113 protein-coding genes and 1 pseudogene are annotated in these 110,912 nt (G+C 40.5%); 20 read left to right on the top strand and 94 right to left on the bottom strand.

The window, feature by feature from the left end:
* Positions 1-118 (top strand): ISL3 family transposase (locus tag OMU_RS22835; RefSeq protein ID WP_002343842.1); only part of this gene is annotated, 118 nt, incomplete at its 5' end.
* A gap of 92 nt (positions 119-210) precedes the next feature.
* Here OMU_RS22835 and adhE read toward each other — a convergent pair.
* The 8 genes from adhE to queA all read right to left on the bottom strand — a co-directional run bounded on the left by adhE (position 211) and on the right by queA (position 12,040).
* On the bottom strand, positions 211-2,811 hold the full coding sequence (gene adhE / locus OMU_RS08735; protein ID WP_016179564.1) for a bifunctional acetaldehyde-CoA/alcohol dehydrogenase: 2,601 nt from the start codon (positions 2,809-2,811) through the stop codon (positions 211-213).
* A 276-nt stretch (positions 2,812-3,087) separates the two neighbouring features.
* Positions 3,088-4,680 carry a SpaA isopeptide-forming pilin-related protein gene (locus OMU_RS08730; RefSeq protein WP_016179563.1) on the bottom strand — a complete coding sequence of 531 codons (1,593 nt, stop codon included), beginning with the start codon at positions 4,678-4,680 and terminating at the stop codon, positions 3,088-3,090.
* Between the two features lie 301 nt (positions 4,681-4,981).
* Positions 4,982-5,362, bottom strand: coding sequence for a preprotein translocase subunit YajC (gene yajC / locus OMU_RS08725; protein WP_034875538.1), 381 nt, complete (start codon positions 5,360-5,362; stop codon positions 4,982-4,984).
* An 86-nt stretch (positions 5,363-5,448) separates the two neighbouring features.
* Positions 5,449-6,594: a tRNA guanosine(34) transglycosylase Tgt gene (gene tgt, locus OMU_RS08720; protein WP_016179561.1), complete on the bottom strand. Its 1,146-nt coding sequence runs from the start codon at positions 6,592-6,594 to the stop codon at positions 5,449-5,451.
* Between the two features lie 121 nt (positions 6,595-6,715).
* Complete coding sequence (locus OMU_RS08715) at positions 6,716-6,922, bottom strand: helix-turn-helix domain-containing protein (RefSeq protein WP_016179560.1); 207 nt, start codon at positions 6,920-6,922, stop codon at positions 6,716-6,718.
* A 9-nt stretch (positions 6,923-6,931) separates the two neighbouring features.
* Positions 6,932-7,393: a DUF2975 domain-containing protein gene (locus OMU_RS08710; RefSeq protein WP_016179559.1), complete on the bottom strand. Its 462-nt coding sequence runs from the start codon at positions 7,391-7,393 to the stop codon at positions 6,932-6,934.
* Between the two features lie 165 nt (positions 7,394-7,558).
* A complete protein-coding gene (locus OMU_RS08705; RefSeq protein WP_016179558.1) occupies positions 7,559-10,201 on the bottom strand; it encodes a cation-translocating P-type ATPase in 2,643 nt (880 codons plus the stop codon).
* Between the two features lie 807 nt (positions 10,202-11,008).
* Positions 11,009-12,040: a tRNA preQ1(34) S-adenosylmethionine ribosyltransferase-isomerase QueA gene (queA, locus tag OMU_RS08700; RefSeq protein WP_016179557.1), complete on the bottom strand. Its 1,032-nt coding sequence runs from the start codon at positions 12,038-12,040 to the stop codon at positions 11,009-11,011.
* A 429-nt stretch (positions 12,041-12,469) separates the two neighbouring features.
* Between queA and OMU_RS08695 the strand changes: the two genes are divergently transcribed.
* The 4 genes from OMU_RS08695 to OMU_RS08680 are packed head-to-tail and all read left to right on the top strand — an operon-like array spanning position 12,470 to position 15,869.
* Entirely contained in the window at positions 12,470-13,642 is a 1,173-nt protein-coding gene (locus OMU_RS08695) for a betaine/proline/choline family ABC transporter ATP-binding protein (protein WP_016179556.1), read from the top strand.
* Positions 13,643-13,644: 2 nt separating this feature from the next.
* Positions 13,645-14,280 carry an ABC transporter permease gene (locus tag OMU_RS08690; RefSeq protein WP_016179555.1) on the top strand — a complete coding sequence of 212 codons (636 nt, stop codon included), beginning with the start codon at positions 13,645-13,647 and terminating at the stop codon, positions 14,278-14,280.
* 3 nt (positions 14,281-14,283) lie between these two features.
* Positions 14,284-15,201, top strand: coding sequence for an osmoprotectant ABC transporter substrate-binding protein (locus tag OMU_RS08685; RefSeq protein ID WP_016179554.1), 918 nt, complete (start codon positions 14,284-14,286; stop codon positions 15,199-15,201).
* Between the two features lie 5 nt (positions 15,202-15,206).
* Positions 15,207-15,869, top strand: coding sequence for an ABC transporter permease (locus OMU_RS08680; RefSeq protein ID WP_016179553.1), 663 nt, complete (start codon positions 15,207-15,209; stop codon positions 15,867-15,869).
* A 54-nt stretch (positions 15,870-15,923) separates the two neighbouring features.
* Here the strand turns inward: OMU_RS08680 and OMU_RS08675 are convergent, their stop codons facing one another.
* Both OMU_RS08675 and OMU_RS08670 read right to left on the bottom strand, forming a co-directional pair.
* Entirely contained in the window at positions 15,924-17,342 is a 1,419-nt protein-coding gene (locus OMU_RS08675; RefSeq protein WP_016179552.1) for a glycoside hydrolase family 1 protein, read from the bottom strand.
* A gap of 26 nt (positions 17,343-17,368) precedes the next feature.
* Complete coding sequence (locus OMU_RS08670; RefSeq protein ID WP_016179551.1) at positions 17,369-18,679, bottom strand: PTS sugar transporter subunit IIC; 1,311 nt, start codon at positions 18,677-18,679, stop codon at positions 17,369-17,371.
* A 230-nt stretch (positions 18,680-18,909) separates the two neighbouring features.
* Between OMU_RS08670 and OMU_RS08665 the strand changes: the two genes are divergently transcribed.
* Positions 18,910-19,635 carry a GntR family transcriptional regulator gene (locus OMU_RS08665; protein ID WP_016179550.1) on the top strand — a complete coding sequence of 242 codons (726 nt, stop codon included), beginning with the start codon at positions 18,910-18,912 and terminating at the stop codon, positions 19,633-19,635.
* A 95-nt stretch (positions 19,636-19,730) separates the two neighbouring features.
* On the opposite strand, the gene OMU_RS08660 is transcribed toward OMU_RS08665, so the two are convergent.
* The 6 genes from OMU_RS08660 to OMU_RS08635 all read right to left on the bottom strand — a co-directional run bounded on the left by OMU_RS08660 (position 19,731) and on the right by OMU_RS08635 (position 24,882).
* Complete coding sequence (locus OMU_RS08660; protein WP_016179549.1) at positions 19,731-20,666, bottom strand: sugar-binding transcriptional regulator; 936 nt, start codon at positions 20,664-20,666, stop codon at positions 19,731-19,733.
* A 40-nt stretch (positions 20,667-20,706) separates the two neighbouring features.
* The gene (locus OMU_RS08655; RefSeq protein WP_016179548.1) at positions 20,707-21,513 is read right to left on the bottom strand and encodes a Cof-type HAD-IIB family hydrolase; all 807 of its coding nucleotides are present in this window, start codon (positions 21,511-21,513) and stop codon (positions 20,707-20,709) included.
* A 51-nt stretch (positions 21,514-21,564) separates the two neighbouring features.
* A complete protein-coding gene (locus OMU_RS08650) occupies positions 21,565-21,870 on the bottom strand; it encodes a PTS sugar transporter subunit IIB (RefSeq protein ID WP_016179547.1) in 306 nt (101 codons plus the stop codon).
* A gap of 92 nt (positions 21,871-21,962) precedes the next feature.
* Positions 21,963-22,427: a PTS sugar transporter subunit IIA gene (locus tag OMU_RS08645; RefSeq protein ID WP_016179546.1), complete on the bottom strand. Its 465-nt coding sequence runs from the start codon at positions 22,425-22,427 to the stop codon at positions 21,963-21,965.
* Between the two features lie 14 nt (positions 22,428-22,441).
* Positions 22,442-23,482 (bottom strand): zinc-dependent alcohol dehydrogenase, encoded by a 1,041-nt coding sequence (locus tag OMU_RS08640; RefSeq protein ID WP_016179545.1) that lies wholly within the window; start codon positions 23,480-23,482, stop codon positions 22,442-22,444.
* Complete coding sequence (locus tag OMU_RS08635) at positions 23,479-24,882, bottom strand: PTS galactitol transporter subunit IIC (protein ID WP_016179544.1); 1,404 nt, start codon at positions 24,880-24,882, stop codon at positions 23,479-23,481. Before OMU_RS08635 ends, OMU_RS08640 begins: the two co-directional genes overlap by 4 nt.
* Positions 24,883-25,096: 214 nt before the next feature.
* On the opposite strand from OMU_RS08635, the gene OMU_RS08630 reads away from it, so the two are divergent.
* Genes OMU_RS08630 through OMU_RS08620 form a run of 3 tightly spaced genes read left to right on the top strand, consistent with a single transcriptional unit; the run spans position 25,097 to position 27,706 of the window.
* On the top strand, positions 25,097-25,750 hold the full coding sequence (locus OMU_RS08630) for an L-ribulose-5-phosphate 4-epimerase (protein ID WP_016179543.1): 654 nt from the start codon (positions 25,097-25,099) through the stop codon (positions 25,748-25,750).
* Positions 25,751-25,788: 38 nt separating this feature from the next.
* Positions 25,789-26,694, top strand: a complete 906-nt coding sequence (locus OMU_RS08625; RefSeq protein ID WP_016179542.1) for a transketolase — start codon at positions 25,789-25,791, stop codon at positions 26,692-26,694.
* 22 nt (positions 26,695-26,716) lie between these two features.
* Positions 26,717-27,706: a transketolase family protein gene (locus tag OMU_RS08620; protein ID WP_016179541.1), complete on the top strand. Its 990-nt coding sequence runs from the start codon at positions 26,717-26,719 to the stop codon at positions 27,704-27,706.
* A gap of 42 nt (positions 27,707-27,748) precedes the next feature.
* On the opposite strand, the gene OMU_RS08615 is transcribed toward OMU_RS08620, so the two are convergent.
* Both OMU_RS08615 and OMU_RS08610 read right to left on the bottom strand, forming a co-directional pair.
* Positions 27,749-28,789, bottom strand: coding sequence for a 2-hydroxyacid dehydrogenase (locus tag OMU_RS08615; protein WP_016179540.1), 1,041 nt, complete (start codon positions 28,787-28,789; stop codon positions 27,749-27,751).
* A gap of 25 nt (positions 28,790-28,814) precedes the next feature.
* Entirely contained in the window at positions 28,815-29,453 is a 639-nt protein-coding gene (locus OMU_RS08610; protein WP_207487160.1) for an L-fuculose-phosphate aldolase, read from the bottom strand.
* Between the two features lie 279 nt (positions 29,454-29,732).
* Between OMU_RS08610 and OMU_RS08605 the strand changes: the two genes are divergently transcribed.
* Both OMU_RS08605 and OMU_RS08600 read left to right on the top strand, forming a co-directional pair.
* On the top strand, positions 29,733-30,752 hold the full coding sequence (locus OMU_RS08605) for a DUF4947 domain-containing protein (protein ID WP_016179538.1): 1,020 nt from the start codon (positions 29,733-29,735) through the stop codon (positions 30,750-30,752).
* The gene (locus OMU_RS08600) at positions 30,742-31,320 is read left to right on the top strand and encodes a hypothetical protein (protein WP_016179537.1); all 579 of its coding nucleotides are present in this window, start codon (positions 30,742-30,744) and stop codon (positions 31,318-31,320) included. Before OMU_RS08605 ends, OMU_RS08600 begins: the two co-directional genes overlap by 11 nt.
* 61 nt (positions 31,321-31,381) lie before the next feature.
* Here the strand turns inward: OMU_RS08600 and OMU_RS08595 are convergent, their stop codons facing one another.
* The 15 genes and pseudogenes from OMU_RS08595 to OMU_RS08530 form a co-directional block, all read right to left on the bottom strand.
* The gene (locus OMU_RS08595; RefSeq protein WP_016179536.1) at positions 31,382-33,226 is read right to left on the bottom strand and encodes an ABC transporter ATP-binding protein; all 1,845 of its coding nucleotides are present in this window, start codon (positions 33,224-33,226) and stop codon (positions 31,382-31,384) included.
* Positions 33,227-33,241: 15 nt separating this feature from the next.
* The gene (locus OMU_RS08590; protein WP_016179535.1) at positions 33,242-35,623 is read right to left on the bottom strand and encodes an ABC transporter ATP-binding protein; all 2,382 of its coding nucleotides are present in this window, start codon (positions 35,621-35,623) and stop codon (positions 33,242-33,244) included.
* A complete protein-coding gene (locus OMU_RS08585; protein ID WP_016179534.1) occupies positions 35,623-36,069 on the bottom strand; it encodes a MarR family winged helix-turn-helix transcriptional regulator in 447 nt (148 codons plus the stop codon). The genes OMU_RS08590 and OMU_RS08585 overlap by 1 nt, the downstream gene beginning before the upstream one ends.
* Before the next feature lie 205 nt (positions 36,070-36,274).
* Positions 36,275-38,098, bottom strand: a complete 1,824-nt coding sequence (locus tag OMU_RS08580; RefSeq protein WP_016179533.1) for an APC family permease — start codon at positions 38,096-38,098, stop codon at positions 36,275-36,277.
* Positions 38,099-38,337: 239 nt separating this feature from the next.
* Positions 38,338-41,073: a YhgE/Pip domain-containing protein gene (locus OMU_RS08575; protein WP_016179532.1), complete on the bottom strand. Its 2,736-nt coding sequence runs from the start codon at positions 41,071-41,073 to the stop codon at positions 38,338-38,340.
* Positions 41,074-41,227: 154 nt separating this feature from the next.
* Positions 41,228-41,545, bottom strand: coding sequence for a hypothetical protein (locus OMU_RS08570; protein ID WP_016179531.1), 318 nt, complete (start codon positions 41,543-41,545; stop codon positions 41,228-41,230).
* Position 41,546: 1 nt separating this feature from the next.
* Entirely contained in the window at positions 41,547-42,479 is a 933-nt protein-coding gene (locus OMU_RS08565; protein WP_016179530.1) for an NADP-dependent oxidoreductase, read from the bottom strand.
* Between the two features lie 2 nt (positions 42,480-42,481).
* A complete protein-coding gene (locus tag OMU_RS08560; protein WP_016179529.1) occupies positions 42,482-42,940 on the bottom strand; it encodes a GNAT family N-acetyltransferase in 459 nt (152 codons plus the stop codon).
* Positions 42,941-43,095: 155 nt separating this feature from the next.
* Positions 43,096-44,976 carry an ABC transporter ATP-binding protein gene (locus OMU_RS08555; protein WP_016179528.1) on the bottom strand — a complete coding sequence of 627 codons (1,881 nt, stop codon included), beginning with the start codon at positions 44,974-44,976 and terminating at the stop codon, positions 43,096-43,098.
* Entirely contained in the window at positions 44,966-46,705 is a 1,740-nt protein-coding gene (locus tag OMU_RS08550; protein ID WP_016179527.1) for an ABC transporter ATP-binding protein, read from the bottom strand. Before OMU_RS08550 ends, OMU_RS08555 begins: the two co-directional genes overlap by 11 nt.
* 137 nt (positions 46,706-46,842) lie before the next feature.
* Complete coding sequence (locus OMU_RS08545) at positions 46,843-48,252, bottom strand: MutS-related protein (protein ID WP_016179526.1); 1,410 nt, start codon at positions 48,250-48,252, stop codon at positions 46,843-46,845.
* Between the two features lie 83 nt (positions 48,253-48,335).
* Positions 48,336-49,580 carry a group II intron reverse transcriptase/maturase gene (ltrA, locus tag OMU_RS08540; RefSeq protein WP_016178253.1) on the bottom strand — a complete coding sequence of 415 codons (1,245 nt, stop codon included), beginning with the start codon at positions 49,578-49,580 and terminating at the stop codon, positions 48,336-48,338.
* Between the two features lie 68 nt (positions 49,581-49,648).
* Positions 49,649-49,771, bottom strand: a complete 123-nt coding sequence (locus tag OMU_RS23900) for a hypothetical protein (RefSeq protein WP_016178252.1) — start codon at positions 49,769-49,771, stop codon at positions 49,649-49,651.
* A 360-nt stretch (positions 49,772-50,131) separates the two neighbouring features.
* A pseudogene (locus OMU_RS08535) lies at positions 50,132-50,368 on the bottom strand (hypothetical protein); the annotation flags it as partial.
* Positions 50,369-50,464: 96 nt separating this feature from the next.
* Positions 50,465-51,919 (bottom strand): AcpB/EbpR/MafR family transcriptional regulator, encoded by a 1,455-nt coding sequence (locus tag OMU_RS08530; protein ID WP_016179524.1) that lies wholly within the window; start codon positions 51,917-51,919, stop codon positions 50,465-50,467.
* Positions 51,920-52,162: 243 nt separating this feature from the next.
* On the opposite strand from OMU_RS08530, the gene OMU_RS08525 reads away from it, so the two are divergent.
* A complete protein-coding gene (locus tag OMU_RS08525; protein ID WP_016179523.1) occupies positions 52,163-53,191 on the top strand; it encodes a sortase domain-containing protein in 1,029 nt (342 codons plus the stop codon).
* A gap of 20 nt (positions 53,192-53,211) precedes the next feature.
* On the opposite strand, the gene OMU_RS08520 is transcribed toward OMU_RS08525, so the two are convergent.
* From OMU_RS08520 to OMU_RS08470, 11 genes are all read right to left on the bottom strand, one after another.
* On the bottom strand, positions 53,212-53,427 hold the full coding sequence (locus OMU_RS08520) for a hypothetical protein (RefSeq protein WP_016179522.1): 216 nt from the start codon (positions 53,425-53,427) through the stop codon (positions 53,212-53,214).
* Positions 53,402-53,719 (bottom strand): helix-turn-helix domain-containing protein, encoded by a 318-nt coding sequence (locus tag OMU_RS08515; RefSeq protein ID WP_016179521.1) that lies wholly within the window; start codon positions 53,717-53,719, stop codon positions 53,402-53,404. Before OMU_RS08515 ends, OMU_RS08520 begins: the two co-directional genes overlap by 26 nt.
* 270 nt (positions 53,720-53,989) lie before the next feature.
* A complete protein-coding gene (locus OMU_RS08510) occupies positions 53,990-54,361 on the bottom strand; it encodes a type II toxin-antitoxin system PemK/MazF family toxin (RefSeq protein ID WP_016179520.1) in 372 nt (123 codons plus the stop codon).
* Between the two features lie 36 nt (positions 54,362-54,397).
* Positions 54,398-55,525 (bottom strand): alanine racemase, encoded by a 1,128-nt coding sequence (gene alr, locus OMU_RS08505; RefSeq protein ID WP_016179519.1) that lies wholly within the window; start codon positions 55,523-55,525, stop codon positions 54,398-54,400.
* 19 nt (positions 55,526-55,544) lie between these two features.
* A complete protein-coding gene (gene acpS / locus OMU_RS08500) occupies positions 55,545-55,895 on the bottom strand; it encodes a holo-ACP synthase (protein WP_016179518.1) in 351 nt (116 codons plus the stop codon).
* 146 nt (positions 55,896-56,041) lie between these two features.
* On the bottom strand, positions 56,042-57,592 hold the full coding sequence (gene cshA, locus OMU_RS08495) for a degradosome RNA helicase CshA (RefSeq protein WP_016179517.1): 1,551 nt from the start codon (positions 57,590-57,592) through the stop codon (positions 56,042-56,044).
* A 331-nt stretch (positions 57,593-57,923) separates the two neighbouring features.
* Positions 57,924-59,279, bottom strand: coding sequence for a UDP-N-acetylmuramoyl-tripeptide--D-alanyl-D-alanine ligase (locus OMU_RS08490; RefSeq protein WP_016179516.1), 1,356 nt, complete (start codon positions 59,277-59,279; stop codon positions 57,924-57,926).
* A gap of 164 nt (positions 59,280-59,443) precedes the next feature.
* Positions 59,444-60,508 carry a D-alanine--D-alanine ligase gene (locus OMU_RS08485; protein ID WP_016179515.1) on the bottom strand — a complete coding sequence of 355 codons (1,065 nt, stop codon included), beginning with the start codon at positions 60,506-60,508 and terminating at the stop codon, positions 59,444-59,446.
* 100 nt (positions 60,509-60,608) lie between these two features.
* Positions 60,609-61,058 (bottom strand): YaiI/YqxD family protein, encoded by a 450-nt coding sequence (locus tag OMU_RS08480; RefSeq protein ID WP_016179514.1) that lies wholly within the window; start codon positions 61,056-61,058, stop codon positions 60,609-60,611.
* Positions 61,042-62,388, bottom strand: a complete 1,347-nt coding sequence (locus OMU_RS08475; RefSeq protein WP_016179513.1) for a hypothetical protein — start codon at positions 62,386-62,388, stop codon at positions 61,042-61,044. Before OMU_RS08475 ends, OMU_RS08480 begins: the two co-directional genes overlap by 17 nt.
* Before the next feature lie 27 nt (positions 62,389-62,415).
* Positions 62,416-63,315 (bottom strand): metallophosphoesterase, encoded by a 900-nt coding sequence (locus OMU_RS08470; protein ID WP_016179512.1) that lies wholly within the window; start codon positions 63,313-63,315, stop codon positions 62,416-62,418.
* A gap of 187 nt (positions 63,316-63,502) precedes the next feature.
* Between OMU_RS08470 and OMU_RS08465 the strand changes: the two genes are divergently transcribed.
* Positions 63,503-63,904: a hypothetical protein gene (locus OMU_RS08465; protein ID WP_016179511.1), complete on the top strand. Its 402-nt coding sequence runs from the start codon at positions 63,503-63,505 to the stop codon at positions 63,902-63,904.
* Between the two features lie 46 nt (positions 63,905-63,950).
* The gene (locus tag OMU_RS08460; RefSeq protein WP_016179510.1) at positions 63,951-64,496 is read left to right on the top strand and encodes an LOG family protein; all 546 of its coding nucleotides are present in this window, start codon (positions 63,951-63,953) and stop codon (positions 64,494-64,496) included.
* Positions 64,497-64,531: 35 nt separating this feature from the next.
* On the opposite strand, the gene gshAB is transcribed toward OMU_RS08460, so the two are convergent.
* Entirely contained in the window at positions 64,532-66,793 is a 2,262-nt protein-coding gene (gene gshAB, locus OMU_RS08455) for a bifunctional glutamate--cysteine ligase GshA/glutathione synthetase GshB (RefSeq protein WP_016179509.1), read from the bottom strand.
* 172 nt (positions 66,794-66,965) lie between these two features.
* Between gshAB and OMU_RS23565 the strand changes: the two genes are divergently transcribed.
* Positions 66,966-67,163, top strand: a complete 198-nt coding sequence (locus OMU_RS23565; protein WP_016179508.1) for a hypothetical protein — start codon at positions 66,966-66,968, stop codon at positions 67,161-67,163.
* 95 nt (positions 67,164-67,258) lie between these two features.
* Here OMU_RS23565 and ftsY read toward each other — a convergent pair whose 3' ends face one another.
* The 4 genes from ftsY to rnc are packed head-to-tail and all read right to left on the bottom strand — an operon-like array spanning position 67,259 to position 73,791.
* A complete protein-coding gene (gene ftsY, locus OMU_RS08445) occupies positions 67,259-68,641 on the bottom strand; it encodes a signal recognition particle-docking protein FtsY (protein ID WP_016179507.1) in 1,383 nt (460 codons plus the stop codon).
* Positions 68,642-68,654: 13 nt separating this feature from the next.
* Positions 68,655-69,470 carry a Cof-type HAD-IIB family hydrolase gene (locus OMU_RS08440; RefSeq protein WP_016179506.1) on the bottom strand — a complete coding sequence of 272 codons (816 nt, stop codon included), beginning with the start codon at positions 69,468-69,470 and terminating at the stop codon, positions 68,655-68,657.
* Positions 69,467-73,060 carry a chromosome segregation protein SMC gene (smc, locus tag OMU_RS08435; RefSeq protein ID WP_016179505.1) on the bottom strand — a complete coding sequence of 1,198 codons (3,594 nt, stop codon included), beginning with the start codon at positions 73,058-73,060 and terminating at the stop codon, positions 69,467-69,469. The genes OMU_RS08440 and smc overlap by 4 nt, the downstream gene beginning before the upstream one ends.
* 35 nt (positions 73,061-73,095) lie before the next feature.
* Positions 73,096-73,791, bottom strand: coding sequence for a ribonuclease III (gene rnc / locus OMU_RS08430; protein WP_016179504.1), 696 nt, complete (start codon positions 73,789-73,791; stop codon positions 73,096-73,098).
* 167 nt (positions 73,792-73,958) lie between these two features.
* Here rnc and OMU_RS08425 point away from each other — a divergent pair, with 167 nt between their 5' ends.
* Both OMU_RS08425 and OMU_RS08420 read left to right on the top strand, forming a co-directional pair.
* Positions 73,959-74,462: a cysteine hydrolase family protein gene (locus OMU_RS08425; RefSeq protein WP_016179503.1), complete on the top strand. Its 504-nt coding sequence runs from the start codon at positions 73,959-73,961 to the stop codon at positions 74,460-74,462.
* Between the two features lie 43 nt (positions 74,463-74,505).
* The gene (locus tag OMU_RS08420) at positions 74,506-75,111 is read left to right on the top strand and encodes an HAD family hydrolase (RefSeq protein WP_016179502.1); all 606 of its coding nucleotides are present in this window, start codon (positions 74,506-74,508) and stop codon (positions 75,109-75,111) included.
* A 46-nt stretch (positions 75,112-75,157) separates the two neighbouring features.
* On the opposite strand, the gene acpP is transcribed toward OMU_RS08420, so the two are convergent.
* The 5 genes from acpP to OMU_RS08395 all read right to left on the bottom strand — a co-directional run bounded on the left by acpP (position 75,158) and on the right by OMU_RS08395 (position 81,025).
* Positions 75,158-75,403, bottom strand: coding sequence for an acyl carrier protein (acpP, locus tag OMU_RS08415; protein ID WP_034875629.1), 246 nt, complete (start codon positions 75,401-75,403; stop codon positions 75,158-75,160).
* 117 nt (positions 75,404-75,520) lie between these two features.
* Positions 75,521-76,522 carry a phosphate acyltransferase PlsX gene (plsX, locus tag OMU_RS08410; protein ID WP_016179500.1) on the bottom strand — a complete coding sequence of 334 codons (1,002 nt, stop codon included), beginning with the start codon at positions 76,520-76,522 and terminating at the stop codon, positions 75,521-75,523.
* Positions 76,523-76,772: 250 nt separating this feature from the next.
* Positions 76,773-78,806 carry an ATP-dependent DNA helicase RecG gene (gene recG / locus OMU_RS08405; RefSeq protein WP_016179499.1) on the bottom strand — a complete coding sequence of 678 codons (2,034 nt, stop codon included), beginning with the start codon at positions 78,804-78,806 and terminating at the stop codon, positions 76,773-76,775.
* 144 nt (positions 78,807-78,950) lie between these two features.
* The gene (locus OMU_RS08400) at positions 78,951-80,633 is read right to left on the bottom strand and encodes a DAK2 domain-containing protein (protein WP_016179498.1); all 1,683 of its coding nucleotides are present in this window, start codon (positions 80,631-80,633) and stop codon (positions 78,951-78,953) included.
* A 29-nt stretch (positions 80,634-80,662) separates the two neighbouring features.
* Positions 80,663-81,025, bottom strand: a complete 363-nt coding sequence (locus tag OMU_RS08395; RefSeq protein WP_010742791.1) for an Asp23/Gls24 family envelope stress response protein — start codon at positions 81,023-81,025, stop codon at positions 80,663-80,665.
* Between the two features lie 323 nt (positions 81,026-81,348).
* On the opposite strand from OMU_RS08395, the gene rpmB reads away from it, so the two are divergent.
* Complete coding sequence (gene rpmB / locus OMU_RS08390) at positions 81,349-81,537, top strand: 50S ribosomal protein L28 (protein ID WP_010747188.1); 189 nt, start codon at positions 81,349-81,351, stop codon at positions 81,535-81,537.
* Positions 81,538-81,922: 385 nt separating this feature from the next.
* Positions 81,923-84,517, top strand: coding sequence for a YfhO family protein (locus OMU_RS08385; protein ID WP_016179497.1), 2,595 nt, complete (start codon positions 81,923-81,925; stop codon positions 84,515-84,517).
* Positions 84,518-84,561: 44 nt separating this feature from the next.
* Here OMU_RS08385 and OMU_RS08380 read toward each other — a convergent pair whose 3' ends face one another.
* From OMU_RS08380 to rihB, 6 genes are all read right to left on the bottom strand, one after another.
* Complete coding sequence (locus tag OMU_RS08380) at positions 84,562-85,515, bottom strand: ABC transporter permease (RefSeq protein ID WP_016179496.1); 954 nt, start codon at positions 85,513-85,515, stop codon at positions 84,562-84,564.
* Positions 85,512-86,639 (bottom strand): ABC transporter permease, encoded by a 1,128-nt coding sequence (locus tag OMU_RS08375; protein WP_016179495.1) that lies wholly within the window; start codon positions 86,637-86,639, stop codon positions 85,512-85,514. The genes OMU_RS08380 and OMU_RS08375 overlap by 4 nt, the downstream gene beginning before the upstream one ends.
* Complete coding sequence (locus OMU_RS08370; RefSeq protein WP_016179494.1) at positions 86,632-88,194, bottom strand: ABC transporter ATP-binding protein; 1,563 nt, start codon at positions 88,192-88,194, stop codon at positions 86,632-86,634. The genes OMU_RS08375 and OMU_RS08370 overlap by 8 nt, the downstream gene beginning before the upstream one ends.
* A gap of 60 nt (positions 88,195-88,254) precedes the next feature.
* Positions 88,255-89,337, bottom strand: coding sequence for a BMP family lipoprotein (locus tag OMU_RS08365; RefSeq protein ID WP_016179493.1), 1,083 nt, complete (start codon positions 89,335-89,337; stop codon positions 88,255-88,257).
* Positions 89,338-89,389: 52 nt separating this feature from the next.
* Positions 89,390-90,250, bottom strand: coding sequence for a ribokinase (rbsK, locus tag OMU_RS08360; RefSeq protein WP_016179492.1), 861 nt, complete (start codon positions 90,248-90,250; stop codon positions 89,390-89,392).
* Between the two features lie 121 nt (positions 90,251-90,371).
* Positions 90,372-91,325, bottom strand: coding sequence for a ribosylpyrimidine nucleosidase (gene rihB, locus OMU_RS08355; protein ID WP_016179491.1), 954 nt, complete (start codon positions 91,323-91,325; stop codon positions 90,372-90,374).
* A gap of 101 nt (positions 91,326-91,426) precedes the next feature.
* On the opposite strand from rihB, the gene yeiL reads away from it, so the two are divergent.
* Positions 91,427-92,098 carry a transcriptional regulator YeiL gene (gene yeiL, locus OMU_RS08350; RefSeq protein ID WP_016179490.1) on the top strand — a complete coding sequence of 224 codons (672 nt, stop codon included), beginning with the start codon at positions 91,427-91,429 and terminating at the stop codon, positions 92,096-92,098.
* Between the two features lie 49 nt (positions 92,099-92,147).
* On the opposite strand, the gene truA is transcribed toward yeiL, so the two are convergent.
* The 34 genes from truA to rpsJ all read right to left on the bottom strand — a co-directional run bounded on the left by truA (position 92,148) and on the right by rpsJ (position 110,364).
* Positions 92,148-92,894, bottom strand: a complete 747-nt coding sequence (gene truA / locus OMU_RS08345; RefSeq protein WP_016179489.1) for a tRNA pseudouridine(38-40) synthase TruA — start codon at positions 92,892-92,894, stop codon at positions 92,148-92,150.
* Between the two features lie 98 nt (positions 92,895-92,992).
* On the bottom strand, positions 92,993-93,565 hold the full coding sequence (locus OMU_RS08340) for a DUF6434 domain-containing protein (RefSeq protein ID WP_016179488.1): 573 nt from the start codon (positions 93,563-93,565) through the stop codon (positions 92,993-92,995).
* 113 nt (positions 93,566-93,678) lie between these two features.
* A complete protein-coding gene (locus OMU_RS08335; protein ID WP_016179487.1) occupies positions 93,679-94,476 on the bottom strand; it encodes an energy-coupling factor transporter transmembrane component T family protein in 798 nt (265 codons plus the stop codon).
* Positions 94,466-95,335: an energy-coupling factor ABC transporter ATP-binding protein gene (locus OMU_RS08330; RefSeq protein ID WP_016179486.1), complete on the bottom strand. Its 870-nt coding sequence runs from the start codon at positions 95,333-95,335 to the stop codon at positions 94,466-94,468. Before OMU_RS08330 ends, OMU_RS08335 begins: the two co-directional genes overlap by 11 nt.
* Positions 95,311-96,147 (bottom strand): energy-coupling factor ABC transporter ATP-binding protein, encoded by an 837-nt coding sequence (locus OMU_RS08325; RefSeq protein ID WP_016179485.1) that lies wholly within the window; start codon positions 96,145-96,147, stop codon positions 95,311-95,313. The genes OMU_RS08330 and OMU_RS08325 overlap by 25 nt, the downstream gene beginning before the upstream one ends.
* Positions 96,148-96,400: 253 nt before the next feature.
* Positions 96,401-96,781: a 50S ribosomal protein L17 gene (gene rplQ, locus OMU_RS08320; protein WP_016179484.1), complete on the bottom strand. Its 381-nt coding sequence runs from the start codon at positions 96,779-96,781 to the stop codon at positions 96,401-96,403.
* Positions 96,782-96,808: 27 nt separating this feature from the next.
* A complete protein-coding gene (locus OMU_RS08315; protein WP_010747196.1) occupies positions 96,809-97,747 on the bottom strand; it encodes a DNA-directed RNA polymerase subunit alpha in 939 nt (312 codons plus the stop codon).
* A gap of 79 nt (positions 97,748-97,826) precedes the next feature.
* The gene (gene rpsK, locus OMU_RS08310) at positions 97,827-98,216 is read right to left on the bottom strand and encodes a 30S ribosomal protein S11 (protein WP_016179483.1); all 390 of its coding nucleotides are present in this window, start codon (positions 98,214-98,216) and stop codon (positions 97,827-97,829) included.
* 24 nt (positions 98,217-98,240) lie between these two features.
* Complete coding sequence (rpsM, locus tag OMU_RS08305; protein ID WP_016179482.1) at positions 98,241-98,606, bottom strand: 30S ribosomal protein S13; 366 nt, start codon at positions 98,604-98,606, stop codon at positions 98,241-98,243.
* Between the two features lie 18 nt (positions 98,607-98,624).
* Positions 98,625-98,741, bottom strand: a complete 117-nt coding sequence (gene rpmJ / locus OMU_RS08300) for a 50S ribosomal protein L36 (RefSeq protein WP_010742772.1) — start codon at positions 98,739-98,741, stop codon at positions 98,625-98,627.
* Positions 98,742-98,774: 33 nt separating this feature from the next.
* A complete protein-coding gene (infA, locus tag OMU_RS08295) occupies positions 98,775-98,993 on the bottom strand; it encodes a translation initiation factor IF-1 (RefSeq protein ID WP_010742771.1) in 219 nt (72 codons plus the stop codon).
* 177 nt (positions 98,994-99,170) lie between these two features.
* The gene (locus OMU_RS08290; protein ID WP_016179481.1) at positions 99,171-99,818 is read right to left on the bottom strand and encodes an adenylate kinase; all 648 of its coding nucleotides are present in this window, start codon (positions 99,816-99,818) and stop codon (positions 99,171-99,173) included.
* Positions 99,819-99,880: 62 nt separating this feature from the next.
* Complete coding sequence (gene secY / locus OMU_RS08285; protein WP_016179480.1) at positions 99,881-101,182, bottom strand: preprotein translocase subunit SecY; 1,302 nt, start codon at positions 101,180-101,182, stop codon at positions 99,881-99,883.
* On the bottom strand, positions 101,182-101,622 hold the full coding sequence (gene rplO, locus OMU_RS08280) for a 50S ribosomal protein L15 (RefSeq protein ID WP_010742768.1): 441 nt from the start codon (positions 101,620-101,622) through the stop codon (positions 101,182-101,184). The genes secY and rplO overlap by 1 nt, the downstream gene beginning before the upstream one ends.
* A gap of 40 nt (positions 101,623-101,662) precedes the next feature.
* Positions 101,663-101,842, bottom strand: coding sequence for a 50S ribosomal protein L30 (gene rpmD / locus OMU_RS08275; protein ID WP_010747202.1), 180 nt, complete (start codon positions 101,840-101,842; stop codon positions 101,663-101,665).
* A 14-nt stretch (positions 101,843-101,856) separates the two neighbouring features.
* A complete protein-coding gene (rpsE, locus tag OMU_RS08270) occupies positions 101,857-102,357 on the bottom strand; it encodes a 30S ribosomal protein S5 (protein WP_010747203.1) in 501 nt (166 codons plus the stop codon).
* Between the two features lie 20 nt (positions 102,358-102,377).
* Positions 102,378-102,734, bottom strand: coding sequence for a 50S ribosomal protein L18 (rplR, locus tag OMU_RS08265; protein ID WP_016179479.1), 357 nt, complete (start codon positions 102,732-102,734; stop codon positions 102,378-102,380).
* Positions 102,735-102,786: 52 nt separating this feature from the next.
* Positions 102,787-103,323: a 50S ribosomal protein L6 gene (gene rplF / locus OMU_RS08260; RefSeq protein ID WP_016179478.1), complete on the bottom strand. Its 537-nt coding sequence runs from the start codon at positions 103,321-103,323 to the stop codon at positions 102,787-102,789.
* A 31-nt stretch (positions 103,324-103,354) separates the two neighbouring features.
* A complete protein-coding gene (gene rpsH / locus OMU_RS08255) occupies positions 103,355-103,753 on the bottom strand; it encodes a 30S ribosomal protein S8 (RefSeq protein ID WP_016179477.1) in 399 nt (132 codons plus the stop codon).
* Between the two features lie 32 nt (positions 103,754-103,785).
* Positions 103,786-103,971 (bottom strand): type Z 30S ribosomal protein S14, encoded by a 186-nt coding sequence (locus tag OMU_RS08250; RefSeq protein WP_028020384.1) that lies wholly within the window; start codon positions 103,969-103,971, stop codon positions 103,786-103,788.
* A 17-nt stretch (positions 103,972-103,988) separates the two neighbouring features.
* The gene (gene rplE / locus OMU_RS08245) at positions 103,989-104,528 is read right to left on the bottom strand and encodes a 50S ribosomal protein L5 (protein ID WP_010742762.1); all 540 of its coding nucleotides are present in this window, start codon (positions 104,526-104,528) and stop codon (positions 103,989-103,991) included.
* 26 nt (positions 104,529-104,554) lie between these two features.
* Positions 104,555-104,866 (bottom strand): 50S ribosomal protein L24, encoded by a 312-nt coding sequence (rplX, locus tag OMU_RS08240; protein ID WP_016179476.1) that lies wholly within the window; start codon positions 104,864-104,866, stop codon positions 104,555-104,557.
* Positions 104,867-104,901: 35 nt separating this feature from the next.
* A complete protein-coding gene (rplN, locus tag OMU_RS08235) occupies positions 104,902-105,270 on the bottom strand; it encodes a 50S ribosomal protein L14 (RefSeq protein ID WP_010742760.1) in 369 nt (122 codons plus the stop codon).
* A 55-nt stretch (positions 105,271-105,325) separates the two neighbouring features.
* Positions 105,326-105,592, bottom strand: a complete 267-nt coding sequence (gene rpsQ, locus OMU_RS08230) for a 30S ribosomal protein S17 (protein WP_010742759.1) — start codon at positions 105,590-105,592, stop codon at positions 105,326-105,328.
* 21 nt (positions 105,593-105,613) lie between these two features.
* A complete protein-coding gene (gene rpmC / locus OMU_RS08225) occupies positions 105,614-105,805 on the bottom strand; it encodes a 50S ribosomal protein L29 (protein ID WP_010747210.1) in 192 nt (63 codons plus the stop codon).
* On the bottom strand, positions 105,795-106,229 hold the full coding sequence (gene rplP, locus OMU_RS08220; RefSeq protein ID WP_010747211.1) for a 50S ribosomal protein L16: 435 nt from the start codon (positions 106,227-106,229) through the stop codon (positions 105,795-105,797). Before rplP ends, rpmC begins: the two co-directional genes overlap by 11 nt.
* Before the next feature lie 2 nt (positions 106,230-106,231).
* Positions 106,232-106,888 carry a 30S ribosomal protein S3 gene (gene rpsC / locus OMU_RS08215; RefSeq protein WP_010747212.1) on the bottom strand — a complete coding sequence of 219 codons (657 nt, stop codon included), beginning with the start codon at positions 106,886-106,888 and terminating at the stop codon, positions 106,232-106,234.
* 13 nt (positions 106,889-106,901) lie between these two features.
* Positions 106,902-107,249: a 50S ribosomal protein L22 gene (gene rplV, locus OMU_RS08210; RefSeq protein WP_010742755.1), complete on the bottom strand. Its 348-nt coding sequence runs from the start codon at positions 107,247-107,249 to the stop codon at positions 106,902-106,904.
* A gap of 21 nt (positions 107,250-107,270) precedes the next feature.
* Positions 107,271-107,549, bottom strand: coding sequence for a 30S ribosomal protein S19 (rpsS, locus tag OMU_RS08205; RefSeq protein ID WP_016179475.1), 279 nt, complete (start codon positions 107,547-107,549; stop codon positions 107,271-107,273).
* A gap of 42 nt (positions 107,550-107,591) precedes the next feature.
* Positions 107,592-108,425: a 50S ribosomal protein L2 gene (gene rplB / locus OMU_RS08200; protein WP_016179474.1), complete on the bottom strand. Its 834-nt coding sequence runs from the start codon at positions 108,423-108,425 to the stop codon at positions 107,592-107,594.
* 39 nt (positions 108,426-108,464) lie between these two features.
* Positions 108,465-108,752 carry a 50S ribosomal protein L23 gene (gene rplW / locus OMU_RS08195; RefSeq protein ID WP_016179473.1) on the bottom strand — a complete coding sequence of 96 codons (288 nt, stop codon included), beginning with the start codon at positions 108,750-108,752 and terminating at the stop codon, positions 108,465-108,467.
* On the bottom strand, positions 108,752-109,375 hold the full coding sequence (rplD, locus tag OMU_RS08190) for a 50S ribosomal protein L4 (protein ID WP_010782061.1): 624 nt from the start codon (positions 109,373-109,375) through the stop codon (positions 108,752-108,754). Before rplD ends, rplW begins: the two co-directional genes overlap by 1 nt.
* Positions 109,376-109,403: 28 nt before the next feature.
* Entirely contained in the window at positions 109,404-110,033 is a 630-nt protein-coding gene (gene rplC / locus OMU_RS08185; RefSeq protein ID WP_016179472.1) for a 50S ribosomal protein L3, read from the bottom strand.
* Positions 110,034-110,055: 22 nt separating this feature from the next.
* Complete coding sequence (gene rpsJ / locus OMU_RS08180) at positions 110,056-110,364, bottom strand: 30S ribosomal protein S10 (protein WP_010756438.1); 309 nt, start codon at positions 110,362-110,364, stop codon at positions 110,056-110,058.
* Positions 110,365-110,912 lie beyond the last annotated feature (548 nt).

The raw sequence follows: 110,912 nt of genomic DNA, 5'->3' as shown, positions 1-110,912 counted from the left end.
CACGGAGGGGCTGAATAACAAGATCAAGCTGATTAAACGAATTGCGTTTGGTTATCGCAACTTTTATAACTTTCGGGCACGGATCTATTTACAACAAGGTCTGATCTTTGAAAACTAAAAAAATATGCGGCGCACAGAACGCGCCGCATATCGGACTAAGTTTTATTCAAATTTGTCTTCACCAACACGATTTGACGAAGAGCCATTTTTTTATGCTTTGTAATCGTAAGCTGTTACGATGATTTCTTTCAACTCGCTGATTAATGGTTCTTTCGGATTAGCTGTTGTACATTGGTCTTCATAAGCCAATTCAGCCATACGATCAACGGTAGAATTCAATGTTTCTTGAGTTACACCTTGTGCTTTCAAGTTCATGTCGATGCCACAAGTAGCTCCTAAGTTGTAAACTGCTTCGATCAATGCTTCAACTAATTCTGCTGTTGTATTGCCTTTAAGTCCTAAGAACTTAGCAATGTCAGCATAATCTGCATCTGCACGGAAGTAGTCATATTTAGGGAACATCGCATGTTTTTGCGGATCCTTCGCATTGTAACGGATGATATGAGGCAATAGAATTGCATTCGTACGTCCATGAGGAATGCCGTATTCTCCACCAATCTTGTGGGCGATAGAGTGACAAATTCCTAAGAATGCATTGGCGAATGCCATACCAGCCATTGCTGATGCGTTATGCATTTTTTCACGTGCTTCTGGATCAGCTGTTTTCACTGATTTTTCAAGGTTTTCAAAGACTAGTTTGATTGCTTGTAAGCTTAATCCACGAGTGTAGTCAGATGCCATAACAGACACATAAGACTCGATTGCGTGTGTCAATACGTCCATACCAGTATCCGCTGTTACTGAAGCAGGTACTGTCATAACGAATTGAGGGTCAACGATCGCAACATCTGGTGTCAACGCGTAATCTGCCAATGGGTATTTCACGTGTGTTTCGCTATCTGTGATAACGGCAAATGGCGTTACTTCAGAACCTGTACCAGAAGTTGTCGGGATACATACGAACTGAGTCTTTTCAGGTTTTCCGATATTGTACGTACGTTTACGGATATCCAAGAATTTTTGTTTCGCGCCGAAGAACGAAGTGTCTGGGTGTTCAAAGAACATCCACATACCTTTCGCCGCATCCATTGCAGAACCACCACCAAGAGCGATAACTGTATCAGGTTGGAACTCGTTGAACATTTCTAAACCTTTGTAAACAGTATTTGTTGAAGGGTTAGGTTCAACATCAGAGAATACTTCGATTTTCACATCATTTGTACGACGTCCAAGAACTTCACGAACGATGTCCGCATACCCAAATTGAACCATACCTGGGTCACAAACTAACATTACACGTTCCACATTTTCCATTTGCGTCAAGTACAATAGAGAGTTCTTTTCAAAGTAAATTTTTGATGGTAATTTAAACCATTGCATATTATTTCTCCGTTTCGCTATAGTTTTAACATTGATTAAGTTAATAGCAGATACGTTTTTAGATACAGAGTTCTTACCGTATGAACCACAACCAAGAGTCAATGATGGGATCATTTCATTGTAGATGTCACCGATACCGCCTTCAGCAGATGGTGAATTTACTAATACACGGCAAGCTTTCATACGCAAACCAAATTTCACTTGTAAATCTTCGTCTTCAGTATGGATAACTGCTGTATGTCCTAATCCGCCTAGTTCAAGCATGCCTTGGCAAAGATCGAAACCATGTTGGTGATCATTTGCTTTGATCATTGCTAAAACTGGAGAAAGTTTTTCACGTGATAATGGGTAATCAGCACCCACACCGTCTAATTCTGCGATCAGAATCTTTGTGCCAGCAGGAACTTTAATACCCGCGCGTTGTGCGATATCTTCAGCTGAATGTCCAACAATTGCAGGGTTAACTGCATATTTGCCTTCGTTCATTACAGCGTCTTCTAATCTCTTCAATTCTGCTTTTTTCACTACATATACTTGATGTGCTTGGAACTCAGCTTTTACTTCTTCGTAGACTTCTTTATCAACGATGACTGCTTGTTCAGAAGCACAGATCATGCCGTTATCAAATGATTTTGATACGATCAAGTCGTTTACTGCGCGTTTGATTTTCGCTGTTTTTTCGATATATGAAGGTACGTTACCAGCACCAACACCTAAAGCTGGTTTACCAGTAGAGTATGCTGATTTCACCATGCCAGGTCCGCCAGTCGCAAGAACGATTGCTACGCCTGGGTGGTTCATTAACATTGATGTTGCGTCGATCGATGGCTTTTCGATCCATTGGATACAGTTTTCAGGAGCGCCCGCCGCGATTGCAGCATCACGAACGATACGTGCAGCTTCAGCAGAACATTTTTGAGCACTTGGATGGAATGCAAATACGATTGGATTCCCTGTTTTCAATGCGATCATTGATTTGAAAATCGTTGTAGAAGTTGGGTTAGTTGTAGGTGTAACACCACAAACAACGCCGACTGGTCCAGCAACTTCAATCAATCCTTTTTGTTTGTCTTCGCCGATTACGCCAACTGTTTTGTCATGTTTGATGCTGTTCCATATATACTCTGATGCATACATATTTTTGATTGCTTTATCTTCGACAATCCCGCGGCCTGTTTCTTCAACCGCCATTTTTGCCAACATCATATGTTTGTCTAGTGCAGCCATTGCCATTTCGTGAACGATATGGTCAACTTTTTCTTGATCGAAATCTTCCATTTCTTTCAGAGCAACATTTGCTTTTGCTGCTAATTCATCAATCACTTGCTCAACGCTGATTGCGTCTTTTTCCTTTTCAATCGCTTTAGCCATGTGTATCCTCCTAAAAATTTTTGTGTTACTTTTCACATACACATCATACAACACCGTCAATCGTTTGTAAATAGTTTTTGTGATTTTTTTCACACCATTTCTAATTCTTAACAAATGCTATAATATCAATATTATTTGAACATTTGATTTTATGGTATTTTGAACTTATAAAAACGCTATCAAAGAACTTTTTTCACAATTACAGTCTCTTGAACGAAAAAAGAAGAACGCAGCAATGATAAAATTGTTGCGTTCTTCCTTCTTCTTAACCAATCATTATCCCATCTTTTTTCTAACTATCCAAAGTACACCCAGTATGCCAAAGCCTAAGAACGTCACTAATGGATTTGTTAACTCTCCCGTCCATGGATATTGTTTTTTTGAATTGGAGCTGGGTTTGCTCGCTTGCTGGCTGCTGAATTCTTCACGTGTTTCTGACGATTGAGGAAAATCTTTTTTTACTGGAACTGCTGCCCCATCCTTCGCATTCTCTTTTGTTAATCCGACTAATTTATCCTCTTTAGTAAAAGTAAATGTTAATGGTTCACTATCAAGTACATATCCTTCTGGTGCTTTTATTTCTACTAATGAATACTCGCCCTCCGGTAAGGAGTTGATATGAAGTAGCCCATTCTCGTCAGTGATCAGCTTCCTACGAAGATACATTTTTTCCCCTGCCGCATTTTTTAGTTCAAACTCAGCCCCCTGAAGTTTTTCTCCCGTCGCTGAATCAGTTTTCGTCAAATTGATTCCTTTCTCTTCTTTACCTTCCTTATCAGAGCGGCTCGTCGATACAGGTGTTTTCGTTTCTTTTGTTAAGAAATCGTTCGCTGCTTGTTTTTTAACGCCTCTTTCAATAGACGTTGTCTCCTCTATCTTCTTCATTTTAGGAACTGCTAACATTGGAATATCTGAAATTTTGCTTGGCAATTGTTTCTTCGTTACCGGTTGCTTCAAGATTCGAAAACGAACGCTTCGATTTTTCTCAGCTTGATAATCATATTGATTTCCCTCTCCGATACCGCCAGTAATCACAGCAACGTATTCAGGATCAGGAACCTCATGAATCAAATAACTATGTCCATCCTTTAACAGTGTTCGCCAGTCTGTTTCAATTTTATCTTTAAAGGCACCTTCAATTGTTTTAACTTTATAAAAATCAATCATTACTGATTCGTCCTGCCGGTCCAGCATTCTTTCTGTCACTCCATAGGCAATTGGTTTTCCTTCATCTGATTGATCTACGATAACATACTCAAAATTTCTAGAAGCTGCCATTTTTCCTTCAACCTTCATTTCAGCTTGAAGGAAATCAACAGTTGCAAGAGGCGTCTCAATAATCTCGAGTTTAGGTATATTCAACGAGCTATTGCCCCCCGCATCAATCTCATTTCCTGCCTTTATAGCTTTCAGCCCGATCGTTAGTTGAAGACTATTTAACACTTTTTGCCTTGCACCTGACTCATTGATGGTCACTGTCAAATGATTTCCTGTTAGCGAAGCTTGACCAAATATTTCTCCTGTTACTGAATCCTTCAATGATAGCGCTGAAAGATTATCCTTAACGCGAAAATAAGTGTCCTCCGGCAAAGAAACTCTGAATGTATCTCCTGCTTCAATTTGAGTCATCCATTCTTGGTTGATCTTCAATAAATAGCTTATAACAATTGAATCATTTACCCGAATCGGATTTTCTGTTGATTTTTCGACACCCTTGTTGTCTATTATCTTCGAACCGATAATGCTTATGTTCTTTGTAATATCGCTTGCCGCTGTTGAAGCTATTGGTAATGCTGAACCCAAAGTCATTAAATAAGAACCCAATAGTAACAGCAAAACAAACAATGAAAATTTGCTTCCTTTCTTCATTTTTTTCCCTCCAATGCACACGATTTACCAAACAAACTTCCTTGGAAGTAAAAGCTTCTCTTAATCCCCTTATGATTCTATCCGAAATACTACTTTTACTTATTTTCTCAGAATATCCACGAAATCTGGGGCTTTTTCCTAAACTAATTCTCCTTATTTTTTACTTATAATAAGCAATCTGGTTTTTTCAGTTAATGATTGGTTTACTGTTCAATATGTAAGAGGACATTAGAAAAATGAACGCAAAAAAGGCGCGTATAACTACGCACCTAATTAGAGCTTATTGAAGCAAGAAAAAATCTTACTTTTCTTCTGTATTCTCTTCAGTTTTATCTTCTGGTGTTTCTTCAACGACTGGTTCTGTTGGTTCAGTTGTTTCTGGTTCAACTGCGGCTGGTTCAACAGGTGCTGCAGCTGGACGTACGCCAGATTTCACCGTTCTAATTGACGCGCGATCAAATATCAGGTAAATTCCTTCGCAGTCTAACGTGACTGTTTTGTCGCTATTGTTGATCTCAGAGATTACACCGTGTAAGCCGCCGATGGTTACAACGCTATCTCCAACTTTCATTGCATCTAATAAATTTTGACGTTCTTGCTGTTGTTTCTTTTGAGAACGATTCATAAAGAAGAACATTCCCAGCATCAACACAAGTAAGATAATCATTGAAAAGTTTCCCATTTTTAAATTTCCCCTCGCATTCTTAGTAAATCCACTTTTAACTGTAACAAAGTTTTTAAGGTTACACTAGCTTTTTTATTCAGACTTTAGAAACTTTTTGCGTTTTGCTTATTAAAGCCGTACTCTTCAAAAAAGGCTTGGCGGAATTCTAATAGATTATCATCCATGATCGCTTGACGAACTTGCTTCATTAGATTGATTAAGAAATATAAATTGTGGTAAGACGTCAGACGAATCCCAAAAGTTTCATCACAATGGATCAGATGGCGAATATAGGCACGCGTATAGTTACGACAAGTGTAGCAATCACATTTTTCATCCAATGGACGGAAATCGTGCGCAAACTTCGCATTCTTAACAACTAAGCGTCCAGATGAGGTCATACAGGTACCATTACGAGCAATTCGCGTTGGCAGCACACAGTCGAACATATCGACACCGCGAATCACGCCATCGATCAATGAATCCGCAGCTCCTACGCCCATCAAGTAACGTGGTTTATTTTCTGGAATCAATGGGGTCGTAAATTCTAAGACACGATTCATTTCTTCCTTTGGTTCACCGACTGAAAGTCCACCGATCGAGTAACCAGGGAAGTCCATGCTGACAAGATCCTTGGCACTTTGACGACGCAAATCCTCAAAGCCAGCACCTTGAATGATTCCGAACAGCCCTTGAGTCGCTGGATTGGCATGGGCTTTCAAACCGCGTTCCGCCCAGCGAGACGTGCGCTCGACTGATTTTTTAACATAGTCATAGCTTTCATCAAATGGGGGACATTCATCAAAGCTCATCATGATGTCGGAGCCTAATTTATTTTGGATATCGATGGCCTTTTCTGGTGATAAGAACATTTTTGAGCCGTTCAAATGATTCTTGAAATGAACACCTTCTTCGACGATATTTCGCATATCCGCTAATGAGAAAACTTGGAAGCCGCCAGAATCGGTTAAGATCGGCTGATCCCAATTCATAAATTTGTGCAGGCCTCCTGCTTCAGCAACTAAATCTTCTCCAGGACGTAACCAAAGATGATAGGTATTGCTTAAGATAATACCGGCACCCATCTCCTTTAATTCTTCAGGCGACATCGTTTTTACGGTAGCCAAAGTTCCTACAGGCATGAACATGGGTGTTGGGAATGTTCCATGAGGCGTGATAATCTCACCGAGGCGAGCTCCTGTATGTTTTTCTTTCTTTATTAAACGATAAGAAATGGCAGGTTCAGTCATTTAATTTCCTACTTTCTTCTATATGTATAAGTCTGCAACTTGTATCATGATACTGGTTTTAAACCGCTTTTGCAACTTTCTATCTAGAGCTTAAGAAAGAAGGATACTTCCTCTATTCATCTCAATCTCCTTGATACTTTATAATATCACCAGGTTGGCACTCCAGAACTTCGCAGATCTTGTCTAACGTTGAAAACCGGATTGCCTTTGCACGGTTGTTTTTCAGTATTGATATATTGGCAAGCGTAATTCCGACTTTCTCCGAGAGTTCGCTCACACTCATTTTCCGCTGTGCCAAAACAACATCTAAATCAATGATAATCGCCATCTTTTCCCCCTAAATGGTTAACTCGCTGTCACTCTTCAACTCAGTGGCACTTTTAAATAATTCCTCGACAATTTGCGTAAAAATAAACGCTGTGAACGGAATCGAAACGAACGCTAAACCAATCACCATTACACCAGGAGCATCTTGCCGATCAGCAACTCTGTAAAAAAACGGTAAAATACCTACAAATACGATACTGACCAACAAAATAAGCTTCTTAATCTGCGAAACGACCTTCAACGTCTTGACAGAAAAAGCCTCCGCACCCTTAATAAAATTCAAAATTCGATTTAATAGAAACAACACACGAAATCCTAATACAACGGAACCAAAAACCGCGCAGTAAAGTAGACTGTTAATGACGTCTTTTCTTTCCGAAGAGAATTGGAAAGTAAAAATCACTGTGACAAAGATAACCAAGAACGAAATAATAATTAACGCCAGTTTAAGCAAATTGACCTTACGCTTCATCAAAACACCTCACTAAAATTGATACCCATAGATTAGCATTCGAAAAAATGATATTCAATATTTTTTTGTTGATAAACGATAAATTTAACTATTTTTATAGATTTATACAGGTCGTTTTTAAACAGACAAAAAACGCTAAGCTGATTTCAACTTAGCGCTTGCTTTTTATATATTTTCTGGATCGACTTCCGGCGCTTTGTGAAACTTAATTAGTTCAGTCACAATAATCGGAACTAATGAAAGAAGAATCGCGATAATCCAATGATTCATACTAATCGGAACCAAGTAGAACAGCTCCTGAGTTTGCGGAATCAAAGCAATCGCCGTGGTAATTCCTATTGCCAACCAAGCCATTTGCGCCAATGATTTATTCGTAGCTAAATCAACTTTGAAAATCGACTTGCTGCTGCGAACATTAAATACATGTAGTATTGATGAATAAGCTAAGACCAAGAATGCCACAGTTTGACCAACTTCTAAACTAGGCGGAGTAAAGTAGCTAATATGTTCGACAAAAGCCCCGATATAAAAACCGATCAATGTCACTACAGTAAAGACCGCTGCATTCAAACCAATTTTCTTCCAGAGGCCACGGGCAAAGATTCCTTCATCACGAGGAATTGGTTTTTCATCCATGATTCCCGCTTCTGCTGGTTCTCTACCTAACGCAAAACCTGGCAAACCATCAGCGACTACGTTTACGAAAAGCAATTGAACAGCTGTAAATGGCGCCCCCCAACCTAGCAGCATAGCAATAACCACAATAAAGATCTCTGAGATATTACAGCTTAACAAGAAATTGATCGCTTTGCGAATCCCTTGATAAACAGAACGACCGCGGGCGACTGCATCAACAATTGTCGCGAAGTTATCATCCGTCAAAACCATATCGGCTGCGCCTTTAGCCACATCTGTTCCTGTAATCCCCATCGCACAACCAACATCGCTGGCTTTCAATGCCGGCGCATCATTGACACCATCACCAGTCATTGCCACAACAGCTCCTGATCGTTGCCAAGATTTTACAATTCTGATCTTATCCTCCGGTGTTACTCGAGCATAGACAGATAGATCCTTGACACGATCATCCAGCTCTTCATCAGTCATTTTTTGCAGCTGAGCACCAGAAATCGCCTCTTTGCGGCTCTTCATGATACCTAGTTCTTTTGCGATTGCTCCAGCAGTCACGACATGATCCCCTGTGATCATGACCGTTTTAATTCCGGCTTTTTTCGCACGGGCGATTGCCGCTTTTGATTCTGGACGTGGTGGATCGATCATTCCGATTAGACCCATCAAACGTAAATTTTTCTCTAAAGCTTCTGAAGTAATCTCTTTCGGCTCTTCTTCATGGATCGCATAACCTACTGCAATGACCCGTAAGGCCTTTTTTCCAAAGCGATCATTGACGATCGCCGCTTGGTCTACGTCACCATAATGAAACTTCGGATATAAAACGTCGAAAGCGCCTTTTGTAATGGAGATAAATTTCTTTCCGCGCTTATGTACAGTCGTCATCATCTTTCGATCTGAGTCAAATGGTATTTCTCCAATTCGCGGATATTTTTCTTCCAGTTCTGCTTTCGTATGATAATTTTCTTCCACGGCACGAACAATCGCCGCTTCCGTTGGATTTCCTTTTATTTCTAATTCATTATCATCATTTTCCACGATGACATCGGTACACAAGGCCGCGATACTTAATACTTCCATCGCTTCATCAGTCATGCCTTCTTCTGTATCCACCACCGAATCCCCATGCGTCCAAACGCGACGAACCCGCATTTTATTTTGCGTTAGGGTTCCGGTCTTGTCTGAACAAATCACATTCGCAGAGCCAAGTGTTTCTACCGCAGGTAACCGACGAATAATCGCATTTTTCTGCGCCATCTTCTGTACGCCAAATGCCAAGGTCAAGGTCACGATAACGGTCAAGGTTTCTGGAACAGCGGCAACTGCTAATGAGATTGCTGTGATGAACATATCTAGCATTGGTTCCCCTTGCATCTGCCCAATGAAGAACACAAAAGCCGCAGCTGCCAAAGCGATCAAACTGATCCGTTTGCCTAATTGATTTAATCGTTTTTGCAGAGGTGTTTTTTGAGTTTCATCACTATTTAAAAGGCCAGCGATTTTTCCCATCTCGGTTTTCATACCTGTTGCCGTTACAATTGCTTTTCCGCGGCCGTTTACTACTGTCGAGCCTTTGTAAAGCATATTTAAACGATCACCTAAAGAATCGTCTTCTTCACCCTGATATTCTGGATCCTTCATCACTGGTTCGCTTTCACCAGTTAAGGCTGATTCTTCTACTCGTAATTGTGAGGCTTCTGCAATTCGCGCATCCGCTGTGATCATCGAGCCTGACTCCAGTAATAATGTATCACCTGGCACTAAGTCCTCTGCATCAATCTCTTCCTGTTTACCATTTCGTATAACAGTAGCCGTTTGCTTGTTCATGTCCTGTAAGGCTGATAATGCTTTTTCTGCATTTCCTTCTTGTACGATTGCTAAAACAGAGTTAATCACAACGATCGCAATAATTAGAAAACTCTCGAAATAATCACCATGATCTGTAGCAATGGCAGTGTATAAAGATATTACTGCAGCTACCAATAGAATAATCGTCGTAAAATCAGTCAAACTATGGAAAAACTTTTTTGCCAATGATTCTTTAGACGCTTCATCAAACTTATTTTTACCGTTATTTTTTATTTTCTCTTCAACTTTTCTTTCTGTCAGTCCATCATCCAAACTAGCATCGTATTCGCTAACTACAGCATCCACTGTCTCTTTGTAGGGTTCCATCCTATTCCTCCTTTTGTTATAAAAAACTTGTCTATATTATTACTATAACACAGAAAAGCCGGTGAACTCAAAGCATACACCTTTTATTTTCGTCAAAAAGTAACAAATATAAATATCTAAAATAACCAGAGGTAATCGCTTTCAAAAAAGTTGGTAATGTGCTATATTATAGATACAAGGAAGGAGGAACTTAGATCATTCGAAGGATTTCTCGATAAAGGAAAGTAGAAAAAAGTAAACAATAAAATTGTTAGTAATACAAGATTCACCGAAAAGTTGTCAATAGTGTACGTGTGAAGTATTTCTTTATAAATAGTGAATGCGTATCCAAGGTTGAGTAGTACATCAAACACACAAGTAAAATGATACGTAAGTAAGAAAAAGTTTCTTAAAACTGAATAGAAGTGAAAACGTAGTAAAAACAAATATTTATGTTTATAGTCAAGAAATTCATGTAATACTTTGCATGTATCATAAAGTAATATAAAATTCGAATGAACTAATCCTTCCGAAATTCTAAGAGCCAGGCTTATCGAGAGCCTGGCTTTTTTTGCGAGTTCGACTTTTCGCAGTATTTATTATTAATATCCGCTATGATAAAGTTTTAGACTATCAAAAATGTTGAACACTTTAGTCGAATCGTAGGCGTGGCGAGATTAAAACTCATTTTTCATGGGTTTCGAAAAATGAATTCCTTACTTCAAGATAGCGGTCAGTTTTTCTTCCTGCCTTAGCTTCTAAGGACTATTCAACGACAAAAAGGCACTAAATACTTGTCTGTATCTAGTGCCTTACCTTTCGATTCCTTTATTTCACAAACATCGCATCGCCAAAACTGAAAAAGCGATAACGTTCCTCGATAGCGTGGTGATAAGCAGCCAACGTTTTCTCACGTCCAGCAAACGCACTTACCAGCATCACTAATGTTGATTTGGGCAAGTGAAAATTGGTTGAAAAGGCTTGAACAATTTTGAACTCATAGCCGGGTGTGATGAAAATATCGGTCCAGCCACTATCTGCTTTGATTTCCCCAGAAAATTTCGTCCCGATCGTTTCTAAGGTACGGATCGACGTTGTCCCTACTGCAATAATTTTTCCACCACTGTCACGAACATCATTTAACTGAGCAGCAGCTTCTTCCGTTAAGCGATAAAATTCACTGTGCATTTGATGTTCAGCTATATTTTCAACACTCACTGGTCGAAATGTGCCAAGGCCTACATGTAAGGTCAAGTAAACCAATTTCACACCTTTAGCAGCGATTTTTTCTAGCAATTCTGGTGTGAAGTGTAATCCAGCTGTTGGCGCTGCAGCAGAGCCGTTTTCCTTCGCGTATACGGTTTGGTAACGCTCTGGATCTTCCAAACGTTCTTTGATATATGGTGGCAGTGGCATTTCACCAAGAGACTCCAAGTTTTCTAAAAAGATTCCTTCATAGGAAAACTCAACAATTCTCCCACCGTGCTCTAATTCTTGCTTCACTTCTGCCCGTAAACGACCATCTCCAAAAACAATCTGAGTGCCGACTTTCGCACGACGCGCTGGCTTGATCAGAGTTTCCCATTCATCTCCTTGGGTGTTGTTCAGCAATAATACTTCCAAGTGTCCTCCAGTTTCAGGCTTTTCGCCATATAAACGAGCAGGCAATACCCGTGTATCATTCATCACTAAGGCATCTCCTGGATTCAACTCTTCAATAATTTCATCAAAATGCTTATCCTCGATTTGGCCAGATTCTCGATCTAACACTAATAGACGCGAGCTGTCGCGTTTTTCTAGAGGGGTCTGGGCAATTAATTCTTCTGGTAAATCAAAATCAAAATCTTCAGTGGTTAACATAGCTTCTCCTCTTTTCCTCCGCTATTCTATCATGGGTCAATCCTATTGAAAAGCACTGTGCTGTTTTCTTTCTCACGATACCAATAGAAAAAAAGAGCAAATTTGTCAAAATTTTACTTAAGGTCCAGAAAAATGTTTTTTATGAGTTCTGCTAAACGTTGCGAAGAGTCAAAGTACTCGAAAAAAACATTCTAAAAATGTTATTCTTCTTTCAGTGAAATCGGTTCAAATTGCTTCTTTTTGACCAAAAAGAAGCGGTCTATTTGTTTTTAAACGCTTCTTGTTGCATACTAAAATCATAACTATGTTCATTTTTTTACATTCAATTGATACTTTTTGCAGTTCTCACTTGAGTTCTAACAAAATATATCGATCGTAAAAAAAGAAAAAAATTGGAAGATTTCCAACGATTAAAAAGGAGCACAGAAGATGATTGAATTTGACCACGTTTCTAAAATTTATAATGGAAACAAAGTAGCAGTGGAAGACGTCAACCTTTCTTTTAATAAGGGTGAATTTATTTGTTTGATTGGGACTAGCGGGAGCGGAAAAACAACAACCATGCGAATGATAAATCGTATGATTGATCCAACCAAGGGAACGATTCGGATTAACGGGGAGGATATCCAAAAGAAAAATCCCGTTGAATTACGACGCCAAATTGGCTATGTTATTCAAAATATTGGTTTGATGCCGCATATGACGATTCGTGACAACATTACTCTTGTACAACGACTATTGAAAGTCGACAAGGAAGAGCAAAACAAGACAGCAGAGAAAATGATTGACCTAGTAGAATTACCACGAGATATGCTAGATCGTTATCCACACGAATTATCTGGTGGACAACAGCAGCGAATCGGGGTTGTTCGTGCGCTTGCAGCTGATCAGGATGTCATTTTAATGGATGAACCTTTCGGAGCCTTAGATCCGATTACTCGTGATTCTTTGCAGGATCTTGTAAAGGATTTGCAAGAACGGTTAGGTAAAACGATCGTCTTCGTTACTCACGATATGGATGAAGCGTTAAAATTATCGAACCGGATCGCCATTATGGATAACGGAAAAGTCATTCAGTTTGATACACCAGAAAATATTTTGCAAAATCCAGCCAATGAGTTTGTTGAAGAATTATTAGGTGAAGACCGCTTATTGCAAGCAAAACCAGATACCACAACAGTTGGTGAGATCATGATGCACACAGCTATTTCTATCACGCCAGAAAAAAGTTTGCAAAATGCGATTCGTCTGATGCGAGAAAAACGGGTAGATACCTTATTGGTCGTTGATGAGGAAAATGTCCTGAAGGGCTTCGTTGACGTTGAAACAATCGACCGCGAACGCCGCCGAGGAAAAGCAACAAGCATCGGTGATATCATTAATCCAAAGGTATTCTATGTTAAAGAAGCGGCTTTGGTGCGAGATAGCCTACAACGTATTCTAAAACGTGGCGTAAAATATGTGCCTGTTGTAGATGAAGGCAATCATCTTGTGGGGATCTTAACAAGAGTTTCTCTTGTGGATATTATCTATGATGTTCTTTGGGGCGAGGAAGATACTTTCGGAGATGCGGCTGAAAACATCAGTAGTGAGGAGGCGTAATTATGCAAGCATTCATCAATGAATATGGTGGACAAATGCTGACAAAAAGCGCTGAACATTTATATATTTCAGCCATCGCTTTAGGCCTAGGAATTCTCGTAGCTGTTCCTTTAGGGATCGTATTGACCCGTTTGCCAAAAATTTCTAATTTAGTGATCGGGATCGCCAGCGTTTTACAAACCATTCCTTCACTTGCCTTGTTAGCATTGATGATCCCTTTTTTCGGTGTAGGGAAATTTCCGGCGATTATCGCACTGTTTATTTATTCGCTTTTGCCGATTTTGCGAAACACCTTTATCGGGATGAAAAATGTTGATCGTAATTATCGGGACGTTGCAAAAGGAATGGGAATGACCAACCTGCAATCGATCTTTACAGTGGAATTGCCTATAGCGATTCCTACGATCATGGCAGGAATTCGTTTAGCAGCTGTCTACGTAATCGCATGGGCCACACTCGCTTCTTATATTGGCGCAGGCGGCCTAGGTGACCTTATTTTCAGTGGACTAAACAACTTTCAACCTCCTTTGATTATCGCAGGTACTGTCCCTGTTATTTTAATGGCATTGATCATCGATCAGCTTCTAGGTTTATTGGAAGATCGGATGACTCCGGCAGCACTAAGGAAGGAGGATTAATCCATGAAAAAAATAAAGATTTTCATTTTACTGGGACTTTCTCTATTGTTCCTAAGCAGCTGTTCCTTTCCTGGTCTAGCCTCCAACGATGACGAAGATACTATCGCTGTTACTGGGGGAATCACCTCAGAAATGCAGATACTTGGAAGTATCACTGCTGGAATGGTTGAACATTATACTGACAAGAAAACGACAGTGATCAATAACTTAGCCACCAATATGATCAATCACCAAGCGATGTTGAAAGACGATGCTTCCATCTCATCCGCACGATATACAGGAACGGATTTATCTTCCATCCTGCAGTTACCTGCAGAAAAGGATCCTAAAAAAGCCTTTACTATCGTCCATGATGAATTTGAGAAGCGTTTTGATCAAACCTGGCTCCCTTCTTATGGTTTTGACAATACGTATGTATTCTTAGTTCGAAAAGACACAGCAGAAAAATACAACCTGAAAAAGGTTAGTGATTTAAAGCGCGTTGCAGGAGAATTAAAAGCTGGAGTAGATACTTCTTGGATCACGCGAAAAGGTGATGGCTACGAGGGCTTTAAACAAGCCTACGGTTTTGAGTTTTCTTCCATTTTGCCTATGCAGGTCAGCCTCGTCTATGATGCGTTGTCCGCGAAAAAAATGGATATCGTTCTTGGCTATTCAACAGATGGACGAATCGCCAGCTATGACCTTGTAATGCTAGAAGATGACTTGCGATTCTTCCCACCTTATGACGCAGCACCGATCGTATCAAATAAATTATTGAAAACTGATCCCAAGGTCAAAGACGCGTTGGAACGTTTAGCGGGAAAAATCTCTACTGAAGAAATGCAAAGACTTAATTACCGAGCGGACAATGACCTTGTGGAACCACAAATTGTTGCAGAAGATTTTCTAAAAGAACATAACTATTTCGAAGGGAAGTGAGCGTAATGCAAAATCTAAATACATTTCAACAATTCATTCAATATTATCAAACGAATGGCAGTATTATTTTTGCCCAATTTATACGCCACTTTCTGATTTCGATTTACGGGGTGATTTTTGCGGCGATCGTGGGGATTCCTCTGGGGATTTTCATTGCTCGTCATACAAAATTAGCAAACTGGGTAATTCGTTTAGCCAATGTTATCCAAACCATCCCTTCTTTAGCGATGATTTCCGTTTTAATGATTGGAATGGGGCTTGGAGTCAACGTCGTAATTTTGACCGTGTTCTTGTATTCGTTGCTGCCGATCATCAAAAACACCTATACTGGCATGCGTCAAGTCGATAAAAATGCATTGGATGTTGGAACCGGCATGGGAATGACCAATTGGCAGCGGCTATATATGATTGAGCTTCCATTATCTGTTTCGGTGATTATGGCCGGTATTCGAAACGCACTAGTCGTAGCGATCGGAATTACTGCCATCGGTGTCTTTGTTGGAGCTGGTGGTTTAGGTGATATTATTATTCGCGGAACCAATGCAACAGACGGAACCGCGATCATTTTAGCGGGAGCTTTACCAACTGCTTTGATGGCAATCATGACCGACTGGATTTTGAGTATCGTCGAACGCAAACTCGACCCAGCTACAAGGACAAGTAAATAAGCCGTAAAACAAATGCTCTCCAACCATTTATACAAATGATTGGAGAGCATTTTTCTATTTAAAATCTTTTTCATCCTCAACGATAAGCTTCCGATCATCCACTAATGAACGATACCAATAGGCAGATTTCTTCAATGATCGCGTACGTTGTTTATCCAACTCAATGCGAACCAACCCATAGCGATTTTTAAAAGCATTCATAGGTGAAACACAATCAGTAAAGGCCCAAAGCATATATCCCTCACAGGTCGAGCCATCTTTAACTCCTCGCAATAAATGGTAGAGATGTTGTGAGATGAATTCAATACGATAATCATCCTGAACGATCCCGTCCTCATTTTTATATAATTCCTCTTGTTCGCGTCCCATTCCATTTTCTGTGATTAGCCATGGAATTGGGCGATAATTATCTTTTAGATACATCGACATATCATACATAATCTCTGGGTAGATTTCCCAGCCGCGAGAGTTATTCATTCGTCTTCCAGGAAGATCAAAGCTTTCATAATAGGCTTCTGGGTGGAAGGGTGTTTGGTCACTCCAAGCATATCTTGGCGCACGGACGCGCTTTGGATAATACTGATTGATTCCAAGAAAATCAACAGGATTGTTTTTGATAACCTCAAGTTCTTCGTTTGTCGGATCAAAATAAATCTCATGTTTTTTACATACTTGAATCAGCTCTTCAGAATATTCGCCGTTAATCATGGGATCAAAGAACACACGATTAAAGAATAGATCATACATCTTCGCTGCCTGAACATCTTCAACTGAACTTGATCGAGGATAGACCATTTCAGGATTCAAAATGCAGCCGATCCGTCCGTCATCTTGTGTCCGATGATAGCTTTCAACGACTCTGGCTGTTGCTAAGGCCTTATGATAATTCCATAGCATCCATTTTTTTGTGTTTTGTTCATGTGGCCAGCGCGCAGCATCCAAATAGCATCTAGTTTGAACGACAATCGGTTCATTAAAAGTGAACCAATTTTTCACACGATCACCATATCGCTCAAAAGCAATCTGCGCGTATTGCACATATAGTTCAAGGACGTGTTTAGAAGACCAACCATCATAGGTATCCAGCAAGTATGAAGGCACCTCGTAATGCTCTAAACAGATCATCGGCTCTACACCTGCTTCGATCTGCCTATCAATGATCCCATCAATGTGTGCGGCATACTCCTCATCTACGATCAACTTTTCGTAGTCTGTAAAAAAGCGTGCCCAATTGATGGAGGTTCGATAATGAGTCAAATGAATCTCCTTCATTAGCGCGATATCTTTCTCATAATTTTCCATGAAATTCGTCGCCACGGCTGGACCGTATCCTTCGTGCCAAACAAATCTTTCGTTTTTATACCAGCTGTCGATAAAAGAGTCTTGACCTTCTTTTTTACCTTTCCAGCCCTCTGTTTGCCAAGCTGATGCTGCTGCTCCAATTATAAAATCTTTCGGAATTGAAATTTCCATTAGTTACCTCCTAGTTCATAGTAGTTTTACGCATTTTTTATTGCTGCTTTGTTCGAAACTTTAACAAACGGTAAATAGATCAAGATGGATACGATAATACAAATAATTTGAGTAACCACTGCACCAATATCACCTGCTGTCGCAAGATAAGCATTCACGATCGGCGGCATCGGCCAAGGGACCATCACCACCGCTTTTGCCGCAAAGCCAAGTGATGTCGCTACATAGCCGATCGTCCCGGTGATCAATGGGGTCGCAATAAATGGGATTGCTAAAATCGGGTTAAGCATGATTGGCATTCCGAAAATTACCGGCTCATTGATATTGAAAATTCCGGGAGCCAAGGATAATTTGGTGATTTCTCGCATATCCTCTCGTTTACTAACGAGTAAAATTGCGATCAATAAACCGATCGTAACCCCTGAACCGCCCATGCTCATATACATATCCCAAAAAGGCATTGTGATAATATTAGGGATTTCTTTTCCTGCTTCAAAGGCTTCGGTATTCACAGCGATGGCAGCCAACAGTAACGGTTCACGCACAGGCTTTACCATCTGGTTTCCATGGATTCCGATGACCCAGAACACCTGCGCTATAAACATAAGCAGTAGGATTCCTGGCAGGCCTTGAACAATCCCTTCGAGCGGTCGCTGTACAATATTGTAAATAATGTCATACGCGTACATTCCCGTCACCGCTTTTATTACAAAACCCGCAGTTGCAATGATAGCTACCGTTAATATGGTTGGAAATAAAGCTGAGAAGCTTTCTGATACATTGGTGGGAACAGTATCTGGCATTTTTAACTTCAAACGTTCTTGGCGTCCTAGCCAACAATACAGTTCAATCGAAGCAATCGCCACAAACATCCCGAGGAATAATCCTTTCGTATCTGTATATTGTTTCGCTAGAACATTTTCAGCTATGACAGTGATATTATCAGCATTTACATATTCATAGACAAAAGGATTGACTGATAGATAGCTCATCACCGCGACAATTCCCGGAAAAATGCCTTTCACGTTGTTCAACCTGGCCAACTCGATACCGATCAGAAAAACTGCGTAAATCGTTAGAAAACTCAAAGTAACATAACTTACAGCTGATGATATCGGTTTCAATTCTGCTAAAAAGCTCAGTGCCTTGATTCTCGCTAAACCATTTTCATTGTCAAATACCATCGCTGAGAACAAGGTCCCAAACGCTCCGGTAATGATAACTGGGATTAAGGAAGCAAAAGCATTCTTGATTACCATGATGTAACGAAATGAATTGACCTTCGTCGCAAAGTTACCAAGAACTTCCGTAAGTTTTCCCATAAAGCCGTTTTCCATAATACTCCTCCTCGTAATTGATTCTTGCTTTTTTAGTTTTCAACTATGCTATACTCTTTTTACAACTTATAAAAAATCATGATAAAATCGGAACATCAATCTTTTTAGTAATCGATTACATTGCCAATCTAATACAGTTATAAAAATTTGTAAATTCAAGTATCTTTTTCTGAAAAATTTGTAAACCTCAGGCTTATCAACTTACTTTTCAACATTAAGGGAGAAGAAAAATGGCGTTTTATCAAGACATCGCAGTAGACCTAAGAAAGCAGATTATCGATGGTGTTTACCCAAAAAACTCTAGATTACCGAATCAAGCAGAATTAGCGAAGCTTTACACCACAAGCCGCGTAACAATCCAAAAAGCGTTGAAAATCCTACAAATCGAGGGATTAATCGAAGGACGACAAGGATCAGGTTCTTATGTAAAGGGTCCTGAATCGGTCTATGATTATGACGCTAGTATTTATGGCGGCATGACAAAAAAACTGGGGCATCTAGGAAATCTAAACAGTAAAATTATTTCCTTTGGCGTGACCTTTCCCAGTGAAAAGGATCAAGAAAAACTGAAGATCGGTAAAAATGATCCAATCTATGATATTATTCGACTTCGTATGCTGGACGACGAGCCCTTAGCGATTGAATACACGGTGATGCCTGTCTTACTAATTCCAGGAATCAGTGAAGAAATTTTAAAGAGCTCGATCTATCAGTATATCCAAGAGGACTTGCATTTAAAATTTGGTCAATCGCATCGTAGAATCAAAGCAGACAAACCTGATCAATATGACATTGAATACCTTCACTGTCAGCCAGACGACCCTGTCTTAGAAATCGAACAAACGGTGTATCTGGAAAACGATCAGCCTTTTGAATACTCTCAAACACGACATCGTTATGACAAAGGTGATATTACCATCGTAAACAAATCCAGCAGACACATTTATCGGTTGTAAAGCTTTTATTTAGCAAATTCTCCAAAACACAAATATCCTCTTCCTTTAAAAAAGGAAGAGGATATTTGCTATTCTATAAACTCAGTACAACTAAATTAACTATTCAACAATTCATAACCGACTTCCTCATCACAAATCAAAACATTGATTAATTTACCATTGATTGCACCAAGGGTTGCTGTTGCTCTTTTTTTTGAGCAGACTGCACCAATGCTGATTGGGGATAGTCGAAGTGAATCTAGACCACTAGAAATCGGGAACTGATTACGGTATTGAATTTCTTTTCCTTCGACATCAAAGGCCCGACCAATCATTGTTCCCACAGCTCCTTCAGCGAGTAAATCATTCAAATCACGATTATCTAAGATCCCTGAAGAGACGAGCGTATTCCGCGTCGTTTCGATATTTCCGATTCCGCTAAAAGCCACATCAATCTTGCGTCCCAGCGAAATATTCAAATCAATTTGCGGCTGAGCCAGCAGTTCTTCCTGCAGCTTACGGGAGTTGACAAACGCTGGTGCATTGAAGAATTCATGGCGACCTTCTAATTTTTGAGCCAAGCGAAAAACTAACTCGTTGCCATCCATCACTGTTCGGTTCGGCCCTAAGCTTCCAGTCAGCTGGACCACATGGACATTTTTCAGCTCATGATCCGGGAAGTGTTTAACCATTTTTTCAACGGTTCTCCCCCACGAAATCCCTAAAAGCTTGTCATCCGCTAAAACTCCGTTGATATAATCAGCTGAAGCTTTACCTACATTGTCGAGATTGAATTCATAATCTCCCAAGCTTTTTACAACAATAACCTCCAAAAGATCGAACTTTTCTTTTAATTTCGTCATTAACGCATTGTTACGTTCAAAAGGCGCTTCGATCGTGATTTTAACGATCTGCTTCTCTCGTGCTTCCTCCAGCATTCTAGAAATGGATGGACGTGATACCCCAATTATTTTCGCAATATCGTTTTGATTCATCCTATCTAAATAATACATTTCTGCTACTTTTAATAATGTAGAAATATCATTCGCCATATTATCCTCCTAGTTCAAATACTGGATCAGCATCCTATAATTATGTAATAAAGTTGTCAATCATTTTCAAAGCCGTGACTACACCGTCTTCATCATTCGTCGGACAATGCCAGTTGGCTGCCTGTTTTAATTCACTTGTTGCATTTCCCATCGCGATTGATTGCGAAAAGCGTTCAAAAGAAGAAAGATCGTTGTCATTATCCCCCACGACAAAGACCTCGCTGTCCGAAAGTCCATAATAAGCTGCCAGTTTAGCTAAAGAGCTGCCTTTACTGACATTTTTCTTACCAAACTCGATCATCGTCGGATAGCCTTCCACACAGGTATAGTGTTTTGAAAAACGCTGTTCTACTCGACTTTTGTTCTGTTTTATTATATCGGGGTTATCGCAAATAAGCAATTTGGAATATTTTTCAGTCGGCTCACTTTCGCTTATTGGACAAAACCTCAGCAGATTATTTGTTAAAAAACAAAATTCCAGTGTCCCGAGATTTATCGAAGGAAAAGCTGTGATTGCTCCACGATCATTAACCGCAATACAGGTCAAGCCATTTTCACAACAATAATTTGTCAGTTCTTGATAAGCCGAAAAATCCAGAAGCTCCTCAACCAGTCTATCACCAGCACCATTTTGAACCAGAGCACCATTGGCGAGAACATGATAATTCTCTGCTATTCCTACTGCTTGAGCCTGAGGCAGCACTCCTGAAAGCGGACGTCCAGAACAAAAGGCGAATATGTACTTTTTACTTTTAGCTCTCTGGCGAATTGCTTCTGCAACACTTTGTGACAGCCTGCCATTCGAATCCAGCGCTGTTCCATCAAGATCCAAAGCAACTAATACCATCCGAATCTCCTTTCAAAAAAGGCTGGACACTTTATCCAGCCTTTTGACATATTATTTTCCCATTTCTTTTAAGGCGGCTAATGCTGCATCTAAAAATGTTTCTTCGTCCAATCCAGTCAGTAATCCCACAGAATTGATTTGCGGAATCCCTTCAGCATCGGCAGGATCAATTGGGCTGGTAAAGGCAATTAAATCAATATCATTATTAGCAACTGCTCCTTTGACCATTCCTGGATTTACTTCCTGAATTTCTACTTCATAACCGTATTCCTCTAGTAACTCCACGATTCGCTCCCCCACCATGGCAGAACTAACCGTACCAGATCCACATACAGATAATATTTTGATTTCAGTCATCTCAAAACCTCCAATTTAAGTAGTTTTCATGTTCACACTCTGATAAGCCCTTTTATCCATTATAGTATAACGCTTTCATAAAATGGAGTTTTTTAGAATTTAATTTTGCTAGTCACTGCTAAAACCTCTTCCGGTGTTGTCGCAGAGCTGATTGTATCAAGATCTTCTTTGGTCTTAAAAACGTTCATTAATTGTCGCAGTAAATCCAGCTGCTTTTTCGGATGCTCCATCGCCAACGGGAAAAATATTTTACTTTGCAGTTTAATATCAGGACTGCCCATCATCGATACTTCAATCGGTTCTTTGGTTACGACGACACCCATACCCGGTCGCAAGACATGCTCCGGATCTGTATGAGGAATCGCGATGTTGTGTCCATCTGCTGCTAGCCCAGTGGGAAAAACTTTTTCTCTAGCCACGACTGCTTCCACATAAGACGGTTTAACTATTTCCGCCTTTTCAAATTCAGCACCGATCAACTGAATGACCTCTTTAAATGAATGAACATCCTGATCAAGTAAAATACAATTTTTTTCAACAAGATTCTTTTCTTCCATCGCAAACCCTCCTTTTATTGTTTATTCGGCTGCAAAACAACTTTGATTTCATTGCCAGCCATCACTTGTTTAATTGCTTCTTCCCATTGCTCCAATGGGTAAATTTTTGTGATCAAGCGTTCCGAGTCGATTTTTCCCTGTTTCATCAGATCTAAAGTCAAATGCCAAGTGGAAGGCTTTTGCGAACGCGAGCCGATAATATTCATCTCACGCTGTACAATCGAATTCATATCCAATTCATTTAAATTTTTGCCAAAAACGCCCATTTGTACTAAGGTGCCCTTTTGCTTCAAATAATCAAAAATCGCTTTTATCGCCGGTGCCGCTCCAGAACACTCAAAACAATAATCCGCACCCTTATCGTTGGTGAACTCTTTGATAATCGCTGTTGCATCTTCTGTCAGCGAATCAATCACTCGATCAGCACCTAATTCTTTAGCTGTCTTCAACCGCTCGGCATCTTGGGTAATCCCTACAACGATTACTCTAGCCTCCACACTTTTCAACACTTGACTTAAGCATAACCCAATTGGACCAGGACCGACAATGACTGCTACTTCATCCTTTTTAACTTGAGCCTTTTCCAAGCTGGCATGAACTCCGCAAGCAATCGGTTCAGTAATCGAAGCTGCCAATAAACTGATTTTTTCATCCAACACATGAATGCTTTCCTCACGAGTCAACACATACTCGGCAAAGCTGCCGTTCACTTGGCTGCCTATGCCTTTGCGATTCAAGCAAAGATTATATTCTTTATTTTGACAAGATTCACATTCTCCACAGGTATCAAAGGTTGTTTCACTAGTGACGAATGCCCCTTTTTGAACTTTCGTGACATTTTTTCCAATCGCTTCTACTACACCAGAAAATTCGTGTCCTAAAACTAGTGGCGTTTTTAAACGATCATACTCACCTTTAAACCCATGGATATCTGTTCCGCAAATCCCCGTGTAAATGACTTTGACTAAGACTTCCCGATCTTTAGGCACAGGTTTCTCAATCTCTAATAATTCCATTTTGTTATAACCAGGTTCTATTTTAACTAACGCCTTCATGCAACCACCTTTTCTTTTGGCGTATCTGGATTTTCGCCTTCCAAGAAGCTCCAAACTGCTTGCTTGTTTTTCTTGAATAAGATATACATTGCGAAGTAAATTACAATAACAATTCCCATCCACAAAAAGTTTCCTGATAAAAATGCTAAGAAGATCAAGGCCATTACCGGATTATATAAAATTCCGAAGCTGGTGATCATCATGGCTCCTTCTGGAATATTTACACCGACTTGTGCAGCAACTTCAGTAAAATATGGAGCCGTTAACGTACATACATACAAACCGATTGTAAACCAAATAATGCCCGAGATCACGCCTTTGAAAATATTTCCCTTTGATACACAAATAATCATTTCTACCATGTAAGGCAATGCGATTAAATCAACTAACGGCAAAGTTTCGTTTCCTGGCAAGATCATCGCCAATAATACCATGATCGGAATTAGAATCAGTCCCGTCATCAAGGTCGCAGGCTCACCATAACCAACTGCGTCGTTAACAGAGAGCATCCATTCACGATTCTTACCGCTGCCTTTTGCCGTTTTCTTACTGGCATTTGTCAAACTAGTAAATGCTGAAGCAAAAATACTCGCAACGCGTGGGAAGATTGCCATAACAGCTGATACTGCTAGTCCCATTGTGAAAACACTGCCCCAACCATCTAAGCTCGTCAAATTGTTCAAGTTCCCCATGATTCCGATCAGCAGACCAAGAAATAATCCTAAAGTAATCGGTTCTCCTAAGAAGCCTAATTTCTTTTTCAGCGTTGCAGGGTCCCAATTAATTTTACCAGCACCTAATTTGTCTAAAATCCAATTCATGATGATTGCATACGGCACTGAAGTAACATGGTGCGGTGCAGTCAAGGTTGTTCCTGGTAAATTATAGTAATTCGCCCAACGTTTCGCAATTACCTCACCTAGTAGCATGACGTATAAATTCTGTACGATCATGCAAGCCATTGCCAACGCCATGTTACTGGTGATCAAATAAATCATCGAGCCCCAAACCATGAAAGAATAGTTATTCCACATATCACTTGGCATAAATACATCGGTCCATCTTAATAAGAATAATGCCACTTGCAGAACCAAACCTACTACTAAGAAAACTACTCCGACTTGCGTCGAATACGCAATGACCGAAGTCGCCTGCCAGCCTGTGTCAAATACCGGCAGCTTTACACCCGTTTGCTCGACCATGTTGTTGATGACCGGAGTAACAATTGGTACAAATGAATTCACGATCAAATTGAACCCTGTCAATCCGATCCCAGCATTCAAAGCAGACTGAAAGGCTTTTTTAGGTTTTACCTTCAAAAATAATGCCACAATGAATAGCATTACTGGTACAACAACCGCCGCTCCAAATGAACTTAAGATATTTTGTAACAACTCCACAATAATTCCTCCCTTTATGAACTTTTTTTCACTTAATAGAACTTATGAAAAGTATCGCATGACATTTTATCATTGTCAACACTTTTCTTGAAAACGATTACAGCTAATAAACCATGCAAATATACGCAGATTAATAAAAACGATCCAAAAAAACCTTATTGACTTTTGTTCTTTATAATGAAATAATGTAAAAAACAACATTGGAGGTTATACTATGCTGGAACAATTAAAAGAAACGGTATGCAAGGATAATAAAGCGCTTCCTAAAAACGGGTTGGTTTTATGGACGAGCGGAAACGTCAGCGCAAAAGATTCCGAAACAGAATATGTGGTCATCAAACCCAGCGGCATTCATTTTGACGACTTAACACCAGAGAGCATGATTGTCGTAGATTTGAAGGGCAATGTCATTGAAGGTGATCTGACTCCTTCTGTCGATACAGAATCTCATTTATATGTCTACAACCATTGTCCTGAAGTATTAGGTATTACACATACACATTCCCCTTATGCGACAGCTTTTTCGATTGCCGGAGAATCACTACCTATATATACAACTACTTCTGCTGCCGTTTTTGGCAAAGAGATTCCGTTGTCAGAAATCGCTGCTGTCGGCGAGAAAGCCATCGGTGCCGAGATTGTTCGTTGTTACCAAGAAACCAATTGTCCCGCAATTCTATTGAAAAACCATGGTGTCTTTACTGTTGGAAAGTCTGCGACAAATTCACTAAAAAATGCGGTTATCCTAGAAGAAACGGCTCAAAGCGTCTATTACGCCAGAACTTTAAACACCTCACTCAAACCATTAGAAGATTCCTATACTGCCGAAGTATATGACTTCTACCAAAATAATTACGGACAAAAATAAAGGAATTAAATACATTAATACGAAAAAGGAGTTTTATCATGGCAAATCATTATACGGTCGCTGATGTAGAAAAAGCGGCAAAAAACATTCGCAAACATGTTCTAAAATTGACACTTGAAAGAAACGGCTGCTACCTCTCACAAGCTTGTTCATCAGCAGAGCTTTTCGCGACTCTTTACTTACGTGTATTGAACTTAAGCGAAAGCAAAGCACCTCGTTTACCTGGAAAATTTCCAGGAACACCGTCGAAGGACAATATGGATTACATTCAAGGGGCTGAATATCACGGATCATTAAAAGCACCTTATGATCGATTCTTTATCTCACCCGCACATTATGCAGCACCTGTATATGCAGCATTGATAGAAGCAGATCGTTTAGATGAAGCCGCATTAGAAATGTTCAATCGTGACGGCTATTCAATGGAAATGATCGGTGCAAATCACACACCCGGTTTTGAAAACGCTGCCGGAACACTAGACCAAGCAATCAGCGTTGCAGGCGGGACAGCTCATGCCCGGAAATTACGTGATGAAGAAGGCCGTGTCTTCGTTATGATGTCTGATGGCGAAATGGAAGAAGGTCAATTGTGGGAAGCAATTCAAGCGGCGGTCTTCTATCAATTGGACAATTTGGTTTTAATCGTGGATATCAACGGACAACAAGTCGAAGGCGAAACAAAAAAAGTAATGAACATTGAACCTCTAGAGGATCGCTTCACTGCATTTGGTGCCAAGGCTGTTTCGGTTAATGGACATGATATTGAAGCGATTGAAGAAGCTGCCAAACAGGGAGAAAAGAACAAGCCGTTAGTGATTCTTTGCTATACCGATCCAACGCAAGGGATTCCGTACTTAAACGAAAGAAGACCGATCCTGCATTTCGTTCGTTTAAAAGAAGGCGAAGAATTCGATAAATATACGAAATTCTATAACGAAATGTAAGAAAAAAGGAAGGAGTTTTACTATGAAAATCGAATCGGATGTACATTCAAAAAATATGATTAAATTCGCACAAGAAAATGAGGATGTGTTAGTCTTATCTGCTGACTTAGGTACCTCCTGTGAAGTCAAAGAGTTTCCAAAGGTCTTCCCTGAAAAATATTTATCAATGGGGATTGCGGAACAAAACATGTTAAGCTGGGCAGCCGGATTGGCTCGTGAAGGGTTTCGTCCTTTCTTACACACCTTTGCAGTCTTTTTATATCGCAGACCGCTGGATCAGCTAGAGATGTCGATCGCATATCCGAACCTGCCCGTTTCTCTTTTAGGCTTCGTACCTGGGATCACTACTCCCGGCGGTGTTACTCACCAATCAATTGAAGATGTCGGTATCCTGCGAACGATCCCAAACATGACGATTTTTGACTGCGGTGATGCGACAGACGTTGAATCAGCATTGAATATTTGTAAAGAAGTCAATGGACCAATCTATGTCAGAATGCTACGAGGCCAAATGCCGCGTCTCTTCTCACCTGACAAACCAACAGAGTTCAATAAGGGTCGTGTCATCTCAGAAGGCGATGATGTTGCTTTGTTCTCTAGCAGTATCTGTACCGAAGAAGCAATGCGAGCGACTCAATGGCTTGAGAAAAAAGGTGTCTCAGTTCAGCACGTTCATATCACGACACTTAAACCTTTCACCGATCCATTAGTGGTTGATTCAATCAAGAAAGTAAAACATGGTGTTGTTACCATGGAAAATCATGTCACCATCGGTGGTTTAGGCACCGCAGTCGGCGAAGTAATGCTAGAGCACCAGCTGCATAAGCAATTAATCAAGGTTGGAATCAACGATGAATGGACGCACGGCGCTTCGAAACCTTATTTGTTGAAAAAATACGGGTTAGATGCCGCTTCATTAATCCGAGCTGTTGAAAAAATCCTAGACAAAGACCTCGACTTCAATGAGGATGAGCTAGAAGAAATTCGTTTAGAAGACTACGATCGCGTATAAAACAAAAGAGTTCCTGAGAAAATCAATTCTCAGGAACTCTTTTTAAACGATGAATTCACTAACTCCAGTTTGAAGATAATCCTTTACCGTTTTCGCTAACAAAAGCGGTGATTTAGGAATCGCATCCACAGTATCCCCTGCGATATGCGAAGTAATGACCAAGTTATCCAGTCCGAGTAAAGGATCATCCGCCGCTATTGGCTCCTCCCACACAACATCAATAGCAGCTCCAGCAATTTTTCTCTTCTTCAAAACCTCAATAAAATCCGCTTTAACCAGAATATCAGGACGAGCAGTATTGATTAAATAAGCACTAGGCTGCATAAGAGCCAACAATTTCCTGTCGATTAAATTTTCCGTTTCAGGCGTTACCCGCATATGCAGAGAAACAATATCTGAATGCTTAAATAATGCCTCTAAAGAAACAAAGGTTAAATCAATACCAGATGACCGTACTGCTTCTTGATCAATAAAAGGATCGTAGGCGATCACTTTTACTCCAAGATTGACAAGTCGTTGGGCCACCATTTTCCCAATATGCCCCAACCCAACTAAACCAACTGTTTGACTAGCAAGCGTCGTTCGATAGGCATCATTCGGAAAATTTTTCGGCCACGCTCCCTGCATCACCGCCGCATGAGAAAGCGCAATATTTCTGGTCACTGAATAAATCATACCGATGGTATAGTCTGCAACCGGTTCGGCGTTCCGAATGACATGAATAACTGGAATCCCCATTTCCCGCGCTAACCCAATGTCAAGATGCTCTATCCCACCACGACAAGTTCCAATCAGTTTCAGATTCTGTGCCTTTTCCAACAACTTACGAGAAACTGGAGCCACGTGAACGAAGAAATAATCGGCATCACTTATTTCTTCCATAATCCCTTCAGGAATCGCTACCGATTCAGGTCCGTTTTGTTCAATCAATTTTAACTTTCGCTGAAATTCTTTCGGAGAATCTTCCGGGTACCATTCTAAAGAAACAATCTCTACAGGCTCTGGCAGATCCATCATTTCAACCGCTTGTCTCCATATATCCACAGAAACAAATGTATCTCCGACAATAATTACTTTACTCATTGCTCATCACCTCGCCGCACTTCTTTTATTGTCCATAACTAGGAAAACGCTCGTGTACTTCAGCCATGTCTGCATCGTCCAATATTACTGGATCTCCAAATAAAGAAGCACCTACATGTAAACCCGCTAAACGTTCGATCTCACTTGCTACCGAAAAAGCATCGTGCAAATTCGAACCGCATGTCAGCAGTCCGTGATTCGCTAAAAAACAAGCATAACGATTCTCCATCGCTTCAAAGGCGTATTCTGCCAACTTCTCCGTCCCAAACGTCGCATATTTAGAGCAGCGAACATCACCGCCTCCTGCAATCGCTATCATATAATTAGTCGCTGGAAGAGGCTTGCGGCAAGTCGCAAGAATCGAACTAAATGTCGAATGTGCATGTACGACCGCACGAATCTCATCACCTCGCCGTTGATAATTAATCAAATGCATCTGCCATTCACTTGAAGGCTTCCTTGCTCCTTCAACAACCTTCCCTTCAAGATCCAGCACAACAATATCCTCTACTGTCATCTCGAAATAATCAATGCCACTAGGCGTGATTGCCATCAGCTGGCTTTCAGGGTCATACATGCTGATGTTTCCGCCAGTCCCTGCAGTCAATCCAGTCGAAATCAATTTTTTGCCATATTCTACCAGCTGTACCTTTTCTGTATCCATCATACGCGCTACTCCTTTTTGAAATTATGTTCATTTAATAGAAAATATTTTCTATAGTTAAAATATCATCTTCTTGTTGATTAGTCAACAAAGAGCAAAAGTTCATTTTACAGAAATATTTCTCTAACCAAATCTCTAGCTATACCAAAAATCTTTGCATCGTCTCTTTTCGCGTTACCTATCCCGTGGTATCATTTATGAACAGTTAGTGTTCTGGTAACATCGAAAACAAAGTTATCTGTCTGATGGGCTTTGGATAAAATGAGAGGAGTGGTGAAAATGAAGGGCTTGGTCTGTAAATATTGCGGTGGAAATCAGTTCGAAAAAATAGAATCTGGTTATGAATGTAGCTATTGTCACGCAGTCTACGAGCTTGATGCACCACCTCTAGAAAAAAGACAGCCGCGGAAAAAGCTGGCTTTCATTATAAGCATCACCTTGTTTCTTATTGTGGGTATTCTTTTTATTAGCAGTATTCTTATTCCCTTTTCATTGAAAGCAACTCCTTCAAAGAGCGGATCGAAGCTGACTACATTTAAGCCTGTCACCAACGCTAAAAGCTCGACAGATTCGACAACCTATTCACCTAGCCAATTGAATAATCCTGAGCGAAATGTGAGAATCGCCGAGCTTTCATTGAACCAAGAGGAGATTGATTTAGCACTTGTATCAGCGGAAGAATACGGCGGCGACAAGACGGAAGAGTTTAAAGAACGAGTATCGGCCGCACAAAAGCAACATGATACTCTTGAAAAAAATCGTCTAAGAACATCTCCAAACGAAGAGATGATCATCGAAAATCCTAATAGCGACTTCGCCATAACGACCTATTATCGAGAAGCCGGATATCTAGCTGCTTACGGACCAGATTTCGATCAATACTCCAGCTCAGATATTTTACGGATTTGGGGGCAGCCAGATAAGATTGTTACAGATTCCGAGCAAATTCAAAAAAAGCTTGCTCTTAAGTTTGATGAACAAAACAATCCCATCAATTATGAAGCAAAGATGCTTAGAAAGCAGTGGCAGCAAGGAGAATTGACTTGGCGAGAGGTTCGTGCCTTCATCGCCATAAACACGGATAACACTTTTGGTGGATTCACCAAACTATTTGTTTACGAAAAACAGGGAAAACCCAACGTTTATTTAAAAAATGACCAGGTAGGATATGTTACCCCAATCGTGCGTTACATTTACTTTAACCGTCTACCAGAGCAATATTCTCGCGCTGGATTAGGTAAATATCCGGATGACTTCCCTGAAAATTACGGATCGGATGGACTCTATCATGAAAAGTAAAGAATGTATGAATTGCGGTAGCACACATTTCCATAAAGTTGAACAAGGTTGGAAATGTGATTATTGTGGAACGATTTATTTAAAACCACAAAAAAAGGATTTGTCACAAAAAGTGCGGCAACAAACTGCACTCCCGAAGAAATCTCCTAAAAATAAGGTGCTGGCACTGAGTTTCGCTATTTTACTCATCATTGGTTCTGTCATTTTTATGTTTTCTAATACCGTTTCCTATGAACCGATCGATACACAACCAGGAACCTCCAAACCAAAGGAGGCGTTTCCTGGAGAGTGGACATCAGAGATTTACGATAGTATAAAGGTCGCGACAGAGCATTACGATGCTGACAACGAAAAATACTCCTTTAAGGGCGGTGCCAGCTATGAAGAATTAGAAAAGCTAGTTGGCCCACCAGATAGAGTTACCAGCTGGGAAAGAGAAAAATATGGTATGCCTCCAAGATCGACAGCCACATGGGATCAAACTAAAGACGGCGAATATACCAATGGCTCTGTCACAATCACTTATGATAAACAAACAAAGATGATCACAGACAAAAGTCGCTACTAGTAGACGATTTTTTAATAAAAAAGACCAATCATCCGAAATAAATGGATGATTGGTCTTTGCTTTATTCTGATAATTCTTCAAATTGCGAGTTGTACAACGCGGCATAAAGTCCGTTTTGAGCCAATAGTTCTTCATGGCTTCCTTGTTCTTTGATATCTCCGCCTTGCATATAAAGAATCTTATCGGCATCCTTGATCGTTGATAGACGGTGAGCGATAACAAATGACGTCCGCCCCTTCATCAGATTGTTCATCGCTTCTTGAATCAATCCTTCTGTCCGTGTATCAACAGATGATGTTGCCTCATCCAAGATCAAAATTGGCTTATCAGCTAAGATTGCACGCGCAATCGTCAGCAATTGCTTTTGCCCTTGAGAGATATTGGAAGATTCTTCGTTCAATTCCATGTCATAGCCACCAGGCAATGTCTTGATGAAGTGATCCACGTGAGCGGCTTTAGCTGCTGCGTAAACTTCTTCGTCGGTCGCATCTAAACGACCGTACCGCAAGTTGTCCATGATCGTCCCTTTGAACAACCACGTATCCTGCAAGACCATCCCAATGTTCTTACGCAAATCAGCACGATTGAAATCTTTGATATTATGACCATCAATCTTAATCGCACCAGAGTTGACATCGTAAAACCGCATCAGCAATTTAACCATCGTGGTTTTACCTGCACCAGTTGGACCAACAATCGCAACTGTCTGACCAGGATCAACATGCGAAGTAAAATCTTGGATAACGATTTTATCAGATGTATAGCCAAATTGAACATGATCGAAATCGACCATTCCTTTTGCCTTATCAATTTGAACAGGATTTTCAGCCATTTGTTCTTCTTCATCTTCTGCTAAGAATTCAAAGACCCGTTCTGCCGCTGCTGCCATTGATTGCAGCATGTTTGATACTTGAGCTAGTTGTGCGATCGGCTGTGTCAGATTTCGTACATATTGAATAAACGCTTGAATATCCCCAACAGTGATCGTACCGTTATAAGCCATCACACCACCGGCAATCGCCACACCTACATATCCTAAGTTACCGACAAAATTCATGATCGGCTGCATCAAACCAGAAAGAAATTGAGATTTCCATGCTGATTTGAAGAGAATATCATTTTGTTCTTTGAATTCTTTCAATGAGTTTTCTTCCTCGTTGAATAAGCGTACGATGGTGTATCCACCGATTGTTTCTTCAACTTTACCATTGATCACCCCAAGATATTCTTGCTGCGTTTTGAAATACTTTTGCGAATTCTTCACGACAACCATGATCAATAAAAGTGAGATCGGCACGATCAATATCGCGATACCGGTCATCTTCACTGAGATTGAAAGCATCATCACGATAACTCCGATTATGGTAAATGTTGAAGTAATTAATTGAGTCAAACTTTGATTCAATGATTGTCCTAAAGTATCCACGTCATTAGTGATTCGTGATAAAACCTCACCAGTCGTGCGGCTTTCAAAATAATTCATTGGCATGCGGTTGATTTTTTCAGAAATCTCTTTCCGCATCCGATAAGTGATCTTTTGCGAAATCGTCGACATGATCCAGCCTTGAATGATCCCAAATAAGGAAGCAACTACATAAAGACCTAACATGAAGAGCAGGATACCACCGATTTTATCAAAGTTGATATCGCCAGTTCCCTGATATTTCTTGATCAGACCGTTAAATAATTCTGTGATCGCCTTTGACAGGATCTTTGGTCCCCAAATATTGAAGATCGTTGAAGCTGCCGCAAAGATCATTACAAAGAAAACGGCGATTTTATAAGCGCCAAGATACGAAACCAATTTTTTGATCGTACCTTTGAAATCTTTCGCTTTTTCAACTGGCGCACTCATCCCTCGACCAGGTCCGCCACCACGAGGGCGATTTTGTTTTTGTTCTGCCATTCTTTTCGCTCCTCCTTAATCCGCTTCTTCTATGCCTAGTTCAGCATTACTTAATTGTGACTGAGCTATTTCTTGATAGACAGCCGATGATTCCATCAATTCTTCATGACGACCTTGGGCTACTACACGGCCTTCATCTAATACGATAATGTTGTCCGCATGCAAGATCGTAGAAATTTTTTGCGCTACGATAATTTGAGTAGCATCCTTGATGTTCTCAGCTAATGCTTTACGCAAAGCAACATCCGTCTTGTTATCAAGAGCTGAGAAGGAATCATCAAAGATCAATATTTTCGGATTCTTAGCCAGTGCCCGAGCGATTGATAACCGTTGCTTTTGTCCACCAGAAACATTCGTTCCACCTTGGGAAATTGTCCGATCAAATCCTTTTTCATTCGAGTTGATAAATTCATCTGCTTGTGCAATCTCAGCAGCTCGTTTCATTTGTTCATCTGAAATATCAGCATCACCAAATTTGATATTTGAAGCAATGTCACCAGAGAACAGCACACCTTTTTGTGGTACAAATCCCATAATCTCATGTAATTTATGCATGCTCATTTCACGAATATCGATACCGTCAATCGTGATACGTCCGCCAGTTACGTCAAAGAGACGCGGAATCAAATTGACGATCGTTGACTTTCCTGAACCTGTCGAACCGATCAAAGCAGTTGTTTCACCCGGTTTAGCAGTGAAATTAATATGATGCAAGACATCTGCATCAGCATCGCCATAACGGAATTGAACACCTTCAAATTTCACTTCACCTTTGAAGTCATGGTCGTCTTTTGGATGTTCTGGATCTTTAATCGTAGGTTCCGTGTTCAACACTTCATCTACACGTCCAGCTGCAACATTGGCACGAGGTAAAATGATCGATACCATTGACAACATCATGAAGGCCATAACAATTTGCATTGTATAAGTAATGAAGGCCATCATATCCCCAACTTGTAATTGACCATTGTCCATATTGTGTCCACCAACCCACACAATCAAGACTGAAATACCATTCATCAACAGCATCATAATTGGCATCATCAATGACATCGCACGGTTAACGAACATTTGCGTCTTCATCAAGTTCGTATTAGCAACATCGAAACGCTCTTCCTCATATTTTTCACGTGAGAACGCACGAATAACTGGTAACCCAGTGATAATTTCACGAGAAACTAAGTTTACACGGTCGACTAAGTTTTGTAGGGCCTTAAATTTAGGCATTGTGGTCAGCAATAAGGTTAGGACTAAAACTAAAACAGCTGCTACAGCCACACCTACGATCCAGCCCATACCAGTGCCGGTCTTGTATACTCTGTAAACACCACCGATACCTAAGATTGGTGCATATAAAACGATTCGCATGATCATAACGATACCCATTTGAATTTGTTGAATATCGTTGGTATTTCGTGTAATCAATGAAGCAGGTGAGAATTTTTCCATTTCGTTATTTGAAAATTCCAATGTTCGCTCGTATTGTCCAACACGCAGGTTTTTACCAACAGTCGCAGCAATTAATGAAGCAATTAAACCAACAATAATTGCCGCAACAGCAGATACTAAAGTCAAACCAAGCATTTTCGCTCCAGTCTTGATCATATAGTCCGTCTGGATTTTCCCTGTATTCACATCTAACGCTTTGTATTCCGCCAAAGTCAGTTGAATCCCTACCGTTTTCAATGAGTCTTCACCAACATCGCCTAGGCTTTCCTTAGTAGCTTTACGTGCAGCTTCAACTTTTGATGGCATCGCGTCATTTTTGGCTTTGATAGAATCGCCAAGTTTTTGAGCTTCTTCTCCTTTTGCTTGCGCTTCAGCAGCTAATCTCTGAGCTTCCGCACCTTTTGCAGCGGCAGTTGCACCGTCTGTAGCCGCAGCAGCTTCTTTACCAGCTGCTTGAGCTTGCTCACCAAGGGTTTTCGCCTCTTGCCCCAAAGCCTGTGCCTGAGCAGCATCCTTTGAGATAGCTGTATAATCATTGATAACTTCTTTTGCTTCTTTCGCATTGCTTGAATCCTTTGAACGAGTGGAAGCAATCATCATCATCGGTAAATTAAAGATATCTGCTAACTTATCTTTTGTCATACCCTCTTGAAGATCTAATTTATAAATATCAACCTTCTTGCCATCAATCGTTTGGGTGGCTTCTTTATAATTTTCCTTGATTGTTTGCTTCTCTTTATCGGTCATAAATATCTCGATTCCTTGAAGCGTTGATTTTCTAATTTTTTCTGGAGTTGACTGTTCAAGTCCTCCTTGTTGAATACCGATATCAACGATATCTGACGTTAAACTTGGTAAGCTTAAATCACTAGATGCCTGCACGATTAAAAGCAAGAACACAGCAATAATTGCGTACCAGTATTTACCAAGATATTTAAAAATCTTCACTATTGATCACTTTCCCCTTCCATGGTTAATTTTTGAGAGTACTTGACAAATTTGGCAGTCAATTCAAGATATTTTTTAGTGTCCTCTTCCCCCATCAGCTCAAATACTCGAATGATTTTATTCCGCATTTCCAGCTTTTCAGCCTTAGCCACTTTTTTCCCGTTCTCTGTTAAACTGACGTTGATTCGTCGTCGGTCATTAGGATCCATTGTGCGACTTATCAGCCCGCGTTTTTCTAAGTTTCCCAGTACAGCAGCGATCCGAGCAGTGGATAGATTTAAGGTATCGGCCAAATGTTTTGGATTCGTAGGTTCACCTAATCGATCGAGTACTTTAATGACGATATTAGCACCCTTACTGCTCTTCTCAATCCTGCTAAACGCACCATGGCGATTCTGAAACATCAGTTGCACTAGTTCACGTTCTGCATCTTCTGCGTATGTCATCATACTCCCCCTTCTTTCAAAAAATAACTTTCGTCTCATTAATACCTAATAGTGTTAGTAATTAATGCTGTTTGATATTACCTCTAATAAGAACTAAAATCAACCCTTTTTGCTCAAAAAAAAGATGAATACGTTTTATCCTTTCTATTTTTTGAACTTTTTTAAAATAAACAAGAGTGTACCTAATATCGGCACACTCTTGAAATTATTTCTTCAAATGATAGTTGTACGTACTAATGATAATATCGTCGCGATAGGACAGCCGGAAACGCAAACGCAACGCTGTTTGATTATGCAACGAACGTTTCCAGGTTCTGTTTGGAACAAACTCTGGAATCAAAACAGTTGTCGTATAATTATGTTCCTTCGCATTTTTACTTACTCGGTCAACATAGCGACTGACTGGATTCACAATTGATCGATACGGTGAGCGAACAACTGAGAAGCGAACATCTGGGAACTTCTCACGAAACTCATGGCGAATCTCGCGCTCTTTCTCTTCATTTTCCTCCAATGAAACGTGCATCGCAATCACGTAATCACCAATCGAACGAGCATAATTAATCGCACCAATATTGACCTGCGTCACATTCCCTACAAGTACGATCACTGTATTGCCTGCATACTCATGTAATTCCACATCATCAACCAAACGTAATTGTTCCGCCACATTTTTATAATGCTCATGTACTTTATAGAAGGCATAGATCAGGATTGGCATAATAATGAAGAAAGGCCAAATATCCGGCAAACGATAAACAAATAAAATCAAGACGATCGCAAAGGAAATCAAAGCACCAATCATATTCGCAATCGATTTTCTAAACCAATGTTGGCCTTCTTTACGCCATTTCAGAACCATCCCAGTTTGCGATAAGGTAAACGGAATGAATACTCCGACTGAATACAAGGGAATTAAGCGCTCCGTTGACCCTTGAAAAATTAATAACAAGATGATTGACCCTAATGCTAACGTAATGATTCCGTTTGAGTAGCCTAGACGATCCCCGCGATCTTGGTAGCGGTGCGGGAGAAATTTATCCTTCGCTAAATTGTAGGCCAAAACAGGAAATGCTGAGAAACCCGTATTGGCTGCCACAGCTAAAATTAGGGCTGTCACAAATTGCAATACATAATACATGATCCCCTTGCCAAAAACAGCTTCACCCACTTGGGATAAGACTGTCACTTCAGCAGTAGGAACAATGCCAAACCAATAGTTCAAAAATGTGATGCCAGTAAAGAAGAAGCCTAGGATCAAGCCCATCATGGCCAATGTCCCTGCTGCATTTTTGGCACGCGGTTTTTTAAAGAATGGCACCGCATTACTAATCGCTTCCACACCAGTTAATGAAGAAGAACCTGAAGAGAAAGCTCGTAGCAATAACGCCACCGAGATTCCTGGAACAATTGCTCCGACTTGAGCGGTGGAATGAAGCGGTGCTGCTCCGGAAACAATTTTTACTAATCCCACTATGATCAACACCGTTATCACCGCAATAAAGCTGTAGACGGGTACCATCAGTAACCCCGCACTCTCACGTAAACCACGCAAATTCATCAGCATCAATAATAAAACAATAATGACAGAAATCAGGACGCGATGATGATACAAAGCAGGAATCGCAGAGGCGATAGCTTCAGCACCAGCTGAAACAGATACAGCAACAGTCAACATATAATCCACCAGAAGCGAGCCCCCAGCAATCAAGCCGGCATTCTTCCCCAAATTCTCACTACTAACGACATAAGCGCCTCCACCATGAGGATAAGCATGAATAATTTGACGATAAGATAAAATCAATGAAGCCAATAAAATTAATACTACAAATGCAATTGGTAATGAATACCAAATCGCTGCTGCTGACAAGGTTACCAAAACGACGACGATCTGTTCTGTCCCATACGCAACAGAAGATAACGCATCTGATGAAAGCATCGCTAAAGCTGCGAAACGTGATAAGTTTTGATCATCATTTTCAGACGACTTCAATGGTCGACCAACCAGCAAGCGTTTAAGATAATCCATTAGACTCACTCCTTGTTCCAAATAATGTACTCATTTACTTTACAGAAAAATATGTTTGTTTTTACGCCGCAAATTATTATTTCTATCAATAAAAGTCTTCTAAAAAAAAGCAAACAAGCGAAATATTACTCGTCCTTAATCTAAAAGTCAATGTTTTTTTCAATGACTTTTCATACATTTAGTAAAACACGAAAACAGGTAAAACAACAGCAATACGCTGTTGTCTTACCTGTTGTTTTTTAGTGGAATATTTTACTTTCATGAGCCACTTTTGTCAACTTCGTCAAATGTGGCTGCAAGAGTGGATATGCCCACGTACCTAATATACCGAATACCACAAACAAAACAATCATGATTATGATATCGCCTGACGCATTTGGCCAATAGATTCCGCCAGCACTCTCACGCAATAAATTGACAGCATGGGTGAATGGCAGCCATGGATTGACCGCTTGAAAGAACTTCCCGGATACTTGGATCGGATAGTTTCCGCCCCCGCCGGAAATGGAGAGCACGAGAATAATAATCGCAATTCCTTTCCCGACTGTTCCAAAGAGCGCAACCAACACGTACACAATCATCATGAAGGCTAGAGCAACTAAAACAGCAAAGAGGACACTATACACTGGATTCTTCACATAAACGCCTAACAAGAACATATTTCCTAATGTAACAATCAGGGCCTGTCCGACACTTACAACTAAATAAGTTAACATCCGAGCACCAAATTGTTCACGTTTCGTGTATTTGCCGAGATCTTTTTTGTCTAAGAAAAACTCAGTGGTAGTAACACTAGAGAATAGTACCGCACCGACCCACAAACACAAAGCCGTGTAGAATGGTGTACTAGCTGAACCGTTATTGGCGATTGGGTACATTGTATTCGTCTGTAAATCTACCGGAGTCGTGAAGAAGTCACTTTCCTTTTGGGCATCCAGCTTCAATAATTTCAAGACCTGACCGAAGTCAATCGTCTGATCGCCTTGTTGGATAGCATTTGCTGCTTTTTGAATCCCTGCTCGCAAGGTTGGATAATCATTTTTGATCAGATCCGTTGCAAGATTCAACGCCCGTTCAACCTCTGGCATTTTATCATTTGCCAGCTTCAAGCTGCTAGTCAAATCTTTTTTCACACCAGGCCAGTCATTTTGCATAAAGTTTGCGGCCAAACCTAATTTTTGTTCTACTATAGGGAGTTCATTGTTGTAGAGGTCTGCACCTGTATTTATTCCATTGACAATATCATTCATATGACCGTTCAGTAAAACGTTCGCATCATGAACTTCTTGACCGATCGCCGGCATTTGCTTTTGATATTTTTCTAAAAAGGCAATCGCATTGCTGACGGTGCCTTCCGTCGAATTCAATAATGACGCAAAATCAATTTGCTGAGCTTGATTCAAGACACCTTGCGCTGTAGTGATCGTATTGATTAGCTTATCAAGGATCGTGCTGACTGTTTGACCAACTTGTTCAGCGTTGATGCTGTTTACCACATTCGCTACGTTTACAGCAGCACTATTGATCTCGTTTAAATAGTCTTTTGCTTGATCTGTAGTACCGTTTTGAACTATATCATTTAGATGTCCAAAACGAGTGCTTATATCACCAATAGCATTTTTTAGATTATCTAATCGACTCATAATGGTTGCCAAATTTTGACTGACTTCAGTATTACCATTATCATCAGCAGTCTTCTTCAAATCAGCTAAGAACTGGTTAAGTTTGTCGATAGCTGTTTGCTGCTCTGATAAATTATTTTGGAAGTCGTTAATGATCGAAGCAATATGAGCCTTTTCATCTGGCGTTAACTCTTCTTTATCTAACAGGGCAGATAAATCACTTGTAATTGATTGAGTAGTTGTAGCCACCTGTCCAATCGCCTGCAACGTCACTTGCACACTGCTGGAAATACTTGGTACAGCTGATTTTAATTGTTCCGCACCATTTTTGGTCGTTGTAGCAAAGTCATCTGCTTGATTCCCCAACTTTTGAATATCCGGTAAAATCGTTTGAACTTGATGAATGATATTCAAGCCTTGTTTTGCTTCGTTAATCCCATCATTCATGGTTTTTTCAATTTCAGCAAAATCATTATCAACTTGTGCCAACTGATTTCCAGCTTGTTGGATTTCTGGGATTTTCTGTTGCAACGTTAAGATGACACTGGCTTGTCGTTTGATTTCAGGCATTTTTTGATTCAAGGAGATCAATTTCTGTCCTAGCTCATCGACTTGCGGTACATAGGTTTCGATTTCGTTCGCCTTCGCTAATTTTTCTTTCAGCTCCGGCAGTTTGCCTTGCACTTCGACAACTTCTTGCGTGTACTTGTCAATCTCGCCTAAATTGTCGTTGGTCGTCAAAATTAAATTTTTGACCTTGTTAATACTAACGAGGTTCGCATCAATGTCGTAGCCGATCTCGTTAAAAACCTTCAGTAAGGTTGAACTAGCTGTCTTAATGAATTCTTGGCTGATCTCTGTTTGTATTGAACCGGCACCTTTATCAGTGATTTTGGGCGCGATCGCATTGATTTTCTGGTTCAAATAATATTCGATTTTCGGTTTTTGAATATCTCCAGAAGTGAAACTCAATAAATCCTTTGAAAATTCTTTTGGTAAGTAGATTCCCGCGTAGTATTTACCTGACTTAACACCATCGACAACTTGTTTCTTCGAGTCAACGAAACGCCAGCCGAGCTGTTTATTCTCATGCAGGTTCTTGATAACCTCGTCCCCGATTTCGACGTCCTTGTCTTGGAATTTTGCTCCGGTATCGGCACTGTAGACCGCAATCGGCAACTCCCCAGTGTTAGAATAAGGATCCCACAAAGCTTTGATATTAAACCAAGCGTAAAGAGATGGGATGACGACTAATGCAGCCATCAGAAAAATGGCGATCGGATTTTTGAAAATACGACGCCAATCTAATATGAACAGACTCCATGTGTGTTTAAGAGATTGAATAACTTTCATTGATTTCACCTACTATTTTTTCTCGCTGAACTAATGTAGCATGGAATTTCGGCTAATTTCAATTCTAGTGAGTCTCTGAAATCACCTTTTTTGACATTCCTTACAATTTGTCATAATTGTATCCCTTTTCAACTAGGAATTGCTAAAGAAATGCTTAAATACTAAGTTTCTTGATCCTGATAAAGCGATTTAAAAGCTGATCTGTCAGTTCCTCGATCGTAGTGGCATCTTCTTTTTCTGATAGGTTCAAAATTGGGGACGTCTCTGTATCTCGCAATCGAATCGGTCGAACCTGATTTCCTTCTTGCCGCAATGTAATCTCGGGATGCGGATTTTTATCACCACAAGGTCCAGCCACCAAATATACCAATTGATAGCCACCATCAACTTCTCTCAAACGGTAATACCCATCTGCTAAATCCTCTGTTCCATCGAAATTTGCTTTTACTAATAACCACTTCTGCTGATCCATACTAATCCACCTTTTTTATAATAATTTTGCCAGCTGATGGATGCCCCTCCAGCTTTTCATGAGCAGAAACAACACTTGCTAAGGCAAACGGCAGCACTTCTGTAATTTTCAACTGGATTTTATCAGACAGCTCTGTGAATACTGTTAATGCCTCGTGGTCAGAATACTCTTTAGATGGTCCAAAAGCTAAATAATTCCCAATTTTCTTTTGTTCACTAGGCAGCTCATTCAATGCCACGAAATTACCGCCGGTCTTCATGATTTTCATGCCTGCTTCACCTGCTCGTCCGCCTTTTGTCGCATCGATCACCGTATCGGCCCGATCTGCAAAAACTTCTCCGGCATCCGTATCATCATAAGCAGCGAAATTGTCAGCACCTAAACTGCGGACCATCGCTTCATTTCGTTTAGAGGCAGAAGTGAGGACCGTCTTTCCCTGCTCCTTTAAAAATTGAACCAGCAATGACCCCACAGCACCAGAAGCCCCCTGCACCATCACCGTCTCACCAATTTTGTCACCCAATAAATGAGTCACTAAGTTATAAGCAGTCAACCAAGGAGTTACAGCGCCTGCCGCAACTTCCCAGGACATAGAATTTGGCTTTTTCACGACCTTTCCCCCAGGCACAACCACTTCTTCACCATAGGTGCCTCCGACTGCATGAACGATTACTTCATCGCCAACTTTAATATGACTGACTTCACCGCCAACCTCAGTTACAATCCCCGCACCATCATTTCCTAAAACGTAAGGAAACTTCAACGTCCGAAAATCACGCATAGCTCCTTGTCGCAGCGCCACATCATATGGGTTAATTGCGAAAGCCGCTAATTCCACTCGGACATGCGTTTCATCCATCGGACGCGATTGTGCCTCGATTTCGATCAATACCTCTTTTGCTTTTCCATAATCCTTCATTGCAAAACGTTTCATCCCTATACATCCTCTCTAATAAAAATCATTGGTTGAAAACGAATCCCTGAGACCGTCTCCTCCTCACCGTTAAGTTGAAAGCCTAACCGCTTATAAGCTGGCACTGCATACGGGGAAGAATTTACGGTCAATTGTTTCGGCGAAAGTTCTGCCAGCATCGCCTGGTACATTTTCTTGGCGATTCCTTGACGATGATAGGCTTCGTCAACAAAGAGTAACGCCACATGATTACCCGAACGAATCGCTAGAACCCCGACAAGCTGCTGATCAATCTTTGTACCCCAAAGCTGTAGCTGTTCGATTACGATTTCCTTTTCCAGCTTTTCGTCCAAGTACGTCATAAAATGTGCCACACCTTCATCAGAATACTCTGGAGCCTCAAACCTCATGAATACTTTTTTAATCAATTCCTTGACCTCCGATAAATCGGATACATCCAATCGCAAAACCGTCATGGACATAGCAGCACTTCCTTTCTCGAAATCTTTAGTTCATTGTAACGATTATCTTTCAATTGTTCCAACTAAATCATTTCAAGTATTTCTTTTCTAGGGACAAAGAGGCTACCCAATAAAAAAGACGTATCTCGCTTTATGCAAGACACGTCTGTAGGAGATTAATCTAATTCGACTTTCCCGGTATACAACTGATAATACATGCCGCCTTCAGCTAATAGACTTTCATGATCTCCACGCTCAATGATCCGGCCATGATCCATTACCATAATGACATCAGAGTTTTGAATCGTGGATAAACGATGGGCGATTACAAACACCGTCCGACCTTCCATCAAGCGATCCATCCCTGACTGAACAATGCTTTCTGTCCGAGTATCAATACTAGACGTCGCCTCATCCATAATCATCACAGGTGGGTCAGCAATCGCCGCTCGAGCGATAGCTAGCAATTGCCGCTGCCCTTGCGATAGACCCTCACCGTCACCAGTAATCACCGTGTCGTATTTCTCTGGTAAATGTTGGATGAAAGTATCCGCATTTGATAATTTTGCCGCTTGATAAACTTCTTCATCTGTCGCACTTAAATTACCGTAACGAATATTTTCTTTGACTGTTCCAGTAAACAAATGGGTATCCTGCAAAACGATTCCCAAAGAGGAACGCAAAGAATTCTTTTTGATTTTTTTAACGTTGACACCATCATAACGAATCTTACCTTCTTGAATATCATAGAAACGATTGATCAGATTCGTAATGGTTGTCTTACCAGCACCCGTCGCACCCACAAAAGCGACTTTTTGTCCCGGCTCTGCATATAGATTGATATCATGCAGTACAAGCTGATCGTCATTATAACCAAAATTAACATCCTCAAAGCGGACATCGCCGGTTAAACGAACATAAGAAGTCGTTCCATCCTCATGAGGATGTTTCCAAGCCCAGATTCCAGTCCGTTCTTTCGTCTCGATCAATTCACCCTGAACTTCCTTTACGTTTACCAGAGTCACATAGCCATCATCGACTTCTGATTCTTCATCTAATAATTGGAAGATTCGGTCAGCCCCTGCCAGAGCCATAATCACAAAATTGATTTGTTGAGAAATTTGACTAATCGGGCCATTGAGTGAACGACTCAGTTGCAAGAAGGAAGCAATCATCCCGACAGTCAATGCTGAAACACCGTAAACTGCGAATAAACCGCCAATAATTGCTACAAGCACATATTGGATGTTCAAAAGATTCATCATAATCGGCATCAAGGTATTCGCTGTCGCATTGGCCTTCGTGGCACTTTCCTGCAGTTGATCATTAATCACATCAAATTCCTTTATCGCTGTCTCTTCATGGTTGAAAACCTTCACGACTTTTTGCCCGTGCATCATCTCTTCAATGTAGCCGTTGACCTTACCAAGTGAACGCTGCTGCTCACCAAAATAACGGCCACTGCGATTGGTGATAAAACGCAGCATCACAAACATCAAAGAGACTGAGACAATCACAAAGCAGGTCAAGGGAACACTTAATGAAAACATGGCGATAAACACAGAAACAAAAGTAACTAAAGCCATCATCAGGTTAGGAATACTCTGTGAAATCATTTGCCGCAAAGTATCTGTGTCATTGGTAAAATGACTCATGATATCACCATCGGCATTTGAATCAAAATAACGTAACGGCAATGTTTCTAAATGAGTAAACATCTGATCGCGAATTTTTTTCTGGGTACCTTCAGATACTTTTACCATGATCAAGTTGTAAGACAAGGTACCAGCAATCCCAATTACATAGATTAAGGCCATAGTCATGATTGCCTTTAACAATCCTGTAAAATTCGGATTGCTTTGACCAATCAGCGGAGTGATATAATCATCGATCACGACCTGTAAGAACAGCGAACCTCGTACATTGGCAAAGGCGCTGATCAGAATCATAAAAAAGACAATGATTAATTGAGCTTTATGTTCTTTTGCCATGATCTTCAGCAAGCGCTTGATGGTTTTGGTGGGTCTGGATTTGGCTGCGGTTCCTCTATTCATCATGTTCACCAAATCCTTTCTGTTGAGAATCAAAGACTTCTTGATAGATGACATTGTTCGCCAGCAATTCATCATGGGTCCCGATTCCATTGATTTTTCCGTCATCTAAGACAATAATTCGATCGGCATCCTGAATTGAGCTGACCCGTTGGGAAATGATGAAGGTGGTCGTTCCAGGAATTTCCTTTGCTAGGCCTTCACGAATTGCACGATCCGTTTTTGTATCTACCGCGCTGGTAGAATCATCCAAGATCAAAATCTTCGGTTTCTTCAATAATGCACGAGCAATGGTCAAACGTTGCTTTTGTCCACCAGAAACATTATTCCCGCCCTCAGAAATCATCGTGTCATATTTATTAGGAAACTCTTGGATAAAGGAATCGGCTTGAGCAATCTTTGCTGCGTGAATGACTTCCTCTTCCGTCGCATTAGCGTTGCCCCAGCGCAAATTATCAGTGATTGTTCCACTGAACAACACATTGTTTTGCAGAACCATCCCCACCTGATCCCGTAAAGTTTCCAAGTCATAGCTCCGCACATCATGACCGCCAACTTTGATTTGCCCATGGGTCACATCATATAATCGTGGAATCAGCTGCACTAGACTGGACTTGGAACTACCAGTTCCACCGACAATCCCGATTACTTCACCAGAAGCGATCCTTAAATCAATGTTTTCTAAAACGAGTTTATTCATGTCATCCTTGTAGCTGAAGCAAACATTGTTGAATTCTACTGAACCATCTGGAACTTCCATCAGTGGATTTTCCCCATTCTTCAGGTCACTTTCTTCATTCAAGACTTCAGTGATCCGTTCGGCAGAGGTACGAGCGATCATTAATTGGACAAAGGTCATAGACATCATCATTAAGCTCATCAAAATCTGCATCGTGTAATTGAACATGCTGACTAATTCACCAGTAGACAGATTCCCTTTATTCACAATCAATTCGGCACCCAACCACGAAAGCAGTAACATACATGTATACACTGCTACTTGTAAAAGCGGCATATTAAAGGCCACGATTCGTTGCGCCTTAGTAAAATTATCAAATACCATTTGTGAAACACGACTGAACTTTTCTTCTTCGTATTCCTCACGAACATAGGACTTAACCACTCGAATCCCTTGCAGATTTTCATGAACAACGTTATTCAAACGATCATATGTCCGAAAAACTTTTTCAAACAACGGATGAGCAAAACGAATGATCAGGCCTAAACCAATAATCATGATCGGCACAATCACTAAATAAATCATTGATAGCTCCCGATTAATATGAAACGTCATTACTAAAGAAAAAATCAAGATCAGCGGCGAACGAACCAATATTCGAATCACCATTTGATAAGCGTTCTGAACATTTGTTGTATCCGTCGTCAAACGAGTAATTAAACTCGAACTCGAAAAACGATCAATGTTAGAAAAAGAAAAACCTTGGATTCGCTCAAATAAATTATGGCGTAAATTCTTCGCAAATCCCGCTGAAGCGATCGCAGCTGTCCGACCACCTAACGTCCCCATCGCTAATGCAAACAAGGCACATAAAAAGAGCAAGCCTCCATAACGCAAAATCGCATTTGTATCACTTTTTTCTATTCCGTTATCAATCAGACCTGCCATAATCAAGGGCATGATCACATCCATCAAGACTTCCCCCATCGTAAATAAAGGTGTCTGCAGGCTTTGCTTCTTATATTCACCGACATTTGCCAGTAATTTTTTTAACATGCATTCACGTCCTTTCATTAATAATTGCTTATTCTAGTATAGAGATTTTTGTTCAAAAGTTCTAATAAATTCATCTACTTTTCATAAAAAAGAACCATCCCGAGCTTAGGATGATTCTTTCCTCAAAACGAAACTACCTACACCTCATCACTACCAACAATTGGCCAAGTCCGCTGCTCATCGAAATAGCGTGCCTCTTTCTGAGCCTGATCCACAATTTTTTCTGGGTAATCCATTACCTTTAGTAAAGCAATCGCATTCCGCGTAACTGATGGACCTTGCTTCAGTACATAATCAAACGTGATCCCTCGATCTTCCGTCACGGTTTCTTCAAAATGCACATTATCGCATTGCTTCTTCAACATCTCGGTTAGTTCAATATCATGAGTCGCAACAAAACTCAAACTTGGGTAATCAGCCAACCAAGTGACGACACTGGAAGAAGCCGCGATCCGTTCAATCGTATTCGTCCCTTTCAAGATCTCATCAATAAAACAGTAGCAGCGTGCTCCTTTTTTAACTTGACTCAGCAATCGCTTGATTGACTTGATCTCAGCTACAAAATAACTGTCACCTGCCAAGATATCATCTTCAACCGCCATCGAGGTCAACACGTGCCCCGGCTGCATCGTGAACTGTTCTGCAATTGCCGTATTGATTGTTTGTGATAAAATCGCACTTATGGCAATACTCTTGACATAAGTAGATTTACCAGAAGCATTAGAACCAGTGACCAATGTATTCCGTTGCCAATCAACAGGATTAACCACAGAATATTCAACCAACGGATGGTAAATATCCTCTGCTTTTATCCCACCTTCAGCAAATTCTGGCTGACAGCTTATTGGAAAATAGGTACGAAAGTTTAATACTGCTGCAGCAACCTCCATCTCACCCAAGACGCTCCACAAATTAATCGCCTCTTGACTGTATTTGCTCAACCGAGTAATCACAAAATTATAAGCGATGAAGGGAATCATGAAAGCTAAATTCAAATATTCAAACAGCATATCTGCCTCACTATTGCTTTTTACTCGAAAAGAAAAGCCCCATTTAGCGATTGATTTCAAGGGGATACTATTCTCCCTAATTTCCGCTTGACGTGGAGTAGGAATCGTAGCTAATTTATTTGCTAGAGAGATTGATTGAACTAAATAGCGCATACTTTCTAATTCAGTTTCTAGCTTCGCCTTTTTAGTCATGTAGAAAATCACGTTAAATAGGATCGAACCCAATAATAGAAAAATCCCAATCGGACCGATTACGACAAGCAGAATCAAACTAATAAGCGGCAATAATCCCAGCAGGACATACAGTCCTAAATTCCCTAGCTTTTCCTTCTTACCATTTGCAATATACTGCTTTGTAAAATTATTGTCATGTTTTCCCAGACCTGCAAAATGAAATTGAATCTTTTCTCTGATTTCGGGATTCTCTTGATAAAACTGGATCAACTCTTCCAAATCGTCCGTCTGATTAAAATGAAAATTTCGCAAACGCTGATATAATGCTTCTGAACCAATACTAGAGTAAGTTCCATTGATCAATTCGAAAGTAAGTAGCCCAAGGGAACCTCCCCCTTAGGCCCTCTCAGAACCGGACGTGAACCTCTCAGCTCATCCGGCTCCCATTATCCAGCCGATGGTAATATTCCAATTTTCCAATGCGCGAATAAATTTCTTTCTCGCTTGGCGATTTCCCCTAACCAATGTTCCGCTTTTCTTCGTGCTTGTCGCTTTTTATATTTACGACGAACCCACTTCACGAGACATTGGTTGATGTAGCGCAGTAGACTGTACATTTCTGATTTATAGAATTTCATGTAATAGTTCATCCATCCTTGAATTTTACTATTGAACATATTCGCTAAATCCTCTAGCTTTTTGTCCGCTTTTAATTGTAATCGCCAATTCCTTACCTCTTTGCGAATCGCCTTTTTCGCTTTATCTGATACAGCCGGAAGAAAATTTGTGAAGCATTTTCCATATTTATTCTTGGCGCCTCTAGGTCTAAACGTAAAGCCCAGGAAATCGAATGTCGTTATCGGATAGTTCCCCATCCTATCACTATCTCTGCAGTAAACAATCTTTGTCTTATCAGGATGTAACTCCAAACCAAAGATTCTAAACCGTTCTTCCAATCTTTTCTTCAGATATTTCGCTTGCTTTAGGGATACACAATGAGTAATACCATCATCGGCATATCTAGCCCACTGTATATTAGGAAATTCTTTTTCCATGAAGTCATCAAACGTATAATGAAGAAACAAGTTCGCTAGAACTGGACTGATTACACCACCTTGCGGTGTCCCGGCTTTTCTCGAAACAGTCGAACCATCTTCCCTCTGGAAAGGTGCTTTTAACCATCTTTCCACATATAGGATAATCCACTTCTCTTGAGTGTACCTTTTTACCATTTCAATTAGATAGTCATGTCTGATATTGTCAAATAGTCCTTTAATATCAAATTCCAGTACCCAATCTCTTTTCCAGCATCTAACTCTTGTTTTCTCTATTGCCTGGATTGCCGACTTATTCGGCCGATAGCCATAAGAATCCTCATAAAACAATCGTTCTACTACAGGTTCAAAATACATCTTCGCTACCATCTGTGCAATCCTATCTTCAACTGTTGGAATCCCAAGTACTCTCAGCCCACCACTCTTTTTAGGAATGGATACTGCCTTTACCGGTTTTGGGAAATAACTTCCCGATGATAATCGATTCCACAGTTTGTATAGATTATCTTTCAGCTTATATTCATAAGCCTCAATTGATTCTTCATCTACTCCAAAAGTTCCTTTATTGGCTTTTACTTTTAGAAATGCTTGGTAAACTGCTTGTTTTGAAATATTGTATGACTTTGTTTCTTGCATAAGTTCCTCCTCCTTAAAGTTGACTTATCCTTGAAACTGGATAACTCAGGTTCTTCGCTCCACTCTCGTTACAAGAGCTTCTTCACTACTACAACCCAATCTGCCCCCATGACTGCATCGGTACTCTTTTCTTGCGGGGCTTCCGCTTGAAATACTCCCTTGACATCAGCCCGTGGGTTCCCACGTTCCATATAGACGCCTATGTTATGTTCATGCCACCTTTATGCCGCCCGCCGCCTGATCAGTAAACAGGTTTCCTCCAAGCTCATCCTAGGTCAACGACTATACCCAGTTTTGACGGAATTTATACGCTTTCGACACTTCTGTGGGTGGTTCGTATGGTCACTCATCTCCATAACACACACCTGACAACTCTTGGTTGCCTTTTCCTTAACGCTCAATACCATAGCTTTTGACTACAGCACCTTAAGGTGGTTTGAAACCTCCACCTGTATGGCGGTTTCGGCAGGCCGTCTGCCATCATCTATACAGCATAGCTGCTTTGAATAGTTTATCTATTCACGCACACTTTCATGGCGCACAATCGCCTGCATATCCAAATCATACCAGGTGAGATCATCGATTTCGCTATCCCAATCATGAAACTGTTTTTCAATTTGCCAAGCCGCCTTCAGACTTTCCTCTTTATCCAAGCGAATCTGTCGAGGAATCTTCCCCCACTGAGAACGAACAAGTTGGCGTAATTTGGTTTTAGAAAAAAGATCGAGAATTACAAAAAAAGCACCTACTGATAATACAATACCAATTGCTAAAAATTTAGGATCCATTCGTTACTCCTTAAAGAGTTTAGTTAGTACCAGTTTAGCTTAGTTCCTTTGGAATGAAAACCTTAGGTACAAAAAAGAAGACCCAACTAGAGCCTTCTAACGTATTTCTTTTACATAAGAACCAATCGAAGTCAGATCACTTTCAGTCAAAAAATCATCTACAATCTTTAAATTACTATAGGAATAATTTTTGATCGGATAATTCGCAATAACCAAATCATACTCCATGAAGCTTTCATCATGTTCAAAATCCAATGCTGAGCCCTCATGAGTTTCAATCACTACCCGATAATAAAAACGACTTTGAATCAGTTCAGCAATCATTTTCGCGTGGCTTACCCCCGAATCACTCACAACAAAAATCTTTACCTTAGCGGCATGTTCATCCAGTGAATGAGCAAGTCCTTCCCATTCCTTAAACAATACTTGTACCACCGAAAAATAAAATTGACTGAACCAAGGTTCCCCCGTCTTTCGTTCTATTCGTAGCAATAGTTGATGGACATACTTTGTAAAATGCGGATACTGCACCTTTGCATTTCGTGAAAAGTACGCCGCCGAATCAAACAAGATTGATTTTGGATACGGCCATACTTGATAGGTGGTTTGGATCTGTAGTAATTTTTGCAAAAGGTTTTTCCGACCTTTATCTGATAGCGGCAGATCGTATACCTGCTCCAATTCACCTAAAAAATTCTCTAAATAATTCAACGTGATCTGACAGTTCGGATCAAAGCGTGTGATAAAGCAAGGGCAAAATAGACTATTCGCCACATCATAATACCAGTGATCTGTCACTGTATAATTGGTATTTTGAACGATTCGATCCGCCTCTGGACGTAAGGTCAAAATTTGATGAATCAATGCTGGTTTCAAATCATACTTCTCACCTCTTGTCAGCTGAAATCCTTGCGAAGTTCGTACGACAATAATTGCCAGTAAATAACTGCTTTCCAGAATTTCACGATCATTGTAAGCAATATCAAAAGATTGATTGGCAGTTTTAATGAAATGAATCATTTTACTACGCTCCAGCTCAAAGGGCCATTCATTGATGCCATATTTTTCTAAAAATAATTGTACATAAAAGACGCGTACCCAGCGTTCATTTTTTGCAGTAATCCGAAACGGTCTACGTTCAAGGACTAATCCTCTTTCATTTAAAACTCTATCAAGTTGCTTAATCATACGATAGAAGGTTGCCTCACTGATATAAAGGGCATTGATCCAGTAGTCCATATCCTCATTTGGCTGAAAAAAGAGCCGTTCTAAAAATATAAATGCCTCAGATTCATCCATCAAATTTCTAGCTAGCTGACGTGTTTTATTGTGAAGGGCATCATTTAATCTTAATCCATTTGTTCGGGAATACTCTATCCCAACGTGCTCACCCCAAAGATTATTGATCGCGTCTACATCGGACAAAATCGTTTTTACCGAACATTCCAACAAATCAGCAATCATTTCCGGATTCTGCCAGCCAATCAAATCTCTTAATACACCGATAATGGCTAAACGTCGTTGTGTTGTATTTTTAAGTAATCTCCGCACAAAAGTACCCTCCTCAGTCAATTGTCACTATTCTTCAAATCGAATATGCATTTTTAAGTTTTTGGATTATAACATTCTTTGGTCATTATATCATAAAATAACCTTTTGAAAACGGAAAAATATTGATATTTATTTAACTAAAATCCACAAATAACAATCACACCTAAATATTATGTTATTTTTATTTCTTATTATCAAGCCATGATTTATCATTTAAGCAAATCAGGAAAAGGGGTGTTTTCCATGAATTCATCAATGAGAAAACGATTCATTTTTTCAGATGTTATTGTATGTCTTTTCTTTCTAGCCAGTCTGATCATTTTTTCTACTATTTCCGATGCTCAGTCTCAATCAAGGAAAGTGACACATGAGCGTCAAGTAAGGATTTATGGCGAAGACAAAGTTACGATCAATGCGAATGACTCATTCAATCCCAACCAGTACTACAAAGCGGTTGGTGATGACCACCATCCTGTTAAACTAAATTACACAAATATTAACACAAGCAAACCTGGTCGCTACGCTTTAACCTTGTCTGCAAAAAACAAACAAGATTACGACAAAAGAACTGTTCTGATTATCATTGAAGAAGAAAAAAGCGTTCAAAAGCCGCAGGTTGAAAAAGAAGCTCAACCAAATCAAACACCTGCCTCCTCTTCAAAAGAAACGTCACAAGAAACAGCCAAAAGTTCAGCCACTCAATCTTCAGTAACAAGCGCCCCAATCGAAACACCACAATCAGAAGAAAAGTCTCAAGAGCCCCTTCAACAAGAACCCGTCGAAATTGCACAAGAAACATTACAAGTCACGCCTGAAGCGGCAAAACCAATAAATGAAGCTCCTCCTCAACAAAAATCCGTACAGCAGCCAAATCAAATTGCACTTTTAGGAACTTCTATCCCTTATCAAAATGCTGGTCAAGGTAATGGTCAAGGAATCATCAACAGCGGTTCTGTCGCAGCGACTTGGGGCGGGAATCCGATACAATCTGGCACAGATAACCAAAATACTCATTTTATTGGTCATAATCCAGGCGTCTTTTCCTCAATTTTTTCACTTAGTGCGGGAAGTCCAATTATAGTTACAGATAGCTTAGGTAACGCCACGACATATATAGTGAATGGTATCATTCAAGTCGATGACAGCGGCAGAGATATCCATTCTGGACAAGACAACTGGGATCAAATCACATCAGCAGGCGGTGGTGAACGCATTACTTTACAAACCTGTATCACTGACACAGTCAATCTCATCGTCTTTGCACAAGCATAAGAAAAACAGGCTGATTCATGTCAGCCTGTTTTTTTCAATCCTCTTTCTAAAAAATAGCGAACAATGTGCGCGATAATCATGGTTCCAAAAACAATTCCAGTAGCGATCTTTATCCCCATCGGAACATAACCAGGAGGACCGGGCACCCCGACCATTGCACCAATCATCATCAAGCAGATACCACCTAAATTATAGGTAATCAAAAGCAGTTTATTGATTTTGCGAATCCTCTCCATGATTTTCCCTCCCTTCAGTGACACGCATTCCATAAAAGGCGATTTTATCTCTAACATTCTGTGAATCAGCTAAATAATCTAAAAAACTAGGCTTCGCCTGTCCTAAAAGCTCATCAATACTTTTTCGATAAATTTTGCTAAGAACAATTAGCTGGTCATAATCCGGGGCACTCTTATTTAATTCCCACTTAGAAATGGTTTGCGGTGTGACGTGTAAAAGCTCAGCAAGTTGTTTCTGACTCATTTTTTTCTTTTGGCGAAAATACCTAAGCTGTTCTCCGATTTCAACCATCCTACTCCCTCGTCTCTTCTTTCTTTATCCCCAGTATACAATGAGAAACTTCCGGTTTACTACAAATCATTGATAGATAAATCGTTGAACCGCAAAAAAAGAGACACAACGAATCGTTGTATCCCTCGATAAACTAAGATAAATTACAGTATTAAGAATCCAAACCCAAATTTTATCATTATAATTAAAAAATTCGAAAAAATGCAGTATGATCAGACAGATAAAAAATAGCAACAAACCGCATCTTGGCTAACCAACAAAAAGTTGATTTTATGTAAGATTCGTTGTGACCGCAGCCATCGTTTCAATGCCGATACTAATACGCAAAGCTGCGTCAACTTCTGCCATCAGACAACGATCCAAATGACAAACCTTTTCCTTTAAACGAGATTTGTCGATCGTCCGAATCTGCTCTAATAGGATTACCGAATCTCTTTCAATTCCGGTTCCATTCGATTTTATTCCAATATGTGTTGGTAATTTAGGCTTCGCCATTTTCGCCGTGATCGCTGCAATGATGATCGTTGGACTGAAATGGTTGCCCAAATTATTTTGGATTACCAACACCGGCCGAATGCCTCCTTGTTCAGAACCAATAACTGGCGATAAATCTGCGAAATAGATATCACCACGCTTAACCATAATTTTCCTCCTGAGCTTCAGAAATTTTTTATATATTTACTCTTGATATATTCTTGGTACACGTTCCGAAAGCATACAACAAACTTCATAATGGATTGTCCCTAAGTGGTCGGCTACATCCTGCATCGTAATCTCTTGCCCATTATTTTCACCGATCAATGTGACTTTAGTTCCAACCTTAAAATCACGCGGCAGTCGGATCATTAATTGATCCATACAAACGCGGCCGACAATCTCACAAAACTGGCCCTCCACTAACAACGAAAAACCCTGCATTTTCCGTAGCCAACCATCTGCATACCCAATCGGAACGGTGCCAATCCATTCTTTCGCAGGTGTTTCATAGGTTTTTCCATAGCCGACACCCTCACCAGCAGACAATTCCTTCACCTGAATCAATTCAGATACTAATTCCATTGCTGGTTTCAATGGATAAGATTCAGGTAATTCATGACCCGAGGGATTCAATCCATACATCCCAACACCGTAACGAATCATATTTCCCGGCATCTCTTGATTATGCCAAAGGGCAGTTGCGCTGTTGCTTGAATGCACATAACGAGGAAGATGATCTAATGCTTCGATCACGTGTTTAAAGCGATCCGCTTGCTTGTACCAATAACTTGTATCCTTTTCATCTGCTGTCGCAAAATGAGTAAACAAACCTTCCCAAACCATATTAGGAGAGGCTTCAATAATCTTAGCTGCCTCTTTGACTTCTTCGGGTGTTAAAAAACCCAGCCGGCTCATACCTGTATCTGCTTTAATATGAATTTTTATTGGGGTTGTTGCCTCCTCTAAATCTCTTAGTACCTCTTGTGCTTCAATTAACCATTCCTTTGTTGCTACAGTAATTGATAAATCATAATCAATCACCAATGATAAATAACTTGGAAATACAACGCTCAATACTAAGATGGGTTCAGTGATCCCCGCTTCTCGTAATTCCATCGCTTCATCTAGAGTTGCCACACAAAATCCGGTTGCGCCAACTGATAAAGCTTGTTGAGCGGTAGCCACCGCTCCATGTCCGTAGCCATCTGCCTTCACGACTGCGAATAATTCTACCCCTTCAGGTAATCGATCAATTTCATTTTTAATATTCTCTCTCAATGCGTTTCTATGTATAATAGCTCTCGTTGGTCGATGATACGTTACAACCATAAACTTAGTGTCCTTCTTTCTATTCCTCCAGCAATACTTGTGCGATTGCTAATTCCTCCGTATGGGTCAAGCTGACAAACACCTTTCCCTGATGAGGTGATTTTGTAAAGGCGGGTGCACCATTATCATCGCGTAATATTTCTAAATCTTGAAAACTGACTTTTCCAATGCCTGTCCCCCAAGCTTTAGAAAAAGCTTCTTTGCATGCATACCGTCCTGCTAGAAATTCTACCTGACGATGTGGAGAATGGCTAGCAAAAAGGGTCTGTTCTGCTGGAGTTAATATCCGTTCCACAAAATGCGGCCGGCGTTCAATGATTTTTGCGACCCGTTCAAGCTCAGTCGCATCGATCCCGATTCCTTTAATCATGCTCTCAACCCTTTCAAGTAACATCTTTATTTTACCAAAGACTTCTTTAAATGCTACGTTTTTTTTTTAATAATCCATGAAAAGTCCTTCATAACAAGAAAAAACCATCAATCAAAAAGATCGATGGCTTTGATAGTTCTGAAAAACTAATCGTTTGAGTTAGTGCGAATAACGAATCCGCGTTTTTTATCATTGCTGCGGTTCGTATTTTTATTGTTGCTACGTGATTTGTTGCCGCCGTAATTTTTATTTTTGTTACGATCACGATCACCACCGCGGTCTTTACGGTAGTTGTCTTTTCCACGTCCGCCGCCACGGTTATTTCCACCGCCGCGTTTGCCGCCACGATTGAAGCCGCCTTTTTTATTTGAAGGTAATGGACGTTCAGGCGTAATTTTTACAGGAACCGCATCAGCAGGATCTTTGGCTGTCGTCTTCAATAATAAAGCAGCCAGTTCTTCTGGTGAATAAGCAGCTAATAATTCTTTTGCTGAATCGTTGTATTTTTCTAGACTGTCGGAATTTTCCTCCATTTGATTTTGGATTTGTTCCATTGCAGCGCCTAGTTGACCTTTAAAGGCTTCTTTTTCGGTTGGTGGACGCATTGGGTTCATACGTTTTTTCGTCAAGTTTTCGATCACGTGCAAGTAGCCCATTTCGTTTGGTGTAACAAACGTTACAGACATACCACCCTTACCAGCACGACCTGTACGGCCGATACGGTGAACGTAGCTTTCTGGATCTTGTGGAATATCGTAGTTGTACACATGCGTAACACCTGAGATATCCAAGCCGCGGGCAGCAACGTCTGTCGCTACTAAGATATCCAAATCCCCACGTTTGAATGAACGCAAAACGCTCATCCGTTTTTGCTGTGATAAATCACCATGGATTCCTTCAGCTTTATAACCACGAGCTTCTAAGCCACGAGCCAATTCGTCAACACGACGTTTTGTCCGACCAAAAACGATCGCTAAATCTGGTGTTTGAACATCAAACAAACGTGTCATAACATCAAATTTTTCGTAATCTTTTGCTCGAACGTAATATTGATCAATCAAATCAGCCGTCATTTCTTTAGCTTTAATCTTCACGTGCTCTGGAGTTTTCATAAACTTCACGCCGATTTTTTTAATTGCATCAGGCATTGTTGCTGAAAACAACAATGTTTGGCGTTCTGCAGGGACTTTACTGATAATTTTTTCGATATCTTCTAAGAAGCCCATGTTCAACATTTCGTCCGCTTCATCCAAGACTAATGTTTCCACAGTTTCTAGTTTCAAGGTGTGACGATTAATATGATCCAACATCCGGCCTGGTGTTCCGACAACGATATGCGGACGGTCCTTCAAACCGCGGATTTGACGACCAATATCTGCTCCGCCATAAACAGCTTGTACGCGAATTTTTTTATCGCGACCTAAGCGAAACAGTTCTTCTTGTGTTTGAATCGCAAGCTCACGTGTTGGTGCGATAACAAGTCCTTGTAATACATTTTTCGTTGTATCGATCTTGTTCAGCATCGGTAAGCCAAAAGCAGCCGTTTTACCTGTACCTGTTTGTGCTTGTCCGATTACATCTTTTCCTTCTAAAGCTAATGGAATTGTTTGCTCTTGGATTGGCGTTGCTTCTTCAAAACCTGAGCGCTCGATTGCGACTAATAGTTCTGGTGCTAATTTTAGTTCTTTGAATTTCAAATGATATCCTCCTAATGTCTGTTGACCTTATCATTTAGAGCGTATGGTTTGGTATCTGCGTTTGGTCTGCAACTGTCCCTTTAGTTGCCGTCCTTGGCGATACTACCGAAAAACCGCTCCGCGAAGTCAGGCGGAAGGATCATCTCTCACAAAAAGGGGCTGAGACATCATTCAACTGAAAAATGCCCCAACCGCTTCTCAAAATAATTGGTAAGCTAGCGAATCTTCCACTAGCGAATCTTTAATTTATTAGATGACTCGTTCAATCATTACTTCAATTTCTCGGCAATGGCTAATTTTAGCACATCATTTCGTTTTCTGCAAGTTTTCATTACTTCTGCAATGCTTCAACGACTTCGGACAAGCCCATCCCATTACTGCCTTTCAAAACAATACTGTCATCAGCTTGCAAACTCTTTTTGATGTCTTCTAACATTTGCTGTTTATCCTCTTTGCCAAAGTAATGTACCGCTAATGTTGGATAACGATCAGCTAACGCTACCTTTAGACCCTTCATTTCATCTCCATATAAAAAGATTTCATGAAAATCCTGATCATTTATATGTTCTACCATGCTCGTATGTAATGAGAAGGAATCGTCACCTAACTCCAACATATCCGCTAAAACGGCTAAACGACGACCGTTTGTTGGTAATTTCGCAAAAGTATCCAATACCAAGCCCATAGCTGTTGGATTGGCATTATAAACATCACTTAAAATGTCTGCACCATTGCTGGCTTTCAACCATTGCGTACGATTTTGCGTCACTTGGACATACGCTAAGCCTTGGAAAATCTCGTCATTATTTAACCCGAACCAGCGACCAATCGCCATGGCGATCAATGCATTTTGTACATTGTAACTCCCTGGCAACGGGATCTGATAGCCATTGTCATCGACAGAGAAAACCGTCGCACCTTTACTCTCGTTCAGGATCGTAGCAGACAGCTCTCCTGCTTGAATGCCGACTGTTTGAACCGTTTGAGACAATGAAGTTATCCGGTCTTCCAGTAACGGTTCGTTCGCCGGGATCACCAGCAGACCATCCGAGGCTAAGCCTGTCATAATCTCCATTTTTGCATCTGCGATTTTTTCTCGTGAACCTAAGTTTTCGATATGGGCTTCACCAATAATTGTAATTGCCGCAACATCTGGTTCAGCCAGTTCAGATAACACGCTGATTTCCCCTGCATGATCCATGCCCATTTCCAAAATCAGCTTTTCAGTACCTTCTGGCATATGTAAGATCGTGTACGGCAAACCAATATCATTGTTGTAATTCCCTTGTGTTTTATATGTCCGAAACTTTTGGCTAAGGACTGATTCAGTCATATCTTTTGTCGTGGTTTTACCATTCGAACCTGTAATCGCGATCACATCTGGATTTTCTTCCAGTAAATAATAGCTTGCTAATGCTTGAAAAGCCAACAAGGTATCCTTCACTAAAATCACTGCGATATCTTCAGGTGCTGTAGCTGGATCACGGCTCCATAATGTTGCTGTCGCTCCATTTTCAATTGCTTTTGCTACAAACTCATGGCCATCATTCGTTCCCTGTAGCGGAACAAATAAATCGCCGGCTTCAATTTTTCGTGAATCGAATTCGACACCAGTAACGGTCACCTCATTTTCCGCCAATACTTTACCTTGAACGGCCTTGCTGATGATTGTCGTTGTAAAATTCATGGTGTTCCTCCCAAATTTTTGTTTCTGACTTTTGCAAAGGCTCCGCAAACCCGTTCATTTTTGAGTACTGAACAGATGCGATAAGCCGGACGCTAAAAGGAACTTGAGACATCATTCATTCGAATCATGTCTCAAGTCCTGTTTGTGACTAAACAGCTACTTGATTATTCAAAACGCGCCTGTTGTTCGTAGCGCTTATTTCCTAATTGAATCAATTCTTCAATCAGATCGCTATACTTCAAGCCCATATTTTCCCATAACAATGGATACATACTGAACTCAGTAAATCCGGGCATCGTATTCAGCTCATTCAAGAATAATTCATTTTTATTTGTCAAGAAAAAGTCGCAGCGACTTAATCCTGATCCACCTAACATTGTATAGGCTGATTTTGCAAAATCGCGAGCTTTTTGCATCACATCTTCCGGCACATCCGCTGGAATTGCCATTTGAATCGTATTATTGATGTATTTAGCATTGTAATCATAGAATGCTTCTTCCTTTACGACCTCACCAGGTAATGTCGTCCGCACATCGTCATTGCCTAAAACCGCAACTTCAATCTCACGAGCATCGATGCCTTGCTCAACTAAAGCTCTTGAATCATAGCGATAAGCTTCTTGCAATGCGTTTTGCAGTTCTTCGCGATTTTCAGCACGTGAAATTCCTACGCTAGAGCCCATATTCGCCGGTTTGACAAACATTGGATACAGTAACGTTCCCTCACATTTATCAAAAATTTGTTTAGGATTTTCTTTCCATTGGTTTTTTAGGACTGGAACGTAAGGAACCTGCGGGATGCCAGCTGCCTGCAAAATGTATTTCGTCATAATTTTGTCCATTGCACAAGCACTCGTCATTACACCCGCACCAACGTAAGGCATATCCAATGTCTCTAAGAACCCTTGAATCGTGCCATCTTCACCATTAGGTCCGTGCAAGACTGGAAAAACAATCGCATTATCTTCTTTGATATCGCCAGGAGCGATTACTTTGCCGCTGAAACCTTCAACTTCATTTCCAGTCGGATCCCACGTCAAACGTAACGTTTCATCTGTTTCTGGCGCTTCTGTCAACAAGGGGCCTTTGACCCATTGGCCTGTTTTATCAATATAAATAAGCTGTACTTGATAATAATCAAAATAAACCGCAGAAATAACTGAAAAAGCCGATAAAATCGCAACATCGTGTTCTGGACTCTTTCCACCATAAAGTAAAATTATTTTCACCTGAGTATCCTCCATTACTTTCTGATCCCTAACATTTTAGCACAAAAATCAAAATCCCCAAAAAGAAATTTTACAATTATTACAATGCTTATCATTTAGATTACATCAAAGACTGTTGAACCAAGCTTTCTAGAACGCTTCTAAAATGCTCGCGATCCTCATTTGTAAAAGGTTTTGGTCCTTTTGTACGCTGTTTTGCCTGACGCATTTTACTACCAATAAAACGTTGCGTCAGCAAAGCGTCAATATTCATCTGCGTATATTCCAACCCTGTCTGATGTAAAACATGGGCTGCTTTTGCCAACGTCAAAGAAGCCAACCCGTAATCTTGGGTAATCAAAATATCTTCCGGCTGAATGACCGAAACGATTTTAAAATCAGCAGAATCCGCCCCTCGATCAACATAGATGAACTCCACGAAATCGGGGTATTCTTTTTTCGAGTAATGATCGATACTCGTTACGATTACTACTGGTAATCCAAATTTTTTTGCAACGGCGATCGTCGTATCTTTCACTGGCGAACCGTCGCCATCAATGATCAAACGCATGTTTTCCAACCCTTCCAATCCAGCAAAGACCAATCAATAAAAGAATGATCGAAGTAAATTTCACTATATCCATTGTTGCAAGGATCTCCGGTGTGTGCAAGCTGCGCAGTAAAAAAATATCTTTGATTGGTAGTTTTTTTAATTGCAGCGTGATCAATAACAAAAACATCAAGATAAACTGGTGAGTGATACTGCCCTTATTTGATGTTGAATACTTCGCAGTAAGGCGTTGCTGCGGTTCGATTGTTTCCGTTTGATAATATAAGCGATTTAACCACGCACTTGTACCTTTTTGAAAAAAGGTCAAGACAAAAATCGCGATTGGAAACATGAAGCGAACACTCAACAATACTAACCCTGCAGCTAAACCCACAAGTTGAACAAGCAAATCATTTTTGAAATAGCGACGTACGCTGCCAGCCAAAACTAGCGAACTGATTACACCTACCAAATATGGTAAAAACAAATACGTTCCTTGCGCGGCGGCACCTTTATAGACAGCAACATAAAAGGCTCCGAAGAGAAAAATAAAGTTGCCCAGCATACCATTAAGAAATGTTAACATATTTTGCCAAAGTGGTAGTTTCCAATGATCTTTTGCTTGATTCACCACAACAATAGCTAACATAAAAATACCAGCGAATAAGATAATCGCATAATCCAGCATGGACTCATTAAATAGCAAACGACCGCTACGAAGTAAAAAGAGTGCCGCAAAAAACAATAGGAACCAAATTAGTTCTGAAATAGAAAAAAACTGTTTTGTTAACTCCTTAAAATCCATTTCATAATGCGGATAGTGCTTTACAGTATGGTATGCACAAACAAAATAAAACGTAACGATACTCGGTACAATCACCGCTTGAAGCGTTAAGGAGAGCGTCGTTCCAAAAAATAAAGGAACTAAAACGATCAGTGCTGCCAAATAGCGGTGACTACTCATCGTTTGAAAGCCTTTAGACTTTTCAAGATAAGTTACGCTCGTATTTGCTGGGGGCAACCATGCTGCGCTTAGTCCTAAAAAGATACTGCCAAATAAATAGAAAGTAAAATGTAATGCTCCAATTAATGTTAGAAATGAACCAATTCCACCTATTAAGAGTGACACCATCAATAACGTATATTGATCAATCGAGCGATACAATCCTCGTATCAAAAAAATCCCAGTTACTCGAAAAGTATAAAACAAAACAAACGGCAATACCGTAACGGAAGATTGATAATTGATAAGATGCATAAAAAGTAAATACGGTATAACAATCATCGTATTGGCTAATACGAATGGTGTCGTCTGAGTAAATTGTCTAAAAAAACGTTTCATTGTTTCCATAAAAAATCCCTTCCAATTAATACAAAATCAATAAGCAATCAACGTCACTGCTTTTCGAAATTCTTCGATTAAGTGGGCCTCTTTATAAGCGGCAAATTCCGCTTGATACTTATTCAATAGGCTACGCATTTTCATGGGAATAAAGACTTCTGCTAATTGATTGTCCAAAACGAAATCCCGTGTGATTCCCCATTCATAATAATACCCTAATGGCCGACAGCTATAGGTCGTTCCTTGAATCTTTTGATCAGCAAAGCGCCGATGAGTATGTCCAAACACGACCTGCTGAATATTGGAATATTGATCCAATAATTCTCCTAAACCTTGAGAACCTAAAAAAGCGTTCAATTTATTCCAAATCTGATATTTTCCGTTGAGGTGCACGATAAATTCTTCCTTCGGCACAAAATGCGTTGCTAAAATAATTTGATATTTTTTTTGCTCCAAATCATCTAAGACAGTGTGCAATTGACTTAAGATAGCTTTATCCACCGTCTGATCATCAGAGAAGCGTTCAATAATTCGATCAAACCAATAAATATTCTTGATCGAACGAATTTGCTGCGGATCCCTAAGCTCAGAAAAGCCATAATCGTACCAGCCATTAAAGCCTAATAATACGGTTTGCTGATTCAACGGTACATAGCGTAGATTCAGAAAATGGCTGTCAGGATAATGCTCAATCATCTGCTCTCCTTTAACATTTCCCATCTCATGATTTCCTAAATTAAAGGTTGTTGGCAGCCCACGTGAGCGAAAAAAATGATTGATCGCTAGTGTCTGATCGATCTTATTAGCCGTATCACCAGCAAAGTGTAAGCGGGTTGCTCCATATTCCTGCAACAACTCAAAAAGCTTGGTCAACTCTGACGCGCCAAGGTGATTGATATCGGCATGTAAATCTGTGATCACCGCTAATTTTCCCATCTCTCAGCCTCCTTCTTGGTCTACTTTACACAACTCACCACAATAATGCGAGTCAAAAGCTGAAATGTTGATTTGGAAATTTTATGTCTGTGCTATACTTAAATAAGAGAAATTATTCAAACTGTTTATTTACAAGTTTTATTAAACAGATTTATTTTTTCTGGAAGACAAAAAGGAGGGGATCTAAATGGTTACTTATCACAATTTGCAAACTGATTTATTGCAAGCGCTTGATCTGCACATTGATATTTTAAAGGAAGTTGATGATATCGAAAGAGAAGAACTACCAGGCTTCTTATTTATGATGCGAAGTTTAGGTTTCATGCTTGATCGCGCGGCGCTAGTATTGGCTAGCGGTGATGATGAAGAGATGTATTATATGATGTTCCAATACTACAGCCTACTGAAAGAATTGAAATTCAATCTAGCTATGAACTTTCCCCACGCGAAGATCCAAGGCGAACCCCTGATTGATACCGTCAATCGCTTCCCCGATAATTACGAAAAAGAAATGAAAGCTTGGTGGGAAGAAAAGACTGGCCTGACTGTCGAAGAGACAAAACAAACAATCGAGTTGGAAGAGCTCTAATTTCACCCGAATAAACGGATTCTTAAATCCAATAGGAGGCGATCATATGCGCATCGCTGTATACTGCGGTGCTCACCTTGGAGCAGATCCTGCCTACCTAGCGGCCGCAAAGGAATTAGGACAATGGATTGTCGAAAATAATCACGAGCTCATCTATGGTGGCAGTAGACTAGGCTTAATGGGCGTAGTAGCTGATAGCGTCTTGGCTGGGAATAGAAAAGTAATTGGCATCATGCCAAAATTTTTACAAGATACCGAACGTATACACACTGGACTAACAGAAATGATTACTGTTAACGACTTGGATGAACGCAAAAAGGCCTTGATGCAGCATAGCGATGTTTGTCTGGCATTACCAGGCGGTGTGGGAACTCTCGAAGAAATCAGTGAAGCCTTTTCGTGGGCACGAGTTGGACAGAATAATAATCCCTGTATTTTCTTTGATGTAAAAAACTACTATCAGCTGTTGCAGGCATTTTTTGATCAGATGGTGGAGCAAGCCTTTTTATCAAAGGAGGATCGGCAGTTGGTTTTATTTTCTGATTCATTGTCAGCGATTGATACATTCATTCACAACTATTATGCAAAATAAATCCACGTTGCCAATGCAGCGTGGATTTATTTTTTTTAGATTGTCATTTCAGGATATAAGAAACGCAGCACATCCAACGTTAAACGCCGACTCTTCCCAGCATAGGGATAGATATGCATGTGCATCATCGGATTGAAATTTGCTTCGATAATTCCATAATCCTCGTGTGTCTCATATGGCTTGTCCTTATCAGGGATGATCAAATCAATGCCGCTGATGCTGGCGCCTAGTACTTCTACTGCATCTACCGCCAGCTGCTTATAGCTTTCATGAATATCATCCGTAACATCAATGGAGTCTCCGCCGGTGGATACATTTGAATTTTCTCTCAAGAAGACCTGTTGACCTTTTTCAGGAATACTGTCGATTCGCAATCCTTGTTCTTTCAACATTAACTGCTCCAAATCACCTAATTGGATTTTCTCTAATGGTGACCGATGATTCGTCCCTCGTAAAGGGTTGTCATTCTTTTCAGCAACTAATTCTTCGATTGAACGTTCACCATCACCAATTACATTCGCTGGTATTCGCAGTAAAACGGCCTTTACTTGATGATCAATCACAAAAAATCGGTATTCCGTTCCTGGCAGAAATTCTTCAATAATGATTTCATCGTCTTCTGCAAAAGCCAGTGCTAAACCTGCATTGAAATCGGTTATTGACGTTTCACCCTTAAAGATCGTAATGCCTAAGCCATAATTCGTTGATTTTGGTTTAATGACAAACGCTTTTTGAGCAAATCGCGGATAGGCCTTCTTCGCGTCATCCATCGAACCAAACGTTTCACCATCTGGCACACGAAAACCCGCTCGAGATAGTACGATTTTAGTGACTGTTTTATTTGCCATCAATAATGGCGCAATATATGTGTCTTTGCTAGTCATATTGCCATTTTTGACAAATTCCTGATGTTCGTCGTGCTGTAGTTTCACAAATTGATCTTGTCGATCCAGCACTTCTGTTTCGATCCCCTTTTGAATCGCATCAAATAATAAATTCTGTGTTGACAGTTCCATTTCTTGAAAGCCCGCCAATTGATACGGATACGCCCAAGCCTGTTCATAAAACTTACGCCCCAATTCAGTTGCTACAGCAGCTTGACCGTTTGCTTCATCCAGGGCTAATATTCTTGCAGCTAGCGTTTCTTCCGGATAATCCAGCCATGCTTGATATTTCTTCAGCAGTTCGGCACCCTCTATTTCTAATTCATCCACCATTTGCAGCATTTCAGCAAAAATCGCTTGTCCTTCTGTTAAATAAGCCGTTGTTTTTGCAGGATTCTCTAAAGAAACCACATCACTAATACGATTACCTTCAGCTACCCATTCATCTGCTGGTAATTTTTCGTCTGTCCATAGTAAATAGAGCATGAACAAATGGATGAATTCAATCTCAGCTGCATCAATTCCGACGCGGTCAAAGGGATTCAAATCAATATTACGTAATTCCACATAACGAATTCCTGTATGAAATAGATCTGCAACTTTTTTGCCTCCACGCATCCTGATTGGCGCATAAAATTCTTTTTCTTCAGACAAACGACCTAAGGCAACATTCTCAGCGAGATCTTCACTATATCGCGACAAAGTTTCATAAGAGACCTGCACATCTGGCTTATTCACATACCCATAATGACTGGTACGAATACTGCGAACAGGCTCCTTTGGACGATCTTCATCATCAAAATAGCGTGCTTCGCTAAGTGGACTTGCTCCAAATAAATAGGTCAGCAGCCAACGATAACGTAAAAAATTGCGAGCGATTTTCATATATAAACGAGTCTTGAAGACCTCCATTGAAACCTCTTCCTCGCATGCTAAATGCAATTGCCGAATCAAATCTAAGCCATATTCAAAATTAAAATGAATCCCACTTACCATTTGCTTCCGCTTGCCGTATTCACGAGCTAGATACCGACGATACAAAACATCCGCATGTCGCTCTAATTTCGCTATCTGAATATCTCCTTCATTCTCCGGAAGTGCTGGCGGCATAGAAAATGGCCACATCATCTCATCCTTTGGCATACTCCGTTGCGCCACATCATGAATCGCTTCTAAATAAGCCAATACTTCGTCAACAGACTCAGTAACTGGCGTAATCAACTCCAATTGTGTTTCAGAAAAATCTGTTTGAATATAAGGATGAAAGCTCCGATTTCCTACAGATGTCGGATGATCGGTCTGTACAAGATCTCCGTCTAAAGTCACTCTTTGGCTTTCCTTTTCAATTCCATAACGCGCTTGCAGTAAAAAAGGCTTCACCTTTTCTTGTGTCATCATTTTTTTTGTATTCATTTGTCCATAGCCCTCCCATGCTACATTATATAGAAGAATATCCAGAAACAGAACGAAAATGCTTAAAAAAAGATAGTATTAAATATGATAATATGATTAAATCTTAATAACAAAAAGATTAATCAAAAAAATCACTACACGTCTTTTATTAAAAAGAATGGAGGCCTAGCTTATGCAGGAAAAAAATCAATCGATGACAAACGATCCCTCTCATCTAAGTCAAAAGAGTGGGACTAAAGAATTTGTAATGCTGCGCCCACATCGTCAGCACCAATTTCATTGCGATGATATCCAGAAGATAATGGACGCGAATGCCCGACAAAACAAGGTCAGTCTACACGTTCCACCTTACTTTCAAGAAAAGCACTAGCCCATTTTGCTAAACAGCCAATCATTATTTGTAACTAACATCTATACTTTAAAAATTGCAAAAAGAGCTGTTGAGGTGGACTCAACAGCTCTTTTTTACTCTTCTTTCAATAATCCTTTAAACAGACCGACTGCGAAATCATTTGGGTTAAAAGCTTCCAGATCATTTAAGCCTTCTCCTAGACCAACTAATTTAACAGGCAAATGCAACTCATTGCGAATTGCCAAAACAATACCACCCTTAGCTGTTCCATCCAATTTCGTTAAGACCAAACCAGTAACGTCTGTTGTTTCTTTAAATTGTCGTGCTTGAACTAGCGCATTTTGTCCTGTCGTCGCATCTACGACCAATAACACTTCATGAGGAGCTGTTGGAAATTCTCGTTGAATGACGCGTTTGATTTTCTCCAGCTCGTTCATTAAATTGACTTTATTCTGTAATCTTCCTGCAGTATCAATCAGCAGAACATCATAATTTTCCTTCTTAGCTTTGTCAACAGCATCAAATACTACAGCTGCTGGATCACCGCCGGCATTGCCGCGAACAACTTCAACACCTGAACGCTGCCCCCAAACAACTAATTGATCAATCGCACCTGCACGAAACGTATCTGCTGCAGCCAGTAAGACTTTCTTGCCTTCGTTTTTGTATTGGTTCGCTAATTTTCCAATACTGGTAGTTTTACCAGTCCCATTCACACCCACGAACAAAATCACACTCAATCCATCGTTTTGCAGATTAATTGCATTATTCTCGTTGATGCCTTCCGCTTCATAAATGTCGACCAATTTCTCAATGATGACATTTTGAACTTGAGCCGGTTTCTTAGCATTTTTCAGCTTGACCTCTTGCCGTAATGAATCTGTTAGTTTGATAGCAGTATCGAAACCAACATCGGCACCGATCAAGGTTTCTTCCAAATCTTCGAAGAAATCCTCATCCACTCGACGGAAACGAGCAAACAACTCATTCATTCGTTCACCAAATGATTTTCGAGTCTTCTCTAGACCTTTGTCGTATTTCTCTTGAACGGTTTCTTCCGGTTGCTCAGGTTCAGCAGGAACTATGTTTTCAGATTCCAGCTCTGAAACTTCTATCGATTCCGATTCTGTTTTCAGTTCTATAGGTGTGGATTCAATTTCTGTCTGTTCAACCTGAACTTCTTCACTACCAATTGCTGAATCGACAGGCTCTTCTTTTACTTCTAAATCATCACTTTTTGATTCTTGTGTTGGTATTTCTTGCGGAAGCTCCATTGATTTTTCGATTTGCTCAAACGATTCTTCCGGTTTCCCTTCTTGCTCCTCATCCGTATCAGCAGTGGATTCTTCACTGCTTGGTGTTTCAACTACTTCCCCGGTTTCTACCTCATCGCGATCCTCGGAGACTGATTGATCTTCAACGACTTCTTCTTGCTTTTCAGGTTCTTCATTCTGTTCACCACTAAAGGCTTTTTTTATGCGGTCAAATAATCCCATGTAAAATCCCCCCTTATTTCCATTCATCGAATACGAATTTTTGAATGGCATGTGCCACCCCATCCGCTTGATTCGTTCTAGTGACAAAATTGGCCGCCGTTTTAACGCCGTCAGTAGCATTTTCCATCGCTACACCCATACCAGCATAATTAATCATGGATAAGTCATTGGCTTCATCACCTAAGGCCATCATTTCATTCGCTGCGATCCCGAGATGTTCTCCTAAAACAGAGAGACCAAAGGCTTTAGTCACGCCCTTTGGCATAAACTCTAGTAAGTTTGGCCGTGTTTTAAATATCTCAAAGCGCTCATATTCTTCTGCTGGGATCAACGCCATCTGCTGATCTAAATAATCCACATCCACAGCTGAGACAACTTTATTGTATAGCGCATCCTCTTTTAATGCTTCTATCGTTTTCGAAACGTAAGTTAAAGCCTTGTTCATCGTTGGATAGATTGAAGGATGAGCCGCTGATGTCTCAAGCTGAAAACATAAAGCATCTGATAAAACATCCATCGGTAAATCAATTTTTTCTAACAGCTGATGGATATGTTTTACATCTGCCAAATCCATCGCTGTCTTGCCTAAAATCTCACCGGTATTGGTCTGGATTAACCCGCCGTTGAAAGTGATCGAATAATCATCTGCATCAAGCAAATTTAGCTCTGCTAAGTAATCCTTGATAGCGATTAAAGGACGGCCTGTACAGATCACAATCTTCACACCCCGTGCTTTCGCTTTTGCCAATATTTCTTTATTTGTATCAGAGATTGTTTTAGCATCCGTCAATAGCGTACCATCTAAGTCAATCGCGATTAATTTTATCATTTCCGAAGTTCCCCTTCCTTCACTTGAAATTTCCCATCTTCCTTCACTTCTTCAAGGCGCACTGAAATAATTTTCGAGACGCCGGATTCTTGCATTGTGACACCATAAAGCACATCTGCTGCTTCCATCGTTCCTTTACGATGAGTAACCACGATAAATTGTGTATCGTTTTGAAAGGCACTCAGATAGCGACCAAAACGGGCAACATTTGCTTCATCCAACGCCGCTTCGACTTCGTCTAACACACAGAACGGTACGGGACGGACTTGGATGATCGAGAATAGTAACGCAATCGCCGTCAGGGCCCGTTCACCACCAGAAAGCAGGGATAAACTTTGCAGTTTTTTACCTGGAGGTTGAGCTTCGATTTCGATCCCGGTATTCAATAAATCATCAGGATCTGTCAATACTAATTCCGCTCGACCGCCGCCAAACATATTTGGAAAAACCACATTGAATTTTTCACGAATCGCTTGGAAGGTCGTGAAGAAACGCGTTTTAACTTCATCATCCATTTCATCCATCGTTTCGAACAGCTGCTCCTTCGCCGATAATAAGTCATCTCGCTGCGTCGTTAGGAAATCATAGCGTTCTTCCACTTGCTGGTATTGTTCGATGGCGTTTAGGTTGACTGGTCCAAGCTTTTCAATGGCTTGCTTCAAGCGACTAACTTCCGTTTGCGCAACCTGCTGATCAATTTCAGGGTCCGCTTGTGCTTCCGCACCTTCAAAAGTCAAACTATATTCTTCTTGCAAATACGCCAAAGCATTGTCCAATTTCAACTCGTAACGGTTTTTTTGGACATCGGCTTGTGATTGACGTGCTAATAACTGTTTCTGCTCGCGATTGGCTTCAGTCAACTCACTATCTGCTTGATCCACTTGCTGCTGCAGACCTTGCCGCATTTCTTTCCAAACAGCCAGCTGCTCCTGCAAATGTTCTCGTGCTGTAGCTAATTCTGTCAAACGTTGGGTTAGACTTTCTTCTGATTCTTCATGATCCGATGAATCACTTGAAAGTGCTAGTAATTGATTTTCTAAGTTTACAATCTGATTGGTCAACTCGTTAATCTGTTCTTCAAAACCTAGTGCTTGCCGCTCTAAATACAACAGCCGTTCATCTAATACTGCATAGTCCGCCTGTAAGCGACTCAATTCCGCATTAATACCGGCACGCTTTTCTTCTAGCTGGTCGCTCTCTTCATTAAGCTGTTGGATTTCTTGATTGATCTTATCTTGCTGGGTTTTCAATTCGACTTGCTTAAATTCCAACGTTTCTTTTTGTACTTGATAATCATTCAAGAAGCTTTCCAGCTCTTTCGCTTCATAAGAAAACAAGCTCTGTTCCTTTTGCAAACGTGTTAATTCCGTTACAACACGTTCTTCACTACTTTGCGCTTCTTGATATGCCAACCGCGTTTGTTCACCTTGTGTCCGTAATGTTTCTAGACTTTCCGTCTGATCCGCAACCTTTGCTTGCAAATCACGGACAAATGCTTCTTTTGCCTGTAACGCCTGATTGATTTCTTCATAACGTTTGGTCCATTCAGCTAATTCGTGTCCTTGATTAAACAAATTCCCACGATTTCCTTGCTTCGTAGCGCCACCGGTCATTGATCCGCCAGCATTCATCACATCTCCATCTAAGGAAACTACACGAACTTGATAACGCAGTTGACGAGCAAGTAGATTAGCACTATCAAGATCTCGAGCAATAACGATCGCTCCTAATAAATTTTGCATGACTGGAGCAACATTTTCTGAAAAAGAAACTAGTTCACTGGCAATACCTAAAAAGCCGTCTACGTCTTTGATTGCTTGATAGTGATGAGCCCCTAAACTACGTGGCTTAATCGTTGTTAACGGTAGAAAGGTGCCACGACCGCTACGTTGTTTTTTTAAAAACGTGATCCCTTGCCGTGCATCCTTCTCATTTTCTACGATAATGTGCTGTGCCGATGCTCCTAAGGCCGTTTCGATCGCCAAGGTATACTTTTCTGGAACCTCGATCAGCTCTGCTACTGCACCGACGATCCCGCTTAATTGTTCTTTGTGCTGTAAAACACTGCGGACACCTTGATAAAAGCCGCTATAATTTTCCTGAATCTCTTGCAGACTTTTTTGTCGCGCACGCGCTTGTTGAACCTGACTCATCATGTCATACATTAACTGCTGTTCTTTTTGCAATTGCTGCTGTGCCACGTTTTTCTCTTCCGCTAAGCGTCGGTAGTGTTCTTGTTCTTCCGTCAACTGAGCTTCAAGCGTTTTAGTTTTCGTCTGCGCTGCGCTCTGCTGCTCCGTCAATTCTTCTAGTTGATCTCGCAACGCTTCAAAGCGTGTCACACTCTGTTGGTTCTTAGCAGTCTCTTGTGTGTATTGACGTTCTAAATACTTTAATTCATTGCTGACATTTGCAGTCTCTTGCATCAATTCAACATAAGTACCACGCAAATCCTCCAAGAGTTCCTTCGGCGATTTCTTGTATTTCTCCGCTTCATTTGTCAGCTGCTGGATTTTTTTTTCTAAGGCGATCTTTTCAGTTTGTTTATCCGCCTGTTGCGTTTGAACTTCCTGCAAGTTCGCCTGTGCATCGGCTTTTTTCTTACGCTGCTCGTTCAATGTTTCGCGGTATTCTGCGCTGGTCTTTTGCGTATTCTTTGAGCGTTCACTTAATAATGCTTTTTGCCCCTCAGTCTGCTTCAACGCCTCGGATAAATGCAGCAATTGCTGCTGCCCAGTTTCCAGCAGCTCATCCAATGAACCGCGTTTTTCTCTCAACATGCCTAACTGCTGTTCAGTTTGCTGGATAAAATGGCTTTTTTCTTCAACTGTTTTGGAGAGTTCTTCAAAATCTGTCTTCGCTGACTCCCAAGAATCACGTGTTTGTTTAATCTTCGCAACTGTTAAACTGACATCCGTCGCAGTTAATTCTTTTTTGAGCGCCAAAAACTCCTTGGCTGCTTCGCTTTGAGCAGCTAAAGGAGTCAGCTGATCTTCTAATTCATAAATGATATCCTGAACACGGCTCAAATTATCTTCCGTTTCAAAAAGCTTCTGCTCCGCTTTGCGTTTTCGCTGCTTGTATTTCAAGACGCCAGCCGCTTCTTCAAAGATTCCTCGGCGATCTTCCGGCTTACTGGCAAATATCGCCTCGACTTTTCCCTGCGAAATAATCGAGAAGGATTCTTTCCCTAAACCAGAATCCATGAATAAATCTTGAATATCTTTCAAACGACAGGCTTTTTTATTTATGAAAAAATCACTTTCACCTGTTCGGCGATAACGTCTTGTCACACTAACTTCACTAAAGCCTAGCGGTAAATAATTATCGGTATTATCCAATACTACTGTTACTTCGGCAATATTCAACTGCTTTCGTGATTCTGAACCAGCGAAAATAATATCCGGCATCTTGCCGCCACGTAGACTTTTTGCCGATTGTTCTCCGAGTACCCAGCGAATTGCTTCAGTGATATTACTTTTTCCGCTGCCGTTTGGCCCAATGACCGCTGTCACGCCTTCTTCAAATTCGATCTTGGTACGATCAGCAAAAGACTTGAAGCCAGCGATCTCAATTCGTTTTAAATACAAAATGTTCCTCCTAAAATTTTCCCAGGAAATATAAACTAATTTGCAGCAATCTTAATCAATGCTTTTTCCGCTGCATCTTGCTCTGCTAGTTTTTTCGATTTACCTTGTCCTGAACCAATCAAACGATCATCCGCATATACATCAATTGTAAAAATCCGTTCGTGAGCCGGACCTTCTTCATTGACTAAACGATAATCGATCGTCACATCTCCGCTTTTTTGCAACACTTCCTGCAGGCGTGTCTTGTGATCCATTTCCCGCGTGAAAACACCTGCTTCGATTTTTGGAAAAACGACCGTTTGAATAAAACGTAGCGCCACATCGTAGCCTTGATCCAAATACAAGGCCCCTAAGAAAGCCTCGAATAGATCACACAATAACGCTGCACGATCACGCCCGCCAGAATTTTCTTCGCCCTTACCTAACATAATATAGTGATCAAAATGACATTCTTTTGCAAATTTTGATAAGCTTTCTTCTCGCACAATCGCCGAACGCAAACGCGTCAAACGTCCTTCCGGTAAGTTTGGATAATGGTGATACAAATAGTCCGATACTTGAATTTCTAAGACAGCGTCCCCTAAAAATTCTAACCGTTCATTATCTGAAATATTCATATTACGGTGTTCATTCACATATGATGAGTGGGTAAACGCCTGTTCCAATAAGTTCACATCGTGAAAGACGATGTCGTAGTTTTCTTTCAATTCATTGATCAACTGTGTATCCATGGGCTCATTCCTTTTTTTGAGATTTCCATCACGCTCTATTATACTGTTTTTTCTGTGAATTTTAAATCAGAAGTCGTTATAGTAAGAAATTTTCAAAGATTCAACGAACTTTTCTCTTCTTACATCTAAAAAATGCTAAAGTAAAGAAAACGACCGGAGAAATTTCGATGGAAAATCTTTCTGATGCATTATTGATTATTGATTTACAAAAGGGTGTTTGCTTTGACGGAGAAACGATCAACCATTTTTCTGAGTTAATTACTACTGTCAATCTGCGTATCCAGCGCTACCGAGAACAAAATAAATTGATTCTCTTTGTTCAGCATTGTGACGAAATTTTGGTTCCACATTCAGAAACCTGGGAAATCGTAGAGGAACTTGATCGCAAACCGAACGATCTTATGATTCAGAAGACTCACGCAAATTCCTTTTACCATACTGATTTACAAAAAAATTTACAGCAGAAAAACATCACCAGCTTGGAAATCTGTGGCGCTCAAACCCAGTACTGCATTGACGCTACTGTAAAATTTGCCCATGGCTTAGGCTATCAATTAACCATGCTGAAAAATGGGTCAACCACCTATGACAATGATTTTCTCTCTGCTGAAGAGACCATCGCTTTTTACGAAAATATTTGGAATAAACGTTTTTTGCAGCTTGTTCAATAAAAGGATTTTAATAGACGTTATCTACTTGTTAGGAGGGCTTTGAATGATAAAAAATATTGTGTTTGATTTAGGAAATGTTTTAGTTGATTTTGATCCACCACGTTTTGTCATGGAAAAAACTGCAGATAAGGATCAACAAAAGATGCTTATGTCCGAAATTTTTGGTTCTGTGGACTGGCTGCGTTTCGATAAGGGAACGATGAATCGGGAGGAACTTTTAACCTCCGCAAAATCACGGCTTCCAAAAGAATTGCATGCTATCGCCGAAGACTTGCTGGACACTTGGTATATCGGGCTGAATGCTATACCACAAATGGAGGAACTTCCTAAACGGTTGAAAGAAAAAGGTTTGTCTCTCTATATCCTTTCAAATGCCCCGCAGGATTATTATCTTTATGAAGATAAAGTCCCTAGTCACAGTATTTTTGATGGCATCTTTATTTCCTCAGATTGGAAATTATCTAAGCCAGAGCATGAAATCTTCCGGACCTTTTACAGCCATTTCCGCTTAAATCCTGCCGAGTGCTATTTCATCGATGATTCAGCAGCGAATATCTTAGCCGCTGAAGAAACCGGGATGAACGGTTTTCACTTTAAAAGAAATTTTTCAGCACTAGAAAAAGCTTTGACTGCCCTTGGGGTTTTGTAACTGTTAAAAAAGGTGCACCAGCAAATTGCTGGTGCACCTTTTTTTGTTAAGCTTGGTTGTTTTCCATAATGTAATCAACTGCAGCTCCAACTGTTTCAATTTTTTCAGCGTCTTCGTCAGAAATTTCTGTTCCGAATTCATCTTCTAATTCCAAAACAAATTCCATGATACTGATTGAGTCTGCATTTAAATCGTCTTTGATACTCAATTCAACCGTCACTTTATCTTTATCGATTTCAAAGTGATTTGAAATTATTTCAGCAACTTTGCTAAATACTTCTTCACGAGTCAACAACATTCACCTCCGCCTGATCAACTATTATTCGTCTATGTTTTACCAGAAGGTCACAGTTCATTTTACTGATGTTTGATTGCTTTGTCTACCTTTTTCACGAAATTGGCGTGGTTCTTATTCATCCTTAGGTGCTTCAAAAAACTGGACCAATTGCCCAACAACATTCGTGTCTAGCATCGTGTAAATTTGATCGATGGTATTTGCCACTGCTTCAGGTCCGGTAGATCCATGGGTTTTAATCACAGGAGCCTTCAGTCCAAATAAAACGGCACCTCCATGAGAGGAATAGTCCAATTTGTCTTTTAGACCGTATAATGTATCCTTCAGCATAAGAGCACCCATTTTCCCTTTAACCCCAGCATCACTGATACTTCCTTTAATCAAGCTCATCAAACCCATAGCTGTTCCTTCAATCGTTTTTAAAACAGCATTTCCAGTAAATCCGTCTGTTACAACGACATCGGCAGCACCGTTTAACAGTTCACGTGCTTCTACATTTCCAATAAAGTTGATACTCTCTTCTGCTTGTAAAAATTTGTAGGCTTCTTTCGTTAACTCGCTGCCTTTGGTTTCTTCTGTACCATTGTTCAATAAGCCCACACGAGGATTTTCAATTCCACGAACATGCTTCGCATAAAATGATCCCAAAATTGCATATTGATGGATATGCTCTGCTTTATTTTCTGCATTCGCACCCAAATCAAGCATATCAAAACCGCTGTCCCCATTTAAAACTGGCAATGTAGACATCAGGCCTGGACGTTCGATTCCTTTGATTCGTCCCACTACAAACAAACCAGCAGCTAATAGCGCCCCCGTATTTCCTGCTGAGAAAATCGCATCGGCTTTGCCTTCTTTAACCGCTTGAGCGGCTAAAACCATTGAGGCATTTTTCTTACGACGGATAGCCTTCACTGGTTCGTCATCGCTATTGATCTTTTCATCCGTATGAATGATCGTAATATTCTTTTCATTTGTTATATATTGACGAATCGCGTCTTCTTTTCCATATAGTTGAAATTCAATTTCCGGATGATTCTTTTGGGCTAACATTACACCTTCCACGATCGCTTTTGGTGCGAAATCGCCACCCATTGCGTCTACAGCAATTTTCATGAGAAAAATCTCTCCTTTTTCGTTTTAATGTATTTATTTTTCTTTCTGAAAAATAAGTCTGATTCTCAAGCCGTATACTATTCCTCTAATATGCTACAGCATCAAGAGGAACTAGCATCCTTTTTCGTTTTAATGTATTTATTTTTTCTAGAAAATAAGTCTGAGTTTTAAGTCGTATATCCGCCAGCTTCTCTGATAGAAACAGGGCATAAGACTGACTGCTTTTTAATTTTTCTACAGTATAGCACACTCAATCGAAATATGTTTCTCCAGTTTCAGTAGGCTTCAACGCTCCTGCTAATGGTGCGAAAGCTGGTTGCTGACGCCAATTTTCTACCTGCCAAATTTGATTGGCTTCATCTCGTGCCACTTCTAAAACATTTGCATCATTTACCAGATCAGCGATCAAGAATTGCGGCAATCCAGATTGACGGAAGCCAAAGACTTCACCAGGTCCGCGTAATTCTAGATCTTTTTCACTCAATACAAACCCATTGTTAGTCTCAGTCATGATTTTCATGCGCTCTTTCCCCATGTCATTTTTGGGGCTTGCTACCAATATACAATAAGACGCATCCGAACCACGTCCGACCCGTCCCCGCAATTGATGCAGCTGGGCCAAGCCAAAACGATCCGCATCCATAATAAACATCACCGTTGCGTTTGGTACATTGACTCCGACCTCAATAACAGTCGTTGAAACTAAAATCTGACTTTGATTCTCTTTGAATTCTTCCATGATTGTTTCTTTTTCTGCATTCTTCATTTTCCCATGTAGCAAACTGACCTGATAAGTAGGTGCATAGTATTCCTTTAAATGCTCATAAATCTCCGTCGCATTTTTCACATCCAACGCTTCTGATTCTTCAATCAAAGGACAGATTACATACAGCTGATGCCCCGCCTGTAACTCCTGCTTCGCCCAATCCAAGGTATGCTCCAGTTGTTTAGGTTTGATCCAGCTAGTTTTAACAGGGATTCGGCCTGCCGGCATTTGATCGATGATTGATACGTCCATTTCACCATAAGCAGTAATTGCCAAAGTTCGCGGAATCGGTGTTGCTGTCATGAATAGAACATCTGGATGCAGTCCTTTTTCTCGCAAAACTCTTCGTTGATTCACTCCAAATCGATGCTGTTCATCAGTAATGACCAATCCGAGACTAGCAAACTGTACATCATCTTGGATCAGCGCATGAGTCCCGATCACCACATCAATTTCCCCATTTTCTAAACCAGCTAAAATCGCGCGTCGTTCTTTGGTTTTGGTAGAACCAGTTAGTAATGCAGTTGTTAATTCGAATGGATCAAATAGTTGATTCAAACTTTCTAAATGCTGCTGAGCCAAAATTTCTGTTGGCACCATCAACGCTCCTTGAAAGCCAGCCGTCATGGTAGCATATAAGGCGATTGCCGCCACAACCGTCTTACCACTCCCAACATCCCCTTGAAGCAAACGTTGCATATGCTTCTTGCTGCGTAAGTCGTAGCAAATCTCATTGGTCACACGTTTTTGGGCGTCAGTCAATTCGAAAGGCAGCTTTTGCGTAAACTGCTTCAAGCGTTCGACATCATAACGGATCGCGATTCCATTCTTCTCGCTACGTTCACTTTTCTTCAACCCTTGCATCCGCATTTGAAAGAGGAAAAACTCTTCAAAAACCACTCGTCGTTTTGCTTGCTGATTTTCCTTTGGATCTTTAGGAAAATGCATTGCCCGCATCGCTTGCTTTCGTGGCATCAAGCGATACTTTTCCAATAAATAATCTGGCAAGTTTTCTGTTACCTGATCACCAAATTTTTCAAATCCTACTTTGATTAAATCAACTAAGGTACTTTGACGGATAGCCTTAGTCACGTGATAGATTGGCGCGTATTCTTCCGTCTGCTTACCACCTAAAATCTTCATTCCAGTCAGCGATTTTCGCTTAGCATCCCATTTTCCATAAACCGCCAACTCTTCACCAACTTCGACTTTGTCTTTCAAATAGGGTTGATTGAAAAAGGAGACCATAAAGACCGCGTGATCTTGCATCATTCGAAACTGCAACCGGCTTTTTTTGTAGCCAAAACGACTAACCACTGGCGCCGAGACGATTACACCTTTTAATGTAACCTTTTCCTGGTCATTGATTTCTAATAAATTTTTTTCCTGAATATCTTCATAACGAAAAGGATAGTAGCTCAATAAGTCCTCGATCGTTACGATTCCTAAATCAGCTAACGTTTGTGCACGCTTCGGTCCTACACCAGGCAGCACCGACACAGATTCTTGAATCGGCATAAACAGCCTCCTTTCAATTAAAATACGTTTTTCAAATGCTAAATTCTGTCTATCGGCAATTATTTCGGAGATAAGGGGGTCATTTTCCTAAAAAAACAGGAGCGAGCCAGATATTCTTGGCCCACTCCTTCCGACTTTTTCATATTATTCTGCTGAAAGCAAGTATGGATAGACCGGTTGTTTTCCTTCGTGGATCTCAACTTCTAGGTCTGGGTAGCTTGCTTCGATCGCTTCGCTTAATTTTTCAGCCTCAGCCTGTGTTCCTTCTTCACCAACAATGATCGTAATGATTTCGATATCTTCACTAATCATTTTGTTTAAAGTATCTAACGTCGCTTGGTATTTATCCGCTTCAGAAAGAATGATTTTACCATCGACCATACCTAAATAGTCGCCTTCGTGGATTTCTACACCATCAATCGCTGTATCGCGAATCGCATTCGTGATTTGACCACTAACTACAGAGTCAAGCATTTCAGTCATTGCTGTTTTGTTTTCTTCTAGGCTTTGTTCTCCATTGAAGGCCAACATCGCAGTCATCCCTTGAGAGACTGTTTTACTTGGAACAACTGCCACAGGAACGTCAGCAACTTCTGCTGCTTGATCAGCTGCCATAAAGATATTTTTATTATTCGGCAAAATGATTACTTGATCAGCGTTAACCTCTTTGATCGCCTTTAAGATATCTTCGGTACTTGGGTTCATCGTTTGACCGCCGCTGATTACGTAGGCTGCTCCTAGGCTCTTGAATAACTCTTGAACACCTTCACCAGCAGCAATAGCGATCACTGCATAGGGTTTACGTTCTGTTGGAGCGGCTTCGAATTCAGCTACTTCTTCGTCATGTTCCAAAATTGTTTCATGTTGCAAGCGCATATTATCAACTTTGACCTTAATCAAAGCGCCAAATTTTTGGCCATAATTCATGACTTCCCCTGGATGTTCTGTATGCACATGCACTTTGACAATCTCATCATCATTAACGACTAATAACGAATCACCAATACCATCTAAATAGTTGCGGAAAGTATCGTAATCAAAATTGCTATCAACAGTTGGACCTTCACCTAAACGAACCATAATTTCAGTACAATAACCAAACTTGATATCTTCTGTTGCTAATTGACCTTGCACACTGCGATGATGTTCGGCATTGACCATTTCGTCCATTTCAGCCGGACTTGGTTCATACGTATCATCTGCTTGGAACTCACCATTAAGGGCGTTCAAAAAGCCTTCATAAATAAACAATAAGCCTTGACCACCACTATCGACTACGCCAACTTCTTTCAAAACTGGCAACATGTCCGGTGTTTTATCTAATGCTTTCTTCCCATATTTGACAACAGCTGACATCACTTCGACCACGTCATCTGTTTGTCTAGCTTTGCGTTCCCCAGCCTTCGCTGATTCACGTGCGACAGTCAAAATTGTTCCCTCTACAGGTTTCATGACTGCTTTATAAGCTGTTTCTACCCCATGAACTAAGGCTTTCGCTAAATCCTCTGCATTTAATGTATCCACATCTAAAATTGCTTTAGAAAAACCGCGGAATAATTGTGACAAGATAACGCCTGAGTTCCCCCGGGCACCCATCAACAAACCTTTCGCCAAAACGTTGGCTAATTCACCAACTTTATCTGAAGCAGAGTTGACTACAGCAGTCGCACCGCTGGTCATCGATAGATTCATATTCGTCCCAGTATCGCCATCGGGAACGGGAAAAACGTTTAACGAATTGACATATTCTGCATTAACTTGCAGACGTTTAGCGCCAGCCTCAACCATTTCTTGGAATTGACTCGCGCTGATTTCTGTTACCTTCACTTACTTAGTCCTCCTTAAGAACGCTGCCTTTAGTCTGGCAGAACACGTACACCTTGAACATAGACATTCACTGAGTTAGCTGTTACCCCAAGCATCGTTTCCAAATTGTATTTCACTTTTTCTTGGACATTGCGCGATACTTCTGAGATCTTCGTGCCGTAGCTGACAATCGTGTAGACGTCGACTGCGATACCATTCTCTTCTTGACGTACAACGACGCCGCGTGAATAATTTTCTTTTCTTAAAATTTCTGTGATATTGTCTTTGATTTGATTTTTGCTAGCCATACCGACGATACCAAACACGTCAGTAACTGCACCGCCGACAACCGTCGCGATGACGTCGTTTGAAATTTCGATCATACCAGTCTGTGTATTAATTTTCACAGCCATAGTTGTTAGCCTCCTTAAATAGGCCTAATTGCCCATTTTTTCTACTATAATAGTTTATCATAGCCCTATGACAAATAAAAGAAAGTTCCATTGTGATTTGCTAATAGGGCGCTCCCTGCGTTGACGCAGATTTCTGCTAACTTTCTTGCATCAAAACTTTTGTTAAAAATTTTTACGCTAACAGAGTATAATTTACCTGCAAATCCTTAGAATGTCAATCTTTCTAAAAAAATCCACTTGCCAATCTTGTCAATTTGTGCTATTTTATTTTAGTATGAGCCAAAGAAGCGCTCCAATATCAAGGCTAAAGGAGGAAACTACACATGGCAAAAGTTTGCTATTTTACTGGTCGTAAAACAAGAAGTGCAAATAACCGTTCTCACGCTATGAACGCTACGAAACGTACTGTAAAACCTAATTTACAAAAAGTTCGCGTTTTAGTGGACGGAAAACCTAAAAAAGTTTGGGTCTCAACTCGTGCTTTGAAATCTGGAAAAGTTGAGCGCGTTTAATATTATCCAATCAAACAATATCAAACCGTTCAGTTACGAACGGTTTTTTTGTTTCTTCTATTTTTCACAGAAAGCAAAGTTCTGTCTTCGCTTACTTTATAGTTTCAGACTGTTTTTTAAATCATCAGAAAGATGTGAACTAGCTTTCAATTTCAGCATGGTTTTAAGTATTCGTAGAACCCTAAGTGTTTTAACATTACTATTTTGTAGATAATTTATTAATTCAAAGAGCCGATCGATTCGGCTCTTTTTTGCTTGCTTATTTATAATAGAGCAAGCTCATTTTTAAATTCTTAGCTTTGGCTTCACACCTCTTTCACATTATTTTCGGCACTTATATGGTAAAATTTGAATAGTCTGTTGAAAGAAGTTTGGTGATTTTTATATGAAGAACTACCTTAAAGAAAACCGTTGGTATTTACTGGCCAGCTTTTTCCTGCCATTTTTAATTATGGTGATTGTTTACTTGACGATCGGTATTTATCCCGGATCAAGTCGTAGTATTTTAGCCAGTGATGCCTTTTCACAGTTTTCGAATTTTCATGCAAGTTTTCGCAATATGCTTTTAGGTAAGCAAGGCTTTTTATATACCTGGAATGCTTCTATGGGGTTAAATTATTTATCACTGGTTTCCTATTATCTCGGTGGTTTTTTTACTCCGTTAGTAATTTTCTTTCCTAATCAGCTGATGCCCGATGCGTTGTATTTTCTTACGCTGTTAAAAATCGGGGCAGCAGGATTAGCTTTTTGGTTTTATGCGAAAAGTAGCTTCAAGCTGCCTAATTGGTCACGCGTGGCTTTAAGCACTACTTATGCATTGATGTCTTTTGCTATTGCCCATTCAGAAATTATTATGTGGCTGGATGCGTTTGTCTATCTGCCTCTGATCATCTTGGGAATCAATCGCGTGATGGATCAGAAAAAAACGATCGTTCTATTTGTTTCCTATTTAATGCTGTTTTTGACCAGTTTTTATATGGGCTTTATGATCGGTGTCTTCTCGGTCCTCTATTTCATCGCCCGTTTGATTACCAATTGGAAAAGCTACAAAAAAAGTATTATTCCCTACGGCTTCACTTCGCTATTAGCTGGCTTTGCATCTATGATTATGATTTTACCGTCAATTCTAGACCTTCGTGCTAACGGTGAGGAATTGACACAGATCACGACCTTTAAAACAGAAGCGACAAGCTGGTGGGATTTTATTGCTAAAAATTTCGTTGGATCGTATGATACGACGAAATATGGTTCGATTCCTTTTATTTATATTGGACTTTTGCCATTAGCTTTCTGTCTATTTTTCTTTATCTGCAAAAAAATACCGTGGAAAAATAAACTTGCTTATGGAGCAGTAGCCGCAATCTTGATCGCAAGCTTTTATATCCAGCCAATGAATTTATTCTGGCACGGGATGCATGCGCCAAATATGTTCCTATTCCGTTATGCCTACCTGCTCTCATTTTTAGTGATTACATTAGCTGCATGGGGATGGGAGAAATTAGATCGAGAAAATATTTTGCAATTAGTCGCTGCCTGTCTGATGCTGATCGCTCTCTTTGCGATTTTCTGGGGTATGAAGGGAAAAGACTACGATTATCTCAAAAATAGTTCCTTATATATCACACTTGGTTTCTTGGCTGTCTATGCGCTGATTTTTACCGCACATCATTACAACAAGATTCCATTAAAAGCGCTAAGTATACTATTACTGCTATTGATGTCTTCAGAGGCATTTATTAATAGTAGCTTTATGACACAAGGCATTTTAAAGGATTGGAATTATGCGTCGCGCAGCCTTTATACGGAGCCATATCCTTCGATCAAGGCTTTAGTCGACGAAACGAAAAATGAGAATGATAGCTTTTATCGGCTGGAAAATCTGGATCCTGTTTCCTCTAATGATGCCTTTAATTATGGTTATAGCGGTATCAGCATGTTCTCTTCGATCCGTAACCGACATTCTTCTGGTTATATGGATCAGTTGGGCTTCCGCTCGCGAGGAACTAGTCTCAATATTCGTTATCAAAACAATACGTTATTAGCGGATGCCTTTACTGGAATTAAATACAATATTGCCAAAACGAAAAACTTGAATAAATATGGTTTTACTAAGAAAAATAGCGTCGGCGAGTATAATCTTTTCGAGAATAATTATGCCTTGCCATTAGCCTTCACTGCACCGCAGAGCATCGATAAACTACAGGCTTCACCAAATGATAATCTAGGTACACAAACACAATTATTTAACGCTTTATCGCAAGAACAGTTCCAATACTTCCAGTTTTTACCGATTACGCAAATAGACACAAAAAATGCTAACGTCACTAACGCGGGGAATATTACAACAATTACCGAAAAACAAGGAAACGTGGCAAAAGACGTTACTTGGAAGGTTCAAGTTCCCGCAAATACACAAGCTTATCTGAGTCTCTATCCTTACGATTTCGCTGAATTAGAAAGCTCAACAGCGACCGTCACCGCTAACGGCCAAACGCGGCAAGCGCAAATTGGGATCAGCGGACAATATTATGATTTAGGCTATTACCAACAAGCAACGATGGTTACCTTTACTGCCAGCTTCTATGGAACAAAATCCATTAGCTTCCAGAATCCACAAGTTTTAGCTTTGGATACAGTCGCTTATCGACTAGCAGTAGATAAGATTAAAGATAACGGTGTAGACATGAAAGTCGGCAAACACAGTGCTGAAGGAACTGTAAACAGCAATAAAGCCCAAACATTGATCACGACTATTCCATATGATGAAGGCTGGTCTGCCAAAATCGATGGTAAAAAAGTCGAGACAAAAGCCTTCCAAAACGCTTTTGTCAGTATCCATGTACCAAAGGGCAAACACAAAGTAACTTTCAGTTATATGCCAAAAGGCTTTATTGCCGGTGCTGTTTCCTTCATAGTAGCGATCGGGATGTTCGTTCTTTATCTGCGAATGTTGAAATCGAAAAAAGATCAACGTCAATAAGCAAAACAGGAGGCTCAACATGAGCCTCCTGTTTTTTATACAAATTATTTTGATTTGATATAGTTGACTCCCCCTGCTTTTGGCCCGGTAGCTTTACCTAAGAAGAGCACTAATACAAGGATTGTTAATACATAAGGAGCCGATTGTAAATAAACATCTGGAATCTGCGAAATAACCGGTAGATTGGCTCCAGCAATACTCAAATTTTGTGCAAAGCCAAAGAACATCGCTGCACCCATAGCCCCTAGCGGATTCCATTTTCCAAAGATCATCGCTGCCAGTGAAATAAATCCTTGTCCTGCGATCGTCGTTATCGCGAAACGGCCTGCGATTGATTGAGCAAATACAGCACCACCCACGCCGCCAAGAAAACCTGAAATCATTACTCCTGCATAACGCATCGCATAAACGTTGATTCCTAGCGTATCGGCTGCCTGCGGATTCTCTCCGACTGAACGTAAACGCAGTCCGAATTTTGTCTTATAAATAATGAACCAAGCAGCTAAAGCGACAACAATCGCAAAATAAGCAGGCAAGCTGGTCTTACTGAAGAATAAATCACCAATAATCGGAATCTTACTTAATCCAGGAAAATCGAAATAACCAAACTGCTCTTGGATCGTATCGGTTTGCCCTTTTCCATACATTACCTTGATAAGAAAAATCGTCAATGGAGGAGCTAATAGATTCATCACGGTTCCGCTAATTACATGATCCGCTCGAAAATTTATCGTCGCCACAGCATGCAACAATGAAAATAATAATCCGATGATTCCTCCAACTAATACCCCTAACCAAGGAGTAAATGCTCCAAAGTGGTTCGCAAAACTTAAATTAAAAATAACTGAACTAAACGCTCCGGTCACCATGATTCCTTCTAGCCCGACATTGACAATACCGCTGCGTTCTGAGAACACACCACCTAGCGCCGTCAAAATCAATGGGGCAGAATAAACGAGTGTTTGGGAAATCAGCGAGCCTAACAATTGAATGTTCATTCCAAATCAACTCCTTCTTGCTTTAGCGTCTGCATTTTTACCTCTTCGCTCTTTTCTTCTGCTTTTTTTGCCATGCGAACTTTTGTCAAAGCAACGCGAACCACATAATTAATTCCCACAAAGAAAATGATCAGCGGAATGACACTATTTGCCAGTTCACTAGGAACACCAGCAAACTGCATTCCCTGTCCACCAAGCTTCAAAATACTGAATAACAAGGTCGACAAAAGAATCCCGACTGAACCGCCATTTCCTAATAACGAGACTGCCATACCATCAAATCCAATACTGATAGAAGAACCCTGAACAAAATAATTCCCAAAAGTGCCTAACCCTTGAACCACACCCCCTAAACCTGCTAGCAGTCCAGAAATAATCATCGAGATCACGATCGTACGCTTGCTGCTCATTCCTGCATATTCAGAAGCGAATGGATTGATCCCGACAGATCGGATCTCAAATCCTAAAGTCGTTCGTTTCATCAAAAACCAAACCAAGCCTAAAAAAATCAGAGCCAAAACAAATCCCAGATTGACCCGCGACCCGCCAAAAAGATTGGTCAACCACGGTTCTCGCAACAAGCCGTTGGTTCCTACGATTTTCGTCACGCCCTTATTGGAGATGATATCCGGTGACATGACATTGTTCACCAGATGATTGGCCGTATACAACAATACATAATTCATCATGATGGTGACGATTACTTCGCTCGTTCCGAAATAGGCCCGTAGCAGTCCTGGGATCGCCGCCGCTACAGCTCCCGCCAACGCTCCTGCAATAATTGCTAATGGTACAACGACTAATTTGGGCGCTGTCGGCATGCTCAGCGCGACCCAAATACTTGCTACCCAGCCGCACAAAGCTTGTCCAGATAGCCCAACGTTAAAAAACCCCGCGGAATTCGCTACCGAAAAGCCTAAAGCTGTAAAAATCAAAGGTCCCGCACCAACTAATATTTCACCGACTGAGATACTGCTTTGAAACGCCGAGCGGAACATCGCTTGATACCCCATGATCGGGTTATATCCTGTTACTAACATCAATAGTCCGCCAAGCAAAAAGCCTAGAATCACTGAAATAATCGGAACCAAAGCATTTCTGATCTGTGCTGAACGATCATTCATTTGTTTCACCAACCTTTACTAACTCTTTTCGCGCATCATCCAAGCTATAGCCAGCCATCAATAAGCCCAATTCATTTTCCGATGTTTCCTTTGAATCAACGATTCCGACGATCTCACCTGCATGGATAACGGCAATACGATCAGAAACATTTAGAATTTCATCTAACTCAAAGCTCACCAGCAGAACACCCTTATTTTTATCTCGCTGCTCTACTAAACGCTTATGAATATATTCGATTGCCCCGACATCCAGACCGCGTGTTGGCTGTGCGACAATCAATAGTTCTGGATCACGATCAACTTCCCGGGCGATGATCGCTTTTTGCTGATTCCCGCCAGATAGAGAAGCTGCTGGTGCCTGTTCGCTTGTCGTCCGTACATCGTATTCTTCGATCAAACGCTTAGCGTATTGTTGAATTTCAGTAAAATTTAAAATACCCTTTTTACTAAACGGCTCTTGATAATAAGTTTGCAACGTAATATTTTCGGACAAAGGCAAGGGTAGAACCAAACCGTATTTGTGCCGATCCTCCGGCACGTGTCCAACACCTATCTCGGTGATTTCTCTTGGCTTATTATTCGTGGCATCTTTACCATTAATGGTGATAGTGCCGCTTTCGATCTTACGCAATCCAGTCAATGCTTGGATCAATTCTGATTGTCCGTTGCCATCAATACCGGCGATCCCTAACACTTCTCCGCGATGAACCTCTAAGCTTAAATTTTTGACCGCTTCAAGTCCGCGGCTTTCCTTCACGACTAAATCTTTGATCGACAGAACAACTTCGCCAACATTGGCTGCCTGTTTGTCTGTTTTAAAAGAAACGGAACGGCCAACCATCATATCTGCCAACTCCTGCGAACTAACATCCTCCACATCAACGGTTCCGATGTAGCGTCCCCTTCGAATAACTGAACAACGATCCGCTACCTTTTTGATCTCATCAAGTTTATGAGTGATCAAAATGATCGATTTTCCTTCTTTGACTAATGTCGCCATGATCTCGATCAGCTCGTCAATTTCCTGCGGTGTTAAGACGGCTGTTGGTTCATCAAAGATCAAAACATTTGCACCGCGATATAACGTTTTCAAAATCTCTACCCGCTGCTGCATCCCGACCGATATATCTCGGATATACGCATCTGGATCGACCTGTAATCCATAATCATTGGACAAACGAGTGATTTCTTCCTTGGCTTTTTGCGTATCCAGCATACCGTTAGTGCTCATTTCACTACCTAAAATAATATTCTCCGTAACCGTAAACGCATCGACCAGCATAAAATGCTGATGGACCATCCCGATTCCTAGCTGATTTGCTCTAGTAGGACTCGTAATTTTGACTGCTTGGCCATCCATGTATATCTCACCGGAAGTCGGCTGCAATAACCCTGACAACACGTTCATCAGTGTTGATTTACCTGCTCCATTTTCTCCTAATAAAGCATGGATCTCGCCTTTCCGAATTTTCAGATTGATCTCGTCATTCGCTTTGAAATCACCAAATTGCTTGGTGATCTTCCGCATCTCAATGACATATTGCTCTTCTGTCATTTTTCATTCACACCTCTCCTGTTCAAAGAGTGCCCGCCAAGATCAGCGGGCACGATCAGTCTAATCTTCCGGTGTTTCCGGAACCTTTACATCACCGGCAATGATTTGTTCTTTGGCATCTTTTACGGCCGCCTTTGCTTCATCACTCAAATAGCCGTCTGTCATCTCCACGCCGCCATCTTTCAACCCAAAGGATAAATGCTTTCCGCCCGGGAATTTATCCTCTAGCGCTCGAGTCGAGATATCCTGCACGACCACGCCAACCGATTTGACCGTTGAAGCTAAACAGAAATTACTTTCCTTCCCATCTTTTGATTTATAGCCGCCTTCTTCTTGTTGATCACGATCCACACCAAGCACCCAAACTTTGTCTGCTTCATTTTTATCCTGATTCAACGCTTTTGCTTCTGAGAACACCCCTGCACCGGTACCGCCGGCAGCTTGATAAATAATGTCTGCTCCATTTTGATAAATATTCGCTGCTAAGGCTTTCCCCTTGGCTGGATCGCCGAAGGAGGCCGCATATTTCACGTCAACGGAAATATCCTTATTTAATTTCTTCGCAGTATCCTTTACACCTTTGGTAAATCCAGCTTCATAACGATCAATGACTTTGCCCTCTTCTCCGCCAATAAATCCAACCTTATCGGTTTTGGTCGTATAAGCAGCTGAGACACCAGCGAGATAGCCGACTTCGTTATCTCTAAAGGTCGCCGAAACGACATTATCCTTTCCTTCGATCACCGTATCAATAATGACAAAATTCGTTTCGGGATTTTGTCCCGCCGCTGCTTCGATCGAATCCGCTAAAAGGTATCCGATCCCGAAAACCGTCTTGAAGCCATTCGATACAGCCGTGTCAATGTTAGAGGCGAACTGGGCGATCTCATTGGATTGAATATAGTCATACCCGCCGATCCCGCGTTTGAACTTCTGCTCTTTTCCCCACTTCTGCAATCCTTCCCAAGCAGATTGGTTGAAGGATTTATCATCTACCCCGCTGACATCCGTAACCATCACAACACTATGATCGCTATCCTCTTTGCCTGTTGCACTGCTCTTATTTCCACCACCGCACCCGCTGATCGTCATTAAAGCTGCCATTGCAACAACACCTAAAGAAAAAAGTTTTGTGTTTTTCATTTTGAAATCCTCCTATTTTTGTTAGCGCTTACTTTATTGCGCACTTTTATCGTTAAACTAGCTCTTCGATTCTTGGCATCGCACTTTGCGCTCCTAGCCCTTGAACCGTCTTACTGGCAGCAAGATTAGCAAATGTGATCGCCTTCTCCAATTCTTGATCCTTGGCATACGCCACTGCAAATGCCGCATTAAAAGTATCTCCAGCTCCAGTCGTATCAATCACGGGCACCTTATAGCTTGGGACCTCCATTAATTTTTCTCTATCATGATATCGAACACCTTTCGCACCATACGTCATAATGATCTGATTGGGATGCTCCCGCAAAACAGTCTGAGCATCCTGCTGAAACAATTGATTGATTTCAATCTCATTCGGTGTTAAAAATGTTACTTTAGCTAAATATTCAGGCGCGATTTCTGGAGTTGGCGCTGGGTTTAATATCAAATGCACGTCATTTTCCGCACAAAAATCAATTAGGTATCTGATCGTTTCGATTGGAATCTCACATTGCGTGATCACAATATCGGCAGCTAAAATTTGTGCCTGATACTTATCAATCAATGAACGATCAACACACGCGTTAGCCCCTTGCACGAGAATGATCGAATTATCATTTTCTGCAATCGTGATGTAGGCAACGCCCGTTGGTTCAGCGACCTTTTTGATGCATGACGTATCGAGCATATTCTCTTGAAAATTTTTTAAGACAATCTCACCATAAGCATCTTCGCCGACACACCCAATCATCGTCACATCTGCACCCAATCGTGCCGCAGCAACCGCTTGGTTAGCACCCTTTCCTCCTGGCAGCATTTTACTATCGGTGCCAAACATCGTCTCGCCAATCTTAGGAAAACGGTCTGCTTGAACAACTAAATCCAAATTGATGCTTCCAACAACAACGACTTTCATTTAAACTCACTCCTCGTTTGTATTCATTCACACATCTCGTTTTTAAATCGTTTACAAATTTTCAAAGAGAAACAACCGATCTCAATTTTTAAATAAGTTGCCTCTCTCTGGTTTCAACTATCTATTTTGCTTCTGCATAGACATCTGAATACATTCGGATACACTCTTCAACCAGATCCCAAAAATGCTCCGCATTGATCTTCTTACCTACTTTGACATTCGACGGCTGACCTAGCACATACAGCTCATCACAAACGGTCCGACCATAGCAAGGTCCACGATTGATATCGATTTCGACATACATTTCCTGTGTTTCAAATATCTCTGGAGAAATTAGATAACCCACACATGTAGCATCATGCAGAGGACCCGCAGCTAACCCAAAGCATTCAAATTGGCTTTTCAACGTGAAGCGCATAATGTCACCAAATAGCTTCCCTGCGACATTCCCAACGCCTTCCATACGTTCGATAATATCTTCTGTACAAATTGTTTGATGCGTTAGATCAAGCCCCATCATAACAATCGGTGCACCAGAACTAAAGACGACATGGGCTGCCTCTGGATCGGCAAAAATGTTAAATTCAGCAGATGGTGTGAAGTTCCCTGTTCCATAAGCGCCGCCCATCAAAACAATTTCTTTGATTTTTGGAATGATCAATGGCTCCATTCGCATCGCCACTGCAATATTGGTTAACGGACCAACCGGAACAAGTGTGATATCCCCGTCGCTCGCCAACAACGTATCAATGATATATTTAACCGCATGTGTTTCTTCTACTTGCCGATGTAATGGACCAAAAACTGGACCGTCCAAACCAGATTCCCCGTGAACGTTATCAGCTACTACTTGTTCCCGCACCATCGGTTTTGGCATCCCTGCATAGACTTTCGCATCAATGCCCAGCAATTGACAGACATTCAATCCATTCACCACTGTTTTGTCTAGCGTTTGATTTCCTGCTACAATAGTGATCCCTAACAAATCAATTTTCGGATGTGCCGCTGCCATCAACATCGTAATCGCATCATCATGTCCCGGATCGCAATCTAAAATAATTTTCCGTTTCTCCATTTTATAGCCCCCTAAAAAATTAATTTCCTTTATCTATTTGCATTATAGTAAGTTCCTGCTTATGATAAGTATGAGAATTCTCACATAAGGAGGTAGAAAAAATGAAGAAGTTGCAAAACGAAAAATTAAAACAGCAATTCATTCGATCATCTGACTACCTTGAGCAGTTTTCCTTCGATGTCAGTTTAGATACGCAATTATTTTTCTTTCCGGCCAACAGCTACATCGTCAAGGAAGATCACCAACCTACGCATTTATTCTACTTAGTGAAGGGCAAAGCCAAATTATACGACACCTTAGCCAATGGGAAAGTCGCTCTGATTGATTTCTTTTCCCCACCTTGTTTTATCGGTGAGATGGAGCTCGTTGATGAAAACCAAACTGCCTTTAGTGTCCAAGCAATCGAGGACTGTTGGTGCTTAGCCTTATCGAGACAAGACTGTCAGAAGCGATTACTAGAGGATGCGCTCTTTCTCCAAAAGCTCTGCATCTACTTTGCTCATAAAAATTATCGAAACATCAAAGCTTCAACTCAAAATCAGGGCTTTCCGCTTTCACAACGTTTAGCGGCCTTTATTCTTTTAACACAAAACGAAGGGACTTACCGTGAGAAACACACTCAAGTCGCCGAATATTTAGGTGTTTCTTATCGTCATCTCCTTTTCGTGATTGCACAGTTTGTGGAGGATGGCTACCTGAAAAAAATAAAAAAGGGATACCTTATTCTAGACGTTCATAAATTGACCCAACTCGCCGCTGAAGTAAAAGCCTAAAAAAGCATCCAACAATAATCACTTGTGACTGTTATTGGATGCTTTTTTGCTATTCATATTTTACTTCGGCTAAATACAAGCCTTCTGGATGAGCAGTTGGTCCAGCGGCATTACGATCCTTTGCTTCAATGATCGCTGGAATACTCTCCGCCGGGATACGTCCATTCCCAATTTTTAATAAGGTTCCAACTAATATCCGAATCATCTTATACAGAAAACCATTCCCTCTAAAAATAAAGGTCAATTCCGTCTCATCCTCATTCACAACCAAATCCGCTTGATAAATCGTCCGGACCTTATCCTCGATCGAACCACCTGTCGCACAAAAAGAGGTGAAATCATGCGTACCTAATAAATCTGGCAACGCCCGACGAATCAAATCTAAGTCTAATGGATAAGGGTAATAGGCCGCATAATAACGGCGAAAGGGACTTCGCGGCTTAGCTATTTGAACTTTGAAACGATACGTCTTCTCAACGACATGATACCGCGCATGAAAATCGTCCGCTACAATTTCTACTGAAGAAACCGCGATATCTTCAGGCGTCTGGGTATCTAATGCGAACCGCATCCGCTCTAACGGTCGTTCCTGCGGATAATCAAAATGAATCACTTGTCCGATTGCATGGACTCCAGCATCTGTTCGACCAGATCCAAAAATCGTCACTGGCTGTCCATTATTCATTTTTTGTAACGTCTTTTCGACTTCCTCCTGTACCGTTCGCCCATTCGGCTGTCGTTGAAACCCATTAAAATTTGTACCATCATAAGCAATCACTGCTTTATATCTGACCATGCTATTCTCCTATTTACTATTAATGAACCCGATTGTTAAGGTTAGAACTATGATCCATCTCCTCAACTAATTTCTGCCGAAGTCATTATAGCAGCTTTTTATTCGAAATCCAACGCACTTAAATCCTCTGATTGATAGTTGTTACTACCCGGGAGTGACTTTTTATACTTCCAACAAACAATCGCCTCTTGCAAAGAGCGACCTTGATTGTCAGCAAAAAAATCACGAATATAGGTATTGTATTCAAATTGTGCATCAATTTTTTGTGGTTTTTTCGCTACGATTTCAGGATAGATCGCAATCGCTTCGCGGTATGTTTTTCCAGTATTTGCCTTCAGCCATTTTTGAAAAGCAACCTTAAAAGTAAAAGAATTTCCAAGTTCTCTTTTAAAAAAAGCGCGATGAACTTCTGAAAAAATAATATTCTCTTCAATCAAACTTTCTAGCGTTAATTCCTCTGTACGAACCGACCGTTTTTCCTTCACTGGCCTTGCTAACTGTTCACCTGTTTGCAAAAAATATTCGATCCGTTCATTTAGTTCTGCTTTACTTCCTGATTTAGATAATCCATGTTCCTGACAGAAAGTTTGTAGTTCTGCTTTCAAATAATAATATTCTCGAAATATTTCTGGCTTCAATCCAATTTGCAGTTTTGGACGTTCTTCAGTCATTTTTTCTCCTCCAATTGCTTACTCCTTCATTCATCCTACCATAAAGAAAAGACCATCGAATTCATAAGTTAAAATTAACAAAGACTGTAAAAAAAGCCTGGATCACTCCAAGCTTAACTGCGTAAAAAGATTAAAATGACTGTTGCGAGAGCAAAAACAACGAGAACGATTGTATCTCGTGATGCCCACTTTAATTTACGATACTTACTTCGACCTTCACCGCCGCGATATCCACGAGCTTCCATCGCCGTCGCCAAATCCTCCGCACGATTGAAGCTGCTGACAAATAAAGGAATCAATAACGGTACTATTGCTTTGACTTTCTGAATCAAATTCCCATCACTGAAATCAACACCACGAGCACGCTGAGCATTCATGATCTTTTCCGTTTCATCCATTAATGTCGGTACAAACCGCAAAGCGATCGACAACATCAAGGCGATCTCATGTACTGGCAAATGAAATCTTTTTAAAGGATTTAACAATGATTCAATCGCATCAGACATTGATAGCGGCGGCGTTGTTAATGTTAGCAACGTCGACATAAAAATGATTAGAACAAATCGGCAAAAGATAAATAGCCCGTTTTGGATTCCATAAGAAGAAAGACTAAAGACGCCCCACGACCAATACAAGGTTCCGCCTCGCGTAAACAGCATCTGCAACGCGACTGTAAAAATAATTAACCAAATTAGTGGTCTAACACCCTTCAAAAAGAAGTTCAAATTAATTTTAGATAGGAATACTGCGAACATCGTAAAAGCTCCTAGAAATAGATAGCTTTGCCAATTATTCGCCAAAAAAATAATTCCGATAAAATAAAAACTTGCGACCAATTTTGCTCGTGGATCCAGACGGTGAATCAGAGAATCACCTGGAATATAACGACCAAAAATCAATTTATTCATCATGAGCAGGACCTCCTGCAAATTTTACGATCCAGTCTGCCAACTCATTTTCAGTTAAAGGTAACGCTTCAAAATTCACGCCGCGAGCCTGCATTTTTTCAGCAAAAGCAGTTGCTTGCGGTACACCTAATTGCTTTTCCTTTAACCAGGCAACATCTTCAAATACCGTTTGCGGATCACCATGTTTTGCCACATGTCCTTTTTCTAAAACATAAACATAATCAGCAAAATTCGCGACGTCATCCATTAAATGTGTAACTAGGACGATCGTTATGTTTTTTTCCTTATGAAGACGCCAAAACATTTCCATCATCTCTTTACGGCCTAGTGGATCTAAACCCGCTGTCGGCTCGTCTAAGACCAAAACCTCAGGCTCCATAGCCAGAACACCAGCAATAGCTACACGGCGCATTTGACCGCCAGAAAGCTCAAATGGTGAGCGTTCAAGATATTCTTCATCTAGTCCAACTAATTTTAAGTTTTCTTCTGCTAATGCCAATGCTTCTTCATCACTAACACCGAAATTTTTCGGTCCAAAAGCAATGTCCTTTGCTACGGTTTCTTCAAAAAGTTGAGCTTCTGGAAACTGAAAAACAATTCCCACCTTTTTTCGTACAGGTTTTAAATTCTTGTTATCTGTCGTTGGTGTAATCGTTCGTTCCCCAATCATAACTTGACCGTCAGTTGGCTTCAATAATGCATTCAAGTGTTGTAACAAAGTCGATTTCCCACTACCAGTATGCCCTACCAATGCTGTGTAAGAACCTTCTTTAATATTCAAATCAATATCATAAAGCGCCCGTTGTTCAAAGGGAGTATTCGGTTGATAAACGTAGCTTACTTTTTCAAAACGGATGTCCATAACCAGTCCATCATCCCTTCTTCATCCAAATAGTTCGCGGGTACATTTATACCGCGATCCTTTAATGCTGATTTTAACTTCTCAGGAAATGGTAAATCTAGGCCCAACGAAACTAATTCCGGTCCAGCAGAAAAAATTTCATCTGGGGATCCTTCTTGATACAGTTCCCCGTCTCTCATCACTAGGATGCGATTGGCACTAGCTGCTTCATCAATATCATGTGTGATAGAGATAACAGTCAAATCACTTTCTTCTTTAATCTTACGTATTGTTGCAATAACATCATCTCGACCTTCAGGATCTAACATGCTTGTTGCTTCATCCAAAATAATGATGTCAGGGCGCAAAGCTACTACTCCTGCGATTGCCACTCGTTGCTTCTGACCACCAGAAAGGCGGGCAGGCTCACGCGTTGCAAACTCTTGCATTTTTACTTTTTCCAATGCATCTTGAACACGTCGCTGCATTTCACTTCGTTCGATTCCCTGATTTTCCAATCCGAAAGCTACATCATCCTCGACCGTCGCTCCGACAAATTGATTGTCCGGATTTTGAAAAACCATCCCGACCATTCGACGAACATCCCAAACAGACTCCTCAGATAATGTCATTCCTCCGACAGTAACCGTTCCTTTTTGAGGCAAATGCAGACCGTTGATTGCTTTGGCTAATGTTGATTTTCCTGATCCATTGTGCCCAACAATCGCGACCCACTCGCCTTTTTTAATCGAGAAACTAATATCCTTTAAAGCAGGAGTTGCTTCTTCTTGATAGCTAAATTCAATTTGATTGATTTCAATAATTGGCTTCATGGTTACACCTTTCCACTTCATTGCAAATATGTACTAAGACTAGCAAAAAAGCTTCACTTTATCAATCCTTGATACTCAATAAAATGCTTTTGTATACCGATCTGTCTTGACAGTGTTTTTGGGTATAAAAAAACACTTTATGATGAGTGCCAGCTTCCCAGACATTCTGGGAAGCGGCGCTGAGCTAGACTCGGAGAAAATCTCCAACATCATAACACTCTAAAAGAATCATCTATAAAGTGAAGAGTGATTATTATACAAGTTCTAAAACAACCATAGGGGCGTTGTCGCCGCGACGAGGTTCAGTTTTCAAGATACGAGTGTATCCACCTTGACGTTCAGCGTAACGAGGAGCAATATCGTTAAATAATTTTTGCAATGCAGTTTCAGTAACGATTTCTTCGTTTTCTTCGCGAACATCAGCGACTTCATTACGTACAAAGCTTGCAGCTTGGCGACGTGCATGAAGATCCCCGCGTTTTCCTAAAGTAATCATCTTTTCAGCAGTTGAACGAACTTCTTTCGCACGAGCTTCAGTCGTAACGATGCGTTCGTTGATAATTAAGTCAGTTGTTAAGTCACGCAACATTGCCTTACGTTGGCTAGATGTGCGTCCTAATTTACGATAACTCACGTAGGTTTCCCTCCTTTGTCAACAATATTAATCGTCTTTACGTAGTCCTAAACCAAGATCATGTAACTTAGCCTTCACTTCTTCAAGTGATTTACGTCCTAAATTACGTACTTTGATCATTTCAGGTTCAGATTTATTCGTTAATTCTTGAACCGTATTAATTCCGGCACGTTTCAAGCAATTGTACGAACGTACAGACAGGTCTAGTTCTTCGATGGTCATTTCCAACATTTTTTCTTTTTGTGTTTCTTCTTTTTCTACCATGATTTCAGCATTTTTCGCTTCATCAGTAAGATTTACAAAAATATCTAAATGTTCAGTTAAAATTTTCGCTGCAAGACTCAATGCTTCTTGAGCAATGATCGATCCGTCAGTCCAAATTTCCATCGTTAATTTATCGAAGTCATCACGACGACCAACACGTGTATTTTCAACTTGGTAGTTGACTTTACGTACCGGTGTATAGATAGAATCGACTGGAAGGACACCAATTGGCATATCTTCCTTTTTATTTTCGTCTGCTTGAACATAGCCTCGACCAGGTTTTACTGTTAGGCGAGCATGGAATGTCGCACCTTCAGCAACAGTACAAATGTACATATCTTTATTCAAGATTTCAACGTCGCTGTCAACGATAATATCGCCGGCAGTTACCGTAGCTGGTCCAGTAATATCGATCTCAAGGGTTTTTTCTTCTTCCGCAAATAATTTCAACGCTAAACCTTTGATATTCAAGATGATTTGTACAACGTCTTCTCTTACACCTTTGATGGTTGAAAATTCGTGTAACACCCCATCGATTTGAATATTGGTAATGGCAGCGCCTGGTAAAGAAGAAAGTAGAATACGACGTAGAGAATTACCTAAAGTAGTTCCATAACCTCTTTCCAAAGGTTCAACAACGAACTTGCCATAATCTCTGTCTTCATCAATTTTTGTGATTCTTGGTTTTTCGAATTCAATCATTCTTGTCTTTTACCCCTTTCAAAACGAAAAGTGTCTTGTTCAATGACGTTCCTGTAAAACTCATAGAGTTGGGCACTCATTAAACACGACGGCGTTTTGGAGGGCGGCATCCATTATGAGGTACTGGAGTCACGTCACGAATTGCAGTTACTTCTAAACCAGTTGCTTGCAATGAACGAATCGCTGCTTCACGACCAGAACCAGGTCCTTTAACAGTGACTTCAACACTTTTCAATCCATGTTCCATTGCAGCTTTTGTTGCAGTTTCAGCAGCCATTTGAGCAGCGAAAGGAGTTGATTTCTTACTACCTTTGAAACCTAATGAACCTGCAGATGACCATGCTACAGCGTTACCGCTAGCATCAGTGATCATGACGATTGTATTATTGAAAGTCGAATGAATATGAGCAATACCTGTTTCGATATTCTTCTTCACACGACGTTTACGATTGACTTTCTTTGCTACCATGAAGATTTATACCTCCTTCACTAATTATTTTTTCTTGCCGGCAATAGCGCGAGCTGGGCCTTTACGAGTACGAGCGTTGTTCTTAGTGTTTTGTCCACGTGTAGGCAAGCCACGACGATGACGAATTCCACGGTATGAACCGATTTCCATCAAACGTTTGATGTTTAAGTTAGTTTCACGACGAAGATCGCCTTCAACTTTTAATTTATCAACTTCAGCACGGATAGCGTCTGTTTGTTCATTCGTTAAGTCACGTACACGAACATCTTCAGAAACGCCTGCGTTGGCTAAAATTTGTTTCGCTGTAGTATTTCCAATACCGTAAATATAAGTAAGTGAAATTACCACGCGTTTATCACGAGGAATATCTACTCCTGCAATACGAGCCATACTTAATTACACCTCCAATTATCCTTGACGTTGTTTATGTTTTGGGTTTGCTGGGCAAATCACCATAACGCGTCCATTACGACGAATTACTTTACAATGTTCACACATTGGTTTTACTGATGGTCTTACTTTCATGATTATACCTCCTGAAGTTTTACGGAGTACAACTTACTTAAAGCGATAGGTAATGCGACCACGGCTCAAATCATATGGAGAAAGTTCTACTGTAACCTTATCTCCAGGTAAGATTCGAATATAATACATCCGGATTTTACCAGATACGTGTGCAAGAACTTCGTGTCCGTTTTCCAATTCGACTTTAAACATTGCATTCGGCAAAGTTTCGACGACTGTTCCTTCGATTTCAATCATATCTTCTTTTGCCACGCAGAGTACCTCCTTGTAGTTGTTTCGCATTTTCACACGATAAAATGGCGGAAACTGCAGTTCCCACCGTAATTCTAAAGTTAAACTTCTAAAAAAAGCTAGAAGTCGGACTGACAAATTCTATCATAAAACATCGAACTTGGCAAGATAAACTGCATCTCAAGTCGGCAGGCAAAATTATTTTTCGATAATCTTTTCTACATCCGCAAATACGGCATCAATTTCACGATCTCCATCAACTGGATATAACAGACCTTCTTCATTATAGTAAGCTAAAATTGGTTCGCTGTTTTTAACATTTACAGACAAACGATTTTTAACTGTTTCTGGCTTATCATCTTCACGTTGATAAAATTCATGACCACCACAGCGATCACAAGTACCTTCTACTTTTGTAGGATTGAAGATTTTATGATAAGTCGCACCACAGTTGCGGCACATGAAGCGTCCTGCCAAACGTTCAACTAACACTTCTTCTGCTACTTGAATTTCAATCACAGCATCAATCTTTTTATTCAAGTCCGTTAACATTTCAGCTAATGCTTTGGCTTGATCTAAAGTACGAGGGAATCCGTCTAACAAGAACCCTTTATCAGTGTCCTTTTGCGCTAAACGCTCCTTCACGATACCGTTAGTAACTTCATCTGGGACCAAATCCCCTGCATCCATATATGATTTTGCTTTCAATCCGAGTGTTGTCTCGTTTTTGATTGCTTCTCGGAACATATCCCCCGTGCTGATATGCGGAATATTGTACGTTGCAACAATTCTTTCTGCTTGTGTTCCTTTTCCTGCGCCTGGCAGTCCCATTAAGATCAGGTTCATTGATTTCCCTCCTAAATATTTGAAGCGAGAACGGCGTTGAGGATGACCCTCAACACACGAATCTACTCTTCATCCATGAATCCGACATACCGTCGTTTCAACATGAGTCCTTCTAATTGTTTTGCAGTTTCTAACGCCACACCAACGACGATCAAAAGACTTGTTCCACCTAAACCAATTGATTGAGGTAAATTCCAAATCATTTGTGCGATAATTGGAATCAAGGCAATCAAACCTAAGAAAATAGCTCCGACTACGCTTAAACGCATTAAAATTGCAGAAACATATTCTTCTGTTCCTTTACCTGGTCTCACACGAGGAATGTAACTTCCTTGTTTTTGTAAGTTCTCTGCTAATTTTTCAGGATTAACCTGAACAAACGCATAGAAAAAGGTGAAGGCAACAATCAGAACAGTATAAATCGCAGCACCCGGAACGGTATCATAACTGAATAGCTTCGTTAACATATCGTACCAGCCTTCCGCGCTATACTTGCTAGCTAATGCCTGCAACACCGCATTTGGAGTCGCAATAAATGAGCTGGCGAAGATAACCGGAATAACTCCGGCAGCATTTACTTTTAGCGGTAAATAACTGCTTGTTGGTGCCCCAACGACTTGTTTTGTATATTGAATCGGAATTTTTCTTTCCGCTTGTTGAAAGTACGTTACAAAAACGACAATCAACACGATAGCGATAAGTAAAATCACAACAAAAATAACAGATTTCCAAAGATCACTAGAATCGATGTTCACGAAATAATCATCATAGATATCTTTGATGCTTTGTGGCAATCGTGAAATGATCCCCGCAAAGATAATCATTGATACACCGTTACCGATTCCCTTTTCAGTGATCTGTTCCCCCAACCATGTAACAAACATTGTACCAGCAGTAAGGATTACGCCGATTGTAACAAACGTCTGAACATTACGGTTTGGAACAAAACCAAATTGCGCAAAATAGTCAAATCCAGCTGTGATACTTACAGACTGGATGAAAGCCAAGACTAAAGTTAAATAGCGAGTTGCTTGATTTAGCTTTTTACGTCCCACTTCCCCTTGTTTTGACCATTCAACAAATTTAGGAATGATATCCATCTGCAACAACTGAATAACGATTGAAGCAGTAATATATGGAGAAACCCCCATCGAGAAGATAGAGAAGTTTTGCATAGCTGAGCCACTAACCATATTCAACATTCTGAAAAATGGCATCTCACTCAGGCCTTGCAGTCCATGCGCATCAACTCCCGGCACAGTGATTTGTGCACCAAGCCGGAATACTAACAGCATTAAGACAGTAAACAAGATCCGTGATCGGATGTTCTGAACTTTGAATGAATCCTTTAAAAGTTTGAACATTAAATCACCTCGATTGAACCACCAGCAGCTTCAATTGTTTCTTGAGCATGTTTAGAGAATTTTGCTGCTTTAACGGTTAGTTTTTTATCTAATGATCCGTTTCCTAAAACTTTGATTCCAGCTTTTTCGTTTTTCACGATTCCAGCTTCAACTAGAGCAACAGGTGTTACTTCAGTTCCATCTTCAAAACGATTTAAGACATCTAGATTGATTACAGCGTATTCTTTACGATTCACGTTAGTAAATCCGCGTTTTGGTAAACGACGGAATAAAGGAGTTTGTCCACCTTCAAAACCTAAACGTACACCACCGCCTGAACGAGCCTTTTGACCTTTTTGACCACGTCCAGATGTTTTTCCGTTACCTGATGAAGTACCACGTCCAACGCGGTTGCGAACTTTACGTGAACCTTCGGCAGGTTGTAATTCATGAAGTTTCATTATATTGGCACCTCCTTAGATTTTAATCATCATTGTCTTATTAAACTTCTTCTACGTCCACTAAATGAGACACTGTATTAACCATACCTTTGATTGCATCATTGGCTGGTTTAACAACTGTGCTGTTCATTTTTTTAAGACCCAACGCTTTAACAGTGTCACGTTGGTTTTGAGGACGTCCGATAATACTGCGTTTTAAAGTAATTTTTAATTCAGCCATTTCATTCGTCCTCCTTAATTAGCTAAGTTTTCAACAGAGATACCGCGTAATTGCGCTACTTCTTCTGCTTTTTTCAATTGAGTCAAGCCTTCAACAGTTGCACGAACAACGTTGATCGGTGTATTTGAACCTAAAGATTTAGAAGTTACATCGGCAACCCCAGCTAATTCCAAGACGGCACGAACTGGTCCACCAGCGGCAACTCCAGAACCTTCAACGGCTGGTTTCATTAAGATACGTCCGCCGCCGAATACACCAATAACTTCGTGAGGAAGTGTAGTTCCTACCATTGGTACTTCGACTAGGTTTTTCTTAGCGTCTTCGATTGCTTTACGAATTGCTTCAGGTACTTCTTGAGCTTTACCAGTACCAAAGCCTACGTGACCGTTTTTGTCACCAACAACTACTAGTGCTGCGAAACGTAGACGACGTCCACCTTTAACAACTTTAGTAACACGGTTGATCGCTACAACGCGGTCTTCTAATTCCAAATGTTTTGGATCGATATAAACCATGAATGGTGTTCCTCCTTCTCCTAAAATTCTAGTCCATTTTCGCGTGCTGCTTCAGCTAAAGCTGCTACACGGCCATGGTAAAGGTATCCACCACGGTCAAAGACTACTTTCTTAATACCTTTTTCTGAAGCACGTTCTGCTACTAATTTCCCAACAGCTTGTGCTTGTTCAGTTTTTGTTCCACCTGAAATTTCTTTATCCAAGGCAGAGGCACTTGCTAGCGTCACACCCGCTACGTCATCAATGATTTGCGCGTAGATGTTTTTGTTAGAACGAAAAACGTTCAAGCGTGGGCACTCAGCAGTACCAGAGATTTTTCCGCGAACGCGCATGTGGCGTTTTTGGCGTGTTTTATTCTTATCTGGTTTTGTAATCACAATTGTCACCTCTTTAATTAAGCTGGCCTAAGCCGCGTGTAGGGTCAACCTACTATTTACCAGTTTTACCTTCTTTACGACGTACGTATTCGCCAACATAACGAACACCTTTGCCTTTATAAGGTTCTGGCGGACGAGTTCCGCGGATTTTCGCAGCTAATTCGCCTACTACTTCTTTGTTAGATCCTTTAACAACAATTTGAGTGTTTGAAGGAACTTCGATCGTAACACCTTCTGGAGCTACCATTTCAACTGGATGTGAGTAACCAACGTTCAATACAAGTTTTGATCCTTGTAATTGTGCACGGTACCCAACCCCGATTAATTCTAATGCTTTTTGGAACCCTTCTGAAACACCAACAACCATGTTATTGAAGTTTGCACGAGTTGTTCCGTGGATTGTTTTCATTTCTTTGCTGTCATCTGGACGAGTGAATGTTACTTCGCTTCCTTCGATGTTCATTTTGATATCAGAAGAAAAAGTACGAGTTAATTCACCTTTAGGTCCTTTAACAGTTACTTCGTTTCCTTTTTGAGTTACTTCAACTCCTGCAGGTAAAACGACAACTTTATTACCAATACGGCTCACTTAAAGACACCTCCTCATGGATTGTTTGATCTTACCAAACGTAAGCTAGCACTTCGCCGCCGACGTTTTTACCTCTAGCTTCTTTGTCAGTTACTAAACCTTCAGAAGTAGAGATGATTGCGATACCTAAACCGTTTAATACTTTTGGTACTTCGTCAGCTTTGACATAAGCACGCAAGCCTGGTTTAGAAATACGTTTTAAGTTCGTGATAACACGTTCGTCATTTTTACCGTATTTAAGGAAAACACGGATCATGCCTTGTTTGTCATCTTCGATATATTCAACATCACGTACGAAACCTTCACGTTTAAGGATTTCGGCGATGTCACGTTTGATTTTTGAAGCAGGTACTTCTACTGTGTCGTGTTTTACCATGTTGGCATTACGAATACGAGTTAGAAAATCTGCAATTGGATCTGTCATGACCATTGAACTGTTTACCTCCTTTATGCGAGTTTATTTTACCAGCTAGCTTTCTTCACGCCGGGAATTTGACCTTTGTAGGCAAGTTCGCGGAAGCAAATACGGCAAAGATGAAATTTACGATAAACTGAATGTGGACGTCCGCAACGTTCGCAGCGAGTATATTCTTGCGTTGAATGTTTAGCTGGGCGTTTATTTTTAGCAATCATTGATTTTTTAGCCAATTTTTTCGCCTCCTTGATTATTTTTGGAATGGCATTCCAAGTTGTGTTAATAATTCGCGAGATTCTTCGTCTGTTTTAGCAGTAGTTACTACAACGATATCCATACCACGGACTTTATCAACTAAATCATAATCTACTTCAGGGAAGATCAATTGTTCTTTGACACCTAAAGTAAAGTTACCACGGCCATCAAAGGATTTTTTGCTTACTCCGTGGAAGTCACGTACACGTGGAAGTGATACAGACACTAATTTATCTAAGAATTCATACATTCTTTCTCCACGTAGTGTTACTTTCGCACCGATAGGCATTCCTTCACGTAAACGGAAACCAGCGATTGATTTTTTAGCTTTAGTGATGATTGGTTTTTGACCAGAAATCAATGCTAATTCTTCAACAGCTTTGTCTAAGTTTTTTGCGTTTGATACCGCGTCACCAACACCCATGTTGATGACAATTTTCTCAACTTTAGGAACTTCCATAACTGAATCATAGTTAAATTTTTCCATCAAAGATGGTGTAATTTCACTTACAAATTTTTCTTTTAGGCGGTTCATCTATAAGATCCTCCTTCCTTGTTTAATTATTTATCTAGAGCTTCGCCGGTTTTCTTAGAAACGCGGACTTTCTTTCCGTCAACCACTTTGTAGCCAACGCGTGTCGCTTCTCCATTTGAAGGGTCGATCACCATTACATTAGAAGCATGAATTGGTGCTTCTACCTCAACGATTCCGCCTTGAGGGGCTTCTTGAGAGGCTTTCTTATGTTTTTTTACGATATTGACGCCTTCAACAACGACTTTGTCTTTTTTAGGAAGGGCTTCTAATACTACGCCTTCTTTATTTCTGTCTTTACCAGAGATAACTTTTACTTTATCGCCTTTTTTAACGAACATTACTGTTGCGCACCTCCTTTGGTTGAATCTTTCGATTATAATACTTCCGGTGCCAATGAAACGATCTTCATGAAGTTGCCTTCGCGTAGTTCACGAGCGACAGGTCCGAAGATACGTGTTCCTCTTGGGCTCTTGTCATCACGAATGATAACAGCTGCATTTTCATCAAATTTGATATAAGAACCGTCAGTACGACGAGCGCCTGATTTAGTCCGAACGATAACGGCTTTAACAACGTCACCTTTTTTGACAACACCACCTGGCGTTGCTTGTTTAACCGTAGCAACAATCACATCACCGATATTTGCAGTTTTGCGACCAGATCCGCCAAGAACTTTAATAGTTAAAATTTCACGAGCGCCTGAGTTGTCCGCGATTTTTAAACGGCTTTCTGCTTGGATCACTTGTGTATCCTCCTTTCAGATTTAAGAAACATCTATATAGGAAAATCTCGTGTGATTAGATAATCACTGCTTTTTCAACGATTTCAACCAGACGGAAACGTTTGGTAGCTGATAATGGACGAGTTTCCATAATTTTCACGATATCGCCAATTTTTGCTTCATTGTTTTCATCGTGAGCTTTGTATTTTTTAGAATATTTCATACGTTTACCGTAGATTGGATGGTTCTTTTTGGTTTCAACGACAACAGTGATCGTTTTGTCCATTTTGTCTGATACCACACGTCCTTGATAAACCTTACGTTGATTTCTTTCTTCAGTCATACTGGAAATGGCCTCCTTCCACTATTTGTCAGCTTGTTCACGCAACACAGTTTTGATGCGTGCAATCGATTTACGTACTTCTTTAATACGTGCAGTGTTTTCTAATTGACCTGTTGCTAATTGGAATCTAAGATTGAACAATTCTTCTTTTAATTGTTTTTCTTGATCTAGCATTTCGGCAGTGGTTAATTCTCTGATTTCTTTAACCTTCATTCGATTCACCACCCATTTCCTCACGTTTTACGATCTTAGTCTTCATTGGTAATTTGTGAGAAGCAAGACGTAATGCTTCACGAGCAACTTCTTCAGGAACGCCGGCGATTTCAAACATGATCTTGCCGCGTTTAACTGGTGAAACCCAGCCTTCAGGAGCACCTTTACCAGATCCCATACGTACACCAATTGCTTTGGCAGTATAAGATTTGTGAGGGAAAATTTTAATCCATACTTTCCCACCACGTTTCATGTAACGAGTCATTGCAATACGGGCAGCTTCGATTTGGCGGTTAGTGATCCAATGTGAATCAACAGCTTGTAAGCCGTATTCTCCAAATGCGATTTCTTTACCACCTTTAGCTTCCCCACGCATTTTACCGCGGAATTCACGACGGTGTTTTACACGTTTAGGTACTAACATGATTATTTCCCTCCTTTCTCAGTGTTTTTCTTTGTAGGAAGAATTTCTCCACGATAAATCCACACTTTAACTCCTAGTTTTCCGTATGTTGTATCTGCTTCTTCCCATGCGTAGTCGATATCGGCACGCAATGTATGAAGAGGAACTGTTCCTTCAGAGTATCCTTCTGAACGAGCGATATCCGCACCATTCAAACGACCAGATACTTGAGTTTTAATTCCTTTAGCGCCTGAACGCATAGTGCGTTGGATCGCTTGTTTTTGTGCACGACGGAAAGCAACACGGTTTTCTAATTGACGTGCGATTCCTTCTCCGACTAATTTTGCATCTAAATCTGGTTTTTTGATTTCAACGATGTTGATGTGAACTCGTTTACCAGTTAATTTATTTAATTCTTTTCTTAGGCTCTCAACTTCAGATCCGCCTTTACCGATAACCATACCAGGTTTAGCTGTGTGGATTGAAATGTTTACGCGGTTTGCAGCGCGTTCGATTTCAACAGTTGACACAGCGGCATCAGCAAGTTTCGTTGCGATGAACTTACGGATTCTCAAATCTTCGTGTAAAAATTCAGCATACTCTTTTTCGGCATACCATTTAGCATCCCACTCACGGATGATGCCTACACGCATTCCAATAGGATTTACTTTTTGACCCACTGATTATCCCTCCTTATTTTTCTGATACCACAACGGTAATATGACTTGTACGTTTATTGATTGGTGAAGCTGAACCTTTTGCACGTGGACGGAAACGTTTCATTGTTGGTCCCTCGTTAACAAATGCTTCAGAAACTACCAAATTTTCAACATCTAAGTCAAAGTTGTTTTCTGCGTTAGCAACTGCTGACATCATTACTTTTTCAATGATTCCTGCAGATTTGTTTGGTGTGAATTTCAAGATTGAAATTGCTTCTGCTACGCTTTTTCCTCTAATAAGATCGATTACTAAACGTGCTTTACGAGGAGAAGTGCGAACTGTTTTCGCAGTTGCCTTAGCTGATGTAATTTGTTCTGCCATGTTAATATCCTCCCCTCAAAATTAACGTCTTGTTTTCTTATCGTCGGCGGCATGTCCACGATAAGTTCTTGATGGTGCAAATTCACCTAATTTATGTCCTACCATGTCTTCTTGGATGTAAACTGGCACATGTTTGCGTCCGTCATAAACAGCAATAGTAAATCCTACAAAATTAGGAAAAATTGTTGAGCGACGAGACCAAGTTTTAATAACTTTTTTCTTTTCAACACCTTGTTGTGCTTCGATCTTCTTCATCAAATGATCATCAGCGAAAGGTCCTTTTTTCAAACTACGACCCATGGTGTACCTCCTCTCAAAATATGCGACACATAGTCAATGATTTTATTTAGTCTTACGACGACGTACAATAAGCTTGTCTGAAGCAGCTTTCTTGTTACGAGTTTTGTAACCCAATGCAGGTTGTCCCCATGGAGATACTGGAGCCTTACGTCCGACTGGAGCTTTACCTTCACCACCACCGTGTGGGTGATCGTTAGGGTTCATTACGCTACCACGTACAGTTGGGCGTTTACGCATCCAACGAGAACGTCCAGCTTTACCGATGTTAATCAATTCATGTTGTTCGTTACCCACAGAACCGATAGTAGCACGGCAAGTAGCTAAGATCATACGAACTTCGCCAGAGTTTAAACGTACTAATACGTATTTTCCTTCTTTACCAAGTACTTGAGCACTTGTACCAGCTGAACGGATCAATTGTCCGCCTTTACCAGGTTTCATTTCAATATTGTGGATTACAGTACCGACTGGAATATTTTCTAGTGGTAATGCATTCCCGATTTTAATATCTGCATCTGCTCCAGATACGATTGTCATGCCAACTTCTAAGCCTTTAGGGGCTAAGATGTATGCTTTCACTCCGTCTGAATAATGAACTAATGCAATGTTTGCTGAGCGGTTTGGATCGTATTCGATCGTTTGAACTGTAGCAACCACGTTATCTTTGTTACGTTTAAAGTCGATAACACGATATTGACGTTTATGTCCGCCACCTTGATGACGTACAGTGATGCGACCGTTGTTGTTACGACCGGCGTTGTTTTTCAATGGTTGTAATAACGTCTTTTCAGGCGTTGAAGTAGTGATTTCAGCGAAATCAGAACTTGTCATATTACGACGACCATTTGAGGTAGGTTTGTACTTTTTAATCGCCACGTCTAGTTTCCCTCCTATTTACTAGTGATTTTTTAACGCTTATTCAGCGTCAAAAATTTGGATTTCTTTTGAACCTTCAGTTAAAGTCACAACAGCTTTGCGACGTTTTTTAGTGAAGCCTTGGTATTTACCCATACGTTTTGCTTTTGGTTTAGCATTCATAATGTTTACATTTTTAACTTTCACGTCGAAAGCAGCTTCAACTGCTTGTTTGACTAAAGTTTTGTTTGCGCGAGTGTCAACTTCAAAAGTGTATTTCTTTTCATCCATGTCTAACATAGATTTTTCAGTGATCACTGGGCGTTTAATTACGTCTAGTAAGTTCATTATGCAAGCACCTCCTCAATTTGAGTAAGAGCAGTTTGCGTTGCTAAGATTTTGTCATTAGCGACTACATCTAATACAGTAACGTTGTCTGAAGTAGTAACAGTTACGTTTGATAAGTTACGAGCAGCTAAGCCTGCAACTTCGTTTTCTGTTTCCAATACAACCAATACTTTAGAATCAATAGACAAGCTAGTTAAAACTTGTTTAAATTCTTTTGTTTTAGGTGCGTCAAAGCTTAAAGCATCAACAGCAACCAAGTTATTTTCAGCAACTTTTTCTGATAAAACAGATTTAATTGCTAAGCGACGAACTTTTTTAGGAAGTTTGTAGCTGTATGAACGTGGTGTAGGTCCGAAAACAACGCCACCCCCACGCCATTGTGGTGAACGGATAGAACCTTGACGAGCACGTCCAGTTCCTTTTTGACGCCATGGCTTGCGACCACCGCCACGAACTGCGCTACGATTTTTCACAGCGTGTGTTCCTTGTCTCAATGAAGCGCGTTGCATAACGATTGCATCGTAAACAACACTTTCATTTGGTTCAATTCCGAAGATTTCTTCATTTAAAGTGATGTCACCATTTTGAGTTCCATCTTGTTTGAATAATGCTACAGTTGGCATTCCTTAGTTCCTCCTTTCCTCTAACTAATTATTTAGCTTTCACAGCTGATTTGATAGTAATTAAAGATTTTTTAGCTCCAGGAACATTTCCTTTTACTAAGATAACATTGCGGTCAGCGTCAACACGTACAATTTCAAGATTTTGAATCGTTACGCGGTTACCACCCATACGACCAGCAAGTTTTTTATTTTTAAATACGCGGTTTGGTGCAACAGGACCCATAGATCCAGGACGACGATGGTAACGAGAACCGTGTGCCATTGGGCCGCGGCTTTGTCCGTGACGTTTGATAACGCCTTGGAATCCTTTACCCTTAGTCGTTCCGGTAACATCAATGATGTCTCCAGCTTGGAAAGTATCAACTTTCACTTCTTTACCTACTTCATAGTCTCCTAGCTCAACATCTTTGAATTCTCGAATGAAGCGCTTAGGAGCCGTGTTTGCTTTTGCAACATGACCTTTCGCAGGTTTGTTAGACAAAACTTCACGCATATCTTGGTAACCTAATTGAACAGCTTCGTAGCCATCGTTTTCCATTGTTTTTACTTGTAAAACAATGTTTGGAGTAGCTTCGATAACAGTAACTGGAATAAGTTCACCAGATTCAGTGAAGATTTGAGTCATTCCCACTTTTTTCCCTAAGATTCCTTTGGTCATGATTACACCTCCATCTTCTTAATTATAGTTTGATTTCAATATTCACACCTGATGGTAAGTCAAGCTTCATTAAAGCATCAACTGTCTTCGGTGTTGGGTTCACAATGTCAATTAGACGTTTGTGAGTACGCATTTCGAATTGTTCGCGTGAATCTTTGTATTTGTGAGTCGCACGGATTACAGTGTAAAGACTGCGTTCAGTTGGTAATGGAATCGGACCAGATACGCTAGCTCCAGTTCTCTTTGCAGTTTCCACGATTTTATCCGCTGATTGATCTAAAATACCATGTTCATACGCTTTTAAACGGATACGAATTTTTTGTTTTGCCATCTTGTTCCCTCCTTCGCCTATTTTAAAAGTAGACATAGCTCCACGAAAATCTCCGTCACGCTCGTTCGTGGCAAAGCGTCCGGGCGTGTCGCAACCTCTCGTTTCAAAGCCGACGGATTCTTTTCAGAACCCCCCAGTGATATTTGCACTCCTGCAAACAGCACCTTTATGATTATATTACATGGGACCTATGATTGCAAGGATTTTCTAAAGTTTTTAGGATTTTCTGTTGTGTTTTCAGAAAGTTTAATCTTTTAAACAGAATAAAAGTTTTCTTCTATATAAGAACAGCAACGTATCCCTCTCGCTACCAATGAATAATTCTAAGAAAACCTCAGGAGAAAACCGCTCCTGAGGACTTTTTGTTTAGATAAATCATTTTATTGTCGATCACTGATTCTAAATTCGTATCCAAGTACGTTCTTATAGTATTCTGGATACATCTCTCCACCACATTTTTCGCAATCAAATTGCGGAGCGTTCTCAGGATCAAATGCAACATCTCCTGCATCCAAAAATTGAACTACTTCCTTTGGAATTTTTTCCTT

Source organism: Enterococcus avium ATCC 14025 (genome assembly GCF_000406965.1).
Taxonomy (GTDB): domain Bacteria; phylum Bacillota; class Bacilli; order Lactobacillales; family Enterococcaceae; genus Enterococcus_A; species Enterococcus_A avium.
This window is presented reverse-complemented; position numbering and strand designations above follow the sequence as displayed.

Excerpts from the sequence above, each read along its gene's own strand:
- yajC (WP_034875538.1), bottom strand. The coding sequence starts at position 5,362 with ATGGGAAACTTTTCAATGATTATCTTACTTGTGTTGATGCTGGGAATG.
- alr (WP_016179519.1), bottom strand. The coding sequence starts at position 55,525 with ATGGTTGTAACGTATCATCGACCAACGAGAGCTATTATACATAGAAAC.
- rpsK (WP_016179483.1), bottom strand. The coding sequence starts at position 98,216 with ATGGTAGCAAAGAAAGTCAATCGTAAACGTCGTGTGAAGAAGAATATC.
- OMU_RS08555 (WP_016179528.1), bottom strand. The coding sequence starts at position 44,976 with ATGATGAATAGAGGAACCGCAGCCAAATCCAGACCCACCAAAACCATC.
- OMU_RS08605 (WP_016179538.1), top strand. The coding sequence starts at position 29,733 with ATGAAGGGCTTGGTCTGTAAATATTGCGGTGGAAATCAGTTCGAAAAA.
- OMU_RS08600 (WP_016179537.1), top strand. The coding sequence starts at position 30,742 with ATGAAAAGTAAAGAATGTATGAATTGCGGTAGCACACATTTCCATAAA.
- OMU_RS08575 (WP_016179532.1), bottom strand. The coding sequence starts at position 41,073 with ATGAAAGTTATTCAATCTCTTAAACACACATGGAGTCTGTTCATATTA.
- OMU_RS08570 (WP_016179531.1), bottom strand. The coding sequence starts at position 41,545 with ATGGATCAGCAGAAGTGGTTATTAGTAAAAGCAAATTTCGATGGAACA.
- OMU_RS08465 (WP_016179511.1), top strand. The coding sequence starts at position 63,503 with ATGGTTACTTATCACAATTTGCAAACTGATTTATTGCAAGCGCTTGAT.
- rpsQ (WP_010742759.1), bottom strand. The coding sequence starts at position 105,592 with ATGACTGAAGAAAGAAATCAACGTAAGGTTTATCAAGGACGTGTGGTA.
- OMU_RS08625 (WP_016179542.1), top strand. The coding sequence starts at position 25,789 with ATGGCAAATCATTATACGGTCGCTGATGTAGAAAAAGCGGCAAAAAAC.
- OMU_RS08705 (WP_016179558.1), bottom strand. The coding sequence starts at position 10,201 with ATGGAACCCTACAAAGAGACAGTGGATGCTGTAGTTAGCGAATACGAT.
- rpmD (WP_010747202.1), bottom strand. The coding sequence starts at position 101,842 with ATGGCTGAATTAAAAATTACTTTAAAACGCAGTATTATCGGACGTCCT.
- rplV (WP_010742755.1), bottom strand. The coding sequence starts at position 107,249 with ATGGCAGAACAAATTACATCAGCTAAGGCAACTGCGAAAACAGTTCGC.
- OMU_RS08340 (WP_016179488.1), bottom strand. The coding sequence starts at position 93,565 with ATGACTGAAGAACGTCCAAAACTGCAAATTGGATTGAAGCCAGAAATA.
- rpsM (WP_016179482.1), bottom strand. The coding sequence starts at position 98,606 with ATGGCTCGTATTGCAGGAGTAGATATTCCTCGTGATAAACGCGTGGTA.
- rplC (WP_016179472.1), bottom strand. The coding sequence starts at position 110,033 with ATGACCAAAGGAATCTTAGGGAAAAAAGTGGGAATGACTCAAATCTTC.
- rplE (WP_010742762.1), bottom strand. The coding sequence starts at position 104,528 with ATGAACCGCCTAAAAGAAAAATTTGTAAGTGAAATTACACCATCTTTG.
- OMU_RS08515 (WP_016179521.1), bottom strand. The coding sequence starts at position 53,719 with ATGGTTGAAATCGGAGAACAGCTTAGGTATTTTCGCCAAAAGAAAAAA.
- rplP (WP_010747211.1), bottom strand. The coding sequence starts at position 106,229 with ATGTTAGTACCTAAACGTGTAAAACACCGTCGTGAATTCCGCGGTAAA.
- ftsY (WP_016179507.1), bottom strand. The coding sequence starts at position 68,641 with ATGGGATTATTTGACCGCATAAAAAAAGCCTTTAGTGGTGAACAGAAT.
- OMU_RS08510 (WP_016179520.1), bottom strand. The coding sequence starts at position 54,361 with ATGGTTAAGCGTGGTGATATCTATTTCGCAGATTTATCGCCAGTTATT.
- OMU_RS08370 (WP_016179494.1), bottom strand. The coding sequence starts at position 88,194 with ATGACAGAAGAGCAATATGTCATTGAGATGCGGAAGATCACCAAGCAA.
- truA (WP_016179489.1), bottom strand. The coding sequence starts at position 92,894 with ATGGTCAGATATAAAGCAGTGATTGCTTATGATGGTACAAATTTTAAT.
- OMU_RS08655 (WP_016179548.1), bottom strand. The coding sequence starts at position 21,513 with ATGGTATTAGTTGCTTTGGATCTTGATGGAACAGCGCTGGATTCGAAT.
- OMU_RS08560 (WP_016179529.1), bottom strand. The coding sequence starts at position 42,940 with ATGTCCATGACGGTTTTGCGATTGGATGTATCCGATTTATCGGAGGTC.
- tgt (WP_016179561.1), bottom strand. The coding sequence starts at position 6,594 with ATGACTGAACCTGCCATTTCTTATCGTTTAATAAAGAAAGAAAAACAT.
- OMU_RS08620 (WP_016179541.1), top strand. The coding sequence starts at position 26,717 with ATGAAAATCGAATCGGATGTACATTCAAAAAATATGATTAAATTCGCA.
- OMU_RS08650 (WP_016179547.1), bottom strand. The coding sequence starts at position 21,870 with ATGACTGAAATCAAAATATTATCTGTATGTGGATCTGGTACGGTTAGT.
- rplO (WP_010742768.1), bottom strand. The coding sequence starts at position 101,622 with ATGAAACTTCATGAATTACAACCTGCCGAAGGTTCACGTAAAGTTCGC.
- OMU_RS08325 (WP_016179485.1), bottom strand. The coding sequence starts at position 96,147 with ATGAAGCCAATTATTGAAATCAATCAAATTGAATTTAGCTATCAAGAA.
- OMU_RS08480 (WP_016179514.1), bottom strand. The coding sequence starts at position 61,058 with ATGCGTTTGATCATTGATGGCGACGGTTCGCCAGTGAAAGATACGACG.
- OMU_RS08730 (WP_016179563.1), bottom strand. The coding sequence starts at position 4,680 with ATGAAGAAAGGAAGCAAATTTTCATTGTTTGTTTTGCTGTTACTATTG.
- OMU_RS08665 (WP_016179550.1), top strand. The coding sequence starts at position 18,910 with ATGGCGTTTTATCAAGACATCGCAGTAGACCTAAGAAAGCAGATTATC.
- OMU_RS08440 (WP_016179506.1), bottom strand. The coding sequence starts at position 69,470 with ATGATAAAATTAATCGCGATTGACTTAGATGGTACGCTATTGACGGAT.
- OMU_RS08490 (WP_016179516.1), bottom strand. The coding sequence starts at position 59,279 with ATGAATTTTACAACGACAATCATCAGCAAGGCCGTTCAAGGTAAAGTA.
- rihB (WP_016179491.1), bottom strand. The coding sequence starts at position 91,325 with ATGGAGAAACGGAAAATTATTTTAGATTGCGATCCGGGACATGATGAT.
- OMU_RS08385 (WP_016179497.1), top strand. The coding sequence starts at position 81,923 with ATGAAGAACTACCTTAAAGAAAACCGTTGGTATTTACTGGCCAGCTTT.
- OMU_RS23900 (WP_016178252.1), bottom strand. The coding sequence starts at position 49,771 with ATGGAACGTGGGAACCCACGGGCTGATGTCAAGGGAGTATTTCAAGCG.
- OMU_RS08525 (WP_016179523.1), top strand. The coding sequence starts at position 52,163 with ATGAATTCATCAATGAGAAAACGATTCATTTTTTCAGATGTTATTGTA.
- queA (WP_016179557.1), bottom strand. The coding sequence starts at position 12,040 with ATGTTAACCACTGAAGATTTTGATTTTGATTTACCAGAAGAATTAATT.
- OMU_RS08375 (WP_016179495.1), bottom strand. The coding sequence starts at position 86,639 with ATGAATGATCGTTCAGCACAGATCAGAAATGCTTTGGTTCCGATTATT.
- yeiL (WP_016179490.1), top strand. The coding sequence starts at position 91,427 with ATGAAGAAGTTGCAAAACGAAAAATTAAAACAGCAATTCATTCGATCA.
- OMU_RS08695 (WP_016179556.1), top strand. The coding sequence starts at position 12,470 with ATGATTGAATTTGACCACGTTTCTAAAATTTATAATGGAAACAAAGTA.
- plsX (WP_016179500.1), bottom strand. The coding sequence starts at position 76,522 with ATGAAAATTGCTGTAGACGCAATGGGTGGCGATTTCGCACCAAAAGCG.
- OMU_RS08640 (WP_016179545.1), bottom strand. The coding sequence starts at position 23,482 with ATGAAGGCGTTAGTTAAAATAGAACCTGGTTATAACAAAATGGAATTA.
- OMU_RS23565 (WP_016179508.1), top strand. The coding sequence starts at position 66,966 with ATGCAGGAAAAAAATCAATCGATGACAAACGATCCCTCTCATCTAAGT.
- rplX (WP_016179476.1), bottom strand. The coding sequence starts at position 104,866 with ATGTTCGTTAAAAAAGGCGATAAAGTAAAAGTTATCTCTGGTAAAGAC.
- OMU_RS08550 (WP_016179527.1), bottom strand. The coding sequence starts at position 46,705 with ATGTTAAAAAAATTACTGGCAAATGTCGGTGAATATAAGAAGCAAAGC.
- OMU_RS08715 (WP_016179560.1), bottom strand. The coding sequence starts at position 6,922 with ATGGCGATTATCATTGATTTAGATGTTGTTTTGGCACAGCGGAAAATG.
- OMU_RS08365 (WP_016179493.1), bottom strand. The coding sequence starts at position 89,337 with ATGAAAAACACAAAACTTTTTTCTTTAGGTGTTGTTGCAATGGCAGCT.
- OMU_RS08585 (WP_016179534.1), bottom strand. The coding sequence starts at position 36,069 with ATGACATACGCAGAAGATGCAGAACGTGAACTAGTGCAACTGATGTTT.
- OMU_RS08520 (WP_016179522.1), bottom strand. The coding sequence starts at position 53,427 with ATGGAGAGGATTCGCAAAATCAATAAACTGCTTTTGATTACCTATAAT.
- OMU_RS08680 (WP_016179553.1), top strand. The coding sequence starts at position 15,207 with ATGCAAAATCTAAATACATTTCAACAATTCATTCAATATTATCAAACG.
- OMU_RS08290 (WP_016179481.1), bottom strand. The coding sequence starts at position 99,818 with ATGAACCTGATCTTAATGGGACTGCCAGGCGCAGGAAAAGGAACACAA.
- OMU_RS08335 (WP_016179487.1), bottom strand. The coding sequence starts at position 94,476 with ATGATGAATAAATTGATTTTTGGTCGTTATATTCCAGGTGATTCTCTG.
- OMU_RS08580 (WP_016179533.1), bottom strand. The coding sequence starts at position 38,098 with ATGGATTATCTTAAACGCTTGCTGGTTGGTCGACCATTGAAGTCGTCT.
- OMU_RS08420 (WP_016179502.1), top strand. The coding sequence starts at position 74,506 with ATGATAAAAAATATTGTGTTTGATTTAGGAAATGTTTTAGTTGATTTT.
- OMU_RS08470 (WP_016179512.1), bottom strand. The coding sequence starts at position 63,315 with ATGGGAAAATTAGCGGTGATCACAGATTTACATGCCGATATCAATCAC.
- rpsE (WP_010747203.1), bottom strand. The coding sequence starts at position 102,357 with ATGGTTTATATCGATCCAAAACATTTGGAATTAGAAGACCGCGTTGTA.
- rbsK (WP_016179492.1), bottom strand. The coding sequence starts at position 90,250 with ATGAAAGTCGTTGTTGTTGGAAGCATCAATTTGGATTTAGTTGTTCAA.
- OMU_RS08615 (WP_016179540.1), bottom strand. The coding sequence starts at position 28,789 with ATGAGTAAAGTAATTATTGTCGGAGATACATTTGTTTCTGTGGATATA.
- acpS (WP_016179518.1), bottom strand. The coding sequence starts at position 55,895 with ATGATTAAAGGAATCGGGATCGATGCGACTGAGCTTGAACGGGTCGCA.
- OMU_RS08660 (WP_016179549.1), bottom strand. The coding sequence starts at position 20,666 with ATGGCGAATGATATTTCTACATTATTAAAAGTAGCAGAAATGTATTAT.
- adhE (WP_016179564.1), bottom strand. The coding sequence starts at position 2,811 with ATGGCTAAAGCGATTGAAAAGGAAAAAGACGCAATCAGCGTTGAGCAA.
- gshAB (WP_016179509.1), bottom strand. The coding sequence starts at position 66,793 with ATGAATACAAAAAAAATGATGACACAAGAAAAGGTGAAGCCTTTTTTA.
- secY (WP_016179480.1), bottom strand. The coding sequence starts at position 101,182 with ATGTTCAAACTTTTAAAGGATTCATTCAAAGTTCAGAACATCCGATCA.
- OMU_RS08710 (WP_016179559.1), bottom strand. The coding sequence starts at position 7,393 with ATGAAGCGTAAGGTCAATTTGCTTAAACTGGCGTTAATTATTATTTCG.
- OMU_RS08630 (WP_016179543.1), top strand. The coding sequence starts at position 25,097 with ATGCTGGAACAATTAAAAGAAACGGTATGCAAGGATAATAAAGCGCTT.
- OMU_RS08565 (WP_016179530.1), bottom strand. The coding sequence starts at position 42,479 with ATGAAACGTTTTGCAATGAAGGATTATGGAAAAGCAAAAGAGGTATTG.
- OMU_RS08685 (WP_016179554.1), top strand. The coding sequence starts at position 14,284 with ATGAAAAAAATAAAGATTTTCATTTTACTGGGACTTTCTCTATTGTTC.
- rpsJ (WP_010756438.1), bottom strand. The coding sequence starts at position 110,364 with ATGGCAAAACAAAAAATTCGTATCCGTTTAAAAGCGTATGAACATGGT.
- OMU_RS08460 (WP_016179510.1), top strand. The coding sequence starts at position 63,951 with ATGCGCATCGCTGTATACTGCGGTGCTCACCTTGGAGCAGATCCTGCC.
- ltrA (WP_016178253.1), bottom strand. The coding sequence starts at position 49,580 with ATGCAAGAAACAAAGTCATACAATATTTCAAAACAAGCAGTTTACCAA.
- rnc (WP_016179504.1), bottom strand. The coding sequence starts at position 73,791 with ATGGATACACAGTTGATCAATGAATTGAAAGAAAACTACGACATCGTC.
- OMU_RS08610 (WP_207487160.1), bottom strand. The coding sequence starts at position 29,453 with ATGGATACAGAAAAGGTACAGCTGGTAGAATATGGCAAAAAATTGATT.
- rpmC (WP_010747210.1), bottom strand. The coding sequence starts at position 105,805 with ATGAAGGTTAAAGAAATCAGAGAATTAACCACTGCCGAAATGCTAGAT.
- recG (WP_016179499.1), bottom strand. The coding sequence starts at position 78,806 with ATGCCGATTCAAGAATCTGTGTCGGTGCTGCCTGGTGTAGGACCGAAG.
- OMU_RS08475 (WP_016179513.1), bottom strand. The coding sequence starts at position 62,388 with ATGGAAACAATGAAACGTTTTTTTAGACAATTTACTCAGACGACACCA.
- OMU_RS08425 (WP_016179503.1), top strand. The coding sequence starts at position 73,959 with ATGGAAAATCTTTCTGATGCATTATTGATTATTGATTTACAAAAGGGT.
- OMU_RS08670 (WP_016179551.1), bottom strand. The coding sequence starts at position 18,679 with ATGGAAAACGGCTTTATGGGAAAACTTACGGAAGTTCTTGGTAACTTT.
- OMU_RS08395 (WP_010742791.1), bottom strand. The coding sequence starts at position 81,025 with ATGGCTGTGAAAATTAATACACAGACTGGTATGATCGAAATTTCAAAC.
- rplD (WP_010782061.1), bottom strand. The coding sequence starts at position 109,375 with ATGCCAACTGTAGCATTATTCAAACAAGATGGAACTCAAAATGGTGAC.
- rpmJ (WP_010742772.1), bottom strand. The coding sequence starts at position 98,741 with ATGAAAGTAAGACCATCAGTAAAACCAATGTGTGAACATTGTAAAGTA.
- OMU_RS08380 (WP_016179496.1), bottom strand. The coding sequence starts at position 85,515 with ATGAACATTCAATTGTTAGGCTCGCTGATTTCCCAAACACTCGTTTAT.
- OMU_RS08675 (WP_016179552.1), bottom strand. The coding sequence starts at position 17,342 with ATGGAAATTTCAATTCCGAAAGATTTTATAATTGGAGCAGCAGCATCA.
- rpsS (WP_016179475.1), bottom strand. The coding sequence starts at position 107,549 with ATGGGTCGTAGTTTGAAAAAAGGACCTTTCGCTGATGATCATTTGATG.
- OMU_RS08645 (WP_016179546.1), bottom strand. The coding sequence starts at position 22,427 with ATGGAAGAAAAGAATCTTGTTGAAAAAAATTGTATTTTACTTGATCAG.
- OMU_RS08690 (WP_016179555.1), top strand. The coding sequence starts at position 13,645 with ATGCAAGCATTCATCAATGAATATGGTGGACAAATGCTGACAAAAAGC.
- OMU_RS08330 (WP_016179486.1), bottom strand. The coding sequence starts at position 95,335 with ATGGACATCCGTTTTGAAAAAGTAAGCTACGTTTATCAACCGAATACT.
- OMU_RS08595 (WP_016179536.1), bottom strand. The coding sequence starts at position 33,226 with ATGGCAGAACAAAAACAAAATCGCCCTCGTGGTGGCGGACCTGGTCGA.
- rpsH (WP_016179477.1), bottom strand. The coding sequence starts at position 103,753 with ATGGTCATGACAGATCCAATTGCAGATTTTCTAACTCGTATTCGTAAT.
- rplW (WP_016179473.1), bottom strand. The coding sequence starts at position 108,752 with ATGAACTTACTAGACGTAATTAAACGCCCAGTGATCACTGAAAAATCT.
- rpmB (WP_010747188.1), top strand. The coding sequence starts at position 81,349 with ATGGCAAAAGTTTGCTATTTTACTGGTCGTAAAACAAGAAGTGCAAAT.
- OMU_RS08315 (WP_010747196.1), bottom strand. The coding sequence starts at position 97,747 with ATGATTGAATTCGAAAAACCAAGAATCACAAAAATTGATGAAGACAGA.